Origin of the sequence: Micromonospora sp. WMMD1076 (genome assembly GCF_029581475.1) — a bacterium.
GTDB classification, from domain to species: Bacteria; Actinomycetota; Actinomycetes; order Mycobacteriales; family Micromonosporaceae; genus Micromonospora; species Micromonospora aurantiaca.
In genome coordinates this window covers 3390686-3506028 of record NZ_CP120862.1, presented here as the reverse complement: position 1 = coordinate 3506028, position 115343 = coordinate 3390686, and the positions used below count along the sequence as shown (strand labels likewise).

The following is a 115343-nucleotide window of genomic DNA, read 5'->3' as shown; positions in this document are numbered from 1 at the left end:
AGCGTCCCCGGTGGATAACAGCGCGACGGCGTCGGGCAGCCCCGGACGGCGAGGGTGAAGCGGCCGCCCACATCCCGGTCCAGCAGCCCGGCCAGGACGGCATCGCCGGCCGCGTCGGGCACGCAGAGCCACTCGACCGCGCCGTCCGGCCCGACCAGCGCCGTCGTGTGAGTGTCCGACAGGAAGGCGTACGTGTCGATCGGCGGGAAACTCATGCCAGCTCCGGCAGAACCCGGGCGCCGCCGTCCCGGTACGCCCCGACCACCCGCCGCACCGCCCGCTGGCCCGGTGCGTCGACCACACCCGGCGGCAGGCCGGTCCGGGCCGGCGCGGCGCCCAGCCAAGACCGGGCGAACCCCGACTGCCCCTGTTCCGCGCCGAACGGAGCGAAGTGGTCCGAGCACATGGCACGCGTGAACCCGGCCTGTCCGGCGGCCCCGACCAGCCGCCGCGACTCACCCGGCGGGAACCGCTGATGTGAGGCGTGGTAGCCGTGGGCCGGCATGCGTTCCTCCCGCGTTCGGCGTCGAGGTGCAGCGGGAGTACCCACGTCGGCGGTGGGTAACCGTGCCGGACCCGCAGCGCGGGGAGGGGACGCGACGGGATGGGCCGCCGCGGCACGGTGGACCGGCGGGACTCGCTCCACGCCGAGGCCGTCGCGCGGTCGCGGATTCACCTGTCGGCGGCATGAGAGGTTGCAACAGTGGTCGGGTGACCAGCGGAGGGGACCAGGCGGCCGGGGCGGGCGGCCGGCGCGCCCGGGTCGCGACGCACGGCGGGGTGACGCGGGCCGAGCTCTTCCTCGACCTGGTGTTCGTCTTCGCCTTCATCAACGTCACCGGCCTCATGGCCGAGCGTTCGGCCTTCGACGCGCTGGTCCAGGGTGGGCTCGTGCTCCTGCTGCTGTGGCGCAGTTGGGCCGGGTACGCCTGGGTCGGAAACCTGGTCCGGCTCGACCACGGGGTCCTGCCGATCGTCATGTTCATGGTGGCGACCGTGCTCCTGCTGGTCGCCGTCGCGATTCCGGAGGTGTTCGTCGACCGGCACGGCGGGCTCTCCGCGCCTCTCGTCTTCGTCGTCGGCTTCCTGACCATTCGAGCCGTGTCGCTGCTGATCATCATGCTGAGCCAGCGACGCTCGACGCAGCAGTCGACCGCGCCCGCCCGGCAGGCCTGGCTGCCCCTGGCCGCCAGCGCCGTCCTGCTGCTGTGCGGGGCGCTGCTGCCCGGCCACCTCGCACCCGGACGCAGCGCCGGGCTGCTGCAGATCCTGCTCTTCGCGGTGGCGACCGCCGTCGACTACGTCGGGCTGCGCGCTCCCGGCACCGGCAGTTGGCAGCTCAGGTCGGTGCGGCACTGGGCAGAGCGGCACAACCTGATCATGCTGATCGCGTTGGGCGAGACGATCATCTCGATCGGCACGAGCCGGGGGTTCGCCGGCACACCCGCGATCACCTGGTCCGTGCTCGCCGGTTCCGGGCTCGCGCTCCTCGTCGTGGCGTTCCTCTGGTGGGCGTACTTCGACATCGCGGCGCTCGACGCGGAGCAGACGCTGGAGTCCGTCCCCCACCACGCCCGGTCCCGGCTGGCCCGCGACGCGTACACCCTCCTGCACCTGCCGATGATCGCCGGGCTCATCCTGGTGGCGTTCGGGCTCAAGCACGCGCTGGGCGCCACCGAGGCCGACACCGCGAAGAAGTGGGACGCTCCGGCTCTGTTCAGCCTCTACGGCGGGGTCGTCCTGTACCTGCTCGGGTTGGTGGCGTTCGAGTGGCGCATGGTCCGGCGAATCGGCCGGGGTCCGCTACTCGGCATCGCCCTGGTCGCGCTGCTGGCGCCGGTGGCCCGCACGGTGGAGGCCGTGGCATCGCTCGGGATCCTCGCCGGGGGCCTGGTCTGCGTGGTGCTCGCGCATGTGACGGTGCTCCGGAAGCGTCACCGCGGCCTGCACCGGGTGGTCGCCGTGACGGCCGGGCGCGAGGTCGAGGCCACCCCGGAGGACCTGTTCCTGGACCTCGTGTTCGTGTACGCGTTCATCCAGGTCACTGTCCTCATGACCCGGCACCCGGGGGCGACCGGCGTGTTCCACGGGCTGGCCGTCCTCGCCCTGCTCTGGTGGTCCTGGATCAACCACACCTGGTACACGACTGTGGTTCGCGGGTCGGCGAACGTCCGGCGGTTGATCGTGCTCGCGGAGGTGACCCTGACCCTGATGCTCGGGATCGCCACGCCACAGGCGTTCAGTCACGTGCCCGGAGGGTTGCCCGGTCCCGCGATCGTCGTCCTCACGTACGTGGCGGTGCGCGTCCTGCAACTCGCCGCGCTCTGGATCCCGCTCCGGCGAGACACCGCGCTACCCACAGCCGTGATACGCGCCGTCGCGCCGACGTGTGTCGCCGCCGTACTGCTGGTGGGCGCCGTGCTCGCCGGCGGTGTCACCGGTCCGGCGGCACCCCTGAGCACGGCGCTCTGGGTGGCCGGCATCGCCGTCGACCTGAGCAGCGGCTATCTCACCGGAGCCCGCAACTGGCAGCTCGGTCAGGTGAGCAGGTGGATGGGCCGCTACAACCTGATCATCCTCATCGCGCTCGGCCAAGCGGTGATCTCCACCGGAATGGCCGTCGCCGGCCTATCCGCCTCCGGACCCGCGCTCCTGTGCGTAGCACTCGGCGCTCTCCTGCTGTCCGCCCTCTGGTGGACCTACGTCGGCACCGACGTCGTCATCGGCGAACGGTTCGCCGAGTTGACCACGCCGCGGCAACGGGGTGCTCTGGCCCGGGACGCCTACACGTACCTGCACCTGTTCCTGGTCGTCGGCCTCGTCCTGGTCGCCTTCGGCCTGCGCACATCGTTGGCGATACCCGGGCAGCTCGGCCCGGCGACGCCGGCCGGGCAGGTCATCCTCGTGTGCGGGCTGATCGTCTTCCTGCTGACCGACCACCTCGTGTGGCGGCGCGCACGCCGTACCGTGACCCGCCCCCAGGCCCTGACCCTGTTGGTCGCCGCGCTTGCTCCGCTGACCATCCTGCTGCCGGTGCGGGAGGCGCTGATCCTGCTCATCCTGAGTCTGTCGTCCGTGCACCTGCTCGCCCGCACGGCCAGACCGCGCCTCGACAGCCACCCCGCCCCCGGCACGTGAGCGCGTCATTCGCTGCCCGTGATCGCAGTAGCCCCGCATCTTCCACCGAGCCGCGGACCGCCGGGTGCCGCCGGCCGGGTCGGCGTTCATCGGCTACTGGCGGAATGACCACGCCGGGTCCTGACCCGTCGTCGGCCGGCCGCCCCACTCGGCGGCGACGCGGTGCGGGTCGCCGGTGCGGAAGTCCGGCGGCTCGTGCAGCAGGAAGTCGCGGTGGCTGATGTTCCAGGCGTACGCGCCGGCCATGGCGAACACCAGCACGTCGCCGACGCCCACCGGCCCGGCGTGCGTCGAGCGGGACAGCACGTCCTTCGGTGTGCACAGTTGCCCGACCACGGTGACCGGGCCGCCGTCGGTGCACGGGCCGTCACCGCTGTACCGCTGGTGCACGGTGAACGGCTGCGCGTGGCCCTTGGCCGCCGGTGTACGCAGGTGGTGGGTGCCGCCCGCCACCACCGCGAACCACTCGCCGTAGGAGCGCTTCACGTCGATCACCTCGGTCAGGTACGCCCCGCAGTAGGCGGTGACCGACCGGCCCGGCTCGACGCGAAGCCGCACCCCCGGGTACCCGTCGCACACGCCGGCCAGCGCCCGCCCGTAGCCGGCCCAGTCGAAGCGGGCCGCCGGATCACCGTAGTCGACCGCCATGCCACCGCCGACGTCCACCTCCCGGGCCCCGACCTCGCTGACCGACCAGCGGACCACTGCCTCCGCCACCTTTGCTGCGAGCGGCGCGTCCAGTCCGCTGGCCAGGTGGACGTGCACGCCGCGCACCTCGATCCCGGCCGGCGGACGGCGGGCGCAGGCCACCGCCTCGGCCGGGTCCATGCCGAACGGGCTGGGACGCCCGCCCATCACCAGGCTCGCCCCCGGCGCGTCCAGTGGCAGGTTCACCCGCAGCAGCACCCGCGCCCGCACCCCGGCGGAGACCGCCAGCGTGCCGAGGCGGCGCAGCTCGGCCGGGGACTCCACGTGGATCCGGGCCACCCCGGCGGCGAGTGCCGCGGCCAGATCCGCGTCGGTCTTGCCCGGACCGGCGTACGCGGCAGCCGCCCGCTCGGGCAGCACCTGGGCGAGACGCCGCAGCTCGCCCCGGCTGGCGGTCTCGAAGCCGTCGACGACCGGCGCCAGCGTGCGCAGCACGTCCGGCTCCGGGTTCGCCTTCACCGCGTACAGCAGCTCGACCTCCGACGGCAAGGCGGCGCGGATCGCGCGGGCGTGCCCGGCCAGCGCATCGAGGTCGTGGACATAGACCGGCCGGGTCACGCGCGACCACCGAGCGGGTTCGGCACCGGCACGAACGGCGCTGCCCGGTCCGCGTCTCTCCGCCATCGCACCAGCAGGTTCGCCTTGGCCACCAGCGGCTCACCGGCCAGCAGGGCACGCAGCTCGGGCGGTTCGTCCAGGTCGGCGGCCACCGCGGCGACCACGTCCCGCACCTCCCGCCACAGGGCCGGTTCGATGCCCGGCCGGGCGTCGGCGAGAGCGCCGCTGATCCCGGCCAGGTGGTTGACGAACAGGCAGTAGACGACGCGCCGGCGGGCCTGGCGGGCGTCGTACCCGACCTGCCGGGGCAATCCCCGTGGCCAGCTCGTCCACCGGCTGGTGTCCAGCTTCACCCCCTCCAGGTCGCGCAGCAGCATCCGCGCCGGGCGGCCGTCGGCGTCGCGCACCACGACGACGTTCTGGAGGTGCGGCTCGTGCACCACGCCGTGCCGCAACCACGCACCCAGCACGGCCGGCACCAGCAGCCCGACGTAGCGCCGCCACCAAGCCACCGGGTCGGCCGCGGGTAGCGGCGCGGCCGCCAGCGCCGCCGCCAGCACCGCGGTCTGCCCGGGCCGCAGATGGGCGCGCAAGCCGGTGCGCAGGATCGTCCCGTACGCCTCGTCCGCGCCGGCCGCGTCGATGGTCCGGTACGCGGGTTCGGCGAGCAACGCCACGCCGTCGGACTGCGGGATCCCGGCGAGCAGCCCGGTCAGCGCCACCGCGGCGGTCAGCTCGTACCGGGAGTTCTTGCGCAGGCAGTTGGTGATCCGCACGTGCAGGCTGGTCTTGACGAACAGGTCGGCGTCGGGCGAGTAGAGCGTGCGGACGCTCGCGGTCGGGCGCACCGGCACCCCGGCCGGGCCGAGCCGGCGCACCCGAGGATGCGTCGGCGGCACCAGCGCCACCTGCCACGGGTGCACCGGCAGCACCCGGTGCCCGGCCGGTGGGCACGGCGGTTCCAGGGCGGCCAGCATCGGGTCCACCGGCCCGGCCTCGGCCACCAGGTCGTCCGGCACGGCCAGCCAGTGCAACCGGAACGCAGTGCGCAGTTCCGGCGCGTACGCCTGCCATTCGTCCGGGTCGCCGCTGCGCCACTTGGGGGTGGGATGGTGCGGGTGGCCGAGGATGAGCGACTGCTCGGACGCCACGTAGGCGTCGACCGCCGGGTCGCCGGTGGGCGTGGGGTCGGCGGCCGGCCGGCCGGCCAGCAGGTGGGCCACCGTGTCCCGGCTGGCCCGCACCTGGTCGAGGAACTCGGGATTGTCGTGGCCGGTGCGCACTGTCAGCTCCGCGGCGACCAGCCTGGCCAGCCCTTCGGCGTCCAGGTCGCTCCACGGGCCGCCGTCGGTCCGGTGTCGCACTGGACCGGTGTAGCGATGCGTGCCGACCGGGGAAAGCCGGACCGCCGTGCAGCGTAGCGTCACCCCGGTGGACGGCAGCCAGATCTGCACCACGTCGCCGGTGACGGTGACGTCGCCGGCAGGGGTGGCGACCTCGCGGGCCAAGCAGCCGAACACGGCGTGAGCGGCGGCCAGGTCCGCCGGGTGGGTGTGCCAGGCCGCCCGTGGGCGCAGTCCGGTGCTCGTCATCGCGTCTCCCGCAGGTAGTTCGGACCGGTGTGCCGGTAGAACTTGTTCACGTCGGCGCATCCGAGCCGCTGCTTCGGTAGCAGGGTGCCAGCGGTGATCATCGCCTTGACCGGCAGCCGTTCGGCGCGCAGCACCCGTTCGGTGAACTCCCGCGCCGCCGGCCCGTCGCCCCACCGGTCCCGGGCCGCGATGAGCCGCGGGGTCAGCGCGGCGGCCGGCGTCGGCACCGGCACCCCGCGGGCGGCCAGCGCCAGCAGCGGCGCAGCGGCGGCCAGGTGCAGGGTGATGGTGACGAACACGTCGGCCAGTTCGCCGGGGTCGGTAACCCACATCCGTGCGTCCCGCAGTGTCACAGTGCCGCGGTGGCGCGGGTCGAGGCGGGCACCGTCGTCGTCCTTGTAGAGCAGGCCGATCGTCCCGTCCGGCGCGAGGAGCAGGTGGATGTTCTGCGGGTGGGCCTCCAGCGCCACGCCGTACCGGAGCCACAGGCAGACGTGCCAGTCGAGCAGCAGGTCCAGGTAGGCGTCGAGCACCGCCTGTGGACGGCCGCCGCCGATGCGCTCCAGCACCGTGCCGGACTCCGGGTCCGGCGCGGCGAGGGCCGCCACCGGCACCACCCGGGTGCCGGCCAGGTCCCGGGGGAACCGGCGGAGCAGGAAGGCCCGCCGGTCGTCGTCGCCGACGTGACCGAAGGTGCGCTCGTCGGCATGCCGGATCCGGCCTGCGAAAGCGGGTTCGGCCGCGGCGGTCCGGTCGAGCAGCCCGGCCACCGCCGCGCCGTCGGCCAGCGTTTCCGGCCGCAGGCCGCGCCGGTTGCGCGCGCCCAGAGTGGCGGTGGGCAGCGGTAGCTTCAGGTGCGTGTACGGGTCGTCTACGAGCGCCACAGTGCGCATGGAGAGCGTGGGCCGCACGGTCACCACCGGCCGGTCGGTCACCGGCAGCGCGTGCCGCGCCGCGGTGAGCGGGTGCACCGGCAGCAGCACGTCGCCGGTCCGGTCCGCGGCCGGCCACCACGCCGGCAGCGGACCGGTGAGCCGTACCGCCGTCCGGGGCGCGACGTGCCAGCGCAGCGCGAAGCGGGGTGCGTGCTCCGGGGCGTACCGGATCAGGTCGTCGTCGTCGAGACCGTGCCGGCAGCGGTCGGTCGGGTAGACCGGGTGACCGGCGTGCGCGGCGAGCACGTCGTCGAGCAGCGCGGCCGGCATGCCGGCCCGCGTGGTCACCCGTTCGGCGGCCACGGCGGCGAACACCGTCGGCCGGGCCAGGGTGGCGAGCCGGCGGGCCCTCAGGTCGGCGTGGCACTCGGCGGTGAACGTCTGCCAGCCGGCCTCGGCCTCCGGGTCGTCGACCGGGGCGAGCAGCGCGAGCAGCGCGTCGAGGGTGTCCACCCGGCGTTCACGGCCGTCGGCGTCGCGGACGTCGAGCATGGCGGTCGCGCAGCGCAGCGTCGCCTGGAAACCGTCGGCGCGGACCGGGATGCGCAGCAAGCCACCGGCGTGCGGTACCTCCCACCGGCCGGTCACGGTGAGCCGGCCGCGCCGGAGCAGGCCGATGTGGTCCTCGCGCAGCAGCGCGTCGAGCACCCGGACGAAGACCTGCCGCTCGCTGTCGTCGGTCATCCGGTGATCGTCCAGATCAGGTCGTCCCGGAACGCGGTGAGCGCGGCCCGGACGGTGTCGGGGTCGGGTCCGATGCCGTGCAGCGCAGCGAGGTAGTCGCGGTTGGTGCCGGCGTGCTCGGCGACCCGGCCCACCTCCCGCATCGGACGGCACGACAGTCGTACGCCGTCGTGGACGGTGTCCACGGGCCCGGGTGCCGCCGTGAGCCGGCCGGACCGGTCGGCGCAGACGTACTCGACCCGGGCGTACCTGCAGAGCGCGGCCGGGTCGGGCAGGCCCAGCGCGGCCAGTGGCTCGCCGAGGTGCAGGCGGATGACGTGGGCGAACAGCGGCACCCCGAGCAGGTCGGTGAGGATCAGGTCCATCCGGTCGCCGATGAGCCGGTCGTTCACCTCGATCAGCCGGATTCCGTCCGGCCGCACGACGTACTCGGTGTGACAGGCACCGAAGCCGACGCCGAGCGCGTCGAGCAGCGCGCGGAGCCCGGCGTCGTGCGCGGGAGGTGGAGGCGCCCAGTCGAGGCTCACCTCGGTGAAGGTCGGCGGTGGTCCGAGGCCGGTGCGCCAGCCGCCCAGCACCGCCAGCGATCCGCCGTCGCCCAGCGTGTCGTAGGTGCGCAGCTCGCCGGCCAGGTACTCCTCGATGACGAGGGCCACCTCGGGCCGCCGCCGCCGGATCGCGGTGACCCGCGCGGCCAGCTCGCGCCGGTCGGTCACGAGGTAGGCGTCCTCGCTGGCCACCCCGTCGCGGGGCTTGAGCACGGCGGGGAAGAGGTCGGCCGGGACCGCGGGGGTGGTGCCCGGGTCGACGGTGACCACCCGGACCGGGTCCAGTCCGGCGGCGGCGAGCGCGCGGCGCATCGCGGCCTTGTCCTTGCAGCGCCGGGCCGCCTCCGGGTCCTTGCCCGGCAGGCCGAGCTTGCCGGCGGCGAGAGCGGTCGCCTCCTGGAGATGGTCGCTGTTGGACAGCAGCGCGGCGGGCGATTCGGCGGTCGTGGCCGCGACGACCGCCGCCGGGTCGCGGACCGCGCAGTGCCGCACCGGTACGCCGGCCGGCCACTCGCCGGGCCGGTCGGTCAGCACCGTGGCCGGAAGGCCGAGCGCGTCCGCCGCCGGGAGGAAGCCCTCCAGGACGGCGTCGGTGGGGTTCAGCGCGGTCAGGTAGAGCCGCATCCAACCTCCTCGACCGATCGGGCATTTAGGGCAGCCTACCCTAAATGGTTGGTTTGATGGGGATCGGTGGGTGTCAGCCTCGGCGCGCCAACCGGTCGGCACGCCACAGCAGGGCGGCGGCAACCAGACCACCCACCAGGACAGCGACCGCGCCCACCGTCTGACCGGTCCGCAACGCCTCGGCGAAGGCGGTTGTCACCGCTTCCCGATCCCTGCCGGCGGCGGCCAACGTGGCCGGGAACGAGCCGGCGCCGGCCAGCGCAGCCGGCAGCAACGCGCCGAACCGGGCGTTGAGCACCGCGCCCAGCACCGCCACCCCCAAACTGCTGCCGACCTCGGTCATGGTGCCGTCCACACCGGCCCCGGCACCAGCCTTGTGGGTGGGGATCGCGCTCATCACCGCCTCCACGATGGCCGGGTTCGCCAGCGCGCATCCCGTACCCATGACCAGCAGCCCTGCCAGCAACGTGCCGTAGCCCTCCGACGGACCGTGCGTGACCAGCGCAAGACCGCCGGCCAGCAGGGTCATGCCGACCGCGATGGCAGCCGGCAGTCCGAGCCGACGGATCACCAGCGCGGCCACGCCGCCGACGTTGAGCGCCACAATGGACAACGCGAACGGCGTCATCCGCAACCCCGCCTCCCAGGCCGGGTAGCCGCGGACGAACTGAAGCTGCTGGGTGAGCAGAAACAGCGCCCCGGTCGCGCCGAACGTGATCAGCACGACGCCGCAGACCGCGCCGACGAAGCGGCGGTCCCGGAAGAAGTGCATGTCCAGCATCGGGTCGGCGCACCGCCGTTCCCAGCCGACGAACAGCACCAGCAGCAGCACTCCTGCCGTGCCCGCGCCGAGCACCGGCGCCGACGCCCATCCGCGCTCGGGACCGGAGATGATCGCCCAGACGATCGCGGTCAGGCCGGCGGTGGACGACGTCACCCCGCCGAGGTCGAGACGGCCGGCGGTCGGATCCCGCGATTCCGGGACCAGTATCCGGCCGGCGAGCAGACAGACCACCACGATCGGGACGTTCAACAGGAAGATCGCACCCCAGGGCAGGTGAGCCAGGACGAGTCCGCCGATCGGCGGCCCGGCGGCGAAGCCCAGCGCACTGGTGGCCGCCCAGATGCCGATCGCCCGGGACCGCTCGGCGGCGTCGAAGACCTGCATGGCAACGGCCAGGGTGGCGGTGGCGAGCAGCGCACCACCCACTCCCATGCCGGCACGAGCGGCGATCAACTGCTCGGCAGTGCGGGCTAGCCCGGCCGCCGTCGAGCCGAGACCGAACAGCACCAGCCCGGCCAGCAGCGTCCGTCGCCGCCCGTACCGGTCGGCGGCGCTGCCGGCACTCAGCAGCAGCCCGGACAGCACCAGCGCGTACGCGTTGATCATCCACTGGACGTCGGCCGTGCCCGCGTCCAGCTCGACCGTGAGCACCGGCACGGCCACGGTCAGCACCGTGTTGTCCAGCACCACCACGAGCTGGGCCAGGCAGAGCACCGCCAGGATCAGCCAGCGGTGCGGGACGCCGGCCGGTGGCGTGGCGGCCCCGCCCGCGCTCGCGTTCGGCAGAGCGCCGGGTGCCGGGCCGACGCTCGTGGGATCGAGCGTCACGGTGTCGGCACCAGCGCCGTTCCGAGACGGGTGAGCGGTTCGGCCGAGGTGCCGGCGGCCTGCGTCGCCACAGACGCGGCGTCGGTGGCGGCGGCGCGGCCGGTGTCGGCGGGCGCGGTGCCGGTGGGGCTCCCGATGGAAATCATGCGGCTTCCCGGCGGTAGTGCGGACAGGATGCGCGGCGGCTGCAGCCTCAACTGACGAGCAAGCCTGTCCGGGGGTGAGCCGCCCGGATCGCCGGCCCTGACGGCGGGAACCGGCGCTGGTGCGTCACGCCCACCGCCACCCCGGCGGCGACAAGCACCAGCGAAGCCAGCGCAACGGCCGGGTAGCCGAACCGCTCGGCGGCGGCGAGCCCGAGCGAGGCGGCCACGAACGAGCAGACCAGCCCGAACGACGACAGCACCGTGAAGTCGGTGCCGCCACTGCCCGGCCGGGAGTAGTCCATGTTGACCGTGTAGAGCACCACGTTGGCGATCGTGTACGCGGCCAGGAAGAAGCAGAGCGCGGCGACCGTGCCACCGAGCGGCGCGCGGCCGTTCATCAGCGGCAGCAACGCCACAGTGGACAAGGCCAGAGTGACCCCGCCGGCCACCAGCACACCGGCACGCCCGAAGCGGCCGATCCCGAGACCGGCGATCAGGCCGGCTGCGATCGCCGGCACGCTGGTCACCACGCCGGTCACCACGCCGATCCGGCCCAGCGACCATCCGGCGTCCACCAGCGCGGGCGTCACCAGCGCGTACGCCATGCCGGCGCCCACGTAGACCAGCGGCACCACGCCGAAGGTCCACCACCGGCAGCCAGGCTGCCCGAACACCGACACCAGCGCCCGGTAGGCCACGCCGATGCGCACGATCCGGTCGGTGCGCTCCGGCTCCCGGAACCGCCACACCACAAGCAGCCCGATCGCGGTCAGCGCGGCCAGCAAGCCGACCGCCGCAGCCCAGCCGAAGCGGTCGTACACCAGCACGCAGGCGCCGCCGCCGAGCAGGTTACCCAGGTAGCTGGCCGCCACCTGGATGCCGTTGCCGGTGCCCCGCTCCGACGCGGCCAGCAGCCGCACCGCGACCGCGTCGACGGCGATGTCCTGGGTGGCGGAGAAGAACACGAACGCGGCGCAGATGGCGATGACCGGGCCCAGTTGGTCGGCGGGCCGGGAGAAGGGCAGCAGCGCCAGCAGGGTCAGCACCAGCGCGGCCTGGAGCACCAGCAGCCAGGAGCGGTAGTGGCCGCGGCGCCGGGAGCCGTAGCGGTCGAGGAGCGGCGCCCAGAGGAACTTGAGAGGCCAGATCAGGCCGACGACCTGCAGCAGCGCCAGCGTGTCCAGCGAGGTGCCGCCGTCGCGCAGGATCGCGGTCAGCCCGACCGTGATGAAGCCGATGCCGAGATACTGCGTGACGTAGAGCGCCGTGAGCGTCCCGAGGCGGCCCATCAAACGGCACGCCAGTACGCGAGCGCTGTGAGCTGGTGCTTGCCGACACCGAGCGTGCGCCGCAGGTGCCGGGTGATGCTGCGGGTGCTGGCCGCCTCACAAGCCACCCAGTAGTGCGCGGTCCCACCGGCGGGCAGCGCCGTGCAGACGGTGTCGACCAGGTGCCGGCCGTCGTCGCGACGGGGCACCCATGTCACGTCGTGGTGGGCGCGGGCGCGCAGAGTCAGCGCCTTCTCGCCCTCGTGGGCGTACTCCAGCCAGACCGTCGCCGGGATGTCCGCGCCCGCGTCGAGGAGGCTGTTGACCGCCGGCAGCGAGGCGGCGTCCCCGACCAGGTAAAGGTGTTCGGGCGCCGGGTCGGGCAGCGCGAACGCACTGCCCTGTACGGTCGCGTCGATGGTGTCGCCCACCCGCGCGGTGGTCGCCCAGCGGGCGGCGCAGCCCTCGTGCACGGCGAACTCGAGTGTGAACCGCCCGGTGGCCGGGTCAGGGTCGACGAGCGTGTAGGCCCGCTGGTGGGCCCGTCCGTCGTCGTCGAACCAGAGCCGGATCCACATCGTCGGGTGCGTGCCGCAGGCCGCCAGCAGCCCGCCGTCATCAAGGAGCAGGCGCTGGTAGTGCCCATCAACCGACTCGGTGCCCAGCACGGTGAGCCGGAAGTTCCGGCCCCCCATGGCCTTGAGCACCAGGCTCTCCCAGTTCCGCTTCACGAGCCCCTCCAGGTAAGGTCCACCTCAGTTAGGGAAGGGTAGCCTAAGTTGACCAATCCGGGGGAACCGCCCCGGGGGGCCGGCGGTCGACCCTCGCCGATACGGCTGCGTGCCGGCACCTCCAGCGTCCAGGGCGTCTCCGGCGCCTGGGGGCGCACGGCAGTGGCCGGGCCGACCAGGCCATCGGCGACCGGATCCCGCTGCCCACCGAACCACCGACCCCGGCACCCCGCCGAAGCCCCGAAGGAGGAGACGACCGTGATCTACCAGGAAGCGATTCCCGGCCTCGGCGACCTGACGCTGGAGCCGGTGCGCCCCGACCAGCACGCCGAGCTGCTGCACGGCTGGGTCACACTGCCCCGCAACGCGTTCTGGGGAACGGGCGGACACAGCCTCGACGACGTGCGCGAGATCTACACCTTTCTCGACGGGCTGGACACCCATCACGCGTACCTGGTCCTGCTCGACGGCGAACCGGTCGGGCTGTTCCAGACCTACCGGCCCGAGGCGGACCCGGTCGGCGAGCGCTACCCGGTCCAGCCCGGGGACATCGGGATGCACCTGCTGCTCAACCCACCCCGGCGCTACGCCCGCGGCCTCACCACCGCCGTCGGTCCGACCCTGGCCCGCTTCCTCCTGCGGGATCCCGCCGTGCGCCGCATCGTGGTCGAGCCGGACGTGCGCAACGAGGTTGCGCTGCGGCGGCTGCGAGCCGAGGGCTTCACGTTCGCCTCCGAGATCGACATGCCGGACAAGCGGGCACAACTGGCGTTCCTGACCCGCGAGCGGCTCGAAGCGCACCACCAGCCCGCCTGATCCGGCACCCCGGGCGGCTCACAGCTACATCCGCGATCTTGCACTTTCGTACCCCGCGAACCTCGCGAATGGGGCACCCGAAGGGCTCAAACTCCAAGATCGCGTGGGCTGTCCGGGGTGTCGCGCACGAGGACCGTCGCGGTGGCGGTCCGGTAGCCCGGCCCGGCCTGACCGTTCCCAGCGGCGGAAGCGCCCCGATTCCCGTCCTCGAATCGGCCACAACAGAGGTGTAGCACATTGTCGTTCGTAGTTGCATAATGTCCGCTGCACGCATGGTCACACCATCGGTTTCCGATGCAGCTACGCCGACCGAAGGGAACCACTTCCGTGAAGCAGGACCATTCACCTGTGCTGCCTGGCGACGGCGCCACGGACTATGCGCGCTACATGCGACTGGACACGTTGCTCGCCCTGCAACGGCGGCCGGAGGAGATGATTCACCGCGACGAGTTGCTCTTCCAGGTGGTGCACCAGTCCACCGAGTTGTGGCTGAAGCTCGCCGCCGCCGAGTTGACCGAGGCGGTCACCCGGCTACGCGCCGGCGAGCTGGCGGTGACCGAGTCGCTGCTGAACCGGGCGACGTTGGGGATCCGGCTGGTCACCGATCAGCTGGAGATGTTCCGGCACCTGTCCCCGGCCGACTTCCAGGCCATGCAACCGGCGCTGGGTAAGGGATCCGGGGCCGAGTCACCCGGATGGCGGCAGGTCCATGCTTTGAGCCGGCAGCTCGGCCGGGCGTTCGCCGAGCACTTGGAGGTCCGAGGATTCGAACCGGCCGCACTGGGTCGGCCGGATCCCGCCGACCCCGTCCAGCGGCTCGCCGAGGCGCTCATCGAGTGGGACGAGCGGATGTCGCTGTGGCGTACCCGGCACTACCGGGTCGCTCTGCGCGTCGGGGGACACGATCCCAGCGGCGCCGAGGCGACGATGCTCGCCAAGCTCGCCGGGTACCGGTTCTTCCCGGAACTGTGGCGGGCCCGCCTGAAGCCCTCCGACGGATCCACTGACGAATCACAGGCTTGCCAACCTTGACAATCCTCGTTCACCAGTAATTGTGAATTCCCCCTCACCCACCTGCGTGGCGACCGAAATGTCGAGGTGCGGTTTCGTGCGTGAACTGACAAGTTGGCTGTCCGGCGGCGGTGAGGCCGACCGCTTTCCGTACTCCGCGGTGCTGGCGGAGTTCCACAGGGTCGGTAAACACTTCGTCGAAAAGGAAGTGCTGGGCCTGCTCGACCATGCCCGTACGCAGCTGACGGTGCCGGCGGCCACGCGGGAACCGCACGCCCGGCTGCTGGGTGACTTCCTCGACGTCGCACTCGACAAGTGGGACGGCCGGTACGACTACCGCAGCTATCTCGCGCTGCGGCTGCTCGGGCTTCCCGACGGGGACGACGTCGCCGGCCCGTTCGGCGCCCGGCGGGACCGGGACCGGCTCCTCGTCCGCCTGGTCGCCGACGCGCTGGCCTTCGAGTTGACAGCCGCCTCGGGCGCCACCGACCTGCTGCCCGAGCAGCGTCCGAGCCGGGACGTGGTGGCCAAGCGCTACCGGCTCGGCGTACGGGCCGTGTCGCCCGCTCTCGCCCGGCTGGGCATCGCCGGGACGATCCCCGACCGGGAGGTGGCGACCCCGGACCAGATGCGGGCCGTCGCCGCCGGCACCGATCCCGCCGCGGAGTTGGTCCTGCGGCTGAGCATGCTGCCGGTCCATGTGTCGCACGACGAGTACCTGTTCATCCGGGTGCTCCAGTCGTACGAGTGCCTCTTCGCGGGAATCGCCGAGGAGTTGCGCGCCGCCGTCGCCGCACTGACCGCCGGCCACGCGGGGCGGGCGGCAGAGCGGCTGGCGTACGCCCGGAAGCAGCTCACCGCCGCCGGGCCGCTGTTCGCGCTGCTGGCGACGATGCAGCCGGAGGCGTTCCGGACGTTCCGGGAGTACACCGCCGGGGCCAGCGCCATCCAGTCCCGCTCCTACAAGCTCATGGAGGCGCTCTGCCGCACACCCGAGGCGTCGCGGTTGGACTCGGCCGCGTACCACCAGGTCCCGGAGGTACGCGACTTGGTGCACGCCGGCCAGCCGTCGATCGACGACGCGTTCCGGGCGGCGGTGCGTGACGGCCTGCTCGCCGCGCCCGACGGCGAGCGGGTCGAGGAGGAGATGCGGTCGTTCGCCGCCGCGGTACTCCAGTGGCGGCGCACGCACCATCGGCTCGCGACCCGGATGCTCGGCCCGCGGGCCGGCACCGGCTACACGGAGGGCACGCCCTATCTGGCCGCCGTCCGATCGATCCCGGTCTTCACCTCCGTCGCCTGCGAGCCCCGGCCCCTGTCCCCCGTCGAGCCGACCGGAGGCAGGCCCGCGTGAGCCCACCGCACCGGAACCCCGGCCCCGGTACGCCCGAGTGCCTCGACGCCGGCGCACACGCCGCTCTGCGCGCCGAGTTCCCCCTGCTGAGCACCGGCGTCTACCTGAACAACAACTCGACGGGCGCGGTGCCGCGAGGCGCGGAAGAGGTGCTCACCGGCTACTGGCGGACGCTGCGGAACTGGCGGGACGAGGTCTGGCAGGACTGGCACGCCGGCCTCGACCGGTACGCCGACTCCGTCGCCGCGTTCATCGGCGCGCCGGCGGGCAGCGTGGTCACCGACGCGAACCTGAGCACGTTGCTCGCCCGGGTGGCATCCTGTTTCGACTACCGTCCGCCACGGAACCGGATCGTCACCACCGATCTGGAGTATCCGACGGTGCCGTTCATCTGGAACGCATTCCGCCGGTACGGCGCCCGGCTCGACGTGGTCGGCTCGGGTGGCCCGCGGTTCGACGAGGACGCCGTCGAGGCACGGATCGACGAACGCACGCTGCTGGTGTGCATCTCACACGCCAGCTTCTCCTCGGGGGCCACCGTCGACCTGCCCCGGCTGGTGCGGCGCGCCCACGACGTCGGCGCGCTGGTGGTCGTCGATGCCTTCCAGAGCGTCGGGGTCATGCCGTTGGACGTGACGGCGCTCGGCGTCGACGTGGTTCTCGGCGGCGCGCACAAGTGGCTCTGCGGGGTCGGCACCGCCTTCCTCTACGTACGCCCGGGTCTGGTGCCGGAACTGGAGCCGGCGGCGACCGGCTGGCAGGCCGGTGACCGGGCCTTCACATTCCAGCCGTCGACAGGCTGGGCCGGCGGGGCTCGACGGTTCGCCGGCGGGACGCCGTTCCCCCTGACCTCGCTGATCTCCCAGGTCGGCCTGGATCTGCTGGCCGGGGTGGGTGCCGGCGCGATCCGGCGGCACTCGCTCGCCTGCACGCAGCGGATCCTGGACCGGGCCGCGGCGGCCGGCATCGACGTGGTCAGCCCGACCGAGCCGCACCGGCGCGGGGGCGTCGTGTGCCTGGACGTCGCCGACGGCGAGGCCGTCAAGCGGCGGCTGGTCGCGCGCGACATGGTCTGCAGCTGGCGGAGCTACCTGCGGGTCGGCCCGCACGTCTACAACACCCTCGACGAGATCGACACGTTCATGGACGCCCTGGAAGAGGAGCTGAAACGGTGAAGGTCACGCTGTCCCCACGCGCGCTGATGAGTCTGCTCGCCAATGGGCCCAAGGCCATGGACGTGTTGGAGACCGCGCTCGGCACGGGTCTGCTCGATGCCCTGGAGCCCGGGCCGGCGAGCCTCGGTGAGCTGGCCGCCCGTTTCGACGTGCGGCCCCTGCGGCTCTACAAGTTCCTCGACTGCCTGGAGAGCCTCGGTGTCGTCGAGCGCAGCGAGCCGGGTGACGACATCGCGATGACCACGTACCGTGCGGTGCCCGGCCTCCGGGACGCCGTCACGGCGGTCGTCGGCCCCGGTGCTGTCGAACGTGACCGGGACCGTTACCCCTGGCGGTTGCTGCACGGCCGACTGGCCGAGAGCCTGCGTGGCGAGGTGAGCATGAGCGACGACGACTTCGCCTGGCCCCCGAAGACCGACGAGCAGACCGCCGACTTCGAGCGCAGCATGGCCGTCGGTCTCGGTCCGGTGATCGAGACGATGCATCGCAACGCCGGCCGGCTGTGGCCGGACCGGCGCCGTCTGCTGGACGTCGGCGGTGGTGACGGCACGCTGGCCGCACGCATCCTCGACGACGCGCCGGGGCTACGGGCCGACGTGTACAACCTGCCGGCCGTGGCTCCGCTGGTGGAGGCGACCCGGACCCGGACCGGGCATGCCGACCGGCTGCGTTTCGTCGGCGGCGACTTCTTCGCCGAGCCGCTGCCCACGGGCTACGACGCGATGGCGTTCGTCCGGGTCCTGCACGACTGGCCGAACGACGTGGCCCGCCGGCTGGTCGAGAAGGCGTACGCGGCGCTCGAACCGGGCGGGCTGCTGGTGATCTGCGAGGAGTTCCGCACCCCGGACCGCCTGGCGATGCAGTTCTTCTGGAGCTACTTCCTCATCGGGGTCGACAGTTGCGTCAGCCGGCTGCGGGAGGTGGAGTTCTACACCGGTCTGCTCAAGGAGGTCGGCTTCGACCGGGTGGCCGTGCTGCCCGGCGGCTGGGAGCTGGCCTGCGGGTACAAGCCGGCGCCCGGAGCGTGATCCGCCGAGGGGCCTGATCGCTGTGGCAGCAGCCGGACCGACCAGTTCCTCGTCACCGGGATCCACGCGCACATCGGCGTCACCGCGACCGCCTGCGACTGGCGTACGTGGGCCGGCGGTGCGGCATGGTGTCGAGCACGGGGCGGGTGCGGAACTCCTCATCCGCAGCTCAGGTACGGGAGCGTAGACCCGGGGCCCCGGGAGCCGGCGCGGCAGGGGGCCGGGGGTGGGTCACGTAGCGGCTGTTAGGTTAGGCATTCCTTACTAGCTCGAAGTGGAGTACCTCAACATGCGCGTCAACCGGTTCCTCACCGGAATCGTCGCCGCCACCACCGCACTCGCACTCGCTGCCTGCGGTGGTTCGTCCGACACCGACGACACCCCCTCGGCGTCCGGCAACGCGGCGGCGTCGTTCCCGGTCACCGTCACCCACGCGTTCGGCACCACGACCATCGAGAAGAAGCCCGAGCGGGTCGCCACCGTGAACTGGGCCAACCACGAGGTGCCGCTGGCGCTCGGCATCGTCCCGGTCGGCTACGCCAAGGCGAACTTCGGCGACGAGGACGGCGACGGCCTGCTGCCCTGGGACGCCGCGAAGCTCAAGGAACTGGGCGCGGCGACGCCGGTGCTGTTCGACGAGACCGACGGCATCGACTTCGAGGCGGTGTCCAACACCAAGCCCGACGTCATCCTGGCCGCCTACTCGGGTCTGACCCGGCAGGACTACGACACCCTGACGAAGATCGCGCCGGTCGTCGCGTACCCGAAGGCTCCCTGGGCCACCTCGTGGCGCGACAGCATCAAGCTGGAGAGCCAGGCCCTCGGCCTGACCGCCGAGGGCGACGCGCTGATCGCGAAGATCGAGAAGCAGATGAAGGACGAGGCGGCGCGCTACCCGAAGCTGGCCGGCAAGTCGGTGATGTTCCTGACCCACCTCGACCCGACCGACCTCAGCAAGGTCAGCTTCTACACCACGCACGACACCCGGACCCAGTTCTTCACCGACCTGGGGATGAAGCACCCGGAGAGCATCGCGAAGGCGTCCGCGGGCACCGAGGAGTTCAGCCTCACCCAGAGCGCCGAGCAGGTCCAGAACCTCAGCGACGTGGACATCATCGTGACCTACGGTGACGCCAAGGGCACCACCCTGGCCACCCTGCAGAAGGACCCGCTGCTCTCCAAGATCCCGGCCATCAAGCGTGGCTCGTTCGTCTCGCTGCCCGGCAGCACCCCGGTCGCCACCGCCGCCAACCCGACGCCGCTCGGCGTCTCGTTCGTGCTCAAGGACTACGTCGACCTGCTCGGCAAGGCCGCCGACAAGATCTGATGACCGCCACAACCACCTCCGGGCCGGACGTCACCACTCTGCGACGCCCGGCCCGGGTGCGCCTGGGCTGGCTGCTGGCCGTCCTGGCCGTCCTCGTCCTCGTCATGCTCGCGTCGGTCGCCTTCGGCTCCCGGATCGTCGCCTGGTCCGACATCGTCGCCGCCGCCGGCGGCACCGACGACACACTCAACCAGGCGGCCGTGGTCAAGCGCATTCCGCGTACGGTGCTCGCGGCTCTCGTCGGCGCGGCGCTGGCCCTGTCCGGCGCGGTGATGCAGGGCGTCACCCGCAACCCGCTCGCCGACCCGGGCATCCTCGGCGTGAACATGGGCGCCATGCTGGCGATCGCGGTCGGCATGGTCACCGTCGGGCTCTACACCGCCACCGCGTACATCTGGGTCGCCATCGCCGGCGCGGCCGTGTCCGCCCTGTTCGTCTACGCGGTCGGCTCGCTCGGCCGCGGCGGCGCCACCCCGCTCAAGATCGCACTGGCCGGCGCGGCCACCTCCGCCGCCCTCGCGTCGCTGGTGGTGGCGGTCGTGCTGCCCCGCGGCGACATCGCCGAGAACTTCCAGTCCTGGCAGGTCGGCGGCGTCGGTGGCGCGACCTGGGAGACCATCGGCCAGGTGCTGCCGTTCCTGATCGCCGGTCTGGTCGTCTGCCTGCTCTGCGCCCGGGCGCTGAACTCGCTGGCCCTCGGCGACGAACTGGCCGCCGGCCTCGGCGAGCGCGTCGCCCTGGTCCGCGGGATCGCCGCCCTCGGCGCGGTGGTGCTGTGCGGCGCGGCCACCGCGGTCGCCGGGCCGATCGCGTTCGTCGGCCTGATCGTCCCGCACCTGTGCCGGCTGCTCGTCGGGCTCGACCACCGCTGGCTGCTGCCGTTCGTCACGCTCGTCGGCGCCGCGCTGCTGACCGCCGCGGACGTCGCCGGCCGGGTGGTGAACCGGCCCGACGAGATCGAGGCCGGCATCATCACCGCCCTGATCGGCGCCCCGTTCTTCATCTACATCGTCCGCCGGCAGAAGGTACGCGAACTGTGAGCACCATGACCCTCGATGCCGTCACCCGCGGCCGGGTCCGGCGCAGCCGGCGGCGGCAGGCCGTGCTGGCCGTCCTCGGCGTGGCGGTGGCGGCGATGGTCGTCGTCTCGCTGATGGTCGGCCAGACCTTCTACCCGCCCGGCGACGTGCTGCGGGTGGTCCTCGGCGAGACGGTGCCCGGCGCCTCGTTCACCGTCGGCGAGCTGCGGCTGCCCCGTACGGTCCTGGCCCTGGTCACCGGGTTGTGCTTCGGGATGGGCGGCGTCACCTTCCAGACCATGCTGCGCAACCCGCTGGCCAGCCCCGACATCATCGGCATCAGCGCGGCGGCGAGCGCGGCGGCGGCCCTCGGCATCATCGTGCTCGGCCTCGGCGAGACCGGCGTCTCGGTGTTCGCCATCGTCGCCGCGCTCGGCGTCGCCGTCGTCATCTACGTGCTGTCGTTCAAGGACGGGGTGGCCGGCACCCGGCTCGTCCTGATCGGCATCGGCATCGCAGCCATCCTGAACAGCGCCACGTCGTACGTCCTGAGCCAGGCGGGTCAGTGGGACCTGCAGGCCGCGACGCGCTGGCTCAACGGCAGCCTGAACGGCTCCACCTGGGACGAGACCGTTCCGGTGCTGATCGCGCTTGTGGTGTTCGGCCCGGTGCTGCTGAGTCAGGCCCGGAACCTGACGATGTTGCAGCTCGGCGACGACACCGCGGCGGCGCTGGGGACCAGGTTGGAACGTACCCGGCTGGTGTCGATCGTCGCGGCCGTCGGCCTGATCGCGTTCGCCACCTCGGCCACCGGACCGATCGCGTTCGTGGCCTTCCTGGCCGGGCCCATCGCGGCCCGGCTGGTCGGGCCCGGCGGCTCGCTGCTGGTGCCGTCCGGGCTGGTCGGCGCGCTGCTGGTGCTGGTCGCCGACTTCCTCGGCCAGTTCGCCTTCGACACCCGGTTCCCGGTCGGTGTGATCACCGGCGTGCTCGGCGCCCCGTACCTCATCTATCTGCTCGTCCGCACGAACCGCGCGGGAGGCTCGCTGTGACCACCAACCACTCACTGACTGCGGAGAGACTGACGGTCGGCTACGGCGAGCGCGTCGTCATCGAGTCGCTCGACCTGCTCGTGCCGCCCGGCCGGATCACCGCCATCGTCGGCGCCAACGCCTGCGGCAAGTCGACGCTGCTGCGGTCGATGTCGCGGCTGCTGGCACCGCGTACCGGTCATGTCCTGCTGGACGGCCGGGAGGTGCACCGGATGCCGGCCAAGGAGCTGGCCCGTACCCTCGGCCTGCTCCCCCAGTCACCGATCGCGCCGGAGGGCATCACCGTGGCCGACCTGGTCGGCCGGGGCCGGAACCCGCACCAGCGGCTCCTGTCGCGATGGCGCGCGGAGGACGACCTCGCGGTGGCCGCCGCGCTCGATGCCACCCACACCGCCGACCTGGCTGAGCGGTCGGTCGACGAGTTGTCCGGCGGGCAGCGCCAGCGGGTGTGGATCGCCATGGCGCTGGCCCAGCAGACCGACCTGCTGCTGCTCGACGAGCCGACCACGTTCCTCGACGTCAGCCACCAGGTCGAGGTGCTGGATCTGCTCACCGACCTGAACACCGATCGTGGCACCACGATCGTGATGGTGCTGCACGACCTGAACATGGCGGCCCGCTACGCGGACCACCTGATCGCGCTGGCGGACGGCGGTCTGCACGCGGCCGGCGAGCCGGCCGAGGTGCTGACCGAGGACTGTGTCCGCACGGTCTTCGGCCTGGACAGCCAGGTCATCCCCGACCCGGTTTCCGGCAAGCCGCTGATGCTGCCGATCGGCCGCCACCACGTCCGGTCCGCGGTGTCGTAGGCCGGTCGCGGCCACGGCACGGCCCAGGTCGAGGTGGAGCGGGTCACTGTCGATCAGCCGTCAGTTGTACGCTCACCCGCGCCGCGCGCCGCCAGGTGAGCCTCGAGCCGGTCGAGGGTGCTTCTCATCGCCCGCCGGTTACGGCGGGGAAACCAGCTGATGCTGATCAACAACGGCGTGCGCGCGGTCGACCAGTCGAACTCCTCGGTGACGCGTGTGCGTCCCTCAGCGGTGGGCTCGAGTCGCCAGCGCCACCGATGGCCGTTGAAGTGCCGCCACGCGATGAGTCGGTCCTCCTCGAACTCGACCACCGTGTTGAGGATGGAGTAGTCGACGCCCATGTGCATGTCCATGCCGAACTTCATGCCGAGGGCCAGCCGACGCGGGGTGCCGCGGGCGGCCAGCACCGACCCGGATCCGTCGATGAGCGGATGCTTGGCCGGGTCGGCGAGCAGGTCGAAGACTTCGCCGGGCGTGGCGGCAACGACCCGGCTCTCTCGGATGACACGGCGCATGCCCGCATGCTATCGCCGGCCGAGACCACGGGACGGCACGTGGGTCACTGCGGTATCGGTGAGTACGTGGGTCTTGCCGGTCGGAGCCGCTCAGGCCTCGGCGGCCGGTTCCACAGTGTAGTGAATGGTCTGCGCGACGATCCAGCCGTCCTCGATGATGTACGAGTCGGCGCCGTCGCGGACCCGCGCGCCCGGTGCGTCAGCGGTCCATTCCAGGAACCCGACCCGATCCTCGATCAGCACGGTCGTGTAGGTGAAGTGGGCATCCGGTAGCTCCGCGCTCAGCCACTGCGCCAACGTGCGCACCCCGGCGTGCCCCCGGAACACTCCCCTACGCTCGAGGACAAGGCAGCCCGGCGACACGTTGCGCTCGATGTCCTCGGCGAACCGGCCCTCGTTCGACAGGCGCAGATGCTCGTCGAGCACCTCGCGTGCCGAGCGCGCCCGCAAATGCTCGGTCATTCACCGCAGCCTCTCGTGCATGGACGACTCACTTCATCATCCAACGCCGAGCGGGCGCTGGTCGCCGAACACGGATCCTCGACGGGCGGTCGCGACCCTGCCGGTGGCGTGGGGGCGACTCGGGGTCGGTTTCCGCCACCGTTCGCGCGGCCGGTCGGCCCTTGCGCCGATTCTGGTTGGCGGTGCCCCCGCAGTCCCAGAGCTGGAGCCTCGCGCCGTCGTTGCCGTTGCGGTCCTTGATGTCGACGCACTTGCCGGCCTGGAGGTTGACCAGGTCTCCGGCCGCGTTCAGGGTGAACTGCTGGGCGCCGGTCCCGTTGCAGGTGTAGAGCTGCACCGCGGCCCCGTTCGCGGTGGACCCGGCGTCGACGTCCATGCACCTGTTGTTCTGGCTCTTGAGCGCCGTGCCGCTGAACGTCCAGTGCCGCCGGTGGTGTTGGTGACCGGTGACCGGTAGCAACGCCGGCCCGACCGCGTGAGCGGGGCGCGGCGACGACGGCGTCCGCGAGCCGTTTGTTGATGCGGCCGGGGCACCGGCCGCTCCCGGAGACCAAACGGGCATCCGAGCCCGTGAAACGGTCACCCATTTTGCCCGATCCTGCCAGCTTGGCGCAGATCGGTAGCGCCCATTCGGGCACCCAAACGGGCACCGAACCACAGGTATTGCCGTTCTCGCGCTCCGCCACTGAGGTGCCGACGGTGTTACAAAGTGAGGCATCGATGGCGGAGGTGACCCGATGGGCACAGCGGACCGTAGGCAGCAGATCCTCGCCGTCGCCCGCGACAACGGCTCCGTCGACGTGCACGAGCTGGCCACGGAGTTCACCGTCGCGCAGGAGACGATCAGGCGGGACCTCACCTGGCTCGAACAGCAGGGTCTCGTCCGCCGCACCCACGGCGGCGCCTATCCGGTCGAGACGGCCCGGTTCGAGACCACACTCGCGGCCCGCACCACCCGGATGATCCCGGAGAAACGCCGGATCGCCGGTGCCGCCGCCCGGCTACTCGGCGACGCCGAGACGATCTACGTCGACGAGGGCTACACCCCGCAGCTGATCGCGGAGACGCTGCCGACCGACCGGGCCTTGACGGTGGTGACGGCATCGCTGCCGACTGCGGCGATGCTAGCCGCGAATCCCGCCGTCACCGTGCTGCTGCTCGGCGGCCGGGTCCGCGGGCAGACCCAGGCGACCGTCGACCACTGGGCCACCACGATGCTCGCCGGATTCGTCATCGACCTCGCCTTCCTCGGCGCGAACGGGATCAGCCGGCAGCACGGGCTCACCACGCCGGACCCGGCCGTCGGAGCCGTCAAGGCGAAGGCCGTTGCGGTCTCCCGACGGGTGGTGTTCTCCGGCATACACACCAAGTTCGGCGTGAGCAGCTTCTTCCGCTTCGCCGGAGTCAAGGACGTCCACACCATCGTCACCGATGCGGCGCTGCCGGCGTCGGAGGCACACCGCTACTCGCTACTCGGTCCCGTGGTGCACCGCGTCTGACCGGACCGACCCACCTTCCGCCCGCCCGACACCACCACCCGACCGGAGGTATCGCCGTGTCCCGAACACCACCACCCAGCCGTCGGCGCCCCCTCGTCGCCGCCGTCCTCGCCGGCGCTCTGCTCGCCTCCTCCGCCTGCTCGGGAGCGGGCGGAGGCTCGTCCTCCGGAGCGGGCGGGGGCAAGAGCATCACGGTGCTGATGGTGGGCAACCCGCAGATGGAGGACCTGGCGAAGGTCACAGCGGACAACTTCACCAAGAAGACCGGCATCACCGTGCGCTTCACGATCCTTCCGGAGAACGAGCTGCGCGACAAGGTCACCCAGGACGTCGCCACTCAGGGTGGGCAGTACGACGTCGCAACCATCGGCGCGTACGAGGCGCCGATCTGGGCCAGGAACGGCTGGCTGCACGAGCTGAGCTCGTACGCCGACGCCGACGGGAGCTACGACCGGGGCGACCTGCTCAAGCCGATGGTCACATCGCTGTCCGGCGAGGACGGCAAGCTCTACGCGGCGCCGTTCTACGGCGAATCGTCGTTCCTCATGTACAACAAGGAGTTGTTCGCCGCCAAGGGGCTGACCATGCCGGAGCGGCCGACGTGGCAGCAGGTCGCGCAGTTCGCCGCACGGCTCGACGACGACCGGGCCGGGGTCTCCGGGATCTGCCTGCGTGGCCTGCCCGGCTGGGGTGAGCTGTTCGCGCCGCTGACCACCGTGGTCAACACCTTCGGTGGCACCTGGTTCGAGAAGGACTGGACCCCGAAGCTCACCTCGCCCGAGTTCACCGCCGCCACGAAGTTCTACGTCGACCTGGTCCGGACGCACGGCCAGCCCGGCGCGCCGCAGGCCGGCTTCACCGAGTGCCTGAACACCTTCGGTCAGGGCAAGGCCGCGATGTGGTACGACGCGACCTCGGCGGCGGGCACGCTGGAGGACAAGGCGTCGAGCAAGGTGGCCGGCAAGGTCGGTTATGCCTTCGCTCCGGTCTACCGGACCAAGTCCTCCGGCTGGCTCTGGGCCTGGGCGCTGGCGATGCCGAAGACCACCAAGAACGCCGACGCCGCCTGGCAGTTCATGTCCTGGGCCACCGGCAAGGAGTACGAGAAGCTGGTCGGCTCCTCCCTCGGCTGGTCCCGGGTACCGGCCGGCAAGCGGCAGTCCACCTACGCCATTGCGGAGTACCGCCAGTCCGCAACGGCGTTCGCCGACCTCACCCTGAGGTCGATCGAGGAGGCGGACCCGGCGAATCCCGGGGTCCAGCCCCGGCCGGCGCTCGGCGTGCAGTTCGTCGGCATACCCGAGTTCGCCGACCTGGGCACCAAGGTCTCGCAGGAGGTGTCGGCGTCGATCGCCGGCGGCATCACCGTCGAAAAGGCGCTCGCCGACGGCCAGCGGCTCGCCGAGTCCGTCGCGAAGGAATACCGGTAGCCACCGGGGCGGCCGGCCGTGACCGGCCGCCCCGCCTCCGCACCCGAGGTGCCCGATGACGCACACCAGCACCGCCACCAGCCCACCCCTGTCCCGGCCCGCCCGGCGGCCGGCCGCCCCCGGCGGCCTCGCCGGCTGGGCCCGCCGCGCCCCGCTGCTGCCCGCGCTGATCTTCGCGATCGTGGTGACCCAGGTGCCGTTCCTGGTCACGCTCTATCTGTCGACCCTCGACTGGAACGCCCTGCGCCCCGGCAAACGGACCTTCGTCGGGCTGGCCAACTACGGGCAGGTGCTCACCGACACCCGGCTGCGGGCCGCGCTGCTGAACACCGTGGTCCTGACCGCCGGCTCGGTCGTCGCCGCCGTCGTGCTCGGCCTGGCCCTGGCCGTGTTGCTCGACCGGCGCTTCCCCGGCCGGGGCATCGTGCGGACCCTGCTGATCACCCCATTCCTGGTGATGCCGATGGCCGCGGCGCTGCTGTGGAAGCACGCCATCTACAACCCCGCGTACGGCCTCATCAACGGGTTGCTCGGCGGCAGCACCGACTGGGTCTCCCAATACCCGATGCTGGCGGTCACGACCACCCTGGTCTGGCAGTGGACGCCGTTCATGATGCTCATCATCCTGGCCGGCCTGCAGAGCCAGTCCCCGGAGACGATCGAGGCCGCCCGTGTCGACGGCGCCGGTCCGTGGCAGGTGTTCGTCCGGATCACGCTGCCCTACCTGCGCCCGTACCTCGAACTGGGCGCGCTCCTCGGCTCGATCTACCTGGTACAGACCTTCGACGCGGTCTTCACCATCACCCAGGGTGGTCCGGGCACCGCGACCACCAACCTGCCGTACGAGATCTACCTGACCACCTTCCGGAAGTTCGAGTACGGCGAGGCCGCCGCGGCCGGCGTGGTGGTCGTGATCGGCACCATCCTCGTCGCCACCTTCGCGCTGCGAGTGATCTCCAGCCTCTTCCGGATGGAGGATGCCCGATGACGCCGGTACGACCGGAGCAGGTGCACGCGGGCGGGCCGGCGCCGCGGGCTCGGCGCCGCCGCCGTGCGGACCGGGGCGGCCCGGCTTGGACGGCCGTGGCGTGGCTGGCCGGGCTGCTGTTCTTCCTGCCGGTGCTCTGGATGGTGCTGACCGGCTTCAAGCGCGAGGCCGATGCCGCGAGCAATCCGCCGGCCTGGCTGTTCACTCCCGTGTTCGACGGCTACCGGCAGGTCTTCGACCGGGAACTCACCCCGTACCTGCTCAACTCGCTGATGGCCGGCGTCGTCTCGACGCTACTGGTGCTGCTGCTGGCCACCCCGGCCGCGTACGCGCTGTCGATCCGGCCCGTCACCAGGTGGCGCGATGTGCTCTTCTTCTTCATCAGCACCAAGATGCTGCCCGCCGTGGCCGCGCTGCTGCCGGTCTACCTGCTGGTGAAGCAGCTCGGCCTGCTCGACAACATCTGGGCGATGATCATCCTCTACACCTCGATGAACCTGCCGCTGGCCGTCTGGATGATGCGCTCGTTCCTGCTGGAGGTACCCACCGCCCTGATCGAGGCGGCCGCCATGGACGGCGCGAGCCTGACCACCACGATCCGGCGGATCCTGCTGCCCATCGTGGCGCCCGGCCTCGCCGCGACCGCGCTGATCTGCTTCATCTTCAGCTGGAACGAATTCTTCTTCGCCGTCAATCTCACCGCCACCCGGGCCGGCACGTCGCCGATCTTCCTGGTGGGCTTCGTCACCTCCGAAGGGCTGTTCCTCGCCCGGCTCTGTGCGGCCGCGACGCTGGTGTCGCTGCCCGTCGTCCTGGCCGGCTGGATCGCCCAGAAGCAACTCGTCCGAGGACTATCCATGGGAGCGGTCAAGTGAAGGCAGCCGTCATCGTCACCCCCGGCCACATCGCGCTGGAATCCGTGCCCGACCCCACTCCCGGCCCCCGCGACGTGGTGGTGCAGGTGCAGGGGTGCGGGATCTGCGGAACCGACCTGCACATCCTGGACGGTGAGTTCGCCCCGGCGTATCCCCTCGTGCCCGGGCACGAGTTCGCCGGCACAGTGGTCGCGGCCGGCCGCGACGTCACCGAGGTCCGCGTCGGCGACCCGGTCGCCGTCGACCCCTCGCTGCACTGCGGCGAGTGCCACCAGTGCCGCCGGGGCCGGGGAAACCTCTGCGAACGGTGGAACGCCATCGGTGTCACAGTCGCCGGCGGCGCCGCGGAGTTCGCCCTGGCACCGGTGCGGAACTGCTTCCGGCTGCCCGACGGCGTACGTCCCGCCGACGCTGCGCTGATCGAGCCGCTGTCCTGCGCCGTGCGTGGCTTCGACGTGCTGCCCCGGCGGCTCGGTGACCACTATCTGATCTATGGCGCCGGCACCATGGGACTGATGATGCTCGAACTGGCCAAACGGTGCGGCGCCGCTACCGTGAGCGTGCTCGATCCGAACCCCGACCGGCTCGCCACCGCCGTGCGGTTGGGCTGCTCGGCCTCCGCCGCCGCCGCCGACGAACTCGACCGGCCCGCCGGCTGGGACGTGGTGATCGACTGCACCGGAGTGGCCGCCGCCATCGACGACGGGCTGCGGCGCGTCGCCCCCGGCGGGACCTTCCTCCAGTTCGGCGTCGCCGAGCAGGCGGCCCGCGCCACCATCGAGCCCTACCGCGTCTACAACAAGGAGATCAGCATCACCGGCTCCATGGCCGTGCTGCACAGCTTCGACCGGGCCGGCGAACTGTTCAGCGCCGGCGTCCTCGACCCCGAGGTCTTCATCAGTCACCGCTATCCCCTGGACAGCTACGCCGACGCCATCGGTCAGTTCCGCGCCGGCGTCGGTCGGAAGGTCCAGGTCTGCGCCTGACCCACCGCGTCGTCGGGGTCGCCGGCCGGAGACACGGCGACGGGCACGGCGGGGACCGCGCGCATGGCGTGAGCGGCCGAGGGAACTCACGTCCTCTGTCCGAAACTCTCCCTGACCACGGCGCTGGCTTCCCGGTCGTCCTGACCGAGGCTGGTGAGCAGGTCCGTGGCTACGGTCCGCACCTGCGCGACGACCACGCTGCCGGAGAACCCCACTCCCTCGGCGTATGCCTGCCCGGCCCGCTCCACCGCCTTACGCATCAGCCGCGCGGACCGATTCGTGGAGTGTCGCCACTCCGCCTCGATCTGCAGGTGGGCGAGGCCGTCGCCGACTGTGTGCACCGCGACCGGCAACTCGCGCGGCATCGGCTCGCCGTCGCGCACCGCGGTGGCCGCCCGCCGCAACAGCTCCTGGGTGCCGTGGATGGCCTGGGTAAGGTACTGCGCGCCGCGCCGGTAATGCTCGAACGCCGCCCGTTGGTGCCAGCGGATCGGTGACACGGCCACCGCCTCCTGGGCGCCGGAGATGGCGTCGTTGAGCAGCCCGAGCTGGGGTTCGATGCCGTGCAGCGCGTCGCGCGCCCGGCTCACCCGGTCGGCGTCGCCGGCGGACATCCCCTCCGCCGCCTCATCCAGTTGCTCGATCAGGATCGCGAAGACCGGACGCGCGGCCCGCTGGACGATCCGCAGCGGGTTCGCCGGCAGCGCGGCCACCACCAGCACGGCGGCCAGCCCGCCGACGACGGCGTCGACGATCCGGGGTACGGCCAGGTTGCGTTGCGTCGGGGTGATCGCGGCGATCAGCACCGCGGTTCCGCCGGCCTGCGTCACGATCTGTCCGCCTCGGCTCAGTGTGAGGCCCACGAGGATGGCCAGAGCCACGACGACGCCGGTCTGCCAGGGACCAGTGCCGATGAAGGAGATCAACGCCTCGCCGACAACGATCCCGGCCAGCACCCCGAGCAACAGCTCGATGGTCCGGCGGGTACGCCGCCCGATCGCGGCGGCGATCGTGCCGACAGCGGCACTGGGCGCGAAGATCGGTGCCTCATGGCCCAGCACCTCGTGCGCCGCCGTCCAGGCCAGCATGGCGGCCACTCCGGCCTGCACCGCAAGAATCGAGTACAGCTCCAGCGTCCGGCGCCGCCTTCCCCAACCGATCCGGCGGCTGATCCCGCCGGCCACCCAGGCCACAGCCCGAACCACCGAGTTGCCCGCGTGGCGCGCCCTGCCGCCGGATCCGCTTGCCGCTGTCACGCGACGTACTACCCGCGCCGAACCGGCGTCATTCGTCCGGCCCGGCGTCGAACGTGACCGTGGATCGGGCGGTAGAGCCTCCTTCCACCCAGATGTCGAGATTCGTGCCGTCCGGCACCCACCTGCGAGGGCCGTCCATTCATGATCGGAAGCACGGTCGGGGAAGCCGGGGTCACCGGGCGACCATGATCCACTGTAGTGGTGTCGACTGTGGATCGGACTGGTTCATGAAACGCATGTTGTCGATGCTGACGGCGCTGGTGACTGTCGCGGCGGGCCTGGCTGCCGGCGCCCCCGCCGCCCAGGCGGCCGGCTCCTGCCCGGGGACCGTTGTTGTTGTTGATCACCACCTTGACCGGCAGGTCGTGCCGGACCGCGGTGAGGAACTCGGCCACCAGCATGGCGGAGCGGCCGTCGCCGACGAACGCGATCACCTGCCGGCCCGAATTCCCGGCCTGATCCGCGACGGTGAGCGGATCGTCCTCGCCAACGGTGGCCGATCAGCCGGCGCAGGTTGCGGGTGACCGGGCGGGGCCCGGTTTCTCCGATCGCGCCCTGGCCGCGGCCAGGGACAATACGCTGGTGGCATGCGCCGGGTACGCGTGCTCGCCGAGCGGACCCCGGCCGGGCGGGAACGGTACGTCGACTTCCTTCGGGCGCTGGCGATCGGTCTGGTGGTGCTGGGCCATTGGACGGTCACCGTCATCACCTACGACGGATCCGGGAACCTGACCGGTTTCTCGGCGCTGGTCGACCTGAGATGGGCCAGGCCCGTCACCTGGCTGTTCCAGGTGATCCCGGTGTTCTTCCTGGTCGGCGGGTTCGCCAACGCCGCCTCGCTGACCAGCAGCCGGTCGCGGGGGCAGACCGCCACGCAGTGGCTGCTCGACCGGAGCGGCCGGCTGGTCCGTCCCACCACTGTCTTGCTGCTCGTCCTGGCGACGGGCAGCCTCGTGGGGCGGCTCGCCGGCGGGGACGCGGCCGAGATCCGGACGGTCGTGGGGTTCGCCACCATTCCGCTATGGTTCCTCAGCGCCTACATCGCCGTGGTGGCCCTCACCCCGGTCATGCACTCGCTGCACCGGCGCGCCGGGTTCGTCGTGCCCCTGACGCTGCTGGCTCTCGTGGCCGTCGGCGACGCCGGCCGCCTGAGCGGCCACGGCCCGCTGTCCGGCGGGAACTTCCTCTTCGGCTGGCTCGCCATCCACCAGATCGGCTTCGCCTGGTACGACTCGTACGCCGCCGACCGGCCCGGATCCACGACGGGGGGCGAGCGCCTGCGGGGACTGCTGGGCCGGCGGATGCCGATGGGACGCCGGAGCGCCGTGCTGTTCCTCCTGTCGGGTTCCGCCGCCCTGGTGCTCCTCACCATCGCCGGCCCCTACCCGGTCAGCATGATCACCGTTCCGGGTGAGCGGCTCGACAACTCCTCGCCACCCAGCCTGGCGCTGCTCGCCCTGGCCACCGTCCAACTCGGACTGATCCTGCTGTGCCGCCGCCCCGCCGAACGGCTGCTTCGGCGGCCCCGCCCGTGGCGGGTGGTGGTCGCGGTGAACGCCGTCGTGCTCACCGTCTTCCTGTGGCACCTCAGCGCCGTGGTGGTGCTCGCCGGTGCCCTGAATCTCGCGCACTGGCTGCCGCCGTCGTCGGTCGGCACCGGAGCCTGGTGGGCGTGGCGGGTGCCCTGGTTGCTGGCGTTGACGGTGATCCTGGCGGGCCTGGTCGCGATCTTCGGACCGATCGAGGCCCGCGCCGGCCGCCGGAGTGGCGACCGGCGACCCGGCCGGGCCGGCGGGCGGCTCACGCCGACCCACCGCACGGTTCTGACCGCCGTCGGCTATGCCTGCCTGGTGGCCGGCCTTCTGATCAACAGCATGGTGCGGATGTCCGCGCCCGAGCCGCTGGGCCTGCCGCCCGCCGCGCTGGCGGCCTATCTGGCCGGCGCGGGCGTCCTGCGGTTACTCAGGTCGTCCCCCGGACGGCCCGCCCCGTCGGCGTAGTGCACGTGATCGAGGCGGGAACGGGTACCCGACGCCGACCACCTCTCCCACCTGGTGAACCGGAGGATCGACATGCGGCCGTTGACGGGAGCCGCGGCGGTCGCCGTCTTGGGGGTCGCCGGGCACGCACTCCCGGCCGTGACCGCCCACCCGGCGGTACGACGCCGGTTCTGGCCGCGTCTGTCCGGAGTGGGTCCGGTCACCCACGTCGCGCTGACCTTCGACGACGGACCCGACCGCACCTCCACCCCGTTGTTCCTGCGCCTGCTGGAACAGACGGGTGTGCGGGCGACCTTCTTCGTGCTCGGCAGCATGCTCGACCGGGATCCGGGACTCGGCCGGGAACTGGCCGCAGCCGGGCACGAGGTCTCGGTACACGGTTGGACGCACCGGAACCTGCTGTGGCGGTCACCCACCGCCACCTACGCCGACATCGCGCGGGCCCGGGACCGGATCGCCGGTGTGACAGGCCACCCGCCGGTCTGGTACCGGCCGCCGTACGGGGTGCTGACAACGGCCGCGTTGCTGGCCTGCCGGCGGCTGGACCTGACTCCGCGGCTCTGGACCGCCTGGGGTCGGGACTGGGAGGCCACCCGGCCACCGGAGCTGATCTGGCAGACGATCACCAAGGATCTCCACGGCGGTGGGACCGTTCTGCTGCACGACTCCGACTGTGCGTCCACTCCCGGCGCCTGGCGGGGGACGCTGGCCATCCTGCCACGCCTCATCGAGTGGGCTGAGGAGCGGAACCTGGCGATCGGGACGCTCAGCGCACACCGCACCACCGGTGCCGAGGCGGGGCGCTGGGCGTGAGGGGTGCGGCGTTCACCGCTGGCGGTGTCCGTCCGCTCTGGTCGAGCGGGCGGAAGCGGCCAGCCACACGCCAACCCCGACCAGGACGGCCGCCAGGACGAGTCCGACGACACGTATCGGCTCGTAGGAGAGTGTTTCCCGGAAGACGGTGATGGCGACGAGCACGCTGACGACGGGGTCGGTGAGGGTGAGGGCCGTCAGGGGCGGGGAAGCGGTGTCTCGGATGAGGTGCGGGGGGTGGGGATGGCGGTGACGTGGAGCGTACGAGGAAGGTTCGTCAGGGTGGGGTGACCGGTGTGGTCGACGGTGACGGTGACCGGGGCACCGGCGATCCGCAGGTTCGCCGCGCTGAGCGCGCCCAGCTCGGCCCCGGCCAGCGGGCGCAGTTCGACCCGGCTGTTCGGCACGTCGGGGTAGACGCCCAGGCCCGCCTGGAGCAGTAGCACGGCCGCCGCCGCCGACCAGGCCTGCGGGCGGCAGGCCGCCGGGTACGGCACGGGTCGGCCGAGCGTCTCCCGGTCGTCCCCGCCGTATAGCTCGGGCAGGCGGTAGTCGAACGCCTCGGCGGCGGAGAGCAGGCCGTCGGCGAGCAGTAGTGCCGCCGCGCGGTGGCCGGAGCGGGCCAGCCCGGCGAGCACGATGGCGGTGTCGTGCGCCCAGATCGAGCCGCAGTGGTAGGACAGCGGGCTGAACCCGGCGTCGTCGGTGGACATGGTGCGCAGACCGAAGCCGCCGGCCATCGCATCGGTGGAGAGCAGTGCCGCGACCTGGTTCGACTCGGCGTCGGACAGCAGCCCGGTGCCGAGCAGGTGGCCGATGTTGCTGGTCAGCGAGTCCACCGGGCGCTTGTCGCGGTCCAGGGCCAGGGCGGGTTGCGGGCCGTGGCGGCCGTCGACCCAGAACGCCGCACGGAACCGCTCGGCGAGCCGGCCGGCGTAGTCGCGCCAGCGGTCCGCGCCGGGGCGACCGAACGCGTCCAGCAGATCCGCGCCGTTCGTGGCGGCCTGGTACGCGTACCCCTGCACCTCGGCCAGCACGATCGGCGGCGCGGCCAGCCGGCCGTCGCGGAAGCGCACGGCGTCGCCGGAGTCCTTCCAGCCCTGGTTGGCGAGGCCGTGGCCGGTGCTGTCGACGTATTCGACGAAGCCGTCGCCGTCGGCGTCGGCGTGCTCGTCGAGCCAGCGCAGCGCCGCCTCCAGGTGCGGCAGCAGCGGCTCGATCTGGTCGGCGGGCAGGCCCCAGCGCCAGGCATCGTGCAGCAGCCCGACCCAGAGCATGGTGGCGTCGACTGTGCCGTAGTAGACGGGCGGCAGCCGGAGCCTGTCATCGAGTGTGAACTCGTGCCGGCGCAGCTCGTGCAGGATCTTGCCAGGTTGTTCGCCGGTGGCCGGGTCGATGGTGGTGCCCTGCCGCCGGGCCAGCACCCGCAGTGTGCCGGCGGCCAGCTCGGTGCCGAGCGGCAGCATCATCCGGGCGGCCCAGAGGCTGTCCCGGCCGAACAGGGTGAGGAACCAGGGCACCCCGGCGCCGAGGAAGACATCCTCCGGGTGGGCCGGCTCGGTCAGCCGTAGCCCGCGCAGGTCGGCCAGGGAACGGTCGAGCAGGCGCAGCAGGCGACGGTCGTCGGCGTCGACCTGCGGCTCGGCCCAGCCGGCGCCGGGCGGCGCGGCGGTCACCACCGCGCGGGGGTCGGTGACGGTGAGCTGCCAGCGCAGCGTGACGCAGGTGCCGGGGGCGACGGTGACCGGCCAGCTCAGTCGCGGCCCGGCGGCGCGTTCACCGGCGGCGTCGACGGTGGCGCCGTCGCCGGTGACGGTGACGACGAGGCCGTCGGCGGTCCACTGCACCCGGCCCGGCTCACCGGTCTTGGCCTTCAGCGGCACGGCGGCGCGGCCGGACTTGACCTGCTCGATCGGGGCGAGGTCGCAGGCCAGGTCGACGGTGACCGTGGTGCGCAACGGTTCGGCGGCCGTCGACGTCACGACGATCTCCTCGGTGAGGCCACGCGCGGCGGCCTGCCGGGTGCGCTCGACCCGGACCGTGGGGTCGGGAGTGGGGTCACCGAGCCAGCGGGCCAGGGCGACGAAGCGAGCGCCGTGTGGGCCGGCGGCGCCGCGGCCGATCGCCTCCGGCTCCCGGTCGTCGAGGCGCAGCTCGGCGCGGGAGAGCACCCGGGCGTCGGCGTGGAAGACGCCCTGGACGCCATGCGGCCGGAGCTGGCCGGCCGCGTCGCCGAGCGCACTCGTGGGGGCGTGCACCACGCCGGCCAGGTCGTGCAGCAGCGGTTGGAGGTGGCGTTCGGTCACGGGGGAACTCCTGGTGCTGATCGGTGGCGGGGACGTCTTGACAGATGACCGCCGCGGGTGCAAAGTGCGAAACATTCCAGAAACTTTGAACGTTCTAATTCTGCCCCATCGGCATTGGATCGTTCAAGGCGGCGAGAGGGATTTCGTGGGAGAAAAGGTGACCATCGCGACGGTTGCCCGGCATGCGCAGGTGAGCCGGCAGACCGTATCCAACGTGCTCAACGCGCCGCACATCGTCCGCGAGGACACGCGGCAGCGGGTGCGCGAGGCGATCACCGCGCTCGGCTACCGGGCCAACCAGGCCGCCCGGCAGATGCGGACCGGCCGGTCCCGGCTCATCGCCGTCCGCATCGAACCCACCCGGGACGGCATCAACGGCTCGGTGCTCGACCGCTTCCTGCACGGCCTCACCGAAACGGCCGACGCCGCCGGCTACCGGGTCCTGCTCTACACCGCCCGCGACGACGACCAGGAGATCGCCACCTACGACGACCTGCTCGGCGCGTACGACCTGGACGCGTTCGTGCTCACCGGCACCAAGCACGGCGACCCGCGCACCGCGTGGCTGGCCGAACGCGAGGTGCCGTTCGTGACCTTCGGCCGGCCCTGGGACGTCCCGGACGCCCGCCCCTGGGTCGACGTGGACGGCGCCGCCGGGACCGCGCAGGCCACTCGGCACCTGCTCGCCACCGGCCACCGCCGGATCGCCTTCCTCGGCTGGCCCGCCGGCTCCGGCGTCGGTGACGACCGGCGCGCCGGCTGGCGTACCACGATGGCGGAGGCCGGCCTGGACGGCGCCGCGCCCGACCGCGCCACCGAGGACGGCATCGCCGAGGGCGCGCGCGAGTTGCGCGCGCTGCTCGCCCTCGACGCACCGCCGACGGCGGTGGTCTGCGCCAGCGACTCGCTGGCCCTCGGCGCGTGGCAGGCCGCGCGCGAGACGGCGACCGACGTCGCCGTCGTCGGCTTCGACGACACCCCGGTCGCCGCGGCGGTCGGGCTGAGCAGCGTCAGCCAACCACTCGGCGAGGCCGCCGCCCGCTGCGTCGAGCTGCTCACCGGGCTGCTCGACGGCCGGCAGCGCGACCCCCGGCTGCTGCTGAATCCCTCGCTGGTGCTCCGGCACTCGGCGTGACCCCATCCCCCACCAGGAGAATCAGATGACACCTCGCACGTTCACCCGGGCGGCGTTGGCGGGCGTCGCCGCCGCCGCGCTGCTCGGCTCCACCGCCTGCGGCAGCGGCTTCGACGACTCGGCCGACGACACCACGCAGTCCAGCGGCCCGGCCAGCCTGCAGATCCTGATCGGCTCGTCCGGCGACGCCGAGACCAAGGCTGTCAAGGACGCCGCCGCCGCGTGGGCCGGCACCTCCGGCAACACCGCCACCGTCACCCCGGCCCAGGACCTCACCCAGCAGCTCGGCCAGGCGCTGGCCGGCGGTACCCCGCCGGACGTGTTCTACGTCGACGCGGCCCGCTTCGCCGACTACGCCAGCGTCGGGGCGCTGGAGCCGTACGGCGACAAGGTGAGCAACCCCGACGACTTCTACGAGAGCCTGCGCACCGCGTTCACCTACGACGGCAAGCTCTACTGCGCGCCCAAGGACTTCTCCACCCTGGCCCTCCAGATCAACACCGACCTGTGGGCCAAGGCGGGCCTGACCGACGCGGACGTGCCGACCACCTGGGACCAGCTCACCGCCGTCAGCCAGAAGATCAAGGCGAAGGGCCAGGTCGCGCTCGCGCTCGGCGACACCCGGGACCGCATCGGCGCGTTCATGGTGCAGAACGGCGGCTGGCTGATGTCCAGAGACGGCAAGCAGCCGACCGCCGACACCCCGGAGAACCTCCAGGCCCTCCAGTACGTCAAGTCGCTGCTCAGCAACGGCTACGCGAAGTTCCCGAAACAGCTCGACGCCGGGTGGTCCGGTGAGGCGTTCGGCAAGGGCAAGGCCGTGATGACCATCGAGGGCAACTGGATCAAGGGGGCCCTGCAGAACGACTTCCCGAACGTGAAGTACAAGGTGGTGCCGCTGCCGGCCGGTCCGAAGGGCCAGGGCACGCTCTCCTTCACCCAGTGCTGGGGCGTCGCGGCCAAGTCGAAGTACAAGGAGCAGGCGATCAGGTTCGTCGAGGCGATGACCGCCGGCGAGCAGCAGATCGGCTTCGCCAAGGCGTTCGGCGTGATGCCGTCCCGCCAGTCGGTCAGCGGCCAGTACACCATCGCCTTCCCGGCGGACAAGCCGTTCATCGACGGCGTCGAGTACGCCCAGGGGCCGGTGAACGCACCCAAGATGGACAGCGTGCTGCGTGACCTGGAGGCCGGCCTCCAGGGTCTGGCCACCGGCGACCCGAAGACCATCCTGGCCGGCTTCGACAAGAACGCCAAGGCGGCGCTCGGCGGCTGAGGTGCGGCGGGGCCCCGGCGCCGGGGCCCCCCGATGCCTCCCCAGGGAGGGAGAGGGAGTGGCAACTGACACACTCGCCGCGCCGGCCCGCCAGCGGCGTCGTCGCCCGGGCGGCATCCGCAGTAACGAGAACCTCGCCGGCTGGATCTTCGTCGCGCCGGTGATCGTGATCCTCGGGCTCTTCCTGCTGCTGCCGATCCTGATGGCGCTCTGGGTGAGCCTCACCGGCTGGAACGGCCAGGGCAGCCCGTTCACCGGCGAGGTGCCGTTCGTCGGGGGCGACAACTACAGTCGGCTGTTCAGCTCCGACGGGCTCGCCCGCCAGGACTTCATGACCGCGATCCGCAACAACATCTACTACGTCGGGATCGTCGTGCCGGTGCAGACCGTGCTCGCCCTCGGTCTCGCCCTGGTGGTCAACAACCGGCTGCTCAAGGGGAAGGGCTTCTTCCGCAGCGCGTTCTACTTCCCGTCGGTCACCAGCTCGGTGGCGATCAGTGTGGTGTTCCTCTTCCTGTTCGCCAACTCCGGCGCGGTCAACCGGCTGCTCGGCCTGCTCGGCATCGACGGGCCGGAGTGGTTCGCCGACGGCCGGGGCGTGCTGCACCTGCTGTTCGGCGCGCTCGGGGTGGACACCCCGCCGGCCGCGCTCACCTCCGGCGGCCCGTTCGGACTGAGCTGGTGGGACTGGCTCGCCGGGCCGAGCGTGGCCATGACGTCGATCATCTGCCTGGTCATCTGGACCACCTCGGGCACGTTCATGCTGATGTACCTGGCCGCGCTGCAGAACGTCCCGGTGGCGCTCGAGGAGGCCAGCACGCTGGACGGGGCAAGCCACTGGCAACGCTTCCGGCACGTCACGCTGCCGCTGATCAGACCCACGACGTTCCTCGTGGTCACCCTGGGACTGATCGGCTCCTGGCAGGTCTTCGACCAGGTGTACGTGATGAGCCAGGGCGACCCGGCGAAGACCACGCTCACCCCGGCGTACCTGTCGTACCGGACCGCGTTCCGGGACTTCGACTACGGCGGGGGCGCGGCCATCTCATTCGTGCTGTTCCTGATCATCATCCTGTTCACCCTGTTCCAGCGCCGGCTGATGACTGACCGGGACGAGCGTCGGCGCGGCCGGTGGTGGCGTCGACGCGTACCGGAGGGGTCCTGACATGGCCGTGCTGACCGGCAAGCCGGCGCCCGTCGCCCGCCGGGCCCGCGCTCGGGTCAACCGCGTCCTCGGGTACGCGGTCCTGGTCACCTTCGGGCTGGTCTTCCTCTACCCGTTCGTGATCCAGCTCGGCAACTCGTTCAAGACCGAGCCGGACGCGGCCGCCAACCCGCTCTCGCCACTGCCCGACCCGCTCACCCTGGCCGGCTTCGAGCGGATCTTCTCCGGCACCAACTTCCCGCTCTGGCTCGGCAACTCTTTGCTGGTCACCGTGCTGGTCACGCTCGGCCGCGTGTTCTTCGACTCGCTCGCCGGATACGCGCTGGCCCGGTTGCGGTTCCGGGGCCGGGCCGGCCTGTTCGCCGCGGTCATCGCGGTGATGGCGGTGCCGGGCGTGGTGCTGCTCATCCCGAAGTTCCTGGTGCTCAAGCAGCTCGGCCTCTATGACAGCTACGCCGGCCTGGTGGTGCCCCTGCTCGCCGACGCGGCCGGCGTGTTCATCATGAAGCAGTTCTTCGAGTCGATCCCGGTGAGCGTGGAGGAGGCGGCCCGGATCGACGGTGCCGGCGTCTTCCGCACGTTCTGGTCGGTGGTGCTGCCGATGGCCCGGCCGGCGTTGATCACGCTGACCATCCTGTCGTTCCAGGGCTCCTGGAACGAATTCCCGCACAGCCTCGTCTCGGTCCAGGACCCCGACCTGTTCACGCTGCCGCGAGGGCTGGCCGACCTGGTCAGCGGCTCACTCGGCAAGGGCACCCAGTATCCGCTGAAGCTCGGCGCGGCGCTGCTCGCCACCATCCCGGTGGCGGTGCTCTTCATGATCTTCCAGCGCCACTTCGTCCGCGGGGCCAACGAGGGCACGGACAAGGGCTGACCGGTGGCCGGCGGTCCCGCCCCGCTCGGCGAGAACCAGGCCCGGGGTGCGCTCCTGGTGGCACTGCGCCGCACGAGCGACTCCGGCGGTACACCTAGGTGAGCGCGTGCACCAGTGCGGTCACCGCTCCGGCCAGGAGGACCACGCCCGTGCCGGCACCGACGACGGCGCTGGGGGTGAGGTCGCGCCGCCGGGCGACGACGACGCCGACGAGCGCGACCAGTGTGACGAGCGCGGCCCAGATCGCGAGGACCGGATACCCCAGAAGTGGCGCCAGGGGGAAGAAGTGCAGACCGACGATCAGGGCGATCCAGACCGGAACGAGGGACGCGCGGCCGGCCCGCTGGAGCCAGATCGCACCGGCGGCACAGAGGACCACCTCGATCAGGACGATCACACCGAAGACCGGCCCCGTCCTCTCGTCCACGGAGTTGCCCTCGTCCCAGGTGCGGGCGGTGACGATGCCGCCGACGATCGCCGCGACCATGGACAACACCGAGCCGATGCCGAGCCACGGACGCCACGCCTTCGGCGGTGCCTCCTGCGCCCAGCCGAACCAGGCGAACCCGAAGACTCCGAAGATCGCGGCGGTGGCCCCGGCGTTGGCGGCGAATTCAGCATCCATCGGCGCAGTCTAGGGGCAGATGATCGTCGGCCCGGACGGTGCCCGCGCGGAGCGGTGGGCGCGGTGACGGGACGTGTGGCGGATCACCGCTCCCGGCGGGCGGCAGACGGTCGCGAACGGTTCGTCGTGATCGACAGGACACCCGCTCAACGGGCCGGCACCGGACCCGGGACGGTCGAACGCGGCAGGGGCACGACCAGCGGCGTCCCGGTCGCCGGATCGGGCACCACCAGGGCACGCAGCCCGAAGACCTCCGCCAGCAGGTCCGGCGTCAGCACCTCCGCCGGCGGGCCCGTCGCCACGATCCGCCCGTCCTTCATGGCGACCAGCACGTCGGCGTAGCGGGCGGCGAGACTGAGGTCGTGCAGGACCATCACCACGGTCCGGCCCATCTCCCGGTGCAGCCGCCGGACCAGGTCGAGCACGTCGATCTGGTGCGCCAGGTCGAGGAAGGTCGTCGGCTCGTCGAGCAGCAGCAGGTCGGTGCCCTGCGCGAGGGCCATGCTGATCCAGGCGCGTTGCCGCTGCCCGCCGGACAGCGCGTCGACCGGGCGGTCGGCGTACTCCGACATGTCGGTCCAGCGCAGCGCGTCGGCGGCCAGCGCCTCGTCGTCCCGCGACCACTGGCGGAACCAGCTCTGATGCGGGTGGCGTCCGCGCATCACCAGGTCGGCGACAGTCAGCCCCTCGGGCGCGCTCGGCGACTGGGGCAGGACGCCGAGGATCCGGGCCACCTCCCGGGTCGGCATCCGGTCGATCCGGTTGCCGTCCAGCGTCACCTGGCCGCCGGTCGGCCGCAGCAGCCGGCCGAGCGCCTTGAGCAGTGTGGACTTGCCGCATCCGTTGGGGCCGATGATGGTGGTGACCCGGCCGTCGTGGATGTCGACGTCGAGGCCGTCGACGACTGTCAGGTCCCCGTACGCGAGGCTCAGGTCCTCGCCGCGCAGCCGGGCGTTCATGCGCTGAGCCTCCTGGATCGACGGAGCAGTAGCCACAGCAGGTAGGGGGTGCCGATCATCGCGGTGAGCAGGCCGACGGGCAGCTCCCTCGGCGCGATCACCACCTGGCCGGCCAGGTCGGCGCCGACGACGAGAAGCGCGCCGAGCAGCGCCGACGGGAGCAACGGCGGGCGGCTCCCGCCACACAGTCGCAGGGCGATCTGCGGCACGACGAACGCCACGAACTCGATCGGACCGGCGGCGGCCACCGCCGCGGCGGCGAGCGCGGCCGCGACGGCGACGACGGCGAGCTGCGCGCTCCGCAGCCGAAGTCCGAGTCCGCGGGCGGTGTCCTCGCGGAACTGCAACAGCCGCAGCGCGACCGAGGCGGCCAGCGCGAGCGGCAGCAGCACGGCCAGCGCGGTCGCGAGCGGCCGGACGTGGCCCCAGTCGCGGCCGGCCAGGGAGCCGCTGAGCCAGATGTTCGCGCGGGTCGCGTCGACCAGCTCGGCCCGGATCAGCACCCAGTTGGTGAAGCCGCCGAGGATCTCGCCGACGCCGAGCCCGACCAGCACCAGCCGGTACCCGTCGATCCCCCGCCGCCAGGCCAGCAGGTAGATCAGGGTGGCGCTGACCGCCGCACCGCCCAGGGCGGCCAGCGGCACCCCGTACGAGCCGGCCACCCCGCCGAGCACGATCGCGGCGACCGCCCCGGCCGCCGCGCCGTTGGTCACGCCCAGCACGTCCGGGCTGGCCAGCGGATTGCGCGCGAACGTCTGGGTGAGCGCCCCGGCGACCGCGAGGGCGGCGCCGACCAGCAGCGCGCAGAGCACCCGGGGCAGGCGCAGGTTGAGCACGATGTGGCGCTCGATGCGGGTTCCACCACCGGTGAGCACCTCCCACACGGTCGGCGGGGCGATGGGGAAGTCGCCATGGCAGACGGCGACCAGGGCCAGCGCGACGGCCGCGACACAGGCGGCCAGCGCGACGGCCACCGCCCGCAGCGGCACCGGCGCCGAGACCGGACCGACCCGCACGACGCGGCGGCCGGGCAACGGCAGCCGGGCGGGCTCCGTCGCCGCGGTTCTGGTCAGCAGGCTCACAACCGGACCAGCCTGACCCGGCGGACCAGCCAGATGAAGAACGGGGCACCGGCGACCGCCAGCACGATGCCGGTCTGCACCTCGGCGGGCCTGGCGACGAGCCGCCCCGCCACGTCGGCCAGCAACACGGCCACCACCCCGAGCAGCCCGGAGAACGGCACCAGCCAACGGTGGTCGGGACCGGTCAGGGCGCGGGCGACGTGCGGCACGACCAGGCCGACGAAGCCGATCGGCCCGCACGCGGCGGTCGCGGCTCCGGTGAGCAGCATGATCGCGAGTACGCCGACGACCCGGGCCAGCGCGATGTTCTGGCCGAGGGCCCGGGCGACGTCCTCACCGAGGCCCAGCGCGTTCAGCGCGGGCGCGTTGGCCGCGGCGAGCACCAGACCCGCGGCGATGAACGGGGTGACCTGCCCGGCCGTGTCGAGGTCCCGGCCGGCCAGCGAGCCGACGACCCAGAAGCGGAACACGTTCAGCGTCTCCGGCGAGTTGACCAGGATGGCGGAGGTGAACGAGGCGAGCAGCGCGCCGATGGCCATCCCGGCGAGCGCGAGAGTCACCGGCGTGGGGCCGTGCCGGCCGCCGGAACCGACGGCGAACACGACCACGCTCGCCGCCAGGGCACCGGCGAAGGCGAACCAGACGTAGCCGCCGAACGACGTCACGTCGAACACGGCGATGGCGACGACCACGGCGAACGAGGCACCAGCCGACACCCCGAGCAGGCCGGGGTCGGCGATCGGGTTGCGGGTGTGGCCCTGGATCAGCGCGCCGGCCACGCCGAGGGCGAGGCCCACCGCCACCCCCAGCGCGGTACGCGGGGCGCGCAGTTCCCGGATCACCGCTGTGGCGTCGGACCCGTCGGGGCTGACGAGCGCGCGCCACACCTCGCCCGGGGCTACGTCCTGCGCGCCCAGCCCGAGGCTGAGCAGCACCGCGACACCCACGAGCGCGAGCAGCGCGAGCAGCCCGATCAGGCCGGGGATCCGGTTGCGCCGGCCGGACCGCAGCGCCACGTCACTCGTCGACGTCATGGTGGTCGAGGTTGACGGTGCCACGCTTCCAGTAACCGTCCACCTCGACGTGCTCGCGGGGAAGGCCGAGCGAGCGCAGATGCCGGCGGATCGGTTTGAGCGCGGTGGCCTCGCCGGCCACCCACACGTAGCCGGCGCCGTCCGGCGCGCGGAAGTCGGCCAGCGCGGTGCCGAGCGACTGCCCGGCGTCGCGGTGCAGCCAGGTGAGGACGGTCTCCGGGGACATCGCCAGATCCTGCTCCTCGGCGGCGTCGGCGACCTCGGCGAAGGCGTACACCGGCACGCCGGCCGGTAGCTGTTCCAGCCAGGCGCCCAGGGCCGGCAGCGCGGTCTCGTCGCCGGCGACCAGGTACCAGTCGAAGGTCAGCGGGTTCAGGTAAGAGCCGCGTGGGCCCAGCACGCCGAGCCGCTGGCCGGGCCGCGCCGCGCCGGCCCAGGACGCCCCGGGGCCGTGCCCGTGCAGCGCGAAGTCGATGTCGATCTCCCGCTGCTCCCGGCGTACGTAGCGGACGGTGTAGTCCCGGAAGATCGGCTGCGGTGCCCCGGGGCCGGGCGGCTCGAAGCCCTCGGGCCCGATGGTCGGCATCACCGGAAACTCCGCGCCGGGCTCGGGGAAGAACACCTTGACGTGGTCCTCCGGGGCGGCGTACGCGAAGGTGTCCAGGTCGTCGCCGGTGAACGTGATCCGGGCCATGCGCGGGGTGATCCGCTCGGCACGCACCACCGTGAGCAGTCGCGGCACCAGGTCGTGCCAGACGAGTTCGATCTCGCGTACCGGCGTGCTCATGGGGACTCCTTGAAGAAGGCGAGGACGGCGTCGTTCACCGCGTCGGGCTGTTCCAGGTAGCCGTAGTGACCGGCGTCGGGGATCTCGGCGTGGCGGGCACCGGGTATGCAGTCGGCCAGCTCCCGGCCGCGCGGAGCCGGCGTCACGAGGTCGTCGGCGAAGGACACCACCAGCGTCGGCGTGGTGATCGCCCGGTAGGCGTCGCGGCGGTCGGTGTCCCAGTCGAGGTCGAGCTGGGCCCGAGCGCCCGCGTCCCCCGCCGGGGACAGTTCGAAGATCTCCAGCCAGTCCTGTGCCCGCTGCGAGTCGGCGAGGGTGCGCGGCGACAGGTTCTGCATCGCCCGGGTCACAGCGGCGTAGCTGGGCGGCAGCGTGACCGCGCTGTCGTACAGCTGCTTCTCCGCGGCGGTGAGCGCCCGCGACAGCGCGTCGGGGCGGGCCCGCGAGGCCATCAGCACCGCCTGCACGGCCAGGTCGGGGCGGCTGAGCAGGAGTTCCTGCACGAGGTGCGCGCCCATCGAGGATCCGACCAGCCGGCAGGGCCCGCCGACGACCCGCTCCACGAACAGCGCCAGGTCGTCGACCAGGGCGCCGATGGTCAACGGCCCCGCGTGCGGGCTGCCCGCGCCGCGGTTGTCGATGGTGTGGACCCGGTAGCCGGCCGCGACCAGTGCCGGAACCTGGTACAGCCACCAGGTGCGGCCCCGCGCCCCGGTGCCGGGCACCAGCACCACGGACGGCCCCGACCCGGCCTGCTCGTAGTGCAGGCCGAGGTCGCCGACGGTCAGGACAGGCACGGGATCACGCTCCGACGAGGACTCCGCCGGCGAGCCGGACGACGCGCGGGAAGCGGTCGATGGTGGCCGGCCGGTGGGCGATGACGACAAGGGTACGGTCGGTGTGCAGTTGGGCGACCGCGGTCTCGATGCGGTGCGCCGTCGTCGGGTCGAGGTCGGCGGTGGCCTCGTCCAGGACGACCACGTCGGGGGTGAGCAGCGCGGCCCGGATCAGGCCGACCAGCTGCCGCTCCCCCGCGGACAGGTGGGCGCCGCGCGGCCCGAGGTAGGTGTCCAGTCCGTCCGGCAGCGCGGCGATCCACTCGTCGAGCCCGAGGTCGCGGATGGCGCGCTGCGGATCGGACCCGCCCGGCGCCAGCGCCAGGTTCTCGGCGAGCGTGCCGGTGATCAGGTGCACCTGCTGCGGCACCAGCACCAGGCGCCGCTGCTTCTCCCGGTCGTCGAGGCGGGCGAGGTCGGTTCCGCCGAGGCGGACGACCCCGGCGTCCGGGGTGTACAGCCCGCACAGCAGCTTCGCCAGCGTCGTCTTGCCGGACCCGGTCTCACCGACCAGGGCCACCCGGGAGCCGGCGGGGACGACCAGGTCCACCTCGTGCAACACCCGCTCGTTGCCGTAGGAGTAGCAGAGGCCCTCGACGACCAGGTCCGCGCCCGTCCCCCGGGCAGAGGGCTGCGCCGGCACCGGACCGGGCGGTTCGGTGGCGTCCATCAGGTCGAGCAGCCGGGCCAGGCCGACCTGCGAGCCGACCAGCTCACCGGCCACATAGGTGAGGTCGTCGACCGAGCTGAACAGCTCCCGGCTGGCCAGCACGAAGGTCACCACGACACCGATGGTCACCGCCTGCGCCGCGACCATCGCACCGCCGGCCACCAGCAGGCCGGCCGTGACGAGACCCTGCACGATCCAGGCCGTCTCCAACCAGGTCAGGGCCTTCTGGGTACGCCGGACGGCGGCGAACCAGTCGTCCAGCCGCTCGCCGAGCCGGGCCCGCCACGGGCCGGCCGCGTCGGCCGCCTGCACCTGCTCGCGTGCGTCCAGCGTCTCCCGCACGCTCGCCGTCACCGCCGCCTCCGCGGCGGCCTCCCCGGCGTACGCCGCACCCGCCGCCCGCCGGAACCGTCGGCCGACGAACCACATCATCGGCGCGAACAGCACCACGAGCAGCAGGGCGAGCTGCCAGGAGGAGGCGAACAGCACGACGCCGGTGAAGACGACGTAACCGGACAGGGAGATCAGGTCGGGGATCTGCTGGCGGACGAAAGTGGCCAGTTCGGCCACCTCGACGGTCACCCGCTGCAACAGGTCGCCCCCGCGGTGCGCCTCCAGGAAACGCAGCGGCGCCCCGGCGATCCGCTCGACGGCCCGGTCCCGCAGATCCCGCACCACCCGCTCGCCGACGCGCACCAACAGCAGCTCGGCCTGGCGCAGCAGCACCATCCGGGCCGTCACCAGGACGAACAGCAGCGCACTCAGCCACAGCAGCCGGTCCTCGTCCGCCTCGGTGAGCGCGTCGGCGGCCCGGCCGACCACCACCGGAACCAGGCTGAGCGCGATGGTGGAGAGCAGGTTGACGGCGACCGCCACCACGAGCAGCCGCCGGTGCGGGCGGAGATAGGGCCGGACCCGCCGCAGGACGTGACGCCGGTCCGGTTCCTCGCTGAGCATCCGGACGTCAGCCACGGACCGCCTCCACCCGCTCGGTGGCGGCCAACTCGATCACCCGGTCGGCCCGGGCGGCCACCGCCGGGCGGGAGGTGGCCGCCACGATCGTGGCGTCCGGGAGCCAGTCACGCAGCCGGTCCAGCAGTGCCGTCTCGGTGGTCGCGTCCACTGCCGACGTGACGTCGTCGAGCAGGAGCACCGCCGGGCGGCGCAGCAGGGCCCGGGCCAGGGCGAGCCGCTGCACCTGTCCGCCGGAGAGCGCGTCGCCGCGTTCACCGACCTCGGTCGCGTAGCCGTCGGGCAGCGCGTCCACGTCGATCGCCGCGACGTGACACGCGGCGCGCAGGTCCGCGTCGGTCAGGTCGGGCCGGCCCAGGCGGAGGTTGTCGGCGACGGTGCCGGACAGCAGCACCGGCCGTTGCGGTACGGCGGTGATCCGCCGGCGCAGATCGGCGAGGGCCACTGCCGGCAGTGGCACCCCGCCGTAGGTGACCGTACCGGCGGCGGGGTCCTCGAACCGGGACAGCAGGCGCAGCAGCGTGGTCTTGCCGCTGCCGACCGGGCCGGTGATCGCCACGAACTCCCCGGCGGCGACGCGGAGGTCCGGCCAGGTGATGGTGCGTCCGGGCAGGTCGGCCCGCAGCCCGGTGGCGACCAGGTCGGCGCGCGCCGGCAACGGCGCGGGGTCCGCCGGATCGGTCACGGCGATCCCGGTGCCCAGCACCTCGGCTATCCGGCCGGCCGCCGTCCAGCCCTGACCCACCTGGGCGAACCGGCCGGTGATCCGCTCCACCTGCAGGCTGAGCAGGCTCATCCAGCCGGCGAAGGTGACCAGGCCACCGACTGTCAGGTCGCCGTCGAGCACCGCCAGGCCACCCAGCAGCACGCCCACGGCCAGTGCGAGGGCCGGGACGAACGGCGCGTGAGCGGACCAGTCCGCGGTGATCCGGGCCAGGCTCAGCGTCCGCGCGGTCACCGCGGCGCTGCGCTCGTGATGCCGGTCGACCAGGACCTGCCTGCCGCCCAGGCCACGGGCGGCGGTGCCGGCGACGAGCAGATCCTCCACGGCGTCGGCACGCTCGGAGTGGGCCCGCGAGACGTCCTGGTTGGACCGTTCGAAGCGGGGCGGGTACCAGAGGTTGATCAGCACCAGCAGCGGCAGCGTGGTCAGGCCGACGACGGCGAGGACCGGCTCCAGCAGGGCGATCGAGACGATCACCGCGGCGCACCCGACCACTCCGCTGAGCAACCCCGGCGATCCGGCCAGGAGGGTGTGTACGGCCTCGACGTCCCGGGTCGCCCGGGTGACGAGATCGCCCGATCCGTACCGCTGCACGCCGACCCGGTCGAGCCCCAGCACGTGCCCGGCGATCCGGGAGACGAGCCGGTTGCCGGTACGCGAGGCACCCAGCACGCCGAACCACCGCATGCCGGCCTCGCCCGCGGCGAGCGCCACCGACACGGCCAGCAGCCCACCGACCCACATCAGCAGGGTGCCGGTGTCACCGGCGCGGACACCGGCGTCGATCGCGCGGCCGAGGCAGATCGGCAACATCAGCAGCCCACCCTGGTAGAGCAGGCCGCTGAGCCACGACACCCCCAGGTACGGGGCGCTGTCGCGCAGCGCCCAGCTCAGCAGCGCGCGTGGCCGGAGGGCACGTGTCGTCATGATTAGGCGAGCCTAACCTGATCCTCGGCGAGCCGGGACACGGCCTCCACTGTGCGCCCCGCGAACAGATCCCGGGTCCGCAGCGACACGCCGCGCGAGCGCGCCGCCGCGACGAGCCGCATCGCCGAGATGCTGTCCGCACCCAGGTCGAAGATGTCGTCGTCGGCGCCGACGCCGGGCACCCGCAGCACCTCGGCGACGACCTCGCAGAGGATCCGCTCGGTGTCGGTCGCCGGCGGCCGGCCGGTGCCCTCGATCACCGGTGCGGGCAGCGCCGCCCTGTCGATCTTGCCGTTGACGGTGACCGGAAGCCGGTCGAGGACCACGAAGGCGGCCGGCACCAGGTGCGCGGGCAGCCGGGTGGCGAGGAAGGCGCGCAGGTCCCCGGCCGTCAGATCGGCCGGGGCGACGACGTAGCCGACCAGCCGGCGTACCCCGGCGTCGTCCCGCACGTCGAGCGCGGCCTGCCGGACGGCCGGATGCGCGGCCAGCGCCGCCTCGATCTCCCCCAGCTCGATCCGGAAACCACGGATCTTGACCTGGTTGTCGGTACGCCCCACGAAGTCGATCCGGCCGTCGGCCGTCCAGCGCACCACGTCACCGGTGCGGTACATCCGGGTGCCGGGCGCGCCGAACGGGTCGGCCACGAACCGCCCCGCGGTCAGGCCGGGCCGGCCGTGATAGCCGCGGGCCACCTGGGCGCCGGCGATGTACAACTCTCCGTCCACGCCCGGAGGCACCGGGCGCAGCCATCGGTCGAGCACGTAGAGGCTGCTGTTCGTGACACCGCGGCCGATCAGCGGGCGGGCGGAGTCGCGGACGTCGGCCACCACCGCGTCGACAGTGCACTCGGTGGGGCCGTAGAAGTTGAAGGCCGCCGTGCCCGGCAGGTGCTGCATCCGCTCCCAGAGCGGCTGCGGGATCGCCTCGCCGCCGACGCCGAGCACGCGCAGGCCGGTCCGGCCGTCCTCGGCCAGCCCGGCGGCGAGCAACTGCTCCAGATGCGACGGGGCCAACTCGATGAAATCGATCCCCCGGTCCCGGACGAACGACACCAGCGCCGCCGGATCCCGGCGGACCTCCTCGGTCACCAGGTCGAGATGGTGGCCGCCGAGCAGGCCCAGCATCGGCTGCCAGGAGGCGTCGAAGGCGAACGACCAGTTGTGCCCGATCCGCAGCCGGCCCGGCCCGGCCGGGCCGAGCACGTCGCGGTCGTGGTTGGCGAAGAGGTTGACCACCGCGCGGTGCGGCACCACGACCCCCTTCGGCCGGCCGGTGCTGCCCGACGTGTAGATCACGTAGGCGGCGTTGTCCGGAGTCAGGGCCGTCCGCACCGCGGCGCCGTCCCGGTCGGCCGCCGGATCGTCGTCGAGCAGAAGCCGGGGCCGGCCGGCCGGCAGCAGACCGGCGTGCGCGGCGTCGGTGAGCACCAGCACCGGATCGGCGTCGTCGAGCATCAACGCGATCCGGTCCGCCGGGTAGTCCGGGTCGATCGGCACGTACGCCGCCCCCGAGGCGAGCACGGCCCAGATCGCCACCACGATGTCGACGCCGCGCGGCAGCAGCAGCGCGACCCGGCGTTCCGGTGCCGCGCCCCGCTCGATCAGGAGCCGCGCCAGCCGGTTGGCCCGGGCCGCGAAGGACGCGTAGTCCAGCGTCTCGTCGCGGACGGTCAGCGCCGGGGCGTCCGGGGTCCGAGCCGCCCAGCGGTTCAGGACGGCGGGCAGCGTGACCTGTTCGACAGGCGTGCGGTCGGCGTTCCAGACCGTCAGCATCCGCTCCCGCTCGGCGGGCGCCACCACGTCGGTGCGGCCGACCGGCCGCTCCGGATCGGCGGTCAGGGTCGCGAGAATCCCCGTCAACCGGTCGAGCAGGGTACGTGCCTGCTCGGCGGTGAACAGGTCCCGGCGGTACTCCAGGTTGACCGCCAGCCCGTCCTCGTCGCCGGCCACCAGAGTCAACGGGTAGTGGGTGGCGTCGTGCTGGCGTACCCCGTCGATCTTGAGGCCGGCCGACGCCTCGCCCGCGGCGAGCGCGTCGGCGTCCACCGGATAGCTCTCGAACACGGTGAGGGTGTCGAACAGCTCGCCCCGCCCGTGCGCCCGCTGGATCTCGGCCAGGCCCAGGTGGTGGTGTTCCAGCAGCCGGGACTGCTCGGTCTGGAGCCGGCGCAGCAGCGCGCGCCACGGCTCGGCGGCGCGCAGCCGCACACGGACCGGCACGGTCGTGATGAACAGGCCGATCATGTCCTCGACACCGTCCAGACCGGACTCCCGGCCGGAGACGGTGGCACCGAACACGACGTCGTCGCGGCCGGTCAGCCCGCTCAGGAGCACGCCCCAGGCGGCCTGCACGACGGTGTTCAGCGTGACCTCGCACGTGCGGCACAGCGCGGCCAGCCGGCGGCGCAGGTCGTCGGGGAGCCGTGCATCGAGGTAGCCGGGTTCGGCGGGCCGGCCCGCGTCCGGCGGCACCACCCGGGTCGCGTCGGTCACCCCGGCCAGCGCTTCCCGCCAGGCCCGCTCGGCCGCCGCGGTGTCCCGGGTGGCCAGCCACTCCAGGTGCGCCCGGTACGGCCGCGTCGGCGGGGTGTCCACCCCGGCGTAGCGGGCCAGCAGGTCACGCACCACCAGCGGCCCGGACCAGCCGTCCAGCAGGATGTGGTGCTCGGTGCTGATCAGGCGGTGCCGGTCCGGGCCGAGCCGGGCCAGCGTCCAGCGCAGCAACGGCGGCCGGGACAGGTCGAAGTGTCCGCGCTCGGCGGCCCGCACCTCGGCGGTCGCCGCCTCCGGGTCCACGGCGTCCGACAGGTCGACCTCCCGCCAGGGCAGCTCCACCCTCGCCGGGACGACCTGCACCGGCACGCCGGACGCGGTGGTCACGAAGCCGGCCCGCAGGTTCGGGTGCCGCTCGAACAGCTCGGCCGCCGCGGCCCGCAGACGGCCGGCGTCCAGCGGACCGGTCAGGTCGAGCACCTGCTGCACGGTGTATACGTCGCCGGCCGCCTCGTCGTACGAGGAGAGAAAGTAGAGGCCACGCTGCAACGGTGCGAGCGACCAGGCGTCGGCCAGGTCGGGGAAGCGCCGCTCCAGATCCTCGACGTCCTCCTGAGTGACGTCGAGCAGCGGCAGGTCGGCGGTGCTCCGGCCGCCGGGCGCGCGCTCCAGCGACTCCAGCGTGGCGAACCACCGGGCAGCCGTCTCCCGCACCTGGGCCTCGGTGAGCACGCCGGCCGGGAAGGCCAGGTGCGCGGTGAGACTGTCGTCGGTCACCGAGACGTTGACCTCCAGCGCGTGGGTCATCGGCGTCGACGGGTCGGCGTCGCCGCCGAGGCCGTCGACAGGCGTCCAGTCCCCGAGGCCGGCCGGCCCGTCGAAGCGGCCCAGGTAGTTGAAGAGCACCTGGGCCGCGGTGTCCGGCAGCCGCAGCAGCCCGTAGCCGAGCCCGTCCCCTGGCACGGCGCGGAGCTGGTCCTTGATCCGCTTGAGCGCGGCCGCGGGGTCGCCGTCGCCGGGGTCCAGCCGGACCGGGTACTCGGTGGTGAACCAGCCGACCGTGCGGGACAGGTCCGCGTTCGGCACCGCCTCGGCGTGCCGGCCGTGCCCTTCCAGCTGCACCCGGATCCGCCCGCCCGTACGTGGGGCCAGCACCGCGGCCAGCCCGGCGAGCAGCACCTCGTGCATCCCGGCCCCGAACGCCTCGGCGACGGCGCGCAGCGGCCGGGTGCGCTCGGGCGGCAGCGACACGGTGACCACCCGGCTGTCGCCGACGGTGTCCCGGGCCGGATCGACAGCCCGCGCGCCCAGCGGCGGCTCCGCGCCCGCAAGCACCGCCGACCAGTAGCCCGCCTCCGCGGTCCGGTCCACGGTGGCCAGCGCGGTCGCCCAGGCCCGGAACGACGTCGGCACCGGCGGCAGCGCCACCTCGCGGTCCTCCGCCACCGCCGACCAGGCGGCGCGCAGGTCGTCGCCGAGCACCCGCCACGACACCCCGTCGACGACCAGGTGGTGCGCGACCAGCAGCAGCCGGCCCGGCGCGTCGCGACCGGCGTCGAACCAGACCGCCTCGGCCATCACGCCGGCGGCCGGATCGAGCCGGGCCACGGCGGCGGCCCGGGCGGTCTCGACGTCGGCGTCGCCGGGCAGCACTGTCAGCCGCGGCGCGGCGCCGGGCGCCGGCACGTCGAGGTGGGTGCCGGTCCAGCGGGCGCGCAGCAGGTCGTGCGTGTCGGCCAGGGCGCGCAGGATCGTCACCAGCGCCGGGCGGGTCAGCGCGGCCGGGGTCTGCCAGAGCATGGACTGGCTGAACCGGGCCGGCACGCCCTGCTCGGCGAGCCAGGCGACGGCCGGGGTGAGGGGGACCGGGCCGGTCGCCGGCACGCCGGGCGGCGGTGGCGCGGTCGCCGCCTCCGCGACCGCGGCGACCCCGGCGACGGTGCGCTGTTCGAACACCTGCCGCGGCGTGATCCGCAGCCCGGCGGTGCGGGCTCGGGCGACCAGTTGCAGGCTGAGGATGCTGTCCCCGCCGAGGGCGAAGAAGCTGTCCTCCACGCCGACCGCGGGCAGCCCCAGCACCTGCGCGAACAGCCCGGCGAGTGTCTCCTCGGCCGGGTTACGGGCGCGGGTCGCGCCGACGGCGATCTCCGGGGCGGGCAGCGCCCGGCGGTCCACCTTACCGGCGGCGGTCAGCGGCAGCGCGTCCAGCCGGACGTACGCGGCCGGCGTCATGTGCGCCGGCAGTACGGCCGCGACGTGGGCGCGGACCGCGTCCAGCGCTCCCGGGCCGGTCACGTACGCGACGAGCCGCCGGGCCCCGTCCTCGCGGACCACCACAGCGGCCTGCCGCACGCCGGGCGCGGCCTCGACCGCGGCCCGCACCTCGCCCAGCTCGACCCGGTAGCCCCGGATCTTGACCTGGTCGTCGGCGCGGCCGACGAACTCGACGCGGCCGTCGGTGGTGCGGCGCACCACGTCGCCGGTGCGGTACATCCGCGATCCGGGCGGCCCGAACGGGTCGGCCACGAACCGGGTCGCGGTGAGCCCGGTCCGGCCCAGATAGCCGCGCGCGACAGGCGCGCCGGCCAGGTACAGCTCACCCGCGGCACCGGCCGGCGCCGGCCGCAGCGCCCGGTCGAGGACGTACGCGCGGGTGTTGCGGATCGGCCGGCCGATCAACGGTGTGGCGCTGCCGGCGACGTCCGCCACCAACGTGTCCACCGTGCACTCGGTGGGGCCGTACAGGTTGAGCACGGTGCTGCCGCGGCCGCGCAGGGCGGTCCACAGCGCCGTCCCCGTCGCCTCCCCGCCGACCACCAGGTACCGCGGGGCGGTGGTGAGGTGAGGCAGCAGCGCCTCGGCGAAGGACGGCGTGACGTCCACGTAGTCGATGCCCCGCGCGGTGACGTAGCGGGCCAGCAGCGCCGGGTCGTGCCGGGTCTCGTCGTCCACCAGGTGCAGCTCGTGCCCGGCGACCAGCCAGAGCAGCCCCTCGACCGCGGTGTCGACCCACAGCGCGGCGGTCAGGGCCACCCGGATCCGCTGCTCCGCCGGGAAGATCGCCCGCTGGCTCGCGTACAGGTTGGCCAGGTTGTCGTGGGCGACGACGACGCCCTTCGGCCGGCCGGTGGAGCCGGATGTGTAGAGCACGTAGGCCGCCGACCTGGGATCGACGGCGGTCGCCGGTGCCGGGGCGTCCGGCGCCGCGGCGTCCCGCAGCACCAGCACGGCGCCCGCGTCGGCCACCATGAAGTCGATCCGCTCGGCCGGCAGGTCGGCGTCGATCGGCAGGTAGACCGCACCGGCGGCGAGCACCGCCAGCCAGGCGACCAGGGCGTCCGCCGCGCGCGGCAGCACCACCGCGACCACCCGTTCCGGCCCGGCGCCCTCCGCGAGCAGCCGCGCCGCGAGCGCGTCCACCCGGGCCGCGAGTTCGGCGAAGCTGAGCGCACGGTCCCCGGCGACCAGCGCCGTCGCGTCGGGAGTGGCCGCCGCCCGGCGCCGGAAGACGTCCACGACCGACTCGGACGGCACGGGGACGATCTCCCCCACCAGCGCCTCGGCCGGGCCGAGCGGCACCGAGGCGAGACCGGCCGCCGGGTCGGCGAGCATGGTCGCGAGCAGCTCGGTCAGCCGCCCCAGCACCTCGGCCGCCCACGTCGCCGGGAACTCGTCCGGCCGGTGGTCGAGGCTGAACGTCACAGTGTCCGCGTCGGGTACGACGGTCAGCGTCGCCGGGTAGTGGGTGGCGTCGCGGCCGGTGACGGCGGTCACCCGCAGGCCCGCCGCGTCCTGGGAGGCGGCCAGCCCGTCGGCGTCGACCGGATAGCTCTCGAAGACGACGAGCGTGTCGAACAGCGGTCCGGCGGCGAGGGCCTGCCGCTGGATCTCGGCCAGGCTCAGGTGCTGGTGGTCGAGCAGCCCGGCCTGCTCGGCCTGCACCCGCCGCAGCACGCTCAGGAAAGTGTCCGTCGGGGTCAGGCGGACCCGTACCGGCAGGGTGTTGATGAACAGGCCGACCATCTCGTCGGCGCCCGGCAGCGTCGCCGGCCGACCGGACACGGTGGCCCCGAAGATCACGTCGTCGCGACCGGTGAGCCGGCCCAGCAGAATCCCCCACAGGGTCTGCACCACCGTGTTCAGGGTGACGTTGTGTTCCCGGGCGAACGCGGTCAGCGCGCCCGCCGGGACCGCCGTCGAGGTCTCGACCGGAACGACGGCACGGCGTTGCGGGTCCAGCCGGCCGAGCAGGGTGGGCGTCCCCACCCCGTCCAGGTACGCCGCCCACGCCGACCGGGCGGCGCCCGCGTCCTGCCCGGCCACCCAGGCCAGGTAGTCGCGGTACGGCGGAGCCGGTGGCAGCGTCTCGCCCGCGTAGACGCGGAGCAGATCCCGCACCAGGAGCGGACCGGACCAGCCGTCGAACAGGATGTGGTGGGCGGTCAGCAGCAGCCGGTGTTCGTGTTCGGCGAGCCGGACCAGCACCCAGCGCAGCAGCGGCGGCCGGCCGAGGTCGAACCGGCGGGCCCGCTCCTGGTCGAGCAGGCGGGCCAGCGCCGAATCGCGCGCCGAATCGCCCACCTCGCGCAGGTCCACCACCGACCACGGCACCGGCACGCGCGCTGGGACCAGTTGCACCGGCTCACCGGTCTTGCGGGGCCGGAAGGCGGCCCGCAGGTTGGGATAGCGCTCCAACAGCGCGGCGGCGGCGTGACGCAGCCGGTCGGCGTCGACCGGGCCGTCCAGTTCGAGCACCTGCTGCACGGTGTAGACGTCGGCGTCCTCGCCGGCATAGGCCGACAGGAAGTAGAACCCCTCCTGCAACGGGGACAGCGGCAGGATGTCCTGCAGTCCAGGCGGCTTGCTCATGGGTTCTCCCACCCGTCCTCGAAGTCGTCGATCTCGTCCTGGCTGAGTTCCACCAGCAGGTCGGACGGGGTCAGCCCGCCCGTCGTGTCACCGGCGGCCAGCGCCTCCAGGGCGGCGAGGTAGTCGTCCGCCCAGCCCGCGACCGTGTGCTCGGCGTGCGCGTCCGACGGCCACGACCAGCGCACCTCCAGCTCCGGGCCGGTCCGGCCGTCGAGCGCGGTGACGGTGACCTCGAGGCCGTGGGCGCCGGGCAGTCCGTCGGGCACGGTGCCGAGGTCCAGCGGATCCGGTGACCACGGGCCCTCGTCGGCGGTGAACCGGCCCAGGTAGTTGAAGAGCACCGGCGGGTGGGCCGGTCCGAGCCGATCGCGCAGCAGGCCGTACCCGATGCCGTTGTCCGGTACCGCGCGAAGCTGTTCCTTGACCCGCCTGAGGTCGCCGCCGAGCCGGACCGGGTAGGTGGTGGTGAACCAGCCGACGGTGCGCGACAGGTCGGCGCCCGGCACCACCTGTTCCTCCCGGCCGTGGCCCTCCAGCTCGACGACGATCTCGCCGTCCGGGCCACCGAGCACCCGCGCCAGCGCGGTGAGAAGGACGTCCTGCGCGGTTCCGTGCACCGCCGCCGGCACCGTGGTCAGCAACGGGGCCGTGCGCTCCGGGGGCAGGACGCGGACGATCTCCCGGGGTTCGCCGTACCAGCTCCGAGCGGTGACCCCGGCGAGGGTCCGCCGCCAGAACGCCATCTCCGCGCCCCGCGTGGCCGCGGCGGCTCGCAGACCGGTGGCCCACTGCCGGTACGAGGTGCCGGTGGGCGCGAGGTCGGGTCGCTTGCCGGCGGCGACGGCCTCCCAGGCGGCGCGCAGGTCCGGGACGATGATCCGCCAGGAGACCCCGTCCACGACGAGGTGGTGCGCCACCAGGAGCAGCCGTCCGGAGGCCAGCACGGCCTGCACCATCACCCCGCCCGCCGGGTCGAGGCGGTGCACCGCCGCCGCGTACGCGGCCCGCAGGTCGGGCCCGGCCGAGTGGATCAGCGTCGCGGCGTCGACCGCGCCGGCCGGCGGCACGTGCAGTCGGTCGCCGGTCCACCGGGCCCGCAACAGGTCGTGCCGGTCCAGCACGGCCCGCAGTGCCACCGCCAGGTCCCCGGCGGTCACCTCGGCCGGCACCCGCAGCAGCATCGACTGGTGGAACCGGTCGATCGGCGCGTCCCGGTCGCGGAGCCAGCCGACGATCGGGGTGACCGGCACGTCGCCGAGCGCCGCGTCGGGCGCCTCCGCAACCGTCTCGTCGGCGCCGGCCAACGCCGCGAGCGCGGCCGGCGTCTTCGCCTCGAACACCTGCCGCGGGCTGATCCGCAGGCCGGCGGCGCGGGCCTTGGAGACGAGCTGGATGGAGACGATCGAGTCACCGCCGAGGGCGAAGAAGCTGTCCGTGCCGCCCACCTCGGGCAGACCGAGCACCTCGGCGAACAGGTCGCGCATCCGCCGCTCGGCGGCGCTCACCGCGGCCTCGTCGGGTTCGGTGACGGTGAAGACCGGCGCCGGCAGCCGACCGGCGTCCAGCTTTCCGGCGGCGTTCAGCGGCAGCTCGTCGAGCGGTACGAACACGGCGGGAACCATGTAGTCCGGCACCACGGCGGCCGTACCGCGACGCAGTTCCGCCTCGGTGACGGTGCCGACGACGTACGCGACCAGGCGCCCGTCCCGCACCACGACCGCCGCCCGCCGTACCCCCGGCAGGGCCCGGACGGCGCTCTCCACCTCGCCCAGCTCGATCCGGAAGCCACGGATCTTCACCTGGGCGTCGGCCCGGCCGAGGAATTCGAGCTCCCGGCCCACCCACCGCACCACGTCCCCGGTGCGGTAGAGCCGGGCACCGGGCGGGCCGTAGGGGTCCGCGACGAACCGCTGGGCGGTCAGTCCGGGCTGGGCGAGGTAGCCACGGGCCAGGCCGGCGCCACCGAGGTACAGCTCGCCCGGCACGCCTGGCGGCACCAGCCGCAACCGATGGTCCAGCACGTACGCGACGCGGTCGTGGTCCGGCCGGCCGATCAGGACAGGTCCGGGTCCACAAAGCCAGAAGGTCGCGTTGACAGTGGTCTCGGTCGGCCCGTACGCGTTGACCATCGGGTTTGTCGCGGCCCAGCGCTCGACCAGCTCGGGCGGGCACCGGTCGGCGCCGGTGACCACCGTGACGTGCGGCGGGATGCTGCCGGCCGGCACCGCACCCAGCGCCGACGGCGGCAGCGCGAAGTGGGTGATCCCCCGGTCGCGGACGAAGGCCGCGAACGCCTCACCGAGCCGCTGCTCCTCGGGCACCACGACCAGGGTGGCTCCGGCGGTCAGGGTGGCCACCAGCTCCGCCACTGTCACGTCGAAGCTCGGCGACGCGAACTGCGTCATCCGGCTGCCGACGGTGAGCCGCAGGGTCCGGTGGAAGGTGCCGGCCAGCGCGGCCAGGCCGGCGTGCGGGACCACGACGCCCTTGGGCCGTCCGGTGCTGCCCGAGGTGTAGATGACGTATGCCGGGTGCTGCGGGCTCGGCCGGTCGGGCAGCGGCGCGGCGTCCGGGTGCTCGGGCAGCGGCCCGTCCAGGGTGAGCACCGGCCGGGCCTCCGCGACGATGGCGGCGAGGCGGTCCGCCGGGTGACCCGGTTCGACCGGAAGGTACGCCGCTCCGGCCTTGCCGACGGCGAGCTCGGCCACCACCAGGTCCGCCCCGCGCGGCAGGCTCACCAGCACGATCCGCTCCGGTCCGGCGCCGCGCCCGCGCAGCGCCCGGGCGACCCGGTTGGCGCGGGCGTCCAGCTCGGCGTACGTGTAGCTGACCGGCCCGTCGATCAGAGCGACCGCGTCCGGGGTCTGTCGCACCTGCGCCTCGAACAGTTCGGGCAGGGTGCTCGGCGGGTGCTGGGCGGTGTGACCGCGGCCGGCCGCCAGGACCACCTGCCGCTCCGCCGGCGTGAGCAGCTCGGCGGTGCCGACCGGCCGGTCCGGGGCGGCGGTCACCGTGTCGAGCAGCCGGACCAGGCGCGCCGCCAGGACCTCGGCGCTGGCACGGTCGTACAGGTCGGCGGCGTACTCGACGACGCCGGTGAGACCGTCCGTGCCGTGCCGCTCGGTCACCACGATGCCCAGGTCGAACTGGGCCACCCCGGTGTCGACCGGCTCCGGGTCGACCCGCAGGCCGGGCAGCCCCGGCACCTCGGCGGGCACGTGCTGGTAGGCGAGCATGACCTGGAAGAGCGGATTGCGGGCGGCCGAGCGTTCCGGGTTGACCGCCTCCACCAACCGCTCGAACGGCAGGTCGGCGTGTGCGTAGGCGGCCAGGTCCGTCTCCCGCACGCGGGTGACCAGCTCCCGGAAGGTCGGATCGCCGGACACGTCGGTCCGCAGCACCAGCGTGTTGACGAAGAACCCGACCAGGTCGTCGAGCGCCTCCTCGTCCCGTCCGGCGAGCGGGCTGCCCAGCGGGATGTCGTCGCCGGCGCCGAGCCGGCCCAGCAGCGCCGCGGTGGCCGCCTGGACCACCATGAACGCGGTCGCCCCGGTCTCGCCGGCCAGCCGCCGCAGCCGCTGGTGGACCGCGGCCGGCACGTCGAAGGTCACGATCCCGCCGGTGTACGACGGTACCGCCGGGCGGGGCCGGTCGGTGGGCAGCGACAGCTCCTCCGGGGCACCCGCCAGCGCCTCGCGCCAGTAGGACGCCTGCCGGGCGGCGCGGCTGGCCGGGTCGGCCGGGTCGCCGAGCAGCTCGCGCTGCCAGGCGGCGTAGTCGGCGTACTGCACCGCGAGCGGGGCCCAGGCCGGGGTGCTTGCGGCGCGACGGGCCGCGTAGGCGGTGCCGAGGTCGGTCATCAGCCGGCCCTCGGACCACTCGTCGGTGACGATGTGGTGCAGCAGGAGCAGCAGCGTCGCCTGTCCCGGCCCGGTGACGAACAGGGTGGACCGCAGCAGCGGCCCGGTGGCGAGGTCGAACGGCTCGCGGGCGGCCTCCCGCAGCAGTTCGCCGACCCGGTCCGGGGTGCAGTCCACCACAGTCAGCAGCGGCTCGGCGGGCGGCAGCAGGCGGGCGTACGGCTGGCCGTCGGAGTCCGCGAAGACCGTCCGCAGGCTCTCGTGCCGGGCCACCACGTCGCCCAGCGCGGCGGACAGCGCGGGCACGTCGAGCGGCCCGGTGAGCCGCGACGCGAACGCGACGTTGTACGTGGCGCTCGCCCCGTTCAGCCGGTCGTGGAACCAGAGCCGGCGCTGGGCGAAGGAGAGCGGCAGCCGGTCGGTGTGCTCGCGAGGGGCCAGCGGCGGGCGCTCCTCGCCGGCGTCGGCGAGCCGCCGGGCCAGGTCGGCGACCGTCGGCGCCTCGAAGATGGTCCGGATCCGCACGGTCACGCCGAGGGCGCCGCGGATCCGCGCGGCGAGGCTGGTCGCCAGCAGCGAGTGGCCGCCGAGGAGGAAGAAGTCGTCGTGCACACCGACCGCGGGTAGCCCGAGCAGGTCCGCGTACAGGCCGCAGAGCACCTCCTCCACCGGCGTGCGCGGCGCGGCGGTGACCGGGAAGGCGGTGCGATCGGGCTCGGGCAGCGCCCGCCTGTCGACCTTGCCCGCGGTGGTGGTGGGCAGCGCGTCGAGCGTGACGAACGCGGCCGGCACCATGTAGTCGGGCAGCGTCGCCGCGGCGTGCTCCCGCAGCCCGGCTGTCTGTCCCACCACGTACGCGACCAGCCGCTTCGGCTCGTCCCGCGCCACCACCACGACCTGCTCGACACCCGGATGGGCGCGCAGGACGGTCTCGATCTCCCCCAGCTCGATCCGGAAGCCACGGATCTTCACCTGGTCGTCGGCGCGGCCCACGTAGTCCAGGCGGCCGTCGGCGGTCCACCGCACCACGTCACCGGTGCGGTACATGACCGTTCCGGGCGGCCCGGACGGATCGGCGACGAACCGGGTGGCGGTCAGTCCGGGCCGGTTCAGGTAGCCCCGGCCGAGCTGCGCGCCGGCCAGGTACAACTCCCCGGCGACGCCGGGCGGCACCGGGCGCAGTGCGTGGTCGAGCACGTACGCCCGGGTGTTGCCGATCGGGCGCCCCACCAGCGGCGTCCTGCTGTCGGCCACCCGCGCCAGCAGGGTGTCCACGGTGCACTCGGTCGGGCCGTACAGGTTGATCGCCCGGGTCGACGACGCGCGCAGCGCCGTCCACAGCGCGGCGCCGGCCGCCTCGCCGCCGAGGGCGAGCGAGGCCGGCACGTGCCGGGGATCGGTCAGCAGGCCCTCGGCCACGAGCCGGTCCGCCAGCGACGGGGTGACGTCGAGGAAGTCGATGCCGCGGGTGGCCACGTAGTCGTTGAGCAGTCGCGGGTCACGCCGGGTCTCGTCGTCGACGACGTGCAGTTCGTGCCCGGCGAGCAGCCAGAGCACGCCCTCCCAGGAGGTGTCGAAGGACAGCGCCGCGGTCAGGACGGCCCGGATCCGCCGCCCCCCGGAAAGCTCCGGGAAGATCACCTGGGCGTGGTGGTGGTAGAAGTTCGCCACAGCGGCGTGGGGCACGACGACGCCCTTGGGCCGGCCGGTGGAACCGGAGGTGTAGAGCACGTAGGCCGACGACCGCGGGTCGACGGCGACCGGAGGCGCCGGCGCGGCGGGCGCGTCGGCGTCCCGCAGCACGACCGCCGGTCGCGCGTCGGCCAGCATGAAGTCGATCCGGTCGGCCGGCAGGTCGGCGTCGACGGGCAGGTACGCCGCTCCGGCGGCCAGCACCGCGAGCCAGGCGACCACCGACTCCGCCGAGCGGGGCAGGAGCACGGCCACGGTCCGTTCCGGGCCGGCGCCGGCCGCGACCAGCCGGGCGGCGAGCGCGTCGACCCGGGCCGCCAGTTCGGCGAAGGTCAGCGTCGTGGCGCCGAAGACCAGCGCCGTCTCGTCCGGGGTGGCCGCGACCCGCCTGCGGAACACGTCGACCACCGAGCCGTCCGGCACCGGCCGGGCGGTGGCGTTCCACCGGGCCAGCGCCGCCTCCTCGGGGGCGGAGAGCACCCGGACCGCCGCCAGGCGCCGGTCGGGGTCGGTCGCCACCGAGTCCAGCAGCCGTACCACCCGGTCGAGGAGTTCCCCGGCGGAGCGGGCCGAGTACAGGTCGGGCCGGTACTCCAGGCGCAGCCGCAACCGTTGTTCGGGGATGGCGACCAGGGTCAACGGGTAGTGGGTGGCGTCCAGCGGGATGCCGGGGGTGACGGTGAGCCCGCTGCCGGCGGCCAGCTCGGTGGAGTCCAGCGGGTAACTCTCGAAGACCGTCAGGGTGTCGAACAGCCGGGGCAGCCCGGTCAGGCGGTGCAGGTCGGTGAGACCGACGTGCTGGTGCTCCAGCAGCGCGGCCTGCGCCGCCTGGAGTCGGGTGAGCAGCGCCGCCCAGGTGTCGGCCGGGGCGGGCCGGACGCGCACCGGGATGGTGTTGATGAACAGGCCCACCATCGCCTCCACGCCCGCCAGGTCCGCCGGCCGTCCGGAGACGGTCGCGCCGGCGATCACGTCGTCGCGGCCGGTGAGCTGCCCGAGCAGCACCGCCCACACCGCCTGGACGACGGTGTTGACTGTGACACCGAGGGTGCGCGTGACCGCGATGAGCCGGGCGTTCGCGTCGGCCGGCAGGAACGCCTCGGCGACCTGCGGCACCACCGCGCCGGTCGCGCCGGGAGCGACGAGCGTGGGCTCGTCCACCCCGGCGAGCGCCGCCCGCCAGGCCGCCTCGGAGGCCGCCGGGTCCTGCCCGGCCAGCCAGGCGAGGTAGTCGGTGTACGGCCGGGGCGCGGGCGGGTTGCCGCCGGCGTAGAAGGTGAACATGTCGCGGACGGCCAGCGGCCCGGACCAGCCGTCCATCAGCAGGTGGTGCTGGGTGAAGACGAGCACGTGCCGGTCGGCGCCGAGGCGGACCAGGGTGAGCCGCAGCAGCGGCGGGGCGGTCAGGTCGAAGCGCCGCGCCCGGTCGGCGGCGAGCAGCTCGTCCAGCGAGCCGCCGGCGGAGAGGTCCACCTCCGTCCACGGCACGGTGACCAGGGCCGGGACCACCTGGATCGGGCCGCCGCCGAGGTCGTGCACGGTGACCCGCAGGTTGGGGTACCGGTCGAGCAGCGCCGCCACCGCGTTCCGGAGTCGCCCGGCGTCCAGCGGGCCGGCCAGCTCGAACCGCTGCTGCACCACGTACACGTCGTCCCCGTCGGGGGCGTACGACGACAGGAAGTGGATGCCGGCCTGCAACGGGGACAGCGGCCACGCGTCGGCGAGGTCCGGCACCCGGCGTTCCAGTTCCTCCACCTCGTCCTGACGCAGGTGGAGCAGCGGCAGGTCGGACGGGGTGCGACCGCCCGGGCCGGGATCGCGGGCCAACCCGGCCAGCGCGGCGACCCACCGGTCGACCAGGCCGGCGACCGACGGCGCCCGGTGCGGCAGGTACGACACCCGCAGGCGCAGCACCGGGCCGTCCGGCGTGTCGGCGGTGCCGGCGTTGACGGCGACCGGGTACCGCACCGGAATGTCCGCGTCGACGGTGACGGCGGGGGCGGGCAGCTCCGGGGCCGGAGAGAACGGCTGCCCGGACGAACCGTCGAACCGGCCGAGATAGTTGACCAGGATCTCCGGCTCGCGTCGTCCGGCCAGCTCGCCACCGCCCAGGTGGCGCAGCAGGCCGTAGCCGATGCCGTGGTCCGGCGCGGCACGCAGCTGCTCCTTGACGCGCTTCAGGGCGGCCCCGCCGTGCAGGCCGACGGCGTCGACGGCGACCGGGTACTCGGTGGTGAACCAGCCCACCGTACGGCTCAGGTCCGCGCCCGGCACGATGTGCTCCTCGCGGCCGTGCCCCTCCAGGCCGACCAGCAGCGGCCGTCCGGTGGCCAGCGCGAGCCCGGCGAGCAGCACGTCGGGCACGCCCGCCCGGTACGCCTCGGGCACCGTGGTGAGCAGTGCGCGGGTGACGTCGGGTCCGATCTCGACTGTCAGCTCCCGCAGGTTGCCGGCGACGTCGAGCGCCGAGTGCGGTAGCGGACTCCCCTCGGTGACGGCCAGCCAGTGCCCCAGTTCCCCGGCCCGTGCGGCGGCTGCCGCCGGAAGGGCGCGGGCCCAGGTGCGGAACGACGTCGTCGCCGGTGCCAGGGCCTCGCCGGCACAGGCGCGGGTCAGGTCGTCGAGCAGGACACGCCAGGAGACGCCGTCCACGACGAGGTGGTGCGCGACCAGCAGCAGGCGCCCGGGAAGGCGGACGACCTGCGCCATCACACCGTCGCGGGGGGCCAGCCGTTCGACCGCCGCGGCCAGCGCGACGGCGGGCTCGGACTCCGACTCGCTGATCACCGCCGCGGCGGTGACCGTACCCTTCGGCGGGATCTCCAGCCCCGAACCGGTCCAGCGTGCGCGCAGCACGTCGTGGGTGTCCAGCAGGGCCTGGATCGCGCTCTCCAGGCGGCTGAGGTCGGCCGGGGCGTGCACCAGCATCGCCTGGCTGTAGCGCGCCAGGTCGACGCCGAGGTCGCGGGCCCACGCGAGGATCGGGGTGAGGGGCACCTCGCCGACGGCGTCGGCGTCCACCACCGCGTCGGCCGCCACCTCGGCGACGGCGGCGAGGCCGGCCGGGGTCTTGTGCTCGAAGACCTGCCGCGGCGTGATCCGCAGGCCGGCCGCGCGGGCCCGGGCGACGAGCTGGATGGAGACGATCGAGTCACCGCCCAGCGCGAAGAAGCCGTCATCGGGCCCCACGGCCGGCAGCCCGAGCAGGTCGGCGACGAGACCGCAGAGGATCGCCTCGACCGGGTTCGCCGGCCGGCCGGCCGTCGTGGTCCCCGCGACCGGCGCGGGCAGGGACCGCCGGTCGGTCTTGCCGCTGGGCGTCAGCGGCAGTTCGTCGAGCACCACGACCGCGGCCGGGACCAAATGGTCCGGCAGCGCCGCCGCCAGCGCGCCGCGCACCCCGTCGGGCGTCAGGTCCGCGCCGGTCACGTAGCCGACGAGCCGGCGTACCCCGGGGGTGTCCTCGCGGACCAGGGCCGCGCTCTGGTCGACGCCCGGCACCGCGGCGAGCGCGGCCTCCACCTCGCCCAGTTCGATCCGGAACCCCCGGATCTTCACCTGGTCGTCGGCCCGGCCGGCGAACTCCAGCCGGCCGTCCACCCAGCGCACGACGTCACCGGTGCGGTACATCCGGGCGCCCGGGGAGCCGAACGGGTCGGCGACGAACCGGTCGGCGGTCAGAGCCGGCCGGCCGAGGTAGCCGCGGGCCAGGCCGGAGCCGCCCAGGTACAGCTCGCCCGGCACCCCGGGCGGGACCGGGCGCAGCCGGCGGTCCAGCACGTAGGCGGTGCGCCCACGGTCCGGCCGTCCGATCGACACCGGGCCGGGTACGGCGTGCCAGGTGGTCGCGGTGACAGTGGTCTCGGTCGGCCCGTAGGCGTTGAACATCGCCCGCCCGGCCGACCAGCGCTCGACCAGCCGCGGTGGGACCGCCTCGCCGCCGACGACGACGGTGGCGCCGGCCGGCAGCGCGTCGGTGGGCAGCGCGGCGAGCAGCGCCGGGGGCAGGTCGACGTGGGTCAGCCGCCGCGAGGTGACGAAGTCGCCGAGATCCCGCCGCTCGTCCGGGACGATCACCAGGGTGCCGCCGCACAGCAGCGACATGGCCAGCTCGCTGTAGACCACGTCGAAGCCGGGCGACACGAACTGGGAGCCGCGACTGCCGGGGCCGGTGCCGAACGTCTCGGCCACCGAGGCCGCGAGGTCGGCGAGGCCGGCGTGCGGAACCACGACGCCCTTGGGCCGGCCGGTGGATCCGGAGGTGTAGATGACGTACGCCGGGTGGTCCGGGCGCAGCGGCGCGGTCCGCTCGGCGTCGGTCAGGTCGTGCGCCGGCCCGGTCTCGTCGGCGCCGGCATCCTCGACCAGCAGGGTCGGCGCGGCGACCCGGCCGGCGAGCGCCGGGTCCGTCAGCACCAGCAACGGCGCCGCGTCGCCGACCATCAGATCGAGGCGGGCGTCCGGGTACGACGGGTCGAGCGGCAGGTGGCCGGCGCCGGCCTTGTGCACGGCGAGCAGCGCGACGGTCGCCGCCACGCCACGCGGCAGCAGCACCCCGACCAGCCGTTCCGGTCCGGCGCCGTGCCGCACGAGTCGCCGGGCCAGCCGGTTGGCCCGCGCGTTGACCTCGGCGTAGGTCAGCACCCGCCGGTCCGGTGCCTCGATCGCAGGCGCGTCCGGTGTCGCGGCGACCTGCCGCTCGAACAGCTCGGCGAGGGTGGCCGGCGGCAACGCTGGCGGCCCGGTGGCGATCAGCGCGGCGCGTTCGCCGGCGGTGAGCAGGCCGATGTCGGCGACCCGCACCTGCGGGTCGGCCGCGACGGCCTCGAGCAGGCGCACCAGCCGCTCGGCCATCGCCCGCACGGTGGCCCGGTCGAAGAGTTCGGTCCGGTACTCGAACGCGGCGACGATGTCGTCGCCCTGTTCGGCCAGCTCGACGGAGAGGTCGAACTTCGCCGTCGCGGTGTCGACGAACCGCACCGGCCAGTCGCCGACGGCCGGCAGCGCGTGCTGGTAGGACACCATCACGTCGAACAGCATCCGGCGGTCCGGGGCGAGGGCGTCCAGCACCTCGTCGAACGGGACGTCGGCGTGCGCCAGCGCGGCCAGGTCGGTGCGCCGTACCCGGGCCAGCAGCTCGGCGAAGGTCGGCTCGCCGGACAGGTCGGTCCGCAGCACCAGGGTGTTGACGAACAGGCCGACGAGATCGTCCAGGGACTCGTCGGGGCGACCGGCGACGGGGGCGCCGAGCGGGATGTCGTCGCCGGCGCCGTGCCGGTGCAGCAGGGCGGCTGTCGCGGCGTGGGTCAGCATGAACATCGTCGCGCCGCTCGCGCGGGCCAGTGCGCGCAGTCGCGCGGGCAGCCCGGCCGGCAGGGTGAGGCTCAGGGTGGCCCCGGCGGCCGACGGGCTGGCGGGCCGCTGCCGGTCGACCGGCAGCGGCAACGGCCCCGGCAGGTCCCGCAGGGTGTGCCGCCACCAGTCCAGTTGCTCGGCCGCCGGAAGGCCGGCCTGCCAGCGGGCGTAGTCGGTGTACCGCACGGGCGGGAGCGGCCGGTCCTGCCCGGCGTACGCCGCCACGAGGTCGGCCAGCAGCGGGGTCAGCGACCACTCGTCGGCGGCGATGTGGTGCACCACGAGCAGCAGGACGTGCTCGTCGTCCCCGGCCCGGTGCAGGTGCGCCCGGATCGGCAGCTCCATCGCCAGGTCGAAGGGGCGGCGTACCGCGGCGGCCAGGTCGTCCACCCAGGACAGGTCGACCGGCGGCGGCGGGAGCACGACCTGGTACGGAAGCCCGTCCCGGTCGGTCGCGTACACCGTGCGCAGCGGCTCGTGCCGGGCGACGACGGCGGTCACCGCGCGACGGAGCGCGACCGGATCCAACGGGCCGCGCAGGGTCACCGCCAGCGGCAGGTGGTAGGTGGGATCGGCGCCGTCGAGCCGGTGCAGGAACCACATGCGGCGTTGCGCGGCGGACAGCGGCGGGCGGTCGACCGGCGGGAGCGGGACCAGTGGCGGCCGGTCGGGGGTACGGCGCAGCCGGGTCGCCAGAGCCGTGACGGTCGGCGCGTCGAAGACGTCCCGGATGGTCAGCTCCGCGCCGAGCAGGGCACGGCAGCGGGCCACCACGCGCGCCGCGAGCAGCGAGTGCCCGCCAAGGTCGAAGAAGTCGTCACGCGGGCCGACCGACGGCAGGCCGAGCACGTCGGCGACGATCCCGCGGAGGATCTCCTCCTCGGCGGTGCGCGCTCCGCCTTCGCCGGATGCCTCGAAGACCGGGTCGGGCAGGGCGTCGCGGTCGAGCTTGCCGTTGGGCGTGGTGGGCAGCTCGTCGAGCGCCATCACCGCCGCCGGGACCATGTAGTCGGGCAGGACCTCACCGACGGCGGCCCGCAGCGCGTGCGGGTCGGCGTCGCCGACCACGTAACCGACGAGACGCCCGTCCCGGAGCACGACGGCCGCCTGCGACACGGCCGGATGAGCCAGCAGGGCCGCCTCGATCTCGCCCGGCTCGATCCGGAATCCACGCAGCTTGACCTGGTGGTCGACCCGGCCGAGCACGTCGAGGGTGCCGTCGGGGCGCCACGCCGCGAGGTCACCGGTGCGGTACATGCGCGTGCCGGCGGGCCCGTAGGGGTCGGCGACGAAGCGACCCGCGGTCAGCCCGGGTCGGCCGAGATAGCCCGCCGCCACCCCGGCGCCGGCGATGTACAACTCGCCGGCCACACCCCGGGGCGTCGGGCGCAGCGAGGCGTCGAGCACGTAGACGGAGGTGTTGAGGATCGGCCGGCCGATCGTCGGCGTACCGTCGGTGGTGAGGTGCGCGGCGGTGGACCAGATCGTGGTCTCGGTCGGGCCGTACAGGTTGGTCACGCCGGCGGTGCTCGCACGCAGTCGGGCCGCCAGTTCGGCAGGCAGCGCCTCGCCGCCGACCAGGGCGCGGACGCCGGGCAGCGGCGCGTCGGCGATCTCGTGCCAGAGGGTCGGCGTGGCCTGCAGCACGGTGGCCCCCGACGTGGCGACGAGTTCTTCGAGCACCGCCGTGTCCCGCACCGTGTCCTTGGGCGCGAGCACCACCTGGGCGCCGTGCAGCAGCGGCAGGTAGAGCTCCAGCCCGGAGATGTCGAAGCTGACTGTGGTCACCGACAGCAACCGGTCCCGGCTGTCGAGCGGCACGACCTCCCGCATGGCGAGCAGGAAGTTCACCAGGTTGCGCTGGGTCACCACCACGCCCTTGGGACGGCCGGTCGAGCCGGAGGTGTAGAGCACGTACGCCGGCGCGTCCGGCGTCGCGGGCACCTCCGGCACCGGGGCGTCGGCGTGCTCGTCCGGGCGGACCAGCGGCAGCGGCGCAGGCAGCGGCGCCGAGTCGTCGGTGAGCACCAGCACCGGCGACGCGTCGTCGAGCATCATGGCGAGCCGGTCGGGCGGGAAGTCCGGGTCGAGCGGCAGGTAGGCCGCGCCGGTGCGGGCGACCGCGAGGAGCGCGACGAGCAGGCGGGTGGAGCGGGACAGGCAGACCGCGACGAGGCTGCCGGGCCGTGCGCCGTGAGCGGCCAGCAGGCGGGACATCTCCGCGGTCGCCGCGTCCAGCTCGGCGTACGTCAGTGTGGACCGGCCGTCGGTCACGGCCGGGTGGTGCGGGGTACGGGCCACCTGTTCGCGGATCAGCGAGGTCAGGGTCGCGGTGGGCAGTTCGGCGGCCGGACCGGTGCCGGCGGCGCGCAGCCGCGCCCACTCGTCCGTGCCGACGACGTCGAGCGCGCCGACCGGGCCGGCCGGGTCGGCGGCGGCGACGTACGCCAGGAACTCGGCGAGCCGCCGGGCGTGCTCGCGTACCGCCGGCAACGGGTAGAGGTCCGGGTTGGCGTCGACGGTCAGCGTGAGCCGGCCGTCGCCACGGTCGTCGATGGTGATCGACAGGTCGTCGACCGGCCCGGCGGCGCGGTGCAGGGGCCGGCCCGGGTTGCCGCCGAAGGACAGCTCGGCGTCGAACGGCTTGATGTTCACCCAGGGCCCGACCAGGCGCTTGTCGCCGCCGAGCAGCTTGAGGTCGCGGCGGATGTCCTCGCCCCGGTAGCGCTGGTGCCGGCGGATCGTCTTCAGCTCGGCGGCAACCGTGCGGCACAGTTCGCCGACGGTCCGCCTCGGTTCGACCGCGATCCGCAGCGGCAGGACGTTGACCGCGGTGCCGGGCACCCGGGCCGTGGCCGAGCCGAGCCGCCCCATCATCGGCAGACCGAGCACCACGTCCCCGTCTCCGGTGAGCCGGTGCAGGTAGACGGCCACCGCGGCGAGGAGCGCCTCGACCCAGGTGACCCGGACCTCCCGGCCGATGGCGGTGAGCCCGGACGCGACGGACCCGGCCAGCCGCTGCTCGACGCGGTGGAACCGGTGGGCGGTGGTGGGCGTGCCGGGAGCCAGCCCGGTCACCGCCGGACGGTCGGCGAAGCGCTGGGTCCAGAAGGCACGGTCGGTCGAGAACGCCTCCGAGGCCCGGTACGCGGCGTCCGCCTCCACCATGTCGCGCAGCGGCCGGAACGGCGTCGCGGCCGGCTCCCGGCCCACCACGAGGGCCGTGTAGAGGTCGGCGAGCCGACCGGCGAGGAGCGCGAACGTGTAGGCGTCGAGCGCCAGGTGGTGGCAGGTCTGGAACCAGATCTGCCGGTCGTCGGCGAGCCGCAGCAGCGCGTGCCGGAAGATCGGGCCGGTCCGCAGGTCGACGAGGGTGGTGAGGTCGGTGCTGATCCACGCCTCGGCGGCGGCGTCCGGGTCCGGCTCGGCGCGCAGGTCCACGACGGTGAGCGCGCCCCCGATCCGGTCGTCGATCACCTGACAGGGCTCGGTGCCGTCGGGTCCGGCGGCCGGCTCGACGCGGATCCGGAGCGCGTCGGCCTCGCGCACGAGCCGCCGGCCGGCCTCGGCGAGCGCGTCGAGGTCGAGCACGCCGTCGATGAGGATGCCCGCGCCGGTGTTGAAGATCGGATTCGTGCCATCGATCTGCTGGGCGTACCAGACGCCGGCCTGCGCGGCGGTGAGGGGCAGCGAAGTGGTCACGATGGCGGTCTCCCGTTGTCTGGGCATGGGTGTACGACCCGCCGTCCGCATCGACGGCGGGCCTCTCACCGGTGGTTCAGGCGGTCTGCGCGTCCATCGCGCGGATGAGGCTGGCCGGCCGCATGTCGGTCCAGTTCCGCTCGACGTAGTCGAGGCAGTTCGCGCGGCTGTCCTCGGGGTGCACGACGGTCCAGCCCGCCGGCACGTCGGCGAAGGCCGGCCAGATCGAGTGCTGGTTCTCGTCGTTGACGAGGACGAGGTACGTGGCGTCGTCGTCCTCGAACGGGTTGGTCGTCATCGGATCACATCCTCCTTCTGTGCGGTCATCAACGACCACCAGCCGTTGACCGTGGGTTGGTCGGCCAGTTCCACGAAGCCGAGCCGTACGCCCCCGGACCGCCACCGCTCGACCAGGCTCATCAGGCGGATCGAGTCCAGCCCGACATCGATCAGGTCGTCGTCGGGACCGAAGCTGTCGGCCGGCTCGTCGAGCACCTCGGCGATCTGCGCCTGGAGTTCCTCGGCGGACGAGGGCACCCCGGCGGTCACTGCCGGACCCCGGTGGCGAGGAGGGCGCGCGACGCGGTCGCCGGGACCGGGTGGCGCTCGGCGAGCGCGGCGGCGACCGAGGCGACGATCTCCCCGGAGCGGACCGCCACGGCCGACAGCAGTGTGGACGTTATCCCGTGCGCGTGCTCGGTCCCGCCCTGTAGGTAGACGCCGGCGCGCAGCGCGGCGTCGGTGACCACCCGGTAGTCGCGGCCGATGCGTAGCAGGCCCTCGTCGTCCCGCTGGCAGCGCGGGCCGGTTGCGCCGAGCAGCCGGGTGGCGTCGACCGGCCGGTAGCCGGTGGCGAACACGACCGCGTCGGCGGCCAGTGGCGTCAGCTCGCCGGACGGCATGTGTTCGACCACCAGGTCGACACCGTCGGGACGTGGGCGCAGGTCGGTGACGCGGGACGCGTTCATCATCCGGAGCCGGCCCCGGCCGAGGACCCGCTCCTGGTAGGCCCGCCGGTAGAGGTCGGTGATGAGGTCCCCGTCGACCACCGAGTAGTTCGTGTTGCGGTGGTAGTCGAACAGCATCCGCTTCACGTCCGCCGGCGCGTCGTAGTAGACGTCGACAGCTGCCGGGTCGAAGATCCCGTTGGCGAAGTTGCTGTCGTCGGCCGGGCTGTAGCCGTAGCGGAAGAAGACCGAGCACACCTCGGCGCTCGGGTACCGCTCGTGCAGGAACGCGACCGACTCGGCCGCGCTCTGACCGGCGCCGACCACCACGAACCGCTGCGGTCGCGCCACCTCGAAGGCGGCGGCGCGGTGCAGGATGTCGAGGTTGTGCCAGACCCGCTCGGAGGAGGTCACCTCGGGCGGCAGGCTGGACTCCAGGCCGACGGCGACGACCACGTTGCGGGCCCGGAACACCTGGGTGCCGCCGCCGTGCCGGGTGGTCACGTCGACCGCCCACGCCTCGCCGTCGGGACCGGTGACCGGAACGACGTCGGTGACCGTGTGGCCGTACGCGACCCGGTGGCGCATCCGCTCGGCGGCCCAGGAGAGGTAGTCGTGGAACTCCGCCCGCAGCGGGTACATCGACTTGTAGTTGATGAAGTCCGCCAGCCGGTCGTGGGCGTGCAGGTAGGACACGAAGCTGAAGTCGCTGGCCGGGTTCCGCATCGTGACCAGGTCCTTGAGGAAGGACACCTGCATCGTGGCGTTGTCGAACAGCATCCCGCGATGCCAGCCGAACTCCGCCTGCTTCTCCAGGAAGAGTGCCTCGATGTGGTCCTCGACCCGTTGACACCGCGCGTTGTGTTCGTCGACGGCGATGGCGGTGGCCAGGTTGGACGGTCCGAAACCGATGCCGATGAGGTCGTGGACCTGAATGTCCGAGGGGACCAAGACAATGCCCTTTCCGTGGGCGGCGCCGCACGCGTCGTGCGCCAGGTTAGGCTACCCTAACTAGTTAGCGGGGTAAAGGCGGGCGTTCGTACGACATGAGCACGGCGTTCTTGTGCCCGAGGTCCACCTCGGACAGCGGCCGGAACCCGGCGCGGGCGAACATGCGGCGGGCGATGTCGTGCCGGACGTCCGGGTCGGCGACGATCCGTGTACAGGCGCGATCCGCATCGAACAGGGCGTGTGCCAGCGACCGCACGAGTTCCCGGCCGACACCGCGGCCGGTCGCCTCACGGGGTCCGATGGCGACGTGGATACCCAGGTCGTGGGGGCGTGCCGGGTAGTGCCGGCCGACCACGTCGCGTGGCGTGCGGTAGACCTCCAGGTAGGCGAGGTCCAGCCCGTCGCGGGCGGCGACCAGCGGCCGGGTGCAGTCGCCGTCGAGCTGCCGCCGCAGCACCGCCGCCCAGCGTTCGGCCGGCCACGCCTGCTCCCAGAAGCGGTCCACGTGCGGCCGCGCCATCCAGTCCGCGATCAGTTCCGCGTCACCGTTCGCGGGGTCGGCGACCCGGAAGCGCCAGGCCGCGGACGGGCCGGGCAGCGGCGGCGGACCGGCCGCCAGCACCCTCGGGTCGAGGTCGTGGGTCACCTCGCGGAAGGACGCCGGCGACCAGGCCGCCGCCCCCATCAGCGGGCCACCGCCGCGGCGACCGTCGGCAGGACGTTGTCGATGAAGTACGGGGTGGACAGCGGACTGGGGTTGCGAAGCGAGGTGAACTGCACGAGGTCCAGCGGCACGTACCCGCCGCCCTTGACCGCCTTCAGGTTCTTGAACAGCGTGTTGGCCTCCAGCGCCGACTTGAACTGCGGTTCGGTGGCATAGATCATCACCACGTCGGCGTCGATCGTGGCGATCTTCTCCAGGCTCAGCGTGACCGCGAAGTCCTCGCTCTTCAGCTCCTTGACGGCGGGCGCCAGTTCCATTCCGAAGGCGTTGAACGACTTCACACCGGTGTCCTCGGGTGAGCGCAGCACGCCGATCGTGCCGGCCTCGAAGGCCTGCGAGAGGCTGAAGGTCTTGCCGACGAGGGCAGGGTACTTCGTGCGGACGCCGGCGATCTTCGCTTCGACGTCCTTGATGACCTGTTCACCCTGCTCGACCTTGCCGACGAGCTTGGCCACCTGGCGCAGGGTCGTCTGCCACGGGTCCTCGAACGGTCCCGTCTCGTAGGCCGTGGTCGGCACCAGCGGGGAGAGCGCCTTGTACTCGGAGTCGACGTAGTAGTCGCCGCCGGCCAGCACGAGGTCCGGGTTGAGCTTCGCGACCTGCTCGGGGTCGACGCCGCTCTCACCCGGCTCCAGGACCGTCGGCTGGCCGGTCAGCTTCGGCTTCGCCCAGGGCGTGATGCCGCCCTCGTGCACCGAGGCGCCGACGCCGACCGGCTGGATGCCGAGCAGCAGCAGGGCGTCCAGGTCGGCGTCGGAGAGCGCGACGATACGCTCCGGCGCCTTCTCCAGGGTCGTGGTGCCCAGCTTGTGCTTGATGGTCACGGGATACGCGGCCGCCCCGGACGACGTACCGCCCGCGGGTGCGGGCGACTCGTCGTCACCGCAGGCCACGAGCGCACCGCCGGCGAGCGCGAGCGCGAGCACCGAGGCCACCGCACGCAGATTGATGGACATAAGGATTCACCTTCGCTTGTTAGGTTCGCCTAACCTAAAATACGATCGACCCGGACCACAAGCCGGGCGCCCTCGCCGGTGCCCCGAGCCGTGCGGTACAGTCCGCGCCTTAGGCAAGGCTAACCTAAAGGCTGGAAGGAGCGCCGCACGGATGACACCCGACGGCATCAGCGGTCGGACCGCACTGGTCACCGGAGCGGCGCGGGGCATCGGCGCCGCGGTGGCGAGCGCGCTGGCCTCGCGCGGCGCGCTGGTCGCGCTGACCGATGTGGACGGGCTCGCGGCCCACCGGCTCGCCGCGACCCTGGCCGGCGCCCGCGCCTACCCGCTCGACGTCACCGACAACGCCGACGTCGAGCGCGTCTTCACGGCCGCCGAGGCCGATCTCGGCCCGGTGGAGATCTGCGTGTCGGTCGCCGGGATCCTGCGTCCCGCGCGGGTTCTGGACACCACCGACGCCGACTGGCGCGCCACGTTCGACGTCAACACCACCGGGGTGTTCCACGTGCTGCGCTGCGCCGGCCGGCGGATGGCCGGCCGCGGCCGGGGCAGCATCGTCACGGTCAGCTCGAACGCGGCCGGGATCCCCCGCGTCGGGATGGCCGCCTACGCCGCCGCCAAGGCGGCGACCACCATGCTGACCAAGTGCCTCGGTCTGGAACTCGCCGAGCGCGGCGTGCGGTGCAACGTGGTCGCCCCGGGCTCCACCGACACCGCGATGCAGCGCGCCCTGTGGACCGGCCCCGACGCCGCCGCCGGGGTGATCGCGGGCTCCCTGGCGGACCACCGCACCGGCATCCCGTTGGGCCGGCTCGCCGACCCCGCCGACATAGCCGACGCCGTTCTCTTCCTCGCCTCCGACCAGGCCCGTCACATCACGATGCACGACCTGTACGTCGACGGCGGCGCGACTCTGCGCGCCTGACCACCGGGAGACCGTACCGATGACCACTGCACAGTTCGACGCCACGTCCACCGAGGCCCTTGCCCTGCTCACCGAGTACCGCCCGGAGACGCCGTTCTTCTTCGCCTCACCGCGCGGCACGATCGCCACCGAGGGCCGGCTCTTCACCGTACCGGCCGACCGGGACCTGCCCTCGGCCGTCCGCGGGGTGCTCGACCTGGCGGCCGACGACGGACACGACGACCCCATAGTGGTCGGTGCCGTCCCGTTCGACAGCCACACCGAGCCGCGGCTCAGCGTGCCGCTCCGCGCCTACCGCGCCGGACCGCTGCCGAACCGGATCACCGCGCCCAGCACGCCGACGAGCGCCGGTGCGCGTACCGTCGAGGTGCCCGTCGGTGCCGCGTACGTGGAGGGGGTGCGCCGCGCCGTGGCCCGGTTGCGCGCCGGGGAGCTGGACAAGGTCGTGCTGGCCCGCGCCCTCGACGTCACCACCGACTCCGCCATCGACATCGGCCTGCTGCTGCGCCACCTGGCCGCCCGGGATCCGGCCGGGTACACCTTCGCCGTCGATCTCGCCGCCGGGACACTCGTCGGCAACAGCCCGGAGTTGCTCGTCTCCCGGCGCGGCGACATGGTGACCGCGAACCCGCTCGCCGGGTCGCTGCCGCGCAGCGCGGACCCGATCGAGGACTTCGGGCAGGCTCAGGCGTTGCTCGCGTCCCGTAAGGACCGGCGCGAACACGCTCTGGTCGCCGAGGCGGTGGGCGACGCGCTCCGCCCGTTCTGCACCGACGTCGAGGTGCCGGCGGAGCCGTCCCTGCTTCGGACGGCCGCCATGTGGCATCTCTCCACAGTGGTACGGGGCCGGGTCGCCGACCCGGCGATCAGCTCGCTGACGCTCGGCGCGGCACTGCACCCGACGCCGGCGGTGTGCGGCACCCCGACCGGTGACGCCCGCGCCGCCATCGCCGAGTACGAAGGCTTCGACCGCGGCTTCTACACCGGCATGGTGGGCTGGGAGAACGCCACCGGTGACGGCGAGTGGGTGATCGCCCTGCGGTGCGCCGTCACCCAGGGTCGCACCGCCCGCCTGTACGCGGGCGCCGGCATCGTCGCCGACAGCGACCCGGCCGCCGAACTCGCCGAGACCACGGCGAAGTTCCGCACGATGCTCGCCGGGCTGGGCCTGTGACCGACCTGACCCCCTGGCCCGCGGCCTTCGCCGAACGCTACCGTACCGCCGGCTACTGGCGCGGCCAGTCGTTCAGCGCCGCGTTGCGTGACTGGTCGATGCGTCACGGGCACCGCCTCGCCGTGGTCGACGGCGGGATCCGCCGCACCTACCGAGAACTCGACGAACGGGCCGACCGGTTCGCGGCCGGGTTCGCCGCGCGGGGCGTCCGCGCCGGTGACCGCGTCGTGGTACAGCTACCGAACACAGCCGACTTCTTCGACATCGTGTTCGGTCTCTTCCGGCTCGGCGCGGTGCCCGTGTTCGCACTGCCCGCCCACCGCGAGAGCGAGCTCGGCTACTTCTGCCTGCACGCCGAGGCGGTCGCCCTCGTGCTGCCCGGCGTCCACGACGGCTTCGACCACAGCACGCTGATCCCTGCGGTCCGCGCCGCCGCGCCGAGCCTGCGTCTCGTCCTCGAAGCGGGCTCGGACCTCGGCGCCGACCCGGTCGACCTGCCCGACCCGGCCTCCGACACGCTGGCCTTCCTGCAACTCTCCGGCGGCAGCACCGGCCTGCCGAAGCTCATCCCCCGCACCGCCGACGACTATCTCTACAGCGTCCGGGAGAGCGCGGGCATCTGCGGCCTGTCCACCGCGTCGGTCTACCTGTGCGTGTTGCCGGTGGCACACAACTTCACCCTCAGCTCCCCCGGCGTCCTCGGCGTCCTGCACGCCGGCGGCACGGTCGTGATGTGTCCCCGGCCCACCCCCGACGTGGCGTTCCCGCTGATCGCACGGGAACGGATCACCATCACCGCGCTGGTGCCGCCACTGGCACTGGTCTGGCTGGCCGCCGCCGAACGGGCCGAGCATGACCTGTCCAGCCTCGAACTGCTCCAGGTGGGCGGCGCCAAGCTTCCCGCCGACACGGCCCGACGGATCCCGCCGGTGCTCGGCTGCGCCGTGCAGCAGGTCTTCGGCATGGCCGAGGGCCTGGTGAACTACACCCGGCTGGGTGACCCGGCCGAGCTCGTCGAGAACACCCAGGGCCGGCCCATCTCCCCCGACGACGAACTGCTCGTCGTGGACGACCACGACGTGCCGGTCGCCACCGGCGGGACCGGCCATCTGCTCACCCGCGGCCCGTACACGATCCGCGGCTACTACCGGGCCGACGAGCACAATGCCGTGGCCTTCACCCCGGACGGCTTCTACCGCACGGGTGACCTGGTCCGGCTCACCCCCGAGGGCTACCTGGTCGTCACCGGCCGGGCCAAGGATCAGATCAACCGCGGCGGGGAGAAGATCGCCGCGGAAGAGATCGAGAACCACCTGCTCGCCCATCCGGGTGTACACGACGCCGCCGTGGTGGCCGTCCCCGACGCCTACCTCGGTGAACGCACCTGCGCCTTCGTGACGTTACGAGACGGCGACGCCCGGCCGACCGCCGCCCAGCTGCGTGCCTTCGTCCGATCCCGGGGGTTGGCCGCCTACAAGGTGCCGGACAAGGTACGGATCGTCGACGGGTTCCCGGTCACCGGCGTCGGCAAGATCAGTCGTACCGACCTGCGCGCCGCGCTGCGCGCCCAGCTCGCCCAGGAGGCGTGAACCATGTCGCTGCCCGAGATCCCCGGCTATCCGCTGCCGGCCGAGCGGGAACTGCCGGCCAACCGGGTCGACTGGCGGCCCGATCCCGCACGCGCCGTCCTCCTCGTCCACGACATGCAGCGTTACTTCACCGCGCCCTTCCACGGCGCCGAGCCGCTCGCCCGCGCGGCGGCGAACATCGCCGACCTGCGCAAGGTCTGCGCCGACCTCGGCATTCCCGTCATCTTCACCCGGCAACCGGGTGGGCAGAGCCGGCACGACCGCGGGTTGCTGCTCGACATGTGGGGATGGGGCCCGCCGGCCGACCCGGCGGCCGTCGCGTTCCACGACGAGCTGCGTCCCGGCGAGGGCGACCAGGTGGTGGAGAAGCGCCGCTACAGCGCCTTCGTCGACAGCCCGTTCGGCGACCTGCTCGGCGACCGCGACCAGCTGCTGATCACCGGCATCTACGCGCACATCGGGGTCGCGGCGACCGCGTGCGACGCCTTCATGCGTGGCATCCAGGCATTCGTGGTCGGCGACGCGGTCGCCGACTTCACCCGCGCCGACCACCTCGCCGCGCTGCGCTACGTGGCGCGCCGGTGCGGAATGGTGCTCAGCCTTGAGCAGGTGCGCGCCTCGCTCGCCTGAGCCGGTGAGGTGAACCTCCTTCCCAGCCGCGGCGATCGCGCTGGAGATCCCGGCCGGGGATCGCCTCATCCCGACGGTTACGCCGGACGCGGCCACGCGACCAGGCAACCTCACACCCGGCACCCCGCACCACCGGATCCGCCTCGTCGAGCGACCAAGACCCGGGGATAAGCCTGACCTCGGGACTTTCGGCCCGGGTTCGGCGAGTAGCGCACCGGCACGATGACCGCGACGCTCCTCGGTTGCGGTTGCGGTTGCGCTCGATCGCGACCAGGCGCGGGGGAGCACCACAGCTCCCCAGCGAAGGGAATGAGGCGGGATGTCGCGAGCGACCGAGGGCGCCGGCCGGGCGCTGCTGGCGGTGGGCGGTCTGGTACGCCGGGCGGAGGTGTCCGCCGACGGCCGCACTCTGCATCAGATCGGCGGCCGGGAGGCGGACGCCTTCTACCGGGACCGATGGTCCTACGACAAGGTGGTCCGCTCCACCCACGGCGTCAACTGCACCGGATCCTGCTCCTGGAAGGTGTACGTCCGTGACGGCATCATCACCTGGGAGCAGCAGCAGACCGACTACCCCAGCGTCGGACCGGACCGGCCGGAGTACGAGCCGCGCGGTTGCCCGCGGGGGGCCGCCTTCTCGTGGTACACCTACTCCCCCACCCGGGTCCGCTACCCGTACGCACGGGGTGTGCTGGTGGAGATGTACCGGGAGGCCAAGCGGCGACTGGGCGACCCGGTGGCGGCCTGGGCGGACATCCAGGCGGATCCGCAGCGGCGCCGCGGTTACCAGCGGGCGCGCGGCAAGGGCGGGCTGATCCGGATCACCTGGGACGAGGCCCAGGAGATGATCGCCGCCGCGCATGTGCACACGATCAAGGAGTACGGCCCGGACCGGGTCGCCGGCTTCTCCCCCATTCCCGCCATGTCGATGGTGTCGCACGCCGTGGGTGCCCGGTTCCTGTCCCTGCTCGGCGGCTCGATGCTGTCCTTCTACGACTGGTACGCCGACCTGCCGGTGGCCTCGCCGCAGGTCTTCGGGGACCAGACCGACGTGCCGGAGTCCGGGGACTGGTGGGACGCCTCCTACTTCGTCATGTGGGGTTCCAACGTCCCGGTGACCCGTACCCCGGACGCGCACTGGATGGCCGAGGCGCGTTACCGCGGTCAGAAGGTCGTCGTGGTCAGCCCTGACTTCGCCGACAACGTGAAGTTCGCCGACGAATGGATGCCGGCCCAGCCCGGCACCGACGGCGCGCTCGCCATGGCGATGGGACACGTGGTCCTCAAGGAGTTCTTCGTCGACCGGCGCACCCCGCGCTTCGTCGACTACGTCCGCCGCTTCACCGACCTGCCGTTCCTGGTGACGCTCGAGCCGGGCGCGGACGGAGCGTACCGGCCCGGCAAGTTCCTGACCGCGGAGGATCTGGGCGAGTCCGGCCGGGAGGCGGCCTTCAAGACCGTGCTCTGGGACTCGGTTGCCGACGCCCCCGCCGTACCGGAGGGCAGTCTCGGGCACCGGTGGGGCGAGCAGCAGGGCCGGTGGAACCTGGACCTCGGCGGCCTGGAGCCGGCCCTGACGTGCCTCGGCGCGGGCGACGCGGTCGAGGTGGAACTGCCCCGGTTCGACACCGACACGCCACAGGTGCTGCGCCGTGGAGTGCCGACGCGCACCGTCGGCGGTCGGCTCGTGACCAGCGTCTTCGACCTGCTGCTGGCCCAGTACGGGGTGAGCCGGGACGACCTGCCCGGACGCTGGCCGTCCGGCTACGACGACGTCGAGGTGCCGTACACGCCGGCGTGGCAGGAGCCGATCACCGGGGTTCCGGCGGCCCAGGTCGCCCGGGTGGCCCGCGAGTTCGCCGACAACGCCGAACGCTCCGGCGGCCGGTCGATGATCCTGCTCGGTGCCGGGACGAACCACTGGTTCCACTCCGACGCCACCTACCGGGCGATTCTCGCGCTCGTCACGCTGACGGGATGCCAGGGGGTCAACGGCGGAGGGTGGGCGCACTACGTCGGGCAGGAGAAGTGCCGGCCGGTGACCGGCTGGCAGCAGCTGGCGTTCGGCCTCGACTGGGTGCGTCCGCCGCGTCAGATGATCGGCACCGCTTTCTGGTACGTCCACACCGATCAGTGGCGCTACGACACGTACTCGGCGGACGTGGTCGCCTCCCCCACCGGCAGCGGCGCCTTCGCCGGCAGACACACCATGGACCTGCTCGCCCAGTCGGCTCGCTCGGGGTGGATGCCGTCGATGCCGACCTTCGACCGCAATCCGCTGGGCCTGGCCGAGGACGCGCTCGCCGCCCGGCCGGACGATCCGGCCGGCTGGGTGGCGGAACAGGTCGGCGCGGGCGCCGTACGCTTCGCGTGCACCGACCCGGACGCGCCACAGAACTGGCCCCGGGTGCTCACCGTGTGGCGGGCCAACCTGCTCGGCTCGTCGGCGAAGGGCAACGAGTACTTCCTGCGCCACCTGCTCGGCACCGACGCCAACCTGCGGGCCGCCGAGGCCCCGGAGGACCTGCGGCCGAAGGACGTGACCTGGCGGGACGAGGCCCCCGAGGGCAAGCTGGACCTCCTGCTGAGCCTGGACTTCCGGATGACCTCCACCACTCTCTTCTCCGACATCGTGCTGCCGGCCGCGACGTGGTACGAGAAGCACGACCTGAGCAGCACGGACATGCATCCGTTCGTGCACGCGTTCACCCCGGCGATCAACCCGCCGTGGCAGACCCGCACCGACTTCCAGGCGTTCCACGGCATCGCGAAGGAGTTCTCGGCCCTCGCGGGCAGGCATCTCGGCGTCCGGAAGGATCTGGTCGCGGCGCCCCTGCTGCACGACACCCCGGACGCGATGGCCACACCGCACGGGCGGGTGGTCGACTGGGCGGCCACCGGCGAGACTCCGGTGCCCGGCCGGACCATGCCGAAACTGGTGGTCGTCGAGCGCGACTACGGCGCCGTCGCGGAGAAGATGGCCGCGCTCGGACCGCTGATGGACTCCCTCGGCACCAGCGGCAAGGGCGTGGCGGTCGACGTACGTCCCGAGGTGGAGTACCTGCGCCACCGCAACGGGGCGGTACGCGGCGGCGTGGCGGACGGGCGGCCCTCCCTGGCCACCGACGTGCACGCGTGTGAGGCGATCCTCGCGCTCTCCGGCACCACGAACGGCCGGGTCGCCACCGCCGGCTTCCAGGATGTGGAGAGGCGCACCGGGGTACGCCTGGCCGACCTGGCCGCCGAGCACGAAGGCAAGCGGATCACCTTCGCCGACACCCAGTCCCGCCCGGTGCCGGTGATCACCAGCCCGGAGTGGTCGGGCAGCGAGCACGGCGGCCGGCGGTACTCGCCGTTCACCATCAACACCGAACGGCTCAAGCCGTGGCACACCCTCACCGGCCGCCAGCACTTCTTCCTCGATCACGACTGGATGCACGAGGCCGGGGAGGCGCTGCCGATCTTCCGCCCGCCACTGGACATGCACAAGCTGTTCGGCGAGCCCAGGCTCGGCGTCAACGGCGAACTGGAGATCACCGTCCGCTACCTGACCCCGCACTCGAAGTGGTCGATCCATTCGGAGTACCAGGACAACCTGATCATGCTGACGTTGTCCCGGGGCGGGCCGACGATGTGGATGAGCGAGGCCGACGCGGCGAAGATCGGGGTCCGGGACAACGAGTGGATCGAGGCGGTCAACCGTAACGGCGTGGTGGTCTGCCGGGCGGTGGTGACGCACAAGATGCCCGAGGGCACCGTCTACATGTACCACGCCCAGGAACGGGTGATCGACGTACCGAAGGCCGAGGTCAACGGCCGGCGCGGCGGCATCCACAACTCGCTGACCCGGCTGCTGGTCAAACCCACACACCTGATCGGCGGGTACGCGCAGCTCACCTTCGCCTTCAACTACCTCGGGCCCACAGGCAACCAGCGCGACGAGGTCACCGTGATCCGCCGCCGTTCCCAGGAGGTGCAGTACTGATGCGGGTCATGGCACAGATGGCCATGGTGATGAACCTCGACAAGTGCATCGGCTGCCACACCTGCTCGGTCACCTGCAAGCAGGCGTGGACCAACCGATCCGGCGTCGAGTACGTCTGGTTCAACAACGTCGAGACCCGCCCGGGGCAGGGCTACCCCCGCACCTACGAGGACCAGGACCGCTGGCAGGGCGGCTGGGTCCGTACCCGCTCCGGGCGGCTCAAGCCCCGCTCCGGCGGGCGGGTGAAGAAGCTGTTCAGCATCTTCGCGAACCCGAAGCTGCCGGCCATGCAGGACTACTACGAGCCCTGGACCTACGACTACGAGCACCTGATCAACGCACCCGCCGGCGAGGACACCCCGGTCGCGCGCCCCAAGTCGCTGCTCACCGGGCAGGACACGAAGATCACCTGGAGTGCCAACTGGGACGACTCCCTCGCCGGCGGCAACGAGATCGCCGCCGGCGACCCGGTGCTCGCCAAGGTCTCCGACCAGGTCCGCCAGGAGTACGAGAAGACCTTCATGTTCTTCCTGCCCCGGATCTGCGAGCACTGCCTCAACCCGTCGTGCGCGGCCTCCTGCCCGTCCGGTGCGATCTACAAGCGGGCCGAGGACGGCATCGTGCTGGTCGACCAGGACCGCTGCCGGGGCTGGCGGATGTGCGTGACCGGCTGCCCGTACAAGAAGATCTACTTCAACCACCGCACCGGCAAGGCGGAGAAGTGCACGTTCTGCTTCCCGCGCATCGAGATCGGTCAGCCCACCATCTGCTCCGAGACCTGTGTGGGCCGGCTGCGCTACCTCGGGTTGATGCTCTACGACGCCGACCGCGTCACCGAGGCCGCCGCTGCGGAAGCCGAGCACGACCTGTACGACGCACAGCGGTCGGTCTTCCTCGATCCGCACGACCCGGGGGTGGTCGCGGCGGCCCGCGCGGCGGACATCCCGGACGACTGGATCGAGGCCGCGCAGCGCTCGCCGGTGTGGGACCTGATCATGAGGTACGAGGTCGCGCTTCCGCTGCATCCGGAGTACCGGACCATGCCGATGGTCTGGTACATCCCGCCGTTGTCGCCGGTGGTCGACGTTCTCCGGGACACCGGGCACGACGGCGAGGCCGCCGGCAATCTCTTCGGCGCCATCGACGCGCTGCGCATCCCGGTGGAATACCTCGCCGAACTGTTCACCGCCGGTGATCCGGCACCGGTGCGCGCGGTGCTGAACCGGCTCGCCGCGATGCGCGCCTATCAGCGTCGGATCAACCTGGGCGAGCCGGCCGACGAGTCGATCGCCGCCGCAGTCGGGATGACCGGCGCCGCGATGGACGACATGTACCGGCTGCTGGCCATCGCCAAGTACGAGCAGCGCTACGTCATCCCGGCCGCCCACGCGGAGGACGCGCACCGGCTGGAGACGATCGCCACCGAGTGCAGCCTCGACTACGAGGGCGGCCCCGGCATGGGCGGCGGCGGCCCGTACGGGCAGGGCCCCTTCGGCGAGTCCTCGGGGATCCCGGTACCGGTGCAGGTCGAGACGTTCCACATGCTACGTGACCGGCAGACGGCGGACGGCTTCGTCGACCCGGGCGACGAGCCGCGCCGGGTGAACCTGCTCAACTGGGACGGCAAGGGCACCCCGAAGGGCCTCTTCCCACCCCGCCGTTCCCAGCCCGGATCGGCCGAAGGAGGCCAGCCGTGAACCAACCGACCTGGCGGGCGGTGGCCGCCCGCGCCGCGTCCCTGCTGCTGCGTTATCCGGACGACGAGGTGCTCGCCGCGCTGCCGACCGTCCGGGCCGCCCTGGACGAGCTGCCGGGACCGGTGGCCGGGCCGCTGCGGGAGGTGGTCGCACACCGCGAGGAGCGCGTCCCGGTGGAGTTGCGCGCCGAGTACGTGCAGGTGTTCGACTTCCGCCGCCGCTGCTGCCTGCACCTGACGTACTACACGGCCGGGGACACCCGGCGCCGGGGCGAGGCGCTGGTCGGCTTCGCCGCCGCGTACCGGGCCGCCGGGCTGGAACTCGTCGACGGCGAGCTGCCCGACTTCCTGCCCGCGGTGCTCGACCTGGCCGCCCACGACGACGGCGGCTGGGCCCTGCTGCGGGACCACCGGGTGGGTCTGGACCTGCTGGCCGAGGCGCTGGGCCGGGAGAGGTCCACCTACCGGCACGCCGCGGTCGCCGTCCGGGAGATGCTCCCGCCCGCCCGTCCGGAGGACCTGGCCGCCGCGGCGCGGCTGGCCCGGAGCGGTCCGCCGGCCGAGCAGGTCGGACTGGAAGCGTTCGGACTCGTCGACACGACCACGGGAGGCCGCCGGTGAACGCGACGAACGTGCTGCTGTGGGTGGTCTACCCGTACCTGAGCCTGGCGGTCCTGGTGGGTGGGCTCCTCTGGCGGTACCGCTACGACAAGTTCGGCTGGACCACCCGCTCGTCGCAGCTCTACGAGAGCGCGATCCTGCGCTGGGGCAGTCCGCTGTTCCACTTCGGCGTCCTCATGGTGCTGATCGGTCACGTCGGCGGTCTGGTGATCCCGAAGTCGTGGACCGAGGCGGTGGGCGTCACCGAGCACGCCTACCACCTGATGGCGGTCTTCGTCGGTACCGTGGCCGGTTTCTGCACCCTGATCGGGCTGGGCATCCTCATCGCCCGGCGACGCCTCACCGGGCCGGTCTTCGCCGCCACCACACGCAACGACAAGGCGATGTACGTGGTGCTGGCCGGCGTCATCGTCCTCGGCCTGCTCGCCACCGTCCGCGCCAACGTGACCGGCGACGGATACGACTACCGCGAGACGGTCTCGCCGTGGTTCCGCTCCCTGTTCTACCTCCGCCCCGACCCCGACGTGATGGCGGACGTGCCGGTGGGCTTCCAGATCCACGTGCTGGCCGCGTTCGGGTTGTTCGCGTTCTGGCCGTTCACCCGCCTCGTGCACGCCTTCAGCGCCCCGCTCGGCTACGTCACCCGCCCGTACGTGGTCTACCGCAGCCGTGACGAGCGCCGCCGCCCCGGGCTCCGTCCCACCCGGCCGGGCTGGGACGGCCCGCCCCGCATGCCCCGCCGTGACCGGGACCGGGCGGACCGGTGAATCCGGCCAGCGGTGTGGTCAGCCGCGCCGTCGACCTCTGCGGGTCCGCCGAGCGTCGCGGCGAGGCGGTCGACTGGGCACTGGCCCGCCGGCTCGCCCACGACCTCGCGTCCCCGGCCGCCGCGCGGGCGGTCCCGCTCGACTCGGCGGTGGGGCGGATCCTGGCGGCGCCGGTGCGGGCGGCGGTGCCGCTGCCCGGTTTCGACAACGCCGCCATGGACGGGTACGCGGTCCACGGACCCGGCCCCTGGCAGGTTGTCGACCGGGTGCTCGCCGGTTGCACCCGCCTCCCCGCCTCGCTGACGGACGGGACGGCTGTGGAGATCGCCACCGGCGCCCCGGTGCCTCGCGGGACCGACCGGGTGGTGCCGTACGAGGCAGCCGACCGCCGGGGTGACACCGTCTCGGCCCCGCCCGACGAGCGCCGGCACGTCCGTCGTCGGGGCGAGTACGCCCGGCCGGAGCAGGTCCTCGTACCGGCCGGCGCGAGGGTCACGCCGCCGGTCGTGGGACTGGCCGCCGCCGTCGGCCTGGACCGGCTCACCGTCCATCCGCGACCCCGGCTCCGGGTGATCGTGAGCGGCAACGAACTGGTGACGTCCGGCCGGCCCGGCTGGGGGCGGGTCCGCGACGCCATCGGTCCCATGCTGCATCCGTTGCTGGCGTCCTGGGGCGCCGAGATGCTGGATTCCCGCCTGGTCGGCGACGAACCCGACTGGTTCGCCGCCGCTGTCGCCGACAGTATCGGCGAGGCCGATGTGACAGTCGTCTGCGGCGCCTCGTCCGTCGGTCCGGCCGACGGGCTGCACCGGACGCTGGAGCGGCTTTCGGCCACCGTCCACGTCGACGGCGTCGCCTGCCGGCCCGGGCATCCGCAGGTGCTCACGCAGCTCGGGCCGAGGTGGCTGGTCGGGCTGCCCGGCAATCCGTACGCCGCGCTCGTCGGCGCGCTCACCCTGGTCGAGCCGCTGCTCGCCGGGCTCACCGGCGCGTCGCTGCCCGACGCCGAGCCGGTGCCGTTGCGTGACACGCTGGCGCCGGACCATCGGCGTACCCGGATTCTTCCGGTGCGGTGGTCCGCCGGTGCCGTACGGCTGGTCCAGGGTGACCAGCCCGGCTTTCTGGGTGGTGCGGCCGTGGCGGACGGCTTCGCTGTGGTACCGCCCGGATGGTGCGGCGACGAGCGGGTCGGGCTGCTTCGGCTGCCGTCGTGACACCTCAGGACGCCCCGCGTCCGGGACTTCCGCCCCTGATCCGCTCGGTTGCGCTACGTCAGGCTCAGTGTCGATAAGCGGATCTCACCACTCCCCTTCTCGGACCGCAGATACCCGGCTGACGAACCACGACGGAGAATCCGATGACCGTGAACCGAGGAACGCCACCGGCGACGACCCGGCCGGGGCCGCCCGCCACCGGCGGTGCGACCGCCCCGCTCCAGCTCGCTGTCTCCACGCTCGGCTTCCTGGTCAACTTCTGGGCGTGGGCGCTGCTCGGGCCGCTCGGGCCCGGCATCAAGGAACGCCTCGGGCTGAGCTTCGCCGCCCAGTCGCTGCTCGTCGCCGTTCCGGTGGTGGTGGGTTCTCTCGGCCGCATCCCGGTCGGCGCGCTCACCGACCGGTACGGTGCCCGGCTGGTGTTCCCGCTGGTCACCGCCGCCACCATCATTCCGGTGCTGACGCTGACAGTGGTCTCCTCGTACGCCGCCCTGATCGTCACCGGCTTCTTCCTCGGCATCGGCGGCACCGCGTTCGCCGTCGGCGTACCGCACGTCTCCGGCTGGTACCCGCCGGCCCGGCGCGGCTTCGCCATCGGAGTGTTCGGCATCGGCATGGGCGGCACGGCCATCGCCAACTTCACCACCGTCCGGCTCGCCGACGCCTACGGCGACAATGCACCGTTCCTCCTCGTCGCCGTGATCCTGGCCGCCTACGCCGTCCTGGCGTTCGTGCTGCTGCGGGACGCGCCGGGTCGCATCCGGCCCACCGGCTCGGCCTGGCGGCGGCTGGCCGGGGTGGGACGACTCACCGTCACCTGGCAGCTGTGCTTCCTGTACGCGGTCGGCTTCGGCGGATTCGTGGCCTTCAGCGTCTACATGCCGGCCTACCTGCGCACCACCTACGACCTCAGCCCGGCCGACGGGGCTCTACGCACGGCCGGTTTCGTGGTCCTCGCCGTGGCCGCCCGGCCGGTCGGCGGCTGGCTGTCCGACCGCCTGCACCCCGTCCCGGTCCTGGTCTGGTGCTTCTCCGGGGTGGCCGCCCTGGCTGTCGTGCAGGCATTCGAGCCGCGGCTGATGCCGGTGGCCACGATCGCCCTGCTCGGCATGGCGATCCTCCTCGGCGCGGCCAGCGGAGCCGTCTTCGCCCTCGTCGGCAAGGTCGCCCCCGCCGAACAGGTCGGCGCGGTCACCGGGCTGGTCGGCGCGGCCGGCGGCCTCGGGGGCTTCGTGCCGCCCCTGGTCATGGGGTGGGTGTACGGCGTGCAGGGTTCCTACGCCATCGGCCTGATGCTGCTGTCGGACGTGGCGCTCGCCGCCGCCGTGTTCACCGCCGTCAAGATGAGCGGACTCGCCCGCCGGGCCGACTGACCGGACGGCCGGAGCGGCGCCGGTCGGCAACCGGCGCAACCTGCGGAATTCAACGCGACCGGGAAAGACGCCAGATACTCACGGTGGGCGATACTGGGATCGAACCAGTGACCTCTTCGGTGTGAACTGTCGGCGAGCCGGTCGGACCGGGTGTCATGCGAGGTCATCCGGCGTGTTGGGGCCGTTCGTGGGCGGGTTCGGTGGGTGGGGTTGCTGTACTTCGTTGCTGTACCGCCCGTCGACGAGGAACCGCCCGAAGTGGGCACGCATCCGTAGCCAGTGTTGGCGGTCGTCGCAGGGATGGAGTCGACCACAGCGGCACAGGCTCAGGGCCGATTCGGAGTGCTTGGTCAACAGGATGTCCGCGTGGGCCACCTGCGCCCTGGCGTACTCACGGAAGGCTGTCGAGGTGTAGATGACTCCCATCGGTCACCGCCCCGGCCTGCGGGTGTGGCGGTGGTGCCAGAGGGCTTCGGCGACGGCATCCACGGGGTCGATGTCCCCGGCCGCCAGGCGTTCTCGGGTGACGACGATCCAGGGCGGCGAGGCCGGGGTGGCTTCGCCGCAGGCGGTTCGCATCCCCTCCTGGGCGAGTTGGGCCAGCCGACAGGGGTCGCGTTGGTTGGTGTGCCAGCAGCCGGTGGCCACGCAGAAGCCGGCGCTGTCGGGTCGGTGGGCCTCCCACAGTGCGCGGGCCAGTCGCCACAGCAGACGGTGCTGACACCCGGCGGGCGGCTCCACGGGCGGGTTCTCGACATCGAAGGACATGCGCCGACGATCGCGTCCGACGGGGGCCCGTTCCATGGCCAGCGGTCATGTCACAGTGACATGGGACGGCTCGACCAGCGGGAACGAGTCGCCATAGGCTGTCGGCCGGAACACCTTGAGTAGTCGGAACGCGACGCTGGGAGCTGCCGTGCTGCTCGATCCGCTGCGGATACCGGAGGATGCGTGGTCGCATGGCGAGGTGCTGACCGTCCTGGCAGCCCGCGACATCGGCAGGCTGTTCCGCTGGATCACCCGTCTCACCGGGGCGAGTCAGAGCCGGATCGGGGCCGCTGTGGGGCTGGAACAGGGCTACGTCAGCCGGATCATGGCCGGACGCAAGGTCACCTCGATCGATGTGCTGGAGCGGATCGCCGACGGCTGCCGGATGCCCGACCAGGCGCGGATCACGATGGGCCTGGCACCCCGGCAGGCCGCGCCGCCGGCCGCTCCTGAACAACGCATCCCCTGCGAGCCGCCGGCCAAGCGGACCTGGCAAGACGACGTACGCAGTGCCGCAGAGCTTTGGCGAGGTGACGTGAACCGTCGAGACGTATTCCGGCAGATGGCTTTCAGCTCCGCCGGCTACACTCTGCCGGCGCTGCGCTGGCTCACCGCCCCCGACCCGGCCCCGGTCACCCAACGCGGACGCAACACCGTGGGTCAACCCGAGATTGACACCATCCGCGCCATGACCGCGACCTACCGCCAGTTGGACAACCAGTACGGCGGCGGGCACGCCCGCGACACCGTCGCCCGCTACCTCCACCAGGAGGTGACCCCGCTGCTCACCGACGGCCGGTACAACCACCCCACCGGTCAACGGCTGCTCAGCGCCGCCGCCGAACTGGCCCAGCTCGCCGGATGGCAGGCATACGACACCGCCGAACACGGCATCGCCCAGCGGTACCTCACCCTCGCCCTGGACTTCGCCCACGCCGCCGGAGACGATGGCCTCGGCGCGGAGATCCTCGCGGCGATGAGCCACCAGGCCACCTACCTCGGCCATACCGCCACCGGCCTCGACCTCGCCCGCGCCGCCGGCCGAACCGCCCGCCGCGCCGGAATCCCCGTCCTGACCGCCGAAGCCCACGTCATGGAAGCCCACGCCCTGGCCAAAGCTAACGACGAACGAGCCTGCGCCACCGCCCTGCATCAGGCCGAACAAGCCCTCGACCGCGCCGACCGCAGACCGACCCGCAATGGCTCAGCTACTTCGACGAGGCGTACCTGTCAGCCAAGTTCGGACACTGCTTCCACGCCCTCGGCCGCACCACCCACGCCGAACGCTTCGCCGCCCGATCCCTGCGCATGGACAACCGCTACGTACGCGGCCGAGCCTTCAACCTCGCCCTACTCGCCAGCGTCCACGCCCACCAGGGACAACCCGACCGGGCCTGCGCCATCGGCGCAGAAGCCCTGACCCTGACCAGCCAGCTACGGTCCGCCAGAGCCGTCCGCTACCTGCGCGACCTGCAATCCCAACTCGCTCCACACCGGCGACTACCCGCCGTCCGGCACTTCAGCGGCCGCATCGACGCCACCCTCGGCCCCCGACGCTGACCCCTACAGCTCCCCGCGGGCCTTGCGCGCGACCAGCTCCAGCACTGCAATCACCGTGCCGGCACCAACGATCTCACCCCGGGACACCAGCCCGTACGCCTCGTCGAGCGGAATCCAGGCGACCTGCTCAGCCTCGTTGACGTCCACGGGTGTGCCGATGTGCTCGGCCTGCCGGGCGAGGAAGAGCAGATTCTCGGCGTCGGCAGTGCCGACCCACGGTTGGAAGGACAGCAACGGCTCCACCGCTTGGGGCCGCCAGCCGGTCTCCTCCTCGACCTCCCGCACCGCGCACTGCGCCGGGTGCTCCTCGTCATCGACATAGCCGCCGGGCAACTCCCACACCCACCGGTCGAACACGAAGCGGTGCCGCCGCATCAACAGCAAGCGCTCCCGGTCGTCGAGTACGGCGACCATGGCCGACCGGGGAGCCCGGATCACGTACTGCTCGAAGCGAACCCCGTCCGGCAACTCCACCTCGGCGATACTCAGCCGCGCCCGCCGGGTGTCGTCCACGACCCGCTCGCCGTGGATGGTCCACCGGGTCAACTCCGTCGCCTGCTTCTCCACCACCTCGCCAGTATCCGCGCCGACCCCATCACCTGCGCGACAGGCGGCATCTGCTGGTCGCACCACCCCGGCGTTCGACCCCTCGCTTGTAGTTCCGGGCGCGTCATCCGGCGGCGTCCCGGACCGTCGCCTCGATCGACCGTCCGTGTTACACCGACCCCGGCCGGGTCCATCCAGGCCCGTTGCTGTCACGGCTGCTGTCGACGCCGCCATGCCTCGAACAGCTCGATGGCCAGCCAATGTCCATTAGCTCGGGCGTAGTCCAAGGGCGTGCGGCCTTCCCGATCGATGACGTCGAGCCTCGCACCTCGGATCAGCAGCAGGACAGTCACCTCCACGTGGAGAGGCCCACCTCTCTGGAGGGCACCATCACCCTCTACATCCACGGCATGATGCAGCAGAGTCATGCCGTGCTCGTCCGGGTCCTCGACGTCGGCTCCATCGTCCAAGAGCTGCCGCAGCCGGGGCAGGTCTTCCATCTCAACGGCGTGATGAGTCGGGGTCACCCGCAAATCCTAGGCACCCGCGCTGCGCTGGTGCTCAGACGTTGAAGCGGAACATAGACGGGCGCTCGCATGACCGGCGGCGACCCAGTCGGCAGGCTTGTCACGCCACATCTTGGGCTTACGCTGTTAGTGGCTGGTTGCCGACGTTTCACGCTGTCTTGTGCCCCCTGTGTGCCCCCGAAGGCTTTTTTGCCGCCAAGCGGCCGAGCCATCGATGCGCATTCTCCAGGCCCACTTCGTTGTCGGCTGCGCTCGTGATTCCGGTCAGATCGTCGGTAACGACGCGACGGGCGAAGTAGTCAGCCTGCACCGCCCACCGAAACCGGAGCATGGCCAGCAAGCCGTGTTCCACCTCGGCGCGCGTCATCGTCTTGCTCTCTAGGTATGCCTCCACCAGGTAGTCCGCGTTATCGATGCCTCCGACATACATCACTGCCGACGCGAGGTCGTACAGCAGCGGACCGCTCATCGCGATACTCCAGTCGATCAGTCCGCACTCTCCCGTCTTGCGGTCGAGCCGGAATGCCTCTGGAGCCGGATCGGTGTGTAGCAGGCCCCACGACAAAGACCCGACATCAAGCGCCTCGTACCCCGCAAGGGCGGCCGCCACTGAGGGTCGAACCCAAGGACGAACTGCCAAATGTGATGCCCGCGCATCGACCCAGTCAAACCGATCGGCATCCTTGATCGTCACGCTTCTAAGCGCTGCGTGCACTCGCGCCAGGGTTGCCCCGATCAGCCGTTGCTCGTCCGGGCTCCTGCCAAGCAGCCCGTTGCCTGCGACCCAGTTCAACAACCCGAGTGGCACTCCGTCGACATCGGCGACGACGCTTCCGTGCCTCGTCACTACCGGGGTGCCCGCCGGAACGCCTGCCGCCTCGACGTGAGCCGCGACCTCAAGGCCGCCCATGAAGGAACGGCGCGATCCCGGCGCAACCGCCTTGGCTACCCACCGTTCACCGCCCTCGGAGACGAACCACGTCGCCGAGTTCATTCCGCCGTTGTGCACCTGAACCGCCGCGTCCGCCAGTCCCCAATAGGCCGCGAGACACGCACGCAGCTTCCCATTATCGATCACCAGCACGAGTCAAACACCATTCACCGCAACTGGCTACGAACTTCTGACCTCACCGCGTGCCCACCTCGCCATCCCGTCTGCCATCGACCCGCCCTCCGGGGAGCGGGCCACCGCCCGGCCCGCCACGTCAAGCAGACCTTGACGCCCGATGGACGCTGGCGGGTCGGGCGGTGGTCTGCTCGGCTCGCCCGGGTCGATGGCAGGCGGGATGGCCCACCGCAACCACCCACGGACCGTGACCCGCCGACGGGGCCCCGGCCATCCTGGAGCCGGAGCGCCCCCGCCGGAGGCGCAGTAACCGCAACCCCGCAGCCGCCACAGCTCGCCCACGCGGCCGGCGTGCGCTCCCCTACGCCGCGCGGGCTCGTGGCCGCGCGGCCCGGCCGGCTGCCGGCCCAACCTCTCACCCGGTCAACGTTGCTGTCGTCATGCGGCGGCCCCTCCGGGCTTCCCGCTATCCGCGCCAGCCGCCGGGCGTGTTGCGTGGCCGGAGTCGGAGCGCCAGCGGAGCGACGGACGCGCGCCCAGGCGGCGGCGCGTGCGGCCCGTTGCGGGCCGCCTTGATAGACGTACAGAAAGTCCTCCCACATCGGCCGGCAGCCGCCGGGTCCATCAGGGCATGCTGAGTACGTGCACATCCCTTGGCGGACCAGCGTTGACGAGTTCGCGCAGATCCTGCGACGGCATGGCGTCGAGCAGGACTCAGTGACCGACGTCGAGGCGGCATGGGGTGCGTTCGCTGAGTTCCTGCAACTGGACATCGACGGCCTCGACCCGACTCCGGACTCCGATGCCGATGGCTTCATCATCCAGTGGGGCCGGCGGTCATGGAGCGACAGCCGCCTGATTCTGACCTTCACCCGGCAGCTGGCCATCGCTGATGTCGGTGACCGAGATGATCCCTACCGGCAGCCCGAACTGTGGCAGCTTGACTTGGAGATGGCCTTCGACGACGAGGCTGACCTGGTCGGCCTTGACCGGCTCGACGTCCAGGACACAGGGTTCAAGTTCGCTCCCACCGGGCCGCTTCGCGCCGCAGCGCTGTTCGATACCTGGGCGGAGACGCAGCGGCATGGCCCTATCCGAGCAGCCTGGATCGCGACCCCGGCGAGTAGCGGCTTGTCCTTCGAGTGCGTCGGCTGACTTGCAGAGACGTGAGATGCCAAGTCGGTGGAGCGGGGTCACGACGAGTTGACGTGTCGGTACCCGGTGCTAGTCTGGCGCTCGTCGAGCACGCCAGCGCGGCCTTCCTGCCGGATCGCTGGACTCGACGTCGGAGATGCTGAGCGGCCTCCTGCCGCTGATGCGGGCCACGTCCCGCCGGCTCTCGATCGCACCGGCCGCCGTGCCGTTTTCGAATCCGCTGATCGGCCCAGCACGGCCTTCCCTGCCGTCCACGGTGGCCCGGATTCGCTCCCTCCACGGGTGGGGGCAGCCTGCGGCGACCCGCCGGATGCCGATATCCCAGGCTCCTCACCCGTGCCGGCTCACATTCACCAGGTCAACGAGCGTGAAAGGACATGACCCATCGGCGGGAAGTGGCACGACCATGATTCCGCCCTCCGGCGTCAGCCGCCCTCTCGGCGGTGCCAGGAGACACGACGAACACCACCAGCGGACAGGCGTCCACGGCTGGTGGTGCTTCGTCTCCCGTCCCTGCCACCCCCGCAAGAGGAGACAGCCATCTTCACCACCTACCGCCCCGGCCTCGCCGCCGGTCGTGACGCCCAGGTCCTGCACCGCGCCGCCACACCGGAGTTCTCCGGCTGGCTGGAGCACACCCGCCCCGCCGGCGGCTGCTCCCGCCCGATCCGCCTCACCGGCATCATCTCCGCCGTCGACCGAAACACCGGCCAAATCCTGAGCGAGCAGCACACCGACGAGCTGCCCGACGGGACGCTCTACAAGGCGTGCGGCAACCGCCGCGAATCGCAGTGCCCGGACTGCGCAGGGCGACGCCTACCAAGTCGTCTGTCGTGGTCTGACCGGCGGCATGGGCGTCCCCGCCTCGGTCGGCCGGCACCTGGTCGTCTTCGCCACCTTCACCGCCCCGTCCTTCGGCCCGGTCCACCACCGGCACGTCCCTCGCCACACCTGCCGCAACCGGCAGCGCTGCGACTGCCGACCCGCACCCGGGCGATCTCCTGAAGCGTCGACAGCTTGTCCAGCCGCCGCACGCCCCGCTCGACCTTGTCCACCCAACTCTTCGACTTACCGAGCCGGTCGGCGAACACCTGCTGCGACAACCTGCGCCGACCCCGCCAGTACGCCACCCGCCGCCCAACCGGCAACAGCTCAACGCTGCCCACGACGCCACCGCCGATCCGTTACCGCCCGGGTCGCCTCCTCCACCGGAGTCCGATCCGCCTCCGCTTGGGCGAGAAGCCGCCGCTTCGCCGCCTCCCGCTCGGCCGCCTGGATCCGCTCACCCCGGCTCACCGCCGACTCGTCACCCTTGCCCGGCATCCCCGCCTCCGCCAGCAGAAGCGGCGGCACGCCGACCGTCGCAGATCCAGAGTGACGTCGGGGTGCCACCTGCCGCGACGGCACAAGAGCCGACAATCAGGCCACTTAGCCGACGACATTAAGGCGACATAGCGCTAAGGTGACGGACATGGCCGACCCCAACACCGCCCTGCGCGCCGTCCGCACCGGGATGCGCATGAGCCAGGACGACTTCGCTCGCGCGCTCCAAGCCGCCGGCCACCGCGTCGGCGAGCCCAACGACGCCAACAAGAGACTCGTCCAGCGATGGGAGTCCGGGGTGATCGCCGCACCCCGTCCCGTCTACGCCCGCGCGCTGGAGGTCGTCACCGGGCTACCCATCTCGCTGCTGGGCTTCGCCGCAGTGCCGGGCGGGCATGTCGCCGACGACGAACACGGCGGCCACGACCTGCCCTCGCCCGTGTCCAGCCTGGCCACAGCGACACCGACGTCCAAGCCCACCACGGCCCACCGGTCGTACGAAGGCGTGTGGCTCAGCCGCTACCAGTACTACTCCAGCGGCCGGGAAGACTCCTTCGCCGGACAGCACTTCGTGGTGCTGCTCCAGCACGGCGATCGGCTCACCGCGCGCAGCCTGCCCGGCTCGGCGTCGTCGTCCCTATCGCTGGACCTGACCGTCGACGGTGCCGTCGTCACCGGCACCTGGGTGGAGCAGACCGACCCCACCGGCTACTACCGGGGCGCCAGATACCACGGCGCAATCCAACTCATCGCAGAGCCGACCGGCCGGCGGATGGCCGGAAAGTGGATCGGCTTCGGCAAGGACATGGACGTGAACACCGGCCCGTGGGAACTCGTCTTCCGCGACGCCTCGACATCCAAGGCGACACTTGATCGCTACAACACGTCCGCGGCATAGCGCGCCGCCGCCCCGAACCCCTCGCTTGTAAGGCGACTCGGTCAGCCGCTGACGAGAACGGATCATCGGCCTGACCAAGCATCGCCAACTTGGCCGGCGGGGGCGCCGAGGCGACCCCGGCACCTGTGGGCCAGCGAGGCCGGAACGCCGTGCCTCGGGCCCTCGCCGACTTCGACGTAGGCTCCTGCCACGATCCGGAGGCCGACCCCACTCCACCGGCAACCCCAGCGTGAGTAGCGGAAAGAGGCCACTGCGTCCGCAGCCGCCGACGTAGCCGAAACGCAGGCGACGCGGCCCGTGGTACGTCTGGCGCACCTGGCTCTGCACCTGAACCGGTACGCCGACGGGTCCGTCAGCGGTTGTGTTCGATGTACTGTTTCGCGTCCTTGTCGGCGGTGTCCACGTCGTGGCCGGCCTGATGTCGCGCGTAGTAGATCAGCCACTGCATACCAAGCTTGTGCCGTTCGTCCGCGGTGGTGCTCTTCAGGAAGTCGGGCAGCGCCTCGCGTTCCTCCTCATCGAGGTGCTTGCCGTTCTGGGTGCGGGCCTGGCCGACGGCGTCGAACCACGCCTCCGTGCCGACCTGGTGCCGTCGGGCCTCGGCGACCGCGTCGCGGATCTCGTTGTGGTCGTCGATCGCGTCTTCGGTCTCGTCCTCCGGATGACCAGCGCGACCGCGGCGCAGCAGCGCCGGATAGAACACGTTCTCCTCTGCGTCGGCGTGCGTGTCCAGCCTGACGGCGAGCGGTTGCCATACCGCCGCCAGTTCCTCGGTGGTGCCGGCCTCGTCGAGATAGAAGAAGTGACGCCGCAGCCAGTCGTGGTCCTCGTAGATCAACTCAACGATGTCCGGCATCTCGCCTCTTCCTGGTAGTCAAGCGCTCACTGCAGCATGCCCAGGCGCGCAGCGGTAGAACCGGCAACAGCGGAACTTCACCCGGAGAACGCGGCATCGTGGTGACCGAAACCGCCGGATCAGTCGATGCCGGCACTCTCCGTCACCGGCGGCGGGATGCCGCCCAGCGTTCCGCCATGGCTGCGGCGCTGCCCCAGATGCCACGCCGGAACACCAGTACGACGACGACGAAGATGCCGCCGGTGACCAGGCCGATCGCCTCGAATCCGGAGAACGACAGCCAGTCCTCCAGACGGACCAGGATGCCGGCGCCGAGCACCCCGCCCCAGAGGGTGCCGATGCCGCCGAGCACCACGACGATGACCACCTTGCCGGAGGTGGTCCAGTGCAGCACGTCGAGGGAGACGAAGCGGTGGCCGACGGCGAACAGGCCACCGCCGAGTCCGGCGATGAAACCCGACAGCACGAAGGCGGTCAGCTTGTAGCGGTGCACCGGGTAGCCGAGCGCGCGGGCACGGGCCGGATTGTCCCGGATGCCGACCAGCACCCGCCCGAAGGGTGAGTGCACGATCCGCCAGGCGGCGGCCAGCCCGAGCAGCACGATCGGCAGGATCGCGTAGTAGAAGTAGTAGTCGTCGGTCAGGTCCAGCCCGAACAGTTCGCGGGGCACGCCCTGGAGGCCGTTCTCGCCGCGGGTGACCGAGCGCCACTCGTTGGCCACGAAGTAGACCATCTGCGCGAACGCCAGGGTGACCATGGCGAAGTAGATGCCGGTCCGCTTCACCGCCAGGTAGCCGATCGGCACCGCGAGCAGGGCAGCGGTGAGCGCTCCGGCCAGCACGGCCACCGGGAACGGCAGGCCGAGGTGGATGGCCGTCAACCCGGTGACGTACGCGGAGGTGCCCCAGAACGCCGCGTGTCCGAAGGACATCAGCCCGGTGAAGCCCAGCAGCAGGTCCACGGCCACGGCGAACAGCGCCCAGCACAGGATGTCCACGGCCACCGCCGGGTACAGCCCGTTGGGCAGCCAGAACGCCACCAGCAGCCCGACGGTGAGCAGCGCGTACCGGACCCAGCCGGGAGCCCGGGTCACGGCGACCAGCCCGGATCTCGGCGCCGGGCGACCGGTGTCGGTCGCGGTGTCGACGGTGCTCGTCATGCCGGGGCCTCCTCACGGCCGAACAGCCCGGCCGGGCGCCAGAGCAGCACGGCGGCCATCACGATGAAGACGATCGTCTGCGACACGATCGGGAAGTCGGACAGGTACGCCTCACCCCACGCCTGCACGAGGCCGATGCCGAAACCGGCGGCGACGGAGCCGAAGATCGAGCCCAGCCCGCCGATCACCACGACCGCGAAGACCACGATGATCAGGTCGGCGCCCATCAGCGGGTTGACGGCCCGCATCGGCGCGGCCAGCACCCCGGCGAGACCGGCGAGGCCGATGCCGAAGCCGAAGACCGGGGTGACCCAGCGCCCGACGTCGATGCCGAACGCCCTGGTCAGCTCGGGCCGCTCGGTCGACGCCCGGACCACCATGCCGATCCGGGTGCGGGTGAGCGCCCACCAGACGCCGACGCAGAGGGCGACCGCGAAGCCGAGGATGAAGACCCGATAGGCGGGGAAGTCGAAGAGTCCGAAGTCGACCGATCCGCTCAGCGCGGACGGGGTCTCGTACGGGCTGGACTGCACGCCATAGCGGAGCTTCACCAGATCCTGGAGGATCAACGTGAGACCGAAGGTGAGCAGGAAGTTGTAGAGCGGGTCGAGCCGGGTGAGCCGGTGGATGAAGGCCCGCTCCAGGATCATGCCGACCAGGGCCAACCCCACCGGCATGATCACCAGCGCCGCCCAGAACGGCACGCCCGCCTCACTGAGCAGGACGTACGCGCCGAACGCACCGAGCATGTAGAACGCCCCGTGGGCGAAGTTGACGACTCTCAGCATGCCGAAGATGACCGCGAGCCCGAGGGCGAGCAGGGCGTAGAACGCCCCGCTCACGAGCCCGTTGAACGTGTTCTGCAGGAAGCCGGTCATGCCCTGGTCACATCTTGCAGTCCGCCGACGGGGCGCGGAACGCCTCGGCGGCAGGGATGGTCTTGAGGATCTTGACGTAGTCCCACGGCTCGCTCACCTCGGACTGCGGCTTCACCTGGGCGAGGTAGGCGTCGTGGACGACCCGGTGGTCCTCGGCGCGGAACTTGCCGTTGCGCAGGAAGACGTCGTTGACCTCCTTGCCCTCCAGCTCCTTGACGATCGCGTCGGCGTCGTCGGTGCCGGCGGCCTGCGCGGCCTCCAGGTACTGCGTCGCGGCGGAGTAGTTCGCCGCGTGCGCGAAGGAGGGCCGGGTGCCGGTCTCCTTCTGGAACCGGTCGGCGAACTCGCGGTTCTGCTGGTCGGAGTTCCAGTACCAGGCGTCGGTGTAGGTGGTGCCGGCGAGCGCGGCCGGGGTGAGCGAGTGGATGTCGGTGATGAACATCAGGCCGACGGCCAGGCCGACGCCCTTGTCCCGCAACTTGAACTCGTTGTACTGCTTGACCACGTTCACCAGTTCCGCGCCGGCCTGCATGGTGCCGAGCACCTGCGGCTTCGGGTTCAGCGTCGGCGCCTTGAGCAGGAAGGTGGAGAAGTCGCCGCTGGTGTTCGGGAACGGCGCGCCGTCCTTGCCGACGACCTGACCGCCGGCGGCGGTGATGGCGGCGGTGAAGCTCTTCTCCATGTCCTGGCCGAAGGCGTAGTTCGGGTAGAGGATGTACCAGTTCTTGCCGACCTGTTCGGTGGTGACCTTGCCTGTTCCGTTGGCCAGCATGTACGTGTCGTACGCGTAGTGGAACGTGTACTTGTTGCAGCTCTTGCCGGTCAGGTCGGTGGTCGCGGCGCCGATGTTGAAGTAGAGCTTCTTCTTCTCCTTCGCCACGTCGGCCACCCGCAGCGCCGCCGACGAGGTGGGCACGTCGAGGATCAGGTCGACGCCCTGGCGCTCGTACATCTCCTGGGCCTTGGTGTTGGCGATGTCGGGCTTGTTCTGGTGGTCGGCGGTCTCGACGGTGATGTCGCCGGTCACCGCCTTGTCGCCGTGCTTCGCCTTGAAGTCGGCGATGGCCATCTCGACGGCCTTGACCGAGTTCTTGCCGGACAGCTCGGAGTACGCACCGGACTGGTCGTTCAGCACGCCCAGCACGATCTTGCCCCCGGTCAGCTTCTGGTCGCCGCCCGACTGGGGACCACCGCCGCCGCAGCCGGCGACCAGAACCACCGCCGCCGAAGCGGCTGCCACACCCACCGTCCTACGCATGCCCATCCCTCCACCCCGCGCGCCGCGCGGGTCGTCGAATCAGAATTCAGATGCCGAGGTACGACAGCAGCTCCTGTTCCCGGGAGCGCACCTCGGAGTTGTCCATCGCCTCCACGACGCGTCCCTCGGCCAGCAGGTAGTGCCGGTCGGCGACGCCGGTGGCGAAGTGCAGGTTCTGCTCGACCAGCAGCACTGTCACGCCGTGCCGCTTGGCCTCCCGCAGAAGGTCGCCGACCTGCTGCACCAGCAGCGGCGAAAGCCCCTCGGTCGGTTCGTCGCAGAGCAGCAACCGGGCGCCCATCCGCAGCACCCGGGCCAGGGCGAGCATCTGCTGCTCACCGCCGGAGAGCATGGTTGCCGCCGAGTCCCGCCGCTGGTGCAGGGCGGGGAACGCCTCGTAGACCCGTTCCAGCGACCAGGGGTCAGGGCCGACCGTCGGCGGCAGGGTGAGGTTCTCCGTCACACTCAGCGTGGCGTAGCTGCCCCGGTCGTCCGGCACCCAGCCGAGCCCGAGCCGGGCCCGCCGGTGCGCGGGAAGCTTCCTGATGTCCCGCCCGTTCAACTCCACAGTGCCGCGCTGGCCGGCGTGCAGGCCCATCACGCAGCGCAGCAGGGTGGACTTGCCGGCGCCGTTGCGCCCCACGAGGGTGACCACCTCGCCGGCCGACACGTCCAGGCTGACCCCCCGCAGCACCTGCGCCTCGCCGTACCATGCGGACAGGTTCTCAATGTGCAGCATCAGCGGCTCCCAGGTATGCCGTGATCACACGCTCGTCGGCGCGTACCTGCTCGTACGGGCCCTCGACGAGGACCTTGCCGGCCTGCAGGACGGTGACGGTGTCGGCGAGCCGCCCGACGACGCTCATGTTGTGCTCGACCATCACCACCGTGCGGCCCTGCCGGACCTGCGCGACCAGTTCGACTGTGCGATCGACATCCTCCAGACCCATCCCGGCGGTCGGCTCGTCGAGCAGCAGCACCTTCGGGTCCAGCGCCAGAGCGATGGCCAGTTCCAGCGCCCGCTTGCGCCCGTACGCCAACGCCTCGGCCGGGGCCTCGGACAACTCTGCCAGCCCGACCATGTCGAGCAGCTCGCGCGCCCGGTCCGTGTAGCGGCGCATCAGCTTCGTCGAGCGCCAGAACCGCCAGCCCAGCCCGCTGCGGCTCTGCAACGCCAGTTCGACGTGCTCCCGCGCGCTCAACTGCGGGAAGAGGCTGGTGATCTGGAACGACCGGGCAACACCGAGCCGGGCGACCCGCTCCGGAGGCAGCCCGGCGACGTCGCGGCCGTCCAGCTCGATCCGCCCGCCGCTGGGCCGCAGGAAACCGGTGAGCAGGTTGAACAGAGTGGTCTTCCCCGCACCGTTCGGGCCGACCAGCGCATGGACGGTGTCCGCCGCGATGTCGAGGTCGACCCCGTCGACCGCCCGGAAGCCCCGGAAGTCGCGGGTCAGCCCGCGGACCGACAGGAGCGCTTGCCCGGTCATCGCCCACTCCTCGTAGGTTCGGCGACGGACCGGGACGGTGACCGCGGTCACATGGCCGTCGCGTGCTGGAAACCTACGGCGACGCGAGAGGACCGAACTATGTCGATGACAACCACATTCCGGGATGCGCGACGGTGTGGTACCGCTACCCGCCGCTCGGGCTCCCCCGTCCTTCGCCCCGGCACCATGTGGGTGGCCTACGTCCACTACCGCGCAGCGCCAACGCTGGAATCAACTGAGAGGCGGTGGTTCACCGTGTCATCCTGCCGGTCTGGTGACGGGTAGTCGCGGAGGACGGGAGATCGGTGCCGGGCCCGGTCGGCGAAGCAGTCCGCTGGCGACCAGCTCGACTGTCACCGCGACGGCGATCGCCTCGACGGCCAGGAGCGCGACCAGAACCAGTAGCTGGGTCGCCCCGGCCTGGACGGGTGTGCCGCCGCCGAGCAGCACGCCGACGAAGGCACCGGGAAGGGTGACCAGGCCCACGGTGCGGGTCTGGTCCAGCGCGGGCACCAGCGCCTGCCCCACGCCGGGCCGGCAGATCTCCAGCGCCGCATCCCGCGGCACGAGGCCCAACGCCAGGGCCGCCTCGTACTCACCATGGCGGTCGCGAAGCTCGTCCAACGCGCGGCGGCCCGCCAGCGAGGTAGCCGTCATCGCCCCGCCGATCAGGATCCCGGCGATCGGAACGACCACTACCTCGGTCAGCGGCACCGCGCCGGAGGCCACGACGAGGGCGCAGGCCGGGAGCGCGCCGGCCGCGATCGGCGCCAGCACCGGCCAGCCGAGGCGAAGCGAGCTGACCCGGCGCGCGGAGGTCACCGCCGCGACCAGAACCATCAGCGTGACGAACCCGGCGCTGGCCCACCACGAGCGCAGGACGGCAGTGATGAGCAGCGCCACGGCACACAACTGCACCACCGCGCGCAGCGCCGCCGTGACGATGCCACGGGCGTGGCCGAGCCGACCGGCCCACACCGTCGCCACGCCGATGAGAACGAGAACGACGAGTACGGCGGCGAACGCCGGACCCACCGCGACTGCACCTTGACCCATAGGAGCATTCGACCAGCCCGGGGGTGGGTGAGGCTGATCGACGGGTAGGGGCGCGAATGGGATCGGTCGCGTCCACCGCCGCGCCGCGGACTCCTGCCCGCCGGCTTGCTGGAGTGGTTGGCCGGACATCTGCCGGGTACACATCGTTCATGCCAGACGTACCGGTGACTCACTCCCGTGTCGATGTCGACGGCATCCATACCTTCTACCGTCAGGCCGGGCCGCCGGAGGCCCCGGTGGTGCTGTTGCCGCACGGCTATCCGTCGTCGTCGTTCCAGTACCGCAACCTCATGCCGGCGCTCGGCGACCGCTGGCGGCTGATCGCACCCGACCTGCCGGGCTTCGGCTACACGCGGGCGGATGACTTCGCCTACACCTTCGACGCGTACGCCGGCTTCCTGCGCCGCTTCGTCGACACGCTCGAACTGACCCGCTATACGATCTATCTCCAGGACTACGGCTCACAGTTCGGGCTGCGGCTGGCCATGAGCGCACCCGAGCGGGTGGCCGCGCTGGTCATCCAGAACGGCGACATCTATGAGGACGAGCACGGCCCGAAGTACGCGCCGTTGAAGAAGATGTGGGCCGATCCGAGCCCGCAGGCTCTCGCCGACGTAGCGGCGAACGTGTCCGAGGCAGGGTTCCGGGCGGAGTTCCTCGGCGAGGTGCCGGAAACGATCGCCGATCGGATCAGCCCCGACCTGTGGACGCTGTCCTGGGCTCAGGTCGGCCGGCCACCGGGACCGCAGAACCTGGTCCGCCTCCTGGCCGACCAGCGCACCACCGTCGACTGGTTCCCCCGCCAGCAGGCGTACCTGCGGGACCACCAGCCGCCCACGTTGATCGTGTGGGGCCCGCACGACGGGTACATGCCGGAGGGCGCCGCGCGGGCATACCTGCGCGACCTGCCCGACGCCGAACTGCACCTGCTCGGCGGCGGCCACTGGCTGCTGGAGACGCACCTGGCCGAGGTGGTCGCGCTGATGCGCGACTTCCTCGGCCGGGTCCGATGGTGACAACGCGCAGGCATCCCGCCGGCGCGGCCCGACGGCTGCCAGGGATGGACGGGGCGGGATCGCACCGCCCACCCGGAGCGGTCAGCTCACCGGCCCACGGCGACCGGCCAGGGCGTCACGCCGGCTCTCCGGTGGCATCCGGCAGGGTAACCCGCACCACGCACGCGTCGGGCGCCGCGAAGGGTTCGAGCACCGCCCCGGACGGCGGGGCACCGGCGTGTTCGAGCGTGCCACGCACGACGCCGACGTGCAGGGCGCAGATCGCGTCGGGGTTGCGGTTCACCAGTTCCAGGAAGGGGCAGGTGTGCAGGTGGATTTCGGTCGTCCCGCCGGCCGCGCGGTGCCGGCGTGGGCTGAATCCCAGCCCGCGCAGCACATCCAGCAGCGTGTCGACCGGCTCCTGGCTGGGTGGGACGGCGGCAGCGAGGTGGCGTCCCCAGTCATGGCCGGCACGGGTGGCTTCGGCCCGGACGTCACCATGGCTACGCCGGGCCAAATGATCGAGCAGTGCGGCGACGAGCGCCCGGTACGGCGCGGGGGCCGGCGCCTCGGCTACGGCCACCCGGTAGCGCCACGCCGGCCGCCCGGGCTGGCCACCGCTGGCCCGCGCCTTGACCAGCAGCCCGGCATCGACCAGCCGTTCGAGGTGGGCGCGGGCGGTGGAGAGGTGCAGACCCGTCCGCTCCCCCACCTCGGCGATGGTCATGCCGGCGCCGGCGGCGCGCACCAGTTCCAGGATCGAGGCCCGGCTGGCGGTGCCGAGGGCACGGTGACGCTGCGGGTCGATGCTTTCACCGACCGGCCCTGTTCTCGATGTTTCCACGTTGATTAACGTTACAACGTCGATCGACCAGAAAACCGGAGGAGCGGACCAATCCGCACGTCCCACCGCCGGCCGCGAGGCCCCGAGACCTCCGGTCCCGACGAGCCGACGCCGTCATACCGCGTTCATGGGGAGCAGGTGATAATCGGCAGGCCCACATGACGGGTGGATGGCGCTTCGTGTCGGCGTCGGCGTCCGCGTGACGGTCGCGGCCGGAGAGGGGATCTGTCGTGATCACTGACGTCGATCTGCCGACGGCGCCGCCCGCCGGCGTGCCCGCAGGGCTGGCGGATCCGGCGCCGTCGCCGACAGCCGCGGAGCCGACTGTGCTTCTCATCGAGGACGACCCCGGTGATGCGTTGCTCACCCGGGAGTTGCTGAGCGACAGCGGAATCAGCAACCGGTTCGCCCAGGCGAGCAACCTGACCGCGGCCTCGACCGCACCGACAGCGCCGGACTGTGTGCTGCTCGACCTGCACCTGCCCGACTGCCAGGGGCTGGAGGCGCTCAGCTGGGTGCTGCACCGATGGCCGGACGCAGCCGTGGTGGTGCTCACTGGCCTCGATGACGCGGCCACCGGAACGGCGGCTGTGGCGGCCGGAGCTCAGGACTACCTCGTCAAGGGTCATATCGACGCCGCCCTGCTGGGCCGTACGATCCAGTACGCCATTCAGCGCCGACGTGCCGTGGTCACGGAGCGGCAGCTGCGAGACAGCCGGATGCAGGCCAGCGAGAACACCCGGCTGCAACGCGGCCTGCTCCCTACGCCACTGATCACCGATCCCGCGCTGACGGTCGTCAGCAGATACGTGCCGGGGCGGGGGCGGTCGCTGCTCGGCGGCGACTTCTTCGACCTGGTCCAGGACGCCGACCACACGCTCCACGCCGTCGTCGGTGACGTCTGCGGCAACGGTCCGGATGAGGCCGCCATCGGCGTCGGCCTACGCGTCGGATGGCGAACCCTCACCCTCGCCGGTGTGGACAAGGCCTCCCGGATGCGGCTGCTGGAACAGGTGCTCGTCGCCGAACGGCCGAGTGAGTCCATGTTCGCGACCGCCTGCACCATCCGCGTCACCCCGGATCGGTCGGAGGTGGTCGTCGTGAGCGCCGGTCACCCTGCACCGCTGGTGATCACGCCAGGCGCAGCCGATCCCGCGCCGATACGCCACCATCTCGGGCTGGGCATGTTCCCCGGGCGAGGTCGGTGGCAGGAGTCGGCCGTCACACTCCCGGCGGGTGCAGGCCTGCTGCTCTACACCGACGGCGTCTACGAGGGGTTCAGCGAGGACGGCACCCGCCTCGGCGAGCAACGCTTCATCGAGCTCGCCGGCGCGCTGAGCACCATCACCGACCCCGGGGAGTTTCTCACCGCCCTGCTCGACGAAATCAGGCGCGGCGACGGCGGCCGGCACAGCGACGACACGGCTCTGCTCTACCTGACCTGGCCCGGCGGGTCGGACACCCCCACCGGTTGACCCCTTCGGCGCCCGGCCTCCCGGTCTCGTCCTGAGGGCCCGTTCGATCTCGGCCGCCCTTTAGTAACGGTAGCCGGTCCGCGGGTCGGCACAGGCCAGCATCAGAAGGCCGCGTTCCTCGTACCGGCGCAGCGCTTTGAGAGCGCGGCGCTGCGCCACTTGCGCACGTTCTCGCCACGACGGCGCCGGTAGCACATCCATCTGCTGCCCCTGGCCGCCGCTTCATCGCGTGTGGGATCTGAGACCGTCTTCCAGCCCTGCGCCGGCCGGTCGTGTTATGACATGCCCAGACGGAGGTGAGGGAACGTGCGGCCACGATATTCGACCGATCCCGCACCGCTGGATCCGGCTCGGCAGCCTCGTGCCACGTTCCTGGAGCTGTTCTTTGATCTGGTGTTCGTCTTCGCCCTGACCCGAATCGTGTCCCGCGTTTACGATCACCTCGTCCTCGACCCGCACGGAAGCACCTGGGCACGAGCACTACCGCAAGCGTTCACTACCCTGCTCCTGCTGCTCGCACTGTTCGGACTCTGGCAAGGCACCTCGTGGACCACCAGTCGATACCACCCCGACTCATTGGCCCTTCAAGCCGTGGTCGGCGTGGCATTGGGTGCCGGCCTGGTCATGGGAGTGACTATCCCACGCGCCTTTGACGGTTACGCAGGGGCATTCGCCATCGCCTATGCAGCCGGGCAGTTCGCCCGCCCTCTGATCCTGATGTTCGCGATCCACGATCGCCACCGCCGGATGTTGAAAGTCCGCATGTTGATCACCTACGGCATGACCGGAGCGTTGTGGATCACCGGTGCACTCGTGGGCGGCCGGATCCTCGTACCGGCCTGGACGCTCGCACTCGTCATGGAATATGCCGCGGCTCGGACCGGATGGCCACTGCCGTTCCTCGGACGATCCGAGCCGCAACGGTGGGACATCATGGCGGAGCATCTCGCCGAGCGATACCAGCAGTTCTTCCTCATCGCGCTCGGCGAGACGATCCTGGTGATCGGCTTCACCTACAGCACCGGGCCGTTCGACCGCGATCACACACTCGCCTTCGTCACCGCCGCGGCGACTTCAGCGTTGCTGTGGCGCCTGTACTACCACCGGGCGGGGCACATCCTCGCCGAGGCGATCGGCCGGTCCCGGGAGCCCTCGGTCGCCGGCCGGTCTGCGGCCGACACGCATCTCATCATGATCGTCGGAGTCGTGACCACGGCCCTCGGCTACGAGATCACCATCGAACAACCCTTCGGCCATGCTCCGCCGACCTGGATCGCACCCGTCCTGCTCGGCCCCGCCATCTTCATCGCCGGCCGCGCCCGGCTCGAACATCATGTGTTCGCCCGCGTCTCCCCCGCGCGGTACCTCACCCTGGCCGCGCTGCTCCTGTCCTACCCCGCCGCAACACACACCTCGCCCTTCGCCGCCGCGGTGGTGGCGGCCGTGATCCTGCTCGCCGCAGCCGTCGCCGACGCAAGACGGGCCTACCGTCACGGTGCCGAACCAGCACGGCCCCCACGGTGACGGCCCGTCCACTCCCGGAGACCCGCCGCCCGACGCCGTCCCGCTCCAGGAGACGCTACGGCTCTTCCAGCTTGCCGGCTCCGCCGGTGCCGCTCAGATGAGCACGCTCCAGGTCACCGGGCCCGCGAGACCGTCGGCCACGAGGCCGCTACGGCTCTGGAAGGCGCGCACCGCGCTGCTGGTGACCGCGCCGAAACCGCCGTCGACGAGGAGACTCGCACCCCGGGCGTTGAGGGCGGTCTGCAGACCGCGCACCAGGTCGCCCGAGTTGCCCTCCCGCAGGGGCAGCACGAGCGCGGTCCAGGTGATCGGGCCGACCAGGCCGTCGGCGTAGAGGCCGCGATCGATCTGGAAGGACCTGACCGAAGCGGCGCAGCCCGGCCCGTAGGCTCCGTCCACCACGACGGAGATGCCGCGCGCCCGCACCAGGTACTGGATGACGCGGGGCACCCATCCGGAGGCGCCCTGGCCGACGCTCGGGTAGCCGGTGCTGCCCACCGGAGCCGTCGAGCCGAGGGCGATGCCCCGGGCGGCCAGGAAGACGCGTGGGTCCAGCGAGGTCAGCCGGGGGTGGTGGATCTCGAAGTGCAGGTGCGGTCCGGTCGAGTTGCCGGTGGTGCCCATCAGGCCGATCAGCTGACCGCAACTGATCCGCTGGCCGACACCGACCAGCACCCGGTGCAGGTGGCCGTAGTAGGAGAAGTAGCTGTCGGCGTGGTTGAGGTGGACACTGTTGCCGGTGCGCCCGGCCAGCGGGCCGCTCGACGTGTCACCCGGGTACGAGTTGGTCTTGACATCCCGGACGGTACCGTCCGCGGTGGCATAGACCGGGGTGCCCTGGCTGTTGGCCACGTCCCAGCCCAGGTGGGTCGGCCGGCTGGGTGTCTTGTAGCCGGACGTCAGAGTGCCGTGTGCGGGGTTGCTCCAGCCCGCGACGGCGGCCAGCGCGGGGCTGGGCAGGCCGACGACACCGGCCCCCACTCCGGTGGCCAGCGCCGCGAGAACTGTGCGGCGGCGGGCCGGCGCGTGCATCAGACTCTTTGCCTCGTGCACGTCACCCATTGCTGCCTCCGATGTTCGTCCGCGAGGTCGCTCGCTTGATGAGGGAGTGATCGTAGATCTTCGATGTCATTCAGGCAACGGGCCGCTGGGCCGCACAGCACGTCGGGTTGCGCGCCGACCGGAACAGGTCGACAGCCGGACCGACGCGGCGTGATCGGCCGCCCGGGCCGTCAGTCGGGCCGGCTGCGACCCAGCGCGTCAACCGTTCGTACGGCCCCCCAGCCGGTGAACATCGCAGGACCGAGCAGGTGGTCGGTGACGCTTCTGGCCCGGTCGGCGTCGACGATGCCGCTCCACGGCAGGTGCCCGATGTCGGACGACAGGGCGTCCACCTGGTTGCCGTCGGCGTCCAGCGCGAGAGCGTAGTAGCCGCCGTCGGCGACCCGGAAGTCGCGGTTGAACCGTTCTTCGAGCTCGGCGGTCTCGCGTTCGAGGCGGTCGGCGCGGACCTTCGCGTCGTAGGCGTAGCCCCGCAGTTCGCAGGTGGCCCGGGGAAAGCCGGGAAACCGGCCGTCGCGATAGGAGACGGCGTCCGGCGAGTCCTTCCAGCGATGTAACCGGAACCGCGGCTGTTGCCGTACGTGTCGATCCAGTCGATGGCTGCCCGGGCCTCGAGTTCGAGGCGCCGGACGAGATCCCGGCTGGGCGGTGGCGCCAGCCGGTTTACGCTGCGCGTTCTTGATCTCGAACAGGTCGGCGAAGTCCGAGCCCATCTCGGCCCGAAGCGTCAGGTCGACGGCCGAGGTGGTGTGGTTGGGAAGGTGCTGTGGGTTGCACGCCCGGTCACCCCGTGCGGACCGGGCCGGATCAGTGCGCGGCCGGACTGCCCACGCGGGCACGAACGGCGTCCACGCTGTCCCAGTCGGCGCCGCTCAGGGTGGTCAGGGCTGCCGGAAAGACGCCGTCCTGTTCCTTGAGTATGTGCTCGCGGAGCAGTTCGAGCGTCTCCATCAGTTGCTGAGGCCACCCCGGGTCGGCGGGGACCTCGGTACGCGCGGCGCCGAGTACCGCTTCGACCCGGCGGTGTTCGGCCTCCAGCGCGGCGACGTGGTCCGGAAAGTCGTCCGCCAGCAGGGGAAACAGGCCGTGCTCCTCGACTTCGGTGTGCGGGGCCAGCACGGCGGAGATCCGGCGCGCGAGCTCTGCCATCCGGACGGCGTCGCCGGCCGCGTGGGCGGCGCGCACGTCGCCGATCAGGTTGACGACCGTGTCGTGTTCGCGTGTGAGCTGGTCGATCGCGGTGACCGACCGACAGCCGCAGTATTCACACATCATGAGCCCTTCTGTGCGAGTCCGACGGGGCGTCATCGGGTTCAACGCCGGGAACGGCACGAGCATGCCTGGCAACCGCGCGGCACGTGCCCTGAAGCCGCTGGACCGAGACGCGCGGCCGTCCCGGGCGAGTCAGGCCGGTACGGGACGCCGGCGCAAGCGGATCTGCCAGACGTCGGGGCCGTCCTGCAGCCACTCCCCGGCCATCTGCCCCGCGTAGCGGCTGTCGATCTCGGCCAGCAGCGGCAGCGGAGCGTGCGCCGCGACCAGGACGAGCGCCGCGTCGGCGGCCAGGGCGTCCAAGGCGGCCAGCACGCGAGCGTGTCGCTCACCGGGCGGCACGTCGCGCACGTCGATGCGCGCGTCGAGCGCGAGCGTCTGCGCCTCGGCACCCACCGCCCGGGGGATGTCGCCGCCGCATCCACAGCCGCCGCATCCACACCTGTCGGCGGCCGTACCCGCGTCCGCGCCGATGATGTCGTGCATGCCGTCGAGCAGCCCGGCCAGTGACACGTTCTCGGCATCGACCAGCAGCGGCACCACCAGGTCGTTCTCCTTGGCGAGGTGGCTGGCGAAGACCGCCTGCAGGGCGTGTGCGGTGGCCACCGCCACGACCGGGGAGGCGGCGGCCTTGAGGTCGGCGACGAGCGCCGCGATGACGCGGTGCTCCCCCAGCATCCCGTCGATCAGCAGCCTGCCGGCCGGCAGGCCCGCGGCGGCCGGGTACAGGGCTGCCTCCTCGGCGTACGCGTGCGGCAGCAGCTCGCCGTGCAGCCACGACGTGAGGGCATCCCGAAGCTCCCTCACCCGCGTCGTGTCACCGGCGTCGGCGGCTTCGACGAGCCGCGTGACGTGGCCGCTCAGGGTTGCGGCGAGTTCGCTGTGATGGTTCACGACGGCCTGGGCGGCCCGCTGGTCGGCGAGCTCGGACTGTGACATGGGCCCTCCATAGTTTTGACGCTGTTTTACGTTATAACGTTAGGCACCATGGAAACACCTCGGACAGGTCTCAGCGCGGAGACGACCGACACGCCCCGCCGACCGGCGCCGGGTTCGCACAGCCGGGTGACGATCCTGCGGCTGGTACCCGGCGCACCGGGCGTCTCAGCCGCCGAGGTCGCGGCTGGGACCGGGCACGAGGAGCCGATCGACCCGATGATCACCGTGCTGGACCGGCTCGGCTTCAGCCCGCGCCTGGCGGCGGCCGGGGGCCGGTCGTGAGCCGCCCGGCGGGAGTCCCGGTCCGGTGGCGGCTGCCCGTGCTGGCCGTCGGGGCGCTCGCGCTGCTGGCCGGCCTGTACACAGGTCTGCTGCTGCTCGGCACTGCGGTGCCGGCTCCTGCGGCCGCTGTGGAGCAGGTCCACGGCCCGGTGATGGTGTTCGGGTTCGTCGGCACACTGATTGCCCTGGAACGCGCCGTAGCCCTGGGCGCCCGCTGGGCACTGCTGGCGCCGGCGTGCTCCGGGCTGGGTGGGCTCGTCCTGGTGGCGACCGGACCGAGTCCGGCCGGCAAGACGCTGGCCATGGCGGCGTCGGTGGTGCTGCTCGGGATCTACCGGGCGCTGTGGCGCCGGCAGCCGAGCACCGCGCTGCTCGCACAGGGCTGCGGCGCGTTCGGCTGGTACGCCGCGACGCTGCTGTGGCTGGCCGGGTACTCGGTCGCCGAGATCGTGCCGTGGATGGCGGTGTTCGTGGTGGCCACCATCGCCGGGGAACGCCTCGATCTGGCCCACGTCGCGCTGCGCGACCGGCACGCCGAGCACTGGTTCCGGTTCGCCACGGCCACTGTCATGACCGGCGCCACGGCCGGCATCCTGTGGCCGGCGGCCGGTGCGCATCTGTTCGGCGCCGGGCTGCTCGCCGTCACCGCCTGGCTCGTCGTCTTCGACGTGGCCCGGCACACCGTGCGGGCCGAGGCCCTGCCCCGCTACGTCGCCGTCGGTCTCCTCACCGGCTACGGCTGGCTGGGGCTGGCCGGGCTCCTGTGGGCCGGTGCGGGGCCCGTTCTGGACGGGCCACGCTACGACGCGACGCTGCACGCACTGTTCCTCGGCTTCGTCATGTCGATGATCTTCGTGCACGCCCCGGTGATCCTGCCCGCCGTGCTGCGCCGGCCCCTGCCCTACCATCGGGCGCTCTACGCCCCGCTGGCCCTGCTGCACACCTCGCTGCTGATCCGCGTCGGCCTCGGCGACGCGGGCGGTCTCGAGCCGGTGTGGCGCATCGCCGGCATCGTCAACGTGGTCGCGGTGCTCACCTTCGCCGCCTGCGCCGCCGTCCTGTCCCTGCGTCACCGGCCGCCGGGGCGACCGGCACCGCTCGCGGCGGCACGTCGACCGGCCGGCGCGACGGCCGCATCATGAGCGCCACCACGGTCAAGAAGAAGCCGGCGCCGGCCGGGCGGGCCGGCTGGCATCGCCGCACCGGTCTGCTGCCGCTGGCGTACCTGGTCGCGCTGGTGGCCGTCGCGTTCGTCCACCCGTTCCTACCGGGCTGGCGGTGGCTCGCCATCCACCTGCTCCTGCTCGGCGCGGCCACCAACGCGATCCTGGTGTGGAGCGTCCACTTCACCACCGCGGTGCTGCGCTGCCCCGCACCCGCGCGCCGCCACGCCGAAGCCGTCCGGCTCGCCGTACTCAATGCCGGCATCGGCGGTGTTCTCGCCGCCGGCGTCACCGATCGACCCGGGCTCGGTATCGCCGGCGCCGCGCTGGTGTTCGGCGCCGCCGTCGCACACCTGCTCTGGCTCGCCACCCGGCTCCGCGCCGCGCTGCCCGCCCGCTTCGCCGTCACCGTGCACTACTACGTCGCAGCCTCGGTCGCCCTGCTGACCGGCGTGCCGGTCGGCGCGTGGATGCTGGTCGCCGACGACGACAGCCGACCACGGCTGCTGCTGTTCCACGCCCACGTCAACCTGCTCGGCTGGGTGACCCTGACCGTGCTCGGCACGCTGCTCACCCTGTGGCCGACCGTGCTGCGCACCCGGATGGCCGACGGCGCTACGACCGCCGCGCGTCGCGCCCTGCCGGTCGCGGTAGCCGGACTGGCCGTGCTCAGCGTCGCCGTGCTGGCCTGGTGGCCGCCGCTGGCGGCGGGCGGACTGGTGCTGCTCGCCGTCGCCGTCGCCCGAACGGCACGACCGATCGTGCAGACCGCCCGGCGCAAGCCACCGGCGTCCTTTGCCGGCTGGTCCATCGCCGCCGCCGGTGGCTGGCTGTTCGCCGCCCTCGTCGTCGACGCCTGGACCCTGCTGTCCGCCGCCGGCCCGGCCACTGCCGCGGACCGCTTCGGCGCCGTCCTGACCCCCCTTCTCGCCGGCTTCGTCGCCCAGACACTGCTCGGCGCGTTGTCGTACCTGCTGCCCATGGCCCTCGGCGGAGGCCCCCTCGCAGTGCGGCAGCGCACCGAGCGGCTGGACCGGCACGGGGCCCAGCGGGTGGCGATGACCAACGCCGCGCTGGTCGTGTTCGTCCTGCCGGCGCCGCCGTACGTGCGCATCACCACCTCACTGCTGGTCCTCGTCGCGCTGCTGCAGTTCCTGGTTCCCGCCGTCCGCACCGTGCTCGCCGCCCGGAGGCAACCGTGACACCACCCGCCACTTCCCCGCACCGCGCGTTGGGCGGCGCCGTCGCCGGCATCGCTCTCGTCCTCGTCGCCGTTCTGATCGGGGCGGCCGCGCAGCGCGTCACAGCGACGCCGGCCACCCTCGCCGCCCCGGCGGCCGGCGTCGCGGCGACCGGGCGCACCACCACCGTCGCGGTGACCGCCGACGGGATGCGGTTCCACCCCGACCGCATCACCGTGCCGGCCGGTGACCGACTGATCATCGAGTTCACCAACCGGGACCGCCGCCGCCACGACCTCGTCCTGGCCACCGGTGCCAGGACCCCGATCGTGGGCGGCGGAGGCACGGCACGGCTGGACGCGGGAATCATCGGCGGCACCGCCGAGGGCTGGTGCTCCCTACCCGGGCACCGCCAAGCCGGCATGACGCTGACCGTCACCACGACACCCGGCACCGGGTCGGCCGCGGCCACCGGACACGACCACTCGGTTCCGGCGGCCACCCCCGAGCCGTCCGCGGCGGCCCCGCGCGTCGACGCGATGGCCGAGCCCGGCGCCGGCTTCACCGCCCGCGACGCCGCCGCGCCGGCGACACCCGCGGGCCGGTTGCACCGCCTCGACCTACGGGTACAGGAGGTGCAGCGCGACGTCGCTCCCGGAATCCGGCAGAAGCTGTGGACCTTCAACGGCACCACCCCCGGACCCGTCCTGCGCGGACGCGTCGGCGACACCTTCGAGATCACGCTGATCAACGACGGCACCCTGGATCACGGCGTCGACTTCCACGCCGGCGCGCTCGCCCCCGACGAACCCATGCGCCCCATCGACCCCGGACAACGGCTCACCTACCGGTTCACCGCCACCAAGGCCGGCATCTGGATGTACCACTGCTCGACCATGCCGATGCTGCACCACATCGGCAACGGCATGTACGGCGCCGTCATCATCGACCCACCCGACCTGCCTCCCGCCGACCGTGAGTACGTCCTGGTGCAGTCCGAGCTGTACCTCGGCAGCGACGGCGAACCCGGCGACCTGGCCAAGATGCAGGCAGAGCGGCCGGACGCGGTCGTGTTCAACGGCTACGTCGCCCAGTACGCCCACCGGCCACTGACCGCCCGCCCCGGCGACCGCGTCCGCATCTGGGTTCTCAACGCCGGTCCCAACCGCACCACCGCCTTCCACATCGTCGGCGCCCACTTCGACACCCTCTACCGTGAAGGTCGATGGCAGTTGCGCCCGGACGACTCCGGCGCGGCCCAGGTCTTGGACCTGACACCGGCGGCCGGTGGCTTCGTCGAGACGGTCCTGACCGAACCCGGCCACTATCCGTTCGTCAGCCACGTCATGGTCGACGCCGAGCGCGGCGCCCGCGGCACCATCCACGTCAGGTGACGAGTCAGATGCCAACCGAGAACATCACCACCGGCACCCGCAGGCCGCCGGTCCGCCGCAGGACGGCACGGCAGTTCATTCCTCCACAGCACGGCGCGTGGGCCATGTTGCTCGTGCCCTGGCTCGCCGGGGTCCTCAGCGTCGGATTCCGATGGCCGCACCTGCCGCTGGCCGGCGCGTGGCTCGCCGGCTATCTGCTGTCCTACTACGTCCTGCAGGCAGTCAAGACGCGCCGGCTGTCCCGCTTCCGGCCGCAACTGATGCTGTACGGGCCGGTCACCGCCGCACTCGGCCTGCTCGTCGTCACCGTCCGACCCCAGCTGTTGGTCTACGCCCCCGCCTACGCGCTGCTGCTGGCCCTCAACGTCGTCTACGCGCGGCGACGCCGGGAGCGGGCGCTGGTCAACGACCTCGTCTCGGTCGTACAGAGCTGCCTGATGGTCTTCGTCGCCGCCACCCTCGCCGGCACCGGCATCAGCCACGTCACGCCGGTCTTCACCGTTGTCCTGCTGTACTTCACCGGCACGGTGCTCTACGTCAAGACCATGATCCGTGAGCGCGGCAAGTCGTCGTACTACTGGGCATCCGTGATCTACCACGCCCTCGCACTCGGCGTGGCGGCCTTCCTCGGTATCCCGCTCACGGCCGTCTTCGTTCTCTTACTGCTTCGCGCGGCTGCGCTTCCCCGGCACCGGCTGACACCCAAGCACGTCGGCATGATCGAGATAGCGGCCTCGGCGCTCGTGCTCATCACTGCTGTGGCCGCCCGATGACAACTCAGCGGGTCACCACCCGGATGGTGATCCGGCCCTGCGCGCGGCC

General features: G+C 72.4%; 87 protein-coding genes and 5 pseudogenes (1 of these 92 cut by a window edge). 43 read left to right on the top strand and 49 right to left on the bottom strand.

The genetic code is table 11. The features are described 5' to 3' along the window. On the bottom strand, positions 1 to 215 hold the 5' portion of the coding sequence (locus tag O7622_RS16705; RefSeq protein ID WP_282309095.1) for a glycoside hydrolase family 15 protein. The gene continues 1636 nt to the left of window position 1, outside the view; the window shows 215 of its 1851 coding nt (coding positions 1-215); the start codon lies at positions 213 to 215; its stop codon lies off the left edge, out of view. Beyond that, on the bottom strand, positions 212 to 505 hold the full coding sequence (locus O7622_RS16700; protein ID WP_282309094.1) for a hypothetical protein: 294 nt from the start codon (positions 503 to 505) through the stop codon (positions 212 to 214). Before O7622_RS16700 ends, O7622_RS16705 begins: the two co-directional genes overlap by 4 nt. 206 nt (positions 506 to 711) lie before the next feature. On the opposite strand from O7622_RS16700, the gene O7622_RS16695 reads away from it, so the two are divergent. Then, positions 712 to 3138, top strand: a complete 2427-nt coding sequence (locus tag O7622_RS16695) for a low temperature requirement protein A (RefSeq protein ID WP_282309093.1) — start codon at positions 712 to 714, stop codon at positions 3136 to 3138. A gap of 93 nt (positions 3139 to 3231) precedes the next feature. Here the strand turns inward: O7622_RS16695 and O7622_RS16690 are convergent, their stop codons facing one another. From O7622_RS16690 to O7622_RS16655, 8 genes are all read right to left on the bottom strand, one after another. After that, the gene (locus O7622_RS16690) at positions 3232 to 4404 is read right to left on the bottom strand and encodes an alanine racemase (RefSeq protein ID WP_282309092.1); all 1173 of its coding nucleotides are present in this window, start codon (positions 4402 to 4404) and stop codon (positions 3232 to 3234) included. Further along, positions 4401 to 5996 carry an IucA/IucC family protein gene (locus O7622_RS16685; RefSeq protein WP_282309091.1) on the bottom strand — a complete coding sequence of 532 codons (1596 nt, stop codon included), beginning with the start codon at positions 5994 to 5996 and terminating at the stop codon, positions 4401 to 4403. The genes O7622_RS16690 and O7622_RS16685 overlap by 4 nt, the downstream gene beginning before the upstream one ends. Then, positions 5993 to 7615: an IucA/IucC family siderophore biosynthesis protein gene (locus O7622_RS16680; protein ID WP_282309090.1), complete on the bottom strand. Its 1623-nt coding sequence runs from the start codon at positions 7613 to 7615 to the stop codon at positions 5993 to 5995. Before O7622_RS16680 ends, O7622_RS16685 begins: the two co-directional genes overlap by 4 nt. Beyond that, a complete protein-coding gene (locus O7622_RS16675) occupies positions 7612 to 8787 on the bottom strand; it encodes a siderophore biosynthesis protein (RefSeq protein WP_282309089.1) in 1176 nt (391 codons plus the stop codon). The genes O7622_RS16680 and O7622_RS16675 overlap by 4 nt, the downstream gene beginning before the upstream one ends. Positions 8788 to 8860: 73 nt before the next feature. Then, on the bottom strand, positions 8861 to 10357 hold the full coding sequence (locus O7622_RS16670) for an MFS transporter (RefSeq protein ID WP_282314157.1): 1497 nt from the start codon (positions 10355 to 10357) through the stop codon (positions 8861 to 8863). A gap of 38 nt (positions 10358 to 10395) precedes the next feature. Beyond that, the gene (locus tag O7622_RS16665) at positions 10396 to 10545 is read right to left on the bottom strand and encodes a hypothetical protein (protein ID WP_282309088.1); all 150 of its coding nucleotides are present in this window, start codon (positions 10543 to 10545) and stop codon (positions 10396 to 10398) included. Positions 10546 to 10592: 47 nt separating this feature from the next. Continuing rightward, positions 10593 to 11834, bottom strand: coding sequence for an MFS transporter (locus tag O7622_RS16660; RefSeq protein ID WP_282309087.1), 1242 nt, complete (start codon positions 11832 to 11834; stop codon positions 10593 to 10595). Beyond that, a complete protein-coding gene (locus O7622_RS16655; RefSeq protein ID WP_282309086.1) occupies positions 11834 to 12544 on the bottom strand; it encodes a siderophore-interacting protein in 711 nt (236 codons plus the stop codon). The genes O7622_RS16660 and O7622_RS16655 overlap by 1 nt, the downstream gene beginning before the upstream one ends. 258 nt (positions 12545 to 12802) lie before the next feature. Here O7622_RS16655 and O7622_RS16650 point away from each other — a divergent pair, with 258 nt between their 5' ends. The 9 genes from O7622_RS16650 to O7622_RS16610 all read left to right on the top strand — a co-directional run bounded on the left by O7622_RS16650 (position 12803) and on the right by O7622_RS16610 (position 22135). Then, entirely contained in the window at positions 12803 to 13360 is a 558-nt protein-coding gene (locus O7622_RS16650) for a GNAT family N-acetyltransferase (protein ID WP_282309085.1), read from the top strand. A gap of 327 nt (positions 13361 to 13687) precedes the next feature. Continuing rightward, positions 13688 to 14392: a tryptophan 2,3-dioxygenase family protein gene (locus O7622_RS16645; RefSeq protein WP_348774031.1), complete on the top strand. Its 705-nt coding sequence runs from the start codon at positions 13688 to 13690 to the stop codon at positions 14390 to 14392. A 76-nt stretch (positions 14393 to 14468) separates the two neighbouring features. After that, positions 14469 to 15725, top strand: a complete 1257-nt coding sequence (locus O7622_RS16640) for a tryptophan 2,3-dioxygenase family protein (RefSeq protein WP_282309083.1) — start codon at positions 14469 to 14471, stop codon at positions 15723 to 15725. Next, the gene (locus O7622_RS16635; RefSeq protein ID WP_282309082.1) at positions 15722 to 16900 is read left to right on the top strand and encodes an aminotransferase class V-fold PLP-dependent enzyme; all 1179 of its coding nucleotides are present in this window, start codon (positions 15722 to 15724) and stop codon (positions 16898 to 16900) included. Before O7622_RS16640 ends, O7622_RS16635 begins: the two co-directional genes overlap by 4 nt. Next, positions 16897 to 17928, top strand: coding sequence for a methyltransferase (locus tag O7622_RS16630; RefSeq protein WP_282309081.1), 1032 nt, complete (start codon positions 16897 to 16899; stop codon positions 17926 to 17928). Before O7622_RS16635 ends, O7622_RS16630 begins: the two co-directional genes overlap by 4 nt. A gap of 274 nt (positions 17929 to 18202) precedes the next feature. Beyond that, positions 18203 to 19255: an iron-siderophore ABC transporter substrate-binding protein gene (locus O7622_RS16625; protein WP_282309080.1), complete on the top strand. Its 1053-nt coding sequence runs from the start codon at positions 18203 to 18205 to the stop codon at positions 19253 to 19255. Next, on the top strand, positions 19255 to 20295 hold the full coding sequence (locus O7622_RS16620; protein ID WP_282309079.1) for an iron ABC transporter permease: 1041 nt from the start codon (positions 19255 to 19257) through the stop codon (positions 20293 to 20295). The genes O7622_RS16625 and O7622_RS16620 overlap by 1 nt, the downstream gene beginning before the upstream one ends. A gap of 5 nt (positions 20296 to 20300) precedes the next feature. Then, positions 20301 to 21326 carry an iron chelate uptake ABC transporter family permease subunit gene (locus tag O7622_RS16615; protein WP_282314156.1) on the top strand — a complete coding sequence of 342 codons (1026 nt, stop codon included), beginning with the start codon at positions 20301 to 20303 and terminating at the stop codon, positions 21324 to 21326. Continuing rightward, positions 21323 to 22135 carry an ABC transporter ATP-binding protein gene (locus O7622_RS16610; RefSeq protein ID WP_282309078.1) on the top strand — a complete coding sequence of 271 codons (813 nt, stop codon included), beginning with the start codon at positions 21323 to 21325 and terminating at the stop codon, positions 22133 to 22135. Before O7622_RS16615 ends, O7622_RS16610 begins: the two co-directional genes overlap by 4 nt. 53 nt (positions 22136 to 22188) lie before the next feature. On the opposite strand, the gene O7622_RS16605 is transcribed toward O7622_RS16610, so the two are convergent. The 3 genes and pseudogenes from O7622_RS16605 to O7622_RS16595 all read right to left on the bottom strand — a co-directional run. After that, positions 22189 to 22650, bottom strand: a complete 462-nt coding sequence (locus O7622_RS16605) for an SRPBCC family protein (protein WP_282309077.1) — start codon at positions 22648 to 22650, stop codon at positions 22189 to 22191. Positions 22651 to 22740: 90 nt separating this feature from the next. Beyond that, positions 22741 to 23112, bottom strand: a complete 372-nt coding sequence (locus O7622_RS16600; RefSeq protein WP_282309076.1) for a nuclear transport factor 2 family protein — start codon at positions 23110 to 23112, stop codon at positions 22741 to 22743. Between the two features lie 157 nt (positions 23113 to 23269). Continuing rightward, positions 23270 to 23545, bottom strand: a pseudogene (locus O7622_RS16595) (RICIN domain-containing protein); the annotation flags it as partial. 304 nt (positions 23546 to 23849) lie between these two features. Here O7622_RS16595 and O7622_RS16590 point away from each other — a divergent pair. The 5 genes from O7622_RS16590 to O7622_RS16570 are packed head-to-tail and all read left to right on the top strand — an operon-like array spanning position 23850 to position 28890. Beyond that, positions 23850 to 24611 carry a DeoR/GlpR family DNA-binding transcription regulator gene (locus tag O7622_RS16590; RefSeq protein WP_282309075.1) on the top strand — a complete coding sequence of 254 codons (762 nt, stop codon included), beginning with the start codon at positions 23850 to 23852 and terminating at the stop codon, positions 24609 to 24611. Positions 24612 to 24667: 56 nt separating this feature from the next. Then, positions 24668 to 26041 (top strand): sugar ABC transporter substrate-binding protein, encoded by a 1374-nt coding sequence (locus O7622_RS16585; protein WP_282309074.1) that lies wholly within the window; start codon positions 24668 to 24670, stop codon positions 26039 to 26041. A gap of 55 nt (positions 26042 to 26096) precedes the next feature. After that, complete coding sequence (locus O7622_RS16580) at positions 26097 to 27029, top strand: sugar ABC transporter permease (RefSeq protein ID WP_282309073.1); 933 nt, start codon at positions 26097 to 26099, stop codon at positions 27027 to 27029. Continuing rightward, positions 27026 to 27904 (top strand): carbohydrate ABC transporter permease, encoded by an 879-nt coding sequence (locus O7622_RS16575; protein WP_282309072.1) that lies wholly within the window; start codon positions 27026 to 27028, stop codon positions 27902 to 27904. Before O7622_RS16580 ends, O7622_RS16575 begins: the two co-directional genes overlap by 4 nt. Continuing rightward, the gene (locus O7622_RS16570) at positions 27901 to 28890 is read left to right on the top strand and encodes a zinc-dependent alcohol dehydrogenase family protein (protein ID WP_282309071.1); all 990 of its coding nucleotides are present in this window, start codon (positions 27901 to 27903) and stop codon (positions 28888 to 28890) included. Before O7622_RS16575 ends, O7622_RS16570 begins: the two co-directional genes overlap by 4 nt. 86 nt (positions 28891 to 28976) lie before the next feature. Here O7622_RS16570 and O7622_RS16565 read toward each other — a convergent pair whose 3' ends face one another. Both O7622_RS16565 and O7622_RS16560 read right to left on the bottom strand, forming a co-directional pair. Further along, positions 28977 to 30083 carry an FUSC family protein gene (locus O7622_RS16565; RefSeq protein WP_282309070.1) on the bottom strand — a complete coding sequence of 369 codons (1107 nt, stop codon included), beginning with the start codon at positions 30081 to 30083 and terminating at the stop codon, positions 28977 to 28979. Between the two features lie 71 nt (positions 30084 to 30154). After that, positions 30155 to 30547, bottom strand: a complete 393-nt coding sequence (locus O7622_RS16560) for a hypothetical protein (RefSeq protein WP_282314155.1) — start codon at positions 30545 to 30547, stop codon at positions 30155 to 30157. Between the two features lie 186 nt (positions 30548 to 30733). On the opposite strand from O7622_RS16560, the gene O7622_RS16555 reads away from it, so the two are divergent. After that, the gene (locus tag O7622_RS16555; protein ID WP_282309069.1) at positions 30734 to 32146 is read left to right on the top strand and encodes an acyltransferase; all 1413 of its coding nucleotides are present in this window, start codon (positions 30734 to 30736) and stop codon (positions 32144 to 32146) included. An 81-nt stretch (positions 32147 to 32227) separates the two neighbouring features. After that, positions 32228 to 32959 (top strand): polysaccharide deacetylase family protein, encoded by a 732-nt coding sequence (locus O7622_RS16550; protein WP_348774080.1) that lies wholly within the window; start codon positions 32228 to 32230, stop codon positions 32957 to 32959. Positions 32960 to 33156: 197 nt separating this feature from the next. Here the strand turns inward: O7622_RS16550 and O7622_RS16545 are convergent, their stop codons facing one another. Next, positions 33157 to 35265 carry a glycogen debranching N-terminal domain-containing protein gene (locus tag O7622_RS16545; protein ID WP_282309068.1) on the bottom strand — a complete coding sequence of 703 codons (2109 nt, stop codon included), beginning with the start codon at positions 35263 to 35265 and terminating at the stop codon, positions 33157 to 33159. A 157-nt stretch (positions 35266 to 35422) separates the two neighbouring features. Here O7622_RS16545 and O7622_RS16540 point away from each other — a divergent pair, with 157 nt between their 5' ends. Genes O7622_RS16540 through O7622_RS16525 form a run of 4 tightly spaced genes read left to right on the top strand, consistent with a single transcriptional unit; the run spans position 35423 to position 39712 of the window. Next, positions 35423 to 36400, top strand: a complete 978-nt coding sequence (locus tag O7622_RS16540) for a LacI family DNA-binding transcriptional regulator (protein ID WP_282309067.1) — start codon at positions 35423 to 35425, stop codon at positions 36398 to 36400. 25 nt (positions 36401 to 36425) lie between these two features. Then, entirely contained in the window at positions 36426 to 37673 is a 1248-nt protein-coding gene (locus tag O7622_RS16535) for an extracellular solute-binding protein (RefSeq protein WP_282309066.1), read from the top strand. Between the two features lie 58 nt (positions 37674 to 37731). Next, positions 37732 to 38838: a sugar ABC transporter permease gene (locus O7622_RS16530; protein ID WP_282309065.1), complete on the top strand. Its 1107-nt coding sequence runs from the start codon at positions 37732 to 37734 to the stop codon at positions 38836 to 38838. A gap of 1 nt (position 38839) precedes the next feature. Continuing rightward, entirely contained in the window at positions 38840 to 39712 is an 873-nt protein-coding gene (locus tag O7622_RS16525; protein WP_282309064.1) for a carbohydrate ABC transporter permease, read from the top strand. Positions 39713 to 39806: 94 nt separating this feature from the next. Here the strand turns inward: O7622_RS16525 and O7622_RS16520 are convergent, their stop codons facing one another. The 15 genes from O7622_RS16520 to O7622_RS16450 all read right to left on the bottom strand — a co-directional run bounded on the left by O7622_RS16520 (position 39807) and on the right by O7622_RS16450 (position 73879). Next, positions 39807 to 40337, bottom strand: a complete 531-nt coding sequence (locus O7622_RS16520; protein ID WP_282309063.1) for a hypothetical protein — start codon at positions 40335 to 40337, stop codon at positions 39807 to 39809. A 146-nt stretch (positions 40338 to 40483) separates the two neighbouring features. After that, positions 40484 to 41296, bottom strand: a complete 813-nt coding sequence (locus O7622_RS16515; RefSeq protein ID WP_282309062.1) for an ABC transporter ATP-binding protein — start codon at positions 41294 to 41296, stop codon at positions 40484 to 40486. Beyond that, on the bottom strand, positions 41293 to 42378 hold the full coding sequence (locus O7622_RS16510; RefSeq protein WP_282309061.1) for an iron chelate uptake ABC transporter family permease subunit: 1086 nt from the start codon (positions 42376 to 42378) through the stop codon (positions 41293 to 41295). The genes O7622_RS16515 and O7622_RS16510 overlap by 4 nt, the downstream gene beginning before the upstream one ends. Next, complete coding sequence (locus tag O7622_RS16505) at positions 42375 to 43412, bottom strand: iron ABC transporter permease (RefSeq protein ID WP_282309060.1); 1038 nt, start codon at positions 43410 to 43412, stop codon at positions 42375 to 42377. Before O7622_RS16505 ends, O7622_RS16510 begins: the two co-directional genes overlap by 4 nt. After that, positions 43396 to 44199 (bottom strand): siderophore-interacting protein, encoded by an 804-nt coding sequence (locus O7622_RS16500; protein ID WP_282309059.1) that lies wholly within the window; start codon positions 44197 to 44199, stop codon positions 43396 to 43398. The genes O7622_RS16505 and O7622_RS16500 overlap by 17 nt, the downstream gene beginning before the upstream one ends. Beyond that, a complete protein-coding gene (locus O7622_RS16495) occupies positions 44196 to 44996 on the bottom strand; it encodes an alpha/beta hydrolase (RefSeq protein WP_282309058.1) in 801 nt (266 codons plus the stop codon). Before O7622_RS16495 ends, O7622_RS16500 begins: the two co-directional genes overlap by 4 nt. A 4-nt stretch (positions 44997 to 45000) precedes the next feature. Further along, the gene (locus tag O7622_RS16490) at positions 45001 to 46677 is read right to left on the bottom strand and encodes an ABC transporter ATP-binding protein (protein ID WP_282309057.1); all 1677 of its coding nucleotides are present in this window, start codon (positions 46675 to 46677) and stop codon (positions 45001 to 45003) included. After that, the gene (locus tag O7622_RS16485) at positions 46670 to 48328 is read right to left on the bottom strand and encodes an ABC transporter ATP-binding protein (RefSeq protein WP_282309056.1); all 1659 of its coding nucleotides are present in this window, start codon (positions 48326 to 48328) and stop codon (positions 46670 to 46672) included. The genes O7622_RS16490 and O7622_RS16485 overlap by 8 nt, the downstream gene beginning before the upstream one ends. 2 nt (positions 48329 to 48330) lie before the next feature. Beyond that, entirely contained in the window at positions 48331 to 55692 is a 7362-nt protein-coding gene (locus O7622_RS16480; RefSeq protein WP_282309055.1) for a non-ribosomal peptide synthetase, read from the bottom strand. After that, a complete protein-coding gene (locus O7622_RS16475; protein WP_282309054.1) occupies positions 55689 to 70301 on the bottom strand; it encodes a non-ribosomal peptide synthetase in 14613 nt (4870 codons plus the stop codon). Before O7622_RS16475 ends, O7622_RS16480 begins: the two co-directional genes overlap by 4 nt. A 76-nt stretch (positions 70302 to 70377) precedes the next feature. Next, positions 70378 to 70599, bottom strand: a complete 222-nt coding sequence (locus tag O7622_RS16470; protein ID WP_282309053.1) for an MbtH family protein — start codon at positions 70597 to 70599, stop codon at positions 70378 to 70380. After that, a complete protein-coding gene (locus tag O7622_RS16465; RefSeq protein WP_282309052.1) occupies positions 70596 to 70850 on the bottom strand; it encodes a phosphopantetheine-binding protein in 255 nt (84 codons plus the stop codon). Before O7622_RS16465 ends, O7622_RS16470 begins: the two co-directional genes overlap by 4 nt. Then, the gene (locus O7622_RS16460; protein WP_282309051.1) at positions 70847 to 72199 is read right to left on the bottom strand and encodes a SidA/IucD/PvdA family monooxygenase; all 1353 of its coding nucleotides are present in this window, start codon (positions 72197 to 72199) and stop codon (positions 70847 to 70849) included. Before O7622_RS16460 ends, O7622_RS16465 begins: the two co-directional genes overlap by 4 nt. A 64-nt stretch (positions 72200 to 72263) precedes the next feature. Continuing rightward, positions 72264 to 72884: a GNAT family N-acetyltransferase gene (locus O7622_RS16455; RefSeq protein WP_282309050.1), complete on the bottom strand. Its 621-nt coding sequence runs from the start codon at positions 72882 to 72884 to the stop codon at positions 72264 to 72266. Continuing rightward, entirely contained in the window at positions 72884 to 73879 is a 996-nt protein-coding gene (locus O7622_RS16450; protein WP_282309049.1) for an ABC transporter substrate-binding protein, read from the bottom strand. The genes O7622_RS16455 and O7622_RS16450 overlap by 1 nt, the downstream gene beginning before the upstream one ends. A gap of 151 nt (positions 73880 to 74030) precedes the next feature. Between O7622_RS16450 and O7622_RS16445 the strand changes: the two genes are divergently transcribed. The 10 genes from O7622_RS16445 to O7622_RS16400 all read left to right on the top strand — a co-directional run bounded on the left by O7622_RS16445 (position 74031) and on the right by O7622_RS16400 (position 87853). Further along, positions 74031 to 74804: a 2,3-dihydro-2,3-dihydroxybenzoate dehydrogenase gene (locus O7622_RS16445; protein WP_282309048.1), complete on the top strand. Its 774-nt coding sequence runs from the start codon at positions 74031 to 74033 to the stop codon at positions 74802 to 74804. A 19-nt stretch (positions 74805 to 74823) separates the two neighbouring features. Beyond that, positions 74824 to 75978 carry an isochorismate synthase gene (locus tag O7622_RS16440; RefSeq protein WP_282309047.1) on the top strand — a complete coding sequence of 385 codons (1155 nt, stop codon included), beginning with the start codon at positions 74824 to 74826 and terminating at the stop codon, positions 75976 to 75978. Next, complete coding sequence (locus O7622_RS16435; RefSeq protein WP_282309046.1) at positions 75975 to 77567, top strand: (2,3-dihydroxybenzoyl)adenylate synthase; 1593 nt, start codon at positions 75975 to 75977, stop codon at positions 77565 to 77567. The genes O7622_RS16440 and O7622_RS16435 overlap by 4 nt, the downstream gene beginning before the upstream one ends. A 3-nt stretch (positions 77568 to 77570) precedes the next feature. Then, positions 77571 to 78197 carry an isochorismatase family protein gene (locus O7622_RS16430; RefSeq protein ID WP_282309045.1) on the top strand — a complete coding sequence of 209 codons (627 nt, stop codon included), beginning with the start codon at positions 77571 to 77573 and terminating at the stop codon, positions 78195 to 78197. A gap of 319 nt (positions 78198 to 78516) precedes the next feature. Further along, on the top strand, positions 78517 to 82182 hold the full coding sequence (locus O7622_RS16425) for a nitrate reductase subunit alpha (RefSeq protein WP_282309044.1): 3666 nt from the start codon (positions 78517 to 78519) through the stop codon (positions 82180 to 82182). After that, positions 82182 to 83879 carry a nitrate reductase subunit beta gene (gene narH, locus O7622_RS16420; protein ID WP_282309043.1) on the top strand — a complete coding sequence of 566 codons (1698 nt, stop codon included), beginning with the start codon at positions 82182 to 82184 and terminating at the stop codon, positions 83877 to 83879. The genes O7622_RS16425 and narH overlap by 1 nt, the downstream gene beginning before the upstream one ends. Then, the gene (narJ, locus tag O7622_RS16415; protein WP_282309041.1) at positions 83876 to 84499 is read left to right on the top strand and encodes a nitrate reductase molybdenum cofactor assembly chaperone; all 624 of its coding nucleotides are present in this window, start codon (positions 83876 to 83878) and stop codon (positions 84497 to 84499) included. Before narH ends, narJ begins: the two co-directional genes overlap by 4 nt. Next, a complete protein-coding gene (narI, locus tag O7622_RS16410; RefSeq protein ID WP_282309040.1) occupies positions 84496 to 85266 on the top strand; it encodes a respiratory nitrate reductase subunit gamma in 771 nt (256 codons plus the stop codon). The genes narJ and narI overlap by 4 nt, the downstream gene beginning before the upstream one ends. Further along, on the top strand, positions 85263 to 86480 hold the full coding sequence (locus O7622_RS16405) for a molybdopterin molybdotransferase MoeA (RefSeq protein ID WP_282309039.1): 1218 nt from the start codon (positions 85263 to 85265) through the stop codon (positions 86478 to 86480). The genes narI and O7622_RS16405 overlap by 4 nt, the downstream gene beginning before the upstream one ends. Positions 86481 to 86623: 143 nt before the next feature. Next, entirely contained in the window at positions 86624 to 87853 is a 1230-nt protein-coding gene (locus O7622_RS16400; protein WP_282309038.1) for an MFS transporter, read from the top strand. Positions 87854 to 88282: 429 nt separating this feature from the next. On the opposite strand, the gene O7622_RS16395 is transcribed toward O7622_RS16400, so the two are convergent. Beyond that, complete coding sequence (locus tag O7622_RS16395; protein WP_114919829.1) at positions 88283 to 88621, bottom strand: hypothetical protein; 339 nt, start codon at positions 88619 to 88621, stop codon at positions 88283 to 88285. Between the two features lie 148 nt (positions 88622 to 88769). On the opposite strand from O7622_RS16395, the pseudogene O7622_RS16390 reads away from it, so the two are divergent. Continuing rightward, positions 88770 to 90181 (top strand): annotated as a pseudogene (locus O7622_RS16390) (helix-turn-helix domain-containing protein). A gap of 3 nt (positions 90182 to 90184) precedes the next feature. On the opposite strand, the gene O7622_RS16385 reads toward O7622_RS16390, so the two are convergent. The 3 genes from O7622_RS16385 to O7622_RS16375 form a co-directional block, all read right to left on the bottom strand. Beyond that, complete coding sequence (locus O7622_RS16385; protein WP_114919827.1) at positions 90185 to 90751, bottom strand: NUDIX hydrolase; 567 nt, start codon at positions 90749 to 90751, stop codon at positions 90185 to 90187. A 185-nt stretch (positions 90752 to 90936) separates the two neighbouring features. Further along, positions 90937 to 91254 (bottom strand): ankyrin repeat domain-containing protein, encoded by a 318-nt coding sequence (locus O7622_RS16380; RefSeq protein ID WP_282309037.1) that lies wholly within the window; start codon positions 91252 to 91254, stop codon positions 90937 to 90939. Between the two features lie 148 nt (positions 91255 to 91402). Further along, positions 91403 to 92338 (bottom strand): phosphotransferase, encoded by a 936-nt coding sequence (locus tag O7622_RS16375; protein WP_282309036.1) that lies wholly within the window; start codon positions 92336 to 92338, stop codon positions 91403 to 91405. Between the two features lie 699 nt (positions 92339 to 93037). Between O7622_RS16375 and O7622_RS16370 the strand changes: the two genes are divergently transcribed. After that, complete coding sequence (locus O7622_RS16370; RefSeq protein ID WP_282309035.1) at positions 93038 to 93475, top strand: hypothetical protein; 438 nt, start codon at positions 93038 to 93040, stop codon at positions 93473 to 93475. 540 nt (positions 93476 to 94015) lie between these two features. Continuing rightward, positions 94016 to 94475, top strand: a pseudogene (locus O7622_RS16365) (replication initiator); the annotation flags it as partial. Here the strand turns inward: O7622_RS16365 and O7622_RS16360 are convergent. Further along, positions 94468 to 94641: pseudogene (locus O7622_RS16360) on the bottom strand (helix-turn-helix domain-containing protein); the annotation flags it as partial. The pseudogenes O7622_RS16365 and O7622_RS16360 overlap by 8 nt on opposite strands. Beyond that, positions 94628 to 94828, bottom strand: coding sequence for a hypothetical protein (locus O7622_RS16355; RefSeq protein ID WP_282309034.1), 201 nt, complete (start codon positions 94826 to 94828; stop codon positions 94628 to 94630). The pseudogene O7622_RS16360 and the gene O7622_RS16355, both read right to left, overlap by 14 nt. 118 nt (positions 94829 to 94946) lie before the next feature. On the opposite strand from O7622_RS16355, the gene O7622_RS16350 reads away from it, so the two are divergent. Beyond that, entirely contained in the window at positions 94947 to 95696 is a 750-nt protein-coding gene (locus O7622_RS16350) for an XRE family transcriptional regulator (protein ID WP_282309033.1), read from the top strand. 352 nt (positions 95697 to 96048) lie between these two features. Here O7622_RS16350 and O7622_RS16345 read toward each other — a convergent pair whose 3' ends face one another. From O7622_RS16345 to O7622_RS16315, 7 genes are all read right to left on the bottom strand, one after another. After that, entirely contained in the window at positions 96049 to 96552 is a 504-nt protein-coding gene (locus tag O7622_RS16345) for a hemerythrin domain-containing protein (RefSeq protein WP_282309032.1), read from the bottom strand. A gap of 142 nt (positions 96553 to 96694) precedes the next feature. Further along, the gene (locus O7622_RS16340) at positions 96695 to 97711 is read right to left on the bottom strand and encodes a branched-chain amino acid ABC transporter permease (RefSeq protein ID WP_282309031.1); all 1017 of its coding nucleotides are present in this window, start codon (positions 97709 to 97711) and stop codon (positions 96695 to 96697) included. After that, positions 97708 to 98589 carry a branched-chain amino acid ABC transporter permease gene (locus O7622_RS16335; protein ID WP_282309030.1) on the bottom strand — a complete coding sequence of 294 codons (882 nt, stop codon included), beginning with the start codon at positions 98587 to 98589 and terminating at the stop codon, positions 97708 to 97710. Before O7622_RS16335 ends, O7622_RS16340 begins: the two co-directional genes overlap by 4 nt. A gap of 7 nt (positions 98590 to 98596) precedes the next feature. Next, entirely contained in the window at positions 98597 to 99853 is a 1257-nt protein-coding gene (locus tag O7622_RS16330) for an ABC transporter substrate-binding protein (RefSeq protein WP_282309029.1), read from the bottom strand. 40 nt (positions 99854 to 99893) lie between these two features. After that, positions 99894 to 100586, bottom strand: a complete 693-nt coding sequence (locus O7622_RS16325) for an ABC transporter ATP-binding protein (protein WP_282309028.1) — start codon at positions 100584 to 100586, stop codon at positions 99894 to 99896. Further along, on the bottom strand, positions 100573 to 101334 hold the full coding sequence (locus O7622_RS16320; protein ID WP_282309027.1) for an ABC transporter ATP-binding protein: 762 nt from the start codon (positions 101332 to 101334) through the stop codon (positions 100573 to 100575). The genes O7622_RS16325 and O7622_RS16320 overlap by 14 nt, the downstream gene beginning before the upstream one ends. A 258-nt stretch (positions 101335 to 101592) precedes the next feature. After that, on the bottom strand, positions 101593 to 102369 hold the full coding sequence (locus O7622_RS16315; RefSeq protein ID WP_282309026.1) for an ABC transporter permease: 777 nt from the start codon (positions 102367 to 102369) through the stop codon (positions 101593 to 101595). A 170-nt stretch (positions 102370 to 102539) separates the two neighbouring features. On the opposite strand from O7622_RS16315, the gene O7622_RS16310 reads away from it, so the two are divergent. Then, positions 102540 to 103406, top strand: a complete 867-nt coding sequence (locus O7622_RS16310; RefSeq protein WP_282309025.1) for an alpha/beta hydrolase — start codon at positions 102540 to 102542, stop codon at positions 103404 to 103406. A 115-nt stretch (positions 103407 to 103521) separates the two neighbouring features. Here O7622_RS16310 and O7622_RS16305 read toward each other — a convergent pair whose 3' ends face one another. Further along, entirely contained in the window at positions 103522 to 104229 is a 708-nt protein-coding gene (locus tag O7622_RS16305) for a helix-turn-helix domain-containing protein (RefSeq protein ID WP_282309024.1), read from the bottom strand. A 230-nt stretch (positions 104230 to 104459) separates the two neighbouring features. On the opposite strand from O7622_RS16305, the gene O7622_RS16300 reads away from it, so the two are divergent. After that, entirely contained in the window at positions 104460 to 105704 is a 1245-nt protein-coding gene (locus O7622_RS16300) for a SpoIIE family protein phosphatase (RefSeq protein ID WP_282309023.1), read from the top strand. Positions 105705 to 106010: 306 nt separating this feature from the next. Beyond that, a complete protein-coding gene (locus O7622_RS16295; RefSeq protein ID WP_282309022.1) occupies positions 106011 to 107228 on the top strand; it encodes a low temperature requirement protein A in 1218 nt (405 codons plus the stop codon). A gap of 93 nt (positions 107229 to 107321) precedes the next feature. Here O7622_RS16295 and O7622_RS16290 read toward each other — a convergent pair whose 3' ends face one another. The 4 genes and pseudogenes from O7622_RS16290 to O7622_RS16270 form a co-directional block, all read right to left on the bottom strand. After that, entirely contained in the window at positions 107322 to 108290 is a 969-nt protein-coding gene (locus O7622_RS16290) for a peptidoglycan DD-metalloendopeptidase family protein (RefSeq protein ID WP_282309021.1), read from the bottom strand. A 194-nt stretch (positions 108291 to 108484) separates the two neighbouring features. Then, positions 108485 to 108927: pseudogene (locus tag O7622_RS16285) on the bottom strand (amylo-alpha-1,6-glucosidase); the annotation flags it as partial. A gap of 170 nt (positions 108928 to 109097) precedes the next feature. Next, the gene (locus tag O7622_RS16275) at positions 109098 to 109628 is read right to left on the bottom strand and encodes a hemerythrin domain-containing protein (protein ID WP_282309020.1); all 531 of its coding nucleotides are present in this window, start codon (positions 109626 to 109628) and stop codon (positions 109098 to 109100) included. A 66-nt stretch (positions 109629 to 109694) separates the two neighbouring features. Then, positions 109695 to 110501, bottom strand: coding sequence for a DUF2249 domain-containing protein (locus tag O7622_RS16270; protein ID WP_282309019.1), 807 nt, complete (start codon positions 110499 to 110501; stop codon positions 109695 to 109697). A 48-nt stretch (positions 110502 to 110549) separates the two neighbouring features. Between O7622_RS16270 and O7622_RS16265 the strand changes: the two genes are divergently transcribed. Genes O7622_RS16265 through O7622_RS16245 form a run of 5 tightly spaced genes read left to right on the top strand, consistent with a single transcriptional unit; the run spans position 110550 to position 115294 of the window. Then, complete coding sequence (locus tag O7622_RS16265) at positions 110550 to 110783, top strand: hypothetical protein (protein ID WP_282309018.1); 234 nt, start codon at positions 110550 to 110552, stop codon at positions 110781 to 110783. After that, positions 110780 to 111925, top strand: coding sequence for a hypothetical protein (locus O7622_RS16260; RefSeq protein WP_282309017.1), 1146 nt, complete (start codon positions 110780 to 110782; stop codon positions 111923 to 111925). Before O7622_RS16265 ends, O7622_RS16260 begins: the two co-directional genes overlap by 4 nt. Further along, the gene (locus O7622_RS16255; protein ID WP_282309016.1) at positions 111922 to 113148 is read left to right on the top strand and encodes a hypothetical protein; all 1227 of its coding nucleotides are present in this window, start codon (positions 111922 to 111924) and stop codon (positions 113146 to 113148) included. The genes O7622_RS16260 and O7622_RS16255 overlap by 4 nt, the downstream gene beginning before the upstream one ends. Further along, the gene (locus tag O7622_RS16250) at positions 113145 to 114521 is read left to right on the top strand and encodes a multicopper oxidase domain-containing protein (protein WP_282309015.1); all 1377 of its coding nucleotides are present in this window, start codon (positions 113145 to 113147) and stop codon (positions 114519 to 114521) included. The genes O7622_RS16255 and O7622_RS16250 overlap by 4 nt, the downstream gene beginning before the upstream one ends. Before the next feature lie 8 nt (positions 114522 to 114529). Beyond that, positions 114530 to 115294 carry a YwiC-like family protein gene (locus O7622_RS16245; RefSeq protein WP_282309014.1) on the top strand — a complete coding sequence of 255 codons (765 nt, stop codon included), beginning with the start codon at positions 114530 to 114532 and terminating at the stop codon, positions 115292 to 115294. Positions 115295 to 115343: the final 49 nt, after the last annotated feature.

Excerpts from the sequence above, each read along its gene's own strand:
- O7622_RS16320 (WP_282309027.1), bottom strand. The coding sequence starts at position 101,334 with ATGACCGGGCAAGCGCTCCTGTCGGTCCGCGGGCTGACCCGCGACTTC.
- O7622_RS16330 (WP_282309029.1), bottom strand. The coding sequence starts at position 99,853 with ATGGGCATGCGTAGGACGGTGGGTGTGGCAGCCGCTTCGGCGGCGGTG.
- O7622_RS16515 (WP_282309062.1), bottom strand. The coding sequence starts at position 41,296 with ATGAACGCCCGGCTGCGCGGCGAGGACCTGAGCCTCGCGTACGGGGAC.
- O7622_RS16525 (WP_282309064.1), top strand. The coding sequence starts at position 38,840 with ATGGCCGTGCTGACCGGCAAGCCGGCGCCCGTCGCCCGCCGGGCCCGC.
- O7622_RS16660 (WP_282309087.1), bottom strand. The coding sequence starts at position 11,834 with ATGGGCCGCCTCGGGACGCTCACGGCGCTCTACGTCACGCAGTATCTC.
- O7622_RS16615 (WP_282314156.1), top strand. The coding sequence starts at position 20,301 with ATGACCCTCGATGCCGTCACCCGCGGCCGGGTCCGGCGCAGCCGGCGG.
- O7622_RS16470 (WP_282309053.1), bottom strand. The coding sequence starts at position 70,599 with ATGACGACCAACCCGTTCGAGGACGACGACGCCACGTACCTCGTCCTC.
- O7622_RS16350 (WP_282309033.1), top strand. The coding sequence starts at position 94,947 with ATGGCCGACCCCAACACCGCCCTGCGCGCCGTCCGCACCGGGATGCGC.
- O7622_RS16335 (WP_282309030.1), bottom strand. The coding sequence starts at position 98,589 with ATGACCGGCTTCCTGCAGAACACGTTCAACGGGCTCGTGAGCGGGGCG.
- O7622_RS16325 (WP_282309028.1), bottom strand. The coding sequence starts at position 100,586 with ATGCTGCACATTGAGAACCTGTCCGCATGGTACGGCGAGGCGCAGGTG.
- O7622_RS16685 (WP_282309091.1), bottom strand. The coding sequence starts at position 5,996 with ATGACGAGCACCGGACTGCGCCCACGGGCGGCCTGGCACACCCACCCG.
- O7622_RS16275 (WP_282309020.1), bottom strand. The coding sequence starts at position 109,628 with ATGCTCGTGCCGTTCCCGGCGTTGAACCCGATGACGCCCCGTCGGACT.
- O7622_RS16680 (WP_282309090.1), bottom strand. The coding sequence starts at position 7,615 with ATGACCGACGACAGCGAGCGGCAGGTCTTCGTCCGGGTGCTCGACGCG.
- O7622_RS16500 (WP_282309059.1), bottom strand. The coding sequence starts at position 44,199 with ATGAGCACGCCGGTACGCGAGATCGAACTCGTCTGGCACGACCTGGTG.
- O7622_RS16340 (WP_282309031.1), bottom strand. The coding sequence starts at position 97,711 with ATGACGAGCACCGTCGACACCGCGACCGACACCGGTCGCCCGGCGCCG.
- O7622_RS16430 (WP_282309045.1), top strand. The coding sequence starts at position 77,571 with ATGTCGCTGCCCGAGATCCCCGGCTATCCGCTGCCGGCCGAGCGGGAA.
- O7622_RS16345 (WP_282309032.1), bottom strand. The coding sequence starts at position 96,552 with ATGCCGGACATCGTTGAGTTGATCTACGAGGACCACGACTGGCTGCGG.
- O7622_RS16445 (WP_282309048.1), top strand. The coding sequence starts at position 74,031 with ATGACACCCGACGGCATCAGCGGTCGGACCGCACTGGTCACCGGAGCG.
- O7622_RS16700 (WP_282309094.1), bottom strand. The coding sequence starts at position 505 with ATGCCGGCCCACGGCTACCACGCCTCACATCAGCGGTTCCCGCCGGGT.
- O7622_RS16580 (WP_282309073.1), top strand. The coding sequence starts at position 26,097 with ATGACGCACACCAGCACCGCCACCAGCCCACCCCTGTCCCGGCCCGCC.
- narH (WP_282309043.1), top strand. The coding sequence starts at position 82,182 with ATGCGGGTCATGGCACAGATGGCCATGGTGATGAACCTCGACAAGTGC.
- O7622_RS16450 (WP_282309049.1), bottom strand. The coding sequence starts at position 73,879 with ATGTCCATCAATCTGCGTGCGGTGGCCTCGGTGCTCGCGCTCGCGCTC.
- O7622_RS16605 (WP_282309077.1), bottom strand. The coding sequence starts at position 22,650 with ATGCGCCGTGTCATCCGAGAGAGCCGGGTCGTTGCCGCCACGCCCGGC.
- O7622_RS16440 (WP_282309047.1), top strand. The coding sequence starts at position 74,824 with ATGACCACTGCACAGTTCGACGCCACGTCCACCGAGGCCCTTGCCCTG.
- O7622_RS16520 (WP_282309063.1), bottom strand. The coding sequence starts at position 40,337 with ATGGATGCTGAATTCGCCGCCAACGCCGGGGCCACCGCCGCGATCTTC.
- O7622_RS16270 (WP_282309019.1), bottom strand. The coding sequence starts at position 110,501 with ATGTCACAGTCCGAGCTCGCCGACCAGCGGGCCGCCCAGGCCGTCGTG.
- O7622_RS16290 (WP_282309021.1), bottom strand. The coding sequence starts at position 108,290 with ATGGGTGACGTGCACGAGGCAAAGAGTCTGATGCACGCGCCGGCCCGC.
- O7622_RS16265 (WP_282309018.1), top strand. The coding sequence starts at position 110,550 with ATGGAAACACCTCGGACAGGTCTCAGCGCGGAGACGACCGACACGCCC.
- O7622_RS16620 (WP_282309079.1), top strand. The coding sequence starts at position 19,255 with ATGACCGCCACAACCACCTCCGGGCCGGACGTCACCACTCTGCGACGC.
- O7622_RS16665 (WP_282309088.1), bottom strand. The coding sequence starts at position 10,545 with ATGATTTCCATCGGGAGCCCCACCGGCACCGCGCCCGCCGACACCGGC.
- O7622_RS16560 (WP_282314155.1), bottom strand. The coding sequence starts at position 30,547 with ATGCTGGTGGCCGAGTTCCTCACCGCGGTCCGGCACGACCTGCCGGTC.
- O7622_RS16535 (WP_282309066.1), top strand. The coding sequence starts at position 36,426 with ATGACACCTCGCACGTTCACCCGGGCGGCGTTGGCGGGCGTCGCCGCC.
- O7622_RS16575 (WP_282309072.1), top strand. The coding sequence starts at position 27,026 with ATGACGCCGGTACGACCGGAGCAGGTGCACGCGGGCGGGCCGGCGCCG.
- O7622_RS16505 (WP_282309060.1), bottom strand. The coding sequence starts at position 43,412 with ATGACGTCGACGAGTGACGTGGCGCTGCGGTCCGGCCGGCGCAACCGG.
- O7622_RS16400 (WP_282309038.1), top strand. The coding sequence starts at position 86,624 with ATGACCGTGAACCGAGGAACGCCACCGGCGACGACCCGGCCGGGGCCG.
- O7622_RS16590 (WP_282309075.1), top strand. The coding sequence starts at position 23,850 with ATGGGCACAGCGGACCGTAGGCAGCAGATCCTCGCCGTCGCCCGCGAC.
- O7622_RS16455 (WP_282309050.1), bottom strand. The coding sequence starts at position 72,884 with ATGGGGGCGGCGGCCTGGTCGCCGGCGTCCTTCCGCGAGGTGACCCAC.
- O7622_RS16255 (WP_282309016.1), top strand. The coding sequence starts at position 111,922 with ATGAGCGCCACCACGGTCAAGAAGAAGCCGGCGCCGGCCGGGCGGGCC.
- O7622_RS16395 (WP_114919829.1), bottom strand. The coding sequence starts at position 88,621 with ATGTCCTTCGATGTCGAGAACCCGCCCGTGGAGCCGCCCGCCGGGTGT.
- O7622_RS16600 (WP_282309076.1), bottom strand. The coding sequence starts at position 23,112 with ATGACCGAGCATTTGCGGGCGCGCTCGGCACGCGAGGTGCTCGACGAG.
- O7622_RS16245 (WP_282309014.1), top strand. The coding sequence starts at position 114,530 with ATGCCAACCGAGAACATCACCACCGGCACCCGCAGGCCGCCGGTCCGC.
- O7622_RS16480 (WP_282309055.1), bottom strand. The coding sequence starts at position 55,692 with ATGAGCAAGCCGCCTGGACTGCAGGACATCCTGCCGCTGTCCCCGTTG.
- O7622_RS16555 (WP_282309069.1), top strand. The coding sequence starts at position 30,734 with ATGCGCCGGGTACGCGTGCTCGCCGAGCGGACCCCGGCCGGGCGGGAA.
- O7622_RS16425 (WP_282309044.1), top strand. The coding sequence starts at position 78,517 with ATGTCGCGAGCGACCGAGGGCGCCGGCCGGGCGCTGCTGGCGGTGGGC.
- O7622_RS16675 (WP_282309089.1), bottom strand. The coding sequence starts at position 8,787 with ATGCGGCTCTACCTGACCGCGCTGAACCCCACCGACGCCGTCCTGGAG.
- O7622_RS16310 (WP_282309025.1), top strand. The coding sequence starts at position 102,540 with ATGCCAGACGTACCGGTGACTCACTCCCGTGTCGATGTCGACGGCATC.
- O7622_RS16485 (WP_282309056.1), bottom strand. The coding sequence starts at position 48,328 with ATGACGACACGTGCCCTCCGGCCACGCGCGCTGCTGAGCTGGGCGCTG.